The 115,343-nt window shown below is 46.9% G+C and carries 105 protein-coding genes (1 of these 105 running past the window's edge); 23 read left to right on the top strand and 82 right to left on the bottom strand.

Annotated features, from left to right (window positions below; genetic code table 11):
* The 4 genes from QOZ98_RS06635 to QOZ98_RS06620 all read right to left on the bottom strand — a co-directional run.
* Positions 1-2,148, bottom strand: partial view of a type I restriction endonuclease subunit R gene (locus tag QOZ98_RS06635; RefSeq protein WP_308786698.1) — the 5' portion only. It extends 612 nt beyond the left edge of the window; the window shows 2,148 of its 2,760 coding nt (coding positions 1-2,148); the start codon lies at positions 2,146-2,148; the stop codon falls past the left edge of the window.
* A gap of 246 nt (positions 2,149-2,394) precedes the next feature.
* Entirely contained in the window at positions 2,395-3,792 is a 1,398-nt protein-coding gene (locus QOZ98_RS06630; RefSeq protein WP_308786697.1) for a hypothetical protein, read from the bottom strand.
* A gap of 23 nt (positions 3,793-3,815) precedes the next feature.
* Positions 3,816-4,868, bottom strand: coding sequence for a nucleoid-associated protein (locus tag QOZ98_RS06625; protein WP_308786696.1), 1,053 nt, complete (start codon positions 4,866-4,868; stop codon positions 3,816-3,818).
* Positions 4,869-5,615: 747 nt separating this feature from the next.
* Positions 5,616-5,846, bottom strand: coding sequence for a hypothetical protein (locus QOZ98_RS06620; RefSeq protein ID WP_308786695.1), 231 nt, complete (start codon positions 5,844-5,846; stop codon positions 5,616-5,618).
* Positions 5,847-6,113: 267 nt separating this feature from the next.
* Between QOZ98_RS06620 and nadS the strand changes: the two genes are divergently transcribed.
* Positions 6,114-6,437 (top strand): NadS family protein, encoded by a 324-nt coding sequence (nadS, locus tag QOZ98_RS06615; protein ID WP_308786694.1) that lies wholly within the window; start codon positions 6,114-6,116, stop codon positions 6,435-6,437.
* Positions 6,438-6,700: 263 nt separating this feature from the next.
* Here nadS and QOZ98_RS06610 read toward each other — a convergent pair whose 3' ends face one another.
* The 18 genes from QOZ98_RS06610 to QOZ98_RS06525 form a co-directional block, all read right to left on the bottom strand.
* A complete protein-coding gene (locus tag QOZ98_RS06610; protein ID WP_308786693.1) occupies positions 6,701-7,417 on the bottom strand; it encodes a hypothetical protein in 717 nt (238 codons plus the stop codon).
* Between the two features lie 162 nt (positions 7,418-7,579).
* On the bottom strand, positions 7,580-8,362 hold the full coding sequence (locus tag QOZ98_RS06605; protein ID WP_308786692.1) for an Ltp family lipoprotein: 783 nt from the start codon (positions 8,360-8,362) through the stop codon (positions 7,580-7,582).
* A gap of 296 nt (positions 8,363-8,658) precedes the next feature.
* A complete protein-coding gene (locus QOZ98_RS06600; protein WP_308786691.1) occupies positions 8,659-9,978 on the bottom strand; it encodes a short-chain fatty acid transporter in 1,320 nt (439 codons plus the stop codon).
* A 200-nt stretch (positions 9,979-10,178) separates the two neighbouring features.
* Positions 10,179-12,959: an EAL domain-containing protein gene (locus QOZ98_RS06595; protein ID WP_308786690.1), complete on the bottom strand. Its 2,781-nt coding sequence runs from the start codon at positions 12,957-12,959 to the stop codon at positions 10,179-10,181.
* A 550-nt stretch (positions 12,960-13,509) separates the two neighbouring features.
* A complete protein-coding gene (locus tag QOZ98_RS06590) occupies positions 13,510-13,713 on the bottom strand; it encodes a hypothetical protein (protein ID WP_308786689.1) in 204 nt (67 codons plus the stop codon).
* A 174-nt stretch (positions 13,714-13,887) separates the two neighbouring features.
* Positions 13,888-14,454, bottom strand: coding sequence for a hypothetical protein (locus QOZ98_RS06585; RefSeq protein WP_308786688.1), 567 nt, complete (start codon positions 14,452-14,454; stop codon positions 13,888-13,890).
* A gap of 227 nt (positions 14,455-14,681) precedes the next feature.
* Entirely contained in the window at positions 14,682-15,590 is a 909-nt protein-coding gene (locus QOZ98_RS06580) for a hypothetical protein (RefSeq protein ID WP_308786687.1), read from the bottom strand.
* A 117-nt stretch (positions 15,591-15,707) separates the two neighbouring features.
* Positions 15,708-16,022, bottom strand: coding sequence for a TM2 domain-containing protein (locus tag QOZ98_RS06575; protein WP_308786686.1), 315 nt, complete (start codon positions 16,020-16,022; stop codon positions 15,708-15,710).
* 226 nt (positions 16,023-16,248) lie between these two features.
* Positions 16,249-18,282, bottom strand: a complete 2,034-nt coding sequence (locus QOZ98_RS06570) for a beta-galactosidase (protein WP_308786685.1) — start codon at positions 18,280-18,282, stop codon at positions 16,249-16,251.
* A gap of 30 nt (positions 18,283-18,312) precedes the next feature.
* On the bottom strand, positions 18,313-20,037 hold the full coding sequence (locus QOZ98_RS06565) for a glycoside hydrolase family 35 protein (protein ID WP_308786684.1): 1,725 nt from the start codon (positions 20,035-20,037) through the stop codon (positions 18,313-18,315).
* Positions 20,038-20,229: 192 nt separating this feature from the next.
* On the bottom strand, positions 20,230-22,440 hold the full coding sequence (locus tag QOZ98_RS06560) for an alpha-galactosidase (RefSeq protein ID WP_308786683.1): 2,211 nt from the start codon (positions 22,438-22,440) through the stop codon (positions 20,230-20,232).
* Between the two features lie 309 nt (positions 22,441-22,749).
* The gene (locus QOZ98_RS06555; RefSeq protein ID WP_142830808.1) at positions 22,750-23,577 is read right to left on the bottom strand and encodes a carbohydrate ABC transporter permease; all 828 of its coding nucleotides are present in this window, start codon (positions 23,575-23,577) and stop codon (positions 22,750-22,752) included.
* Entirely contained in the window at positions 23,574-24,521 is a 948-nt protein-coding gene (locus QOZ98_RS06550; protein WP_308786682.1) for a carbohydrate ABC transporter permease, read from the bottom strand. The genes QOZ98_RS06555 and QOZ98_RS06550 overlap by 4 nt, the downstream gene beginning before the upstream one ends.
* Before the next feature lie 111 nt (positions 24,522-24,632).
* On the bottom strand, positions 24,633-25,931 hold the full coding sequence (locus QOZ98_RS06545) for an ABC transporter substrate-binding protein (protein ID WP_308786681.1): 1,299 nt from the start codon (positions 25,929-25,931) through the stop codon (positions 24,633-24,635).
* 142 nt (positions 25,932-26,073) lie between these two features.
* Complete coding sequence (locus QOZ98_RS06540) at positions 26,074-27,888, bottom strand: sensor histidine kinase (RefSeq protein ID WP_308786680.1); 1,815 nt, start codon at positions 27,886-27,888, stop codon at positions 26,074-26,076.
* Entirely contained in the window at positions 27,848-29,407 is a 1,560-nt protein-coding gene (locus QOZ98_RS06535) for a response regulator transcription factor (RefSeq protein WP_308786679.1), read from the bottom strand. Before QOZ98_RS06535 ends, QOZ98_RS06540 begins: the two co-directional genes overlap by 41 nt.
* Positions 29,408-29,649: 242 nt before the next feature.
* Positions 29,650-31,146 carry a flotillin family protein gene (locus QOZ98_RS06530; RefSeq protein ID WP_308786678.1) on the bottom strand — a complete coding sequence of 499 codons (1,497 nt, stop codon included), beginning with the start codon at positions 31,144-31,146 and terminating at the stop codon, positions 29,650-29,652.
* 153 nt (positions 31,147-31,299) lie between these two features.
* Complete coding sequence (locus QOZ98_RS06525; protein WP_308786677.1) at positions 31,300-31,701, bottom strand: hypothetical protein; 402 nt, start codon at positions 31,699-31,701, stop codon at positions 31,300-31,302.
* A gap of 147 nt (positions 31,702-31,848) precedes the next feature.
* Here QOZ98_RS06525 and QOZ98_RS06520 point away from each other — a divergent pair, with 147 nt between their 5' ends.
* The 3 genes from QOZ98_RS06520 to QOZ98_RS06510 are packed head-to-tail and all read left to right on the top strand — an operon-like array spanning position 31,849 to position 32,777.
* Positions 31,849-32,016, top strand: a complete 168-nt coding sequence (locus QOZ98_RS06520) for a hypothetical protein (RefSeq protein WP_308786676.1) — start codon at positions 31,849-31,851, stop codon at positions 32,014-32,016.
* 22 nt (positions 32,017-32,038) lie between these two features.
* Positions 32,039-32,506, top strand: coding sequence for a hypothetical protein (locus tag QOZ98_RS06515; RefSeq protein WP_308786675.1), 468 nt, complete (start codon positions 32,039-32,041; stop codon positions 32,504-32,506).
* Positions 32,484-32,777: a hypothetical protein gene (locus tag QOZ98_RS06510; protein WP_308786674.1), complete on the top strand. Its 294-nt coding sequence runs from the start codon at positions 32,484-32,486 to the stop codon at positions 32,775-32,777. Before QOZ98_RS06515 ends, QOZ98_RS06510 begins: the two co-directional genes overlap by 23 nt.
* Here the strand turns inward: QOZ98_RS06510 and QOZ98_RS06505 are convergent.
* The 7 genes from QOZ98_RS06505 to QOZ98_RS06475 form a co-directional block, all read right to left on the bottom strand.
* A complete protein-coding gene (locus QOZ98_RS06505) occupies positions 32,763-33,170 on the bottom strand; it encodes a DUF3021 domain-containing protein (RefSeq protein WP_308786673.1) in 408 nt (135 codons plus the stop codon). The two genes, QOZ98_RS06510 and QOZ98_RS06505, sit on opposite strands and share 15 nt — an antisense overlap.
* Positions 33,167-33,625, bottom strand: coding sequence for a LytTR family DNA-binding domain-containing protein (locus QOZ98_RS06500; protein WP_308786672.1), 459 nt, complete (start codon positions 33,623-33,625; stop codon positions 33,167-33,169). Before QOZ98_RS06500 ends, QOZ98_RS06505 begins: the two co-directional genes overlap by 4 nt.
* A 216-nt stretch (positions 33,626-33,841) precedes the next feature.
* The gene (locus tag QOZ98_RS06495) at positions 33,842-34,195 is read right to left on the bottom strand and encodes an iron chaperone (protein ID WP_308786671.1); all 354 of its coding nucleotides are present in this window, start codon (positions 34,193-34,195) and stop codon (positions 33,842-33,844) included.
* 194 nt (positions 34,196-34,389) lie between these two features.
* On the bottom strand, positions 34,390-34,869 hold the full coding sequence (locus QOZ98_RS06490; RefSeq protein WP_308786670.1) for a DUF4306 domain-containing protein: 480 nt from the start codon (positions 34,867-34,869) through the stop codon (positions 34,390-34,392).
* A gap of 104 nt (positions 34,870-34,973) precedes the next feature.
* A complete protein-coding gene (locus QOZ98_RS06485) occupies positions 34,974-36,029 on the bottom strand; it encodes a hemolysin family protein (protein WP_308786669.1) in 1,056 nt (351 codons plus the stop codon).
* 95 nt (positions 36,030-36,124) lie between these two features.
* Complete coding sequence (locus tag QOZ98_RS06480) at positions 36,125-37,432, bottom strand: hemolysin family protein (protein WP_308786668.1); 1,308 nt, start codon at positions 37,430-37,432, stop codon at positions 36,125-36,127.
* 39 nt (positions 37,433-37,471) lie between these two features.
* Positions 37,472-37,858 (bottom strand): MerR family transcriptional regulator, encoded by a 387-nt coding sequence (locus tag QOZ98_RS06475; protein WP_308786667.1) that lies wholly within the window; start codon positions 37,856-37,858, stop codon positions 37,472-37,474.
* A 413-nt stretch (positions 37,859-38,271) separates the two neighbouring features.
* On the opposite strand from QOZ98_RS06475, the gene QOZ98_RS06470 reads away from it, so the two are divergent.
* On the top strand, positions 38,272-38,613 hold the full coding sequence (locus tag QOZ98_RS06470) for a hypothetical protein (protein WP_308786666.1): 342 nt from the start codon (positions 38,272-38,274) through the stop codon (positions 38,611-38,613).
* Between the two features lie 184 nt (positions 38,614-38,797).
* Here QOZ98_RS06470 and QOZ98_RS06465 read toward each other — a convergent pair whose 3' ends face one another.
* Entirely contained in the window at positions 38,798-40,786 is a 1,989-nt protein-coding gene (locus QOZ98_RS06465; protein WP_308786665.1) for a penicillin-binding transpeptidase domain-containing protein, read from the bottom strand.
* A gap of 432 nt (positions 40,787-41,218) precedes the next feature.
* Positions 41,219-41,392, bottom strand: a complete 174-nt coding sequence (locus tag QOZ98_RS06460) for a hypothetical protein (protein ID WP_185960097.1) — start codon at positions 41,390-41,392, stop codon at positions 41,219-41,221.
* A gap of 197 nt (positions 41,393-41,589) precedes the next feature.
* Here QOZ98_RS06460 and QOZ98_RS06455 point away from each other — a divergent pair, with 197 nt between their 5' ends.
* Positions 41,590-42,402, top strand: a complete 813-nt coding sequence (locus tag QOZ98_RS06455; protein WP_308786664.1) for a CPBP family intramembrane glutamic endopeptidase — start codon at positions 41,590-41,592, stop codon at positions 42,400-42,402.
* A 46-nt stretch (positions 42,403-42,448) separates the two neighbouring features.
* Here the strand turns inward: QOZ98_RS06455 and QOZ98_RS06450 are convergent, their stop codons facing one another.
* The 14 genes from QOZ98_RS06450 to QOZ98_RS06385 form a co-directional block, all read right to left on the bottom strand.
* The gene (locus QOZ98_RS06450; protein ID WP_308786663.1) at positions 42,449-44,275 is read right to left on the bottom strand and encodes an ABC transporter ATP-binding protein; all 1,827 of its coding nucleotides are present in this window, start codon (positions 44,273-44,275) and stop codon (positions 42,449-42,451) included.
* Positions 44,272-45,996, bottom strand: a complete 1,725-nt coding sequence (locus tag QOZ98_RS06445; RefSeq protein WP_308786662.1) for an ABC transporter ATP-binding protein — start codon at positions 45,994-45,996, stop codon at positions 44,272-44,274. The genes QOZ98_RS06450 and QOZ98_RS06445 overlap by 4 nt, the downstream gene beginning before the upstream one ends.
* Positions 45,993-46,466 carry a MarR family winged helix-turn-helix transcriptional regulator gene (locus QOZ98_RS06440; protein WP_308786661.1) on the bottom strand — a complete coding sequence of 158 codons (474 nt, stop codon included), beginning with the start codon at positions 46,464-46,466 and terminating at the stop codon, positions 45,993-45,995. Before QOZ98_RS06440 ends, QOZ98_RS06445 begins: the two co-directional genes overlap by 4 nt.
* A 144-nt stretch (positions 46,467-46,610) precedes the next feature.
* Positions 46,611-46,880: a hypothetical protein gene (locus QOZ98_RS06435; RefSeq protein WP_308786660.1), complete on the bottom strand. Its 270-nt coding sequence runs from the start codon at positions 46,878-46,880 to the stop codon at positions 46,611-46,613.
* Positions 46,881-47,026: 146 nt separating this feature from the next.
* Complete coding sequence (locus QOZ98_RS06430; protein WP_308786659.1) at positions 47,027-47,914, bottom strand: TIGR01777 family oxidoreductase; 888 nt, start codon at positions 47,912-47,914, stop codon at positions 47,027-47,029.
* 67 nt (positions 47,915-47,981) lie between these two features.
* Entirely contained in the window at positions 47,982-48,428 is a 447-nt protein-coding gene (locus tag QOZ98_RS06425; protein WP_308786658.1) for a DUF4385 domain-containing protein, read from the bottom strand.
* A 143-nt stretch (positions 48,429-48,571) separates the two neighbouring features.
* Positions 48,572-50,209, bottom strand: coding sequence for a glycoside hydrolase family 13 protein (locus QOZ98_RS06420; RefSeq protein ID WP_308786657.1), 1,638 nt, complete (start codon positions 50,207-50,209; stop codon positions 48,572-48,574).
* 12 nt (positions 50,210-50,221) lie between these two features.
* Positions 50,222-51,241: a LacI family DNA-binding transcriptional regulator gene (locus tag QOZ98_RS06415; RefSeq protein WP_308786656.1), complete on the bottom strand. Its 1,020-nt coding sequence runs from the start codon at positions 51,239-51,241 to the stop codon at positions 50,222-50,224.
* A gap of 13 nt (positions 51,242-51,254) precedes the next feature.
* A complete protein-coding gene (locus tag QOZ98_RS06410; RefSeq protein WP_308786655.1) occupies positions 51,255-52,070 on the bottom strand; it encodes a carbohydrate ABC transporter permease in 816 nt (271 codons plus the stop codon).
* The gene (locus tag QOZ98_RS06405) at positions 52,070-52,930 is read right to left on the bottom strand and encodes a carbohydrate ABC transporter permease (protein ID WP_308786654.1); all 861 of its coding nucleotides are present in this window, start codon (positions 52,928-52,930) and stop codon (positions 52,070-52,072) included. Before QOZ98_RS06405 ends, QOZ98_RS06410 begins: the two co-directional genes overlap by 1 nt.
* A 111-nt stretch (positions 52,931-53,041) precedes the next feature.
* Entirely contained in the window at positions 53,042-54,346 is a 1,305-nt protein-coding gene (locus QOZ98_RS06400) for an ABC transporter substrate-binding protein (RefSeq protein WP_308786653.1), read from the bottom strand.
* A 240-nt stretch (positions 54,347-54,586) separates the two neighbouring features.
* Positions 54,587-55,459: an ROK family protein gene (locus tag QOZ98_RS06395; protein ID WP_308786652.1), complete on the bottom strand. Its 873-nt coding sequence runs from the start codon at positions 55,457-55,459 to the stop codon at positions 54,587-54,589.
* Between the two features lie 31 nt (positions 55,460-55,490).
* Complete coding sequence (locus QOZ98_RS06390) at positions 55,491-57,083, bottom strand: glycoside hydrolase family 13 protein (protein ID WP_308786651.1); 1,593 nt, start codon at positions 57,081-57,083, stop codon at positions 55,491-55,493.
* A 174-nt stretch (positions 57,084-57,257) separates the two neighbouring features.
* The gene (locus tag QOZ98_RS06385) at positions 57,258-57,824 is read right to left on the bottom strand and encodes an MEDS domain-containing protein (protein WP_308786650.1); all 567 of its coding nucleotides are present in this window, start codon (positions 57,822-57,824) and stop codon (positions 57,258-57,260) included.
* Between the two features lie 193 nt (positions 57,825-58,017).
* Between QOZ98_RS06385 and QOZ98_RS06380 the strand changes: the two genes are divergently transcribed.
* Both QOZ98_RS06380 and QOZ98_RS06375 read left to right on the top strand, forming a co-directional pair.
* Positions 58,018-58,908 carry a PucR family transcriptional regulator gene (locus QOZ98_RS06380; protein ID WP_308786649.1) on the top strand — a complete coding sequence of 297 codons (891 nt, stop codon included), beginning with the start codon at positions 58,018-58,020 and terminating at the stop codon, positions 58,906-58,908.
* A 106-nt stretch (positions 58,909-59,014) separates the two neighbouring features.
* Positions 59,015-60,112 (top strand): ABC transporter ATP-binding protein, encoded by a 1,098-nt coding sequence (locus QOZ98_RS06375; protein ID WP_308786648.1) that lies wholly within the window; start codon positions 59,015-59,017, stop codon positions 60,110-60,112.
* Positions 60,113-60,259: 147 nt separating this feature from the next.
* On the opposite strand, the gene QOZ98_RS06370 is transcribed toward QOZ98_RS06375, so the two are convergent.
* Positions 60,260-60,901 (bottom strand): alpha/beta family hydrolase, encoded by a 642-nt coding sequence (locus QOZ98_RS06370; protein WP_308786647.1) that lies wholly within the window; start codon positions 60,899-60,901, stop codon positions 60,260-60,262.
* A gap of 115 nt (positions 60,902-61,016) precedes the next feature.
* On the opposite strand from QOZ98_RS06370, the gene QOZ98_RS06365 reads away from it, so the two are divergent.
* Positions 61,017-61,577: a maltose acetyltransferase domain-containing protein gene (locus QOZ98_RS06365; protein WP_308786646.1), complete on the top strand. Its 561-nt coding sequence runs from the start codon at positions 61,017-61,019 to the stop codon at positions 61,575-61,577.
* A 774-nt stretch (positions 61,578-62,351) separates the two neighbouring features.
* Here the strand turns inward: QOZ98_RS06365 and QOZ98_RS06360 are convergent.
* The gene (locus tag QOZ98_RS06360; protein WP_308786645.1) at positions 62,352-63,335 is read right to left on the bottom strand and encodes an ornithine cyclodeaminase family protein; all 984 of its coding nucleotides are present in this window, start codon (positions 63,333-63,335) and stop codon (positions 62,352-62,354) included.
* 27 nt (positions 63,336-63,362) lie between these two features.
* Positions 63,363-64,673 (bottom strand): MFS transporter, encoded by a 1,311-nt coding sequence (locus QOZ98_RS06355; protein WP_308786644.1) that lies wholly within the window; start codon positions 64,671-64,673, stop codon positions 63,363-63,365.
* Positions 64,674-64,834: 161 nt separating this feature from the next.
* On the opposite strand from QOZ98_RS06355, the gene QOZ98_RS06350 reads away from it, so the two are divergent.
* Positions 64,835-65,353 carry a helix-turn-helix domain-containing protein gene (locus QOZ98_RS06350; protein WP_308786643.1) on the top strand — a complete coding sequence of 173 codons (519 nt, stop codon included), beginning with the start codon at positions 64,835-64,837 and terminating at the stop codon, positions 65,351-65,353.
* 13 nt (positions 65,354-65,366) lie between these two features.
* The gene (locus QOZ98_RS06345; RefSeq protein WP_308786642.1) at positions 65,367-65,723 is read left to right on the top strand and encodes a DUF1801 domain-containing protein; all 357 of its coding nucleotides are present in this window, start codon (positions 65,367-65,369) and stop codon (positions 65,721-65,723) included.
* Between the two features lie 245 nt (positions 65,724-65,968).
* Here QOZ98_RS06345 and QOZ98_RS06340 read toward each other — a convergent pair whose 3' ends face one another.
* The 5 genes from QOZ98_RS06340 to QOZ98_RS06320 all read right to left on the bottom strand — a co-directional run bounded on the left by QOZ98_RS06340 (position 65,969) and on the right by QOZ98_RS06320 (position 70,246).
* Positions 65,969-66,721, bottom strand: a complete 753-nt coding sequence (locus QOZ98_RS06340; protein WP_308786641.1) for a class I SAM-dependent methyltransferase — start codon at positions 66,719-66,721, stop codon at positions 65,969-65,971.
* A gap of 18 nt (positions 66,722-66,739) precedes the next feature.
* Entirely contained in the window at positions 66,740-67,024 is a 285-nt protein-coding gene (locus tag QOZ98_RS06335; protein WP_308786640.1) for a DUF5316 domain-containing protein, read from the bottom strand.
* An 811-nt stretch (positions 67,025-67,835) separates the two neighbouring features.
* Entirely contained in the window at positions 67,836-68,858 is a 1,023-nt protein-coding gene (locus QOZ98_RS06330) for an ABC transporter permease (protein ID WP_308786639.1), read from the bottom strand.
* On the bottom strand, positions 68,855-69,580 hold the full coding sequence (locus tag QOZ98_RS06325; protein ID WP_308786638.1) for an ABC transporter ATP-binding protein: 726 nt from the start codon (positions 69,578-69,580) through the stop codon (positions 68,855-68,857). Before QOZ98_RS06325 ends, QOZ98_RS06330 begins: the two co-directional genes overlap by 4 nt.
* 126 nt (positions 69,581-69,706) lie before the next feature.
* The gene (locus QOZ98_RS06320) at positions 69,707-70,246 is read right to left on the bottom strand and encodes a GNAT family N-acetyltransferase (RefSeq protein ID WP_308786637.1); all 540 of its coding nucleotides are present in this window, start codon (positions 70,244-70,246) and stop codon (positions 69,707-69,709) included.
* Positions 70,247-70,415: 169 nt separating this feature from the next.
* On the opposite strand from QOZ98_RS06320, the gene QOZ98_RS06315 reads away from it, so the two are divergent.
* From QOZ98_RS06315 to QOZ98_RS06300, 4 genes are all read left to right on the top strand, one after another.
* Complete coding sequence (locus QOZ98_RS06315; RefSeq protein WP_308786636.1) at positions 70,416-70,667, top strand: SHOCT domain-containing protein; 252 nt, start codon at positions 70,416-70,418, stop codon at positions 70,665-70,667.
* A 25-nt stretch (positions 70,668-70,692) separates the two neighbouring features.
* Positions 70,693-70,947 (top strand): SHOCT domain-containing protein, encoded by a 255-nt coding sequence (locus QOZ98_RS06310; protein ID WP_308786635.1) that lies wholly within the window; start codon positions 70,693-70,695, stop codon positions 70,945-70,947.
* A gap of 100 nt (positions 70,948-71,047) precedes the next feature.
* Positions 71,048-71,374 (top strand): four-helix bundle copper-binding protein, encoded by a 327-nt coding sequence (locus QOZ98_RS06305; protein WP_308786634.1) that lies wholly within the window; start codon positions 71,048-71,050, stop codon positions 71,372-71,374.
* A gap of 106 nt (positions 71,375-71,480) precedes the next feature.
* A complete protein-coding gene (locus QOZ98_RS06300) occupies positions 71,481-72,959 on the top strand; it encodes a phytoene desaturase family protein (protein ID WP_308786633.1) in 1,479 nt (492 codons plus the stop codon).
* A gap of 241 nt (positions 72,960-73,200) precedes the next feature.
* Here the strand turns inward: QOZ98_RS06300 and QOZ98_RS06295 are convergent, their stop codons facing one another.
* From QOZ98_RS06295 to QOZ98_RS06285, 3 genes are read right to left on the bottom strand one after another with little or no spacing between them, the layout of a single operon-like run.
* Complete coding sequence (locus QOZ98_RS06295) at positions 73,201-73,869, bottom strand: response regulator transcription factor (protein ID WP_185960100.1); 669 nt, start codon at positions 73,867-73,869, stop codon at positions 73,201-73,203.
* On the bottom strand, positions 73,862-75,250 hold the full coding sequence (locus tag QOZ98_RS06290; RefSeq protein ID WP_308786632.1) for a sensor histidine kinase: 1,389 nt from the start codon (positions 75,248-75,250) through the stop codon (positions 73,862-73,864). Before QOZ98_RS06290 ends, QOZ98_RS06295 begins: the two co-directional genes overlap by 8 nt.
* A gap of 14 nt (positions 75,251-75,264) precedes the next feature.
* Positions 75,265-76,224: a F510_1955 family glycosylhydrolase gene (locus QOZ98_RS06285; RefSeq protein WP_308786631.1), complete on the bottom strand. Its 960-nt coding sequence runs from the start codon at positions 76,222-76,224 to the stop codon at positions 75,265-75,267.
* Between the two features lie 133 nt (positions 76,225-76,357).
* On the opposite strand from QOZ98_RS06285, the gene QOZ98_RS06280 reads away from it, so the two are divergent.
* The 5 genes from QOZ98_RS06280 to QOZ98_RS06260 all read left to right on the top strand — a co-directional run bounded on the left by QOZ98_RS06280 (position 76,358) and on the right by QOZ98_RS06260 (position 81,184).
* Positions 76,358-76,963 (top strand): YdhK family protein, encoded by a 606-nt coding sequence (locus QOZ98_RS06280; RefSeq protein ID WP_308786630.1) that lies wholly within the window; start codon positions 76,358-76,360, stop codon positions 76,961-76,963.
* 14 nt (positions 76,964-76,977) lie between these two features.
* Positions 76,978-77,334: a hypothetical protein gene (locus QOZ98_RS06275; RefSeq protein WP_308786629.1), complete on the top strand. Its 357-nt coding sequence runs from the start codon at positions 76,978-76,980 to the stop codon at positions 77,332-77,334.
* Positions 77,335-77,399: 65 nt separating this feature from the next.
* Positions 77,400-78,980 (top strand): sensor histidine kinase, encoded by a 1,581-nt coding sequence (locus QOZ98_RS06270; protein WP_308786628.1) that lies wholly within the window; start codon positions 77,400-77,402, stop codon positions 78,978-78,980.
* Positions 78,977-79,684: a response regulator gene (locus QOZ98_RS06265; protein ID WP_308786627.1), complete on the top strand. Its 708-nt coding sequence runs from the start codon at positions 78,977-78,979 to the stop codon at positions 79,682-79,684. The genes QOZ98_RS06270 and QOZ98_RS06265 overlap by 4 nt, the downstream gene beginning before the upstream one ends.
* A gap of 177 nt (positions 79,685-79,861) precedes the next feature.
* A complete protein-coding gene (locus QOZ98_RS06260) occupies positions 79,862-81,184 on the top strand; it encodes a CitMHS family transporter (RefSeq protein ID WP_308786626.1) in 1,323 nt (440 codons plus the stop codon).
* 226 nt (positions 81,185-81,410) lie between these two features.
* Here the strand turns inward: QOZ98_RS06260 and QOZ98_RS06255 are convergent, their stop codons facing one another.
* From QOZ98_RS06255 to QOZ98_RS06145, 23 genes are all read right to left on the bottom strand, one after another.
* Complete coding sequence (locus QOZ98_RS06255; RefSeq protein ID WP_308786625.1) at positions 81,411-82,145, bottom strand: SIS domain-containing protein; 735 nt, start codon at positions 82,143-82,145, stop codon at positions 81,411-81,413.
* 33 nt (positions 82,146-82,178) lie between these two features.
* Entirely contained in the window at positions 82,179-82,916 is a 738-nt protein-coding gene (locus tag QOZ98_RS06250) for a creatininase family protein (protein WP_308786624.1), read from the bottom strand.
* A gap of 13 nt (positions 82,917-82,929) precedes the next feature.
* Positions 82,930-83,922: a phosphotriesterase family protein gene (locus tag QOZ98_RS06245; RefSeq protein ID WP_308786623.1), complete on the bottom strand. Its 993-nt coding sequence runs from the start codon at positions 83,920-83,922 to the stop codon at positions 82,930-82,932.
* Between the two features lie 24 nt (positions 83,923-83,946).
* Positions 83,947-85,242, bottom strand: coding sequence for a PTS ascorbate transporter subunit IIC (locus QOZ98_RS06240; RefSeq protein WP_308786622.1), 1,296 nt, complete (start codon positions 85,240-85,242; stop codon positions 83,947-83,949).
* A gap of 48 nt (positions 85,243-85,290) precedes the next feature.
* Positions 85,291-85,560: a PTS sugar transporter subunit IIB gene (locus QOZ98_RS06235; protein WP_308786621.1), complete on the bottom strand. Its 270-nt coding sequence runs from the start codon at positions 85,558-85,560 to the stop codon at positions 85,291-85,293.
* A 2-nt stretch (positions 85,561-85,562) separates the two neighbouring features.
* Positions 85,563-86,000: a PTS sugar transporter subunit IIA gene (locus QOZ98_RS06230; RefSeq protein ID WP_308786941.1), complete on the bottom strand. Its 438-nt coding sequence runs from the start codon at positions 85,998-86,000 to the stop codon at positions 85,563-85,565.
* 34 nt (positions 86,001-86,034) lie between these two features.
* Positions 86,035-88,140, bottom strand: a complete 2,106-nt coding sequence (locus QOZ98_RS06225) for a BglG family transcription antiterminator (protein WP_308786620.1) — start codon at positions 88,138-88,140, stop codon at positions 86,035-86,037.
* Between the two features lie 203 nt (positions 88,141-88,343).
* Positions 88,344-88,613, bottom strand: coding sequence for an HPr family phosphocarrier protein (locus QOZ98_RS06220; protein WP_308786619.1), 270 nt, complete (start codon positions 88,611-88,613; stop codon positions 88,344-88,346).
* A 19-nt stretch (positions 88,614-88,632) separates the two neighbouring features.
* On the bottom strand, positions 88,633-89,355 hold the full coding sequence (locus tag QOZ98_RS06215; RefSeq protein ID WP_308786618.1) for a GntR family transcriptional regulator: 723 nt from the start codon (positions 89,353-89,355) through the stop codon (positions 88,633-88,635).
* A 5-nt stretch (positions 89,356-89,360) separates the two neighbouring features.
* Positions 89,361-90,101 (bottom strand): glucosamine-6-phosphate deaminase, encoded by a 741-nt coding sequence (gene nagB, locus QOZ98_RS06210; protein ID WP_308786617.1) that lies wholly within the window; start codon positions 90,099-90,101, stop codon positions 89,361-89,363.
* 5 nt (positions 90,102-90,106) lie between these two features.
* Entirely contained in the window at positions 90,107-91,267 is a 1,161-nt protein-coding gene (nagA, locus tag QOZ98_RS06205) for an N-acetylglucosamine-6-phosphate deacetylase (RefSeq protein WP_308786616.1), read from the bottom strand.
* A gap of 64 nt (positions 91,268-91,331) precedes the next feature.
* The gene (gene nagE / locus QOZ98_RS06200; RefSeq protein ID WP_308786615.1) at positions 91,332-93,248 is read right to left on the bottom strand and encodes an N-acetylglucosamine-specific PTS transporter subunit IIBC; all 1,917 of its coding nucleotides are present in this window, start codon (positions 93,246-93,248) and stop codon (positions 91,332-91,334) included.
* Between the two features lie 235 nt (positions 93,249-93,483).
* On the bottom strand, positions 93,484-94,737 hold the full coding sequence (locus tag QOZ98_RS06195; protein WP_308786614.1) for an exo-beta-N-acetylmuramidase NamZ family protein: 1,254 nt from the start codon (positions 94,735-94,737) through the stop codon (positions 93,484-93,486).
* A 20-nt stretch (positions 94,738-94,757) separates the two neighbouring features.
* Positions 94,758-96,863 carry a glycoside hydrolase family 3 protein gene (locus QOZ98_RS06190; protein WP_308786613.1) on the bottom strand — a complete coding sequence of 702 codons (2,106 nt, stop codon included), beginning with the start codon at positions 96,861-96,863 and terminating at the stop codon, positions 94,758-94,760.
* An 18-nt stretch (positions 96,864-96,881) separates the two neighbouring features.
* Complete coding sequence (locus QOZ98_RS06185) at positions 96,882-98,516, bottom strand: serine hydrolase domain-containing protein (protein WP_308786612.1); 1,635 nt, start codon at positions 98,514-98,516, stop codon at positions 96,882-96,884.
* 248 nt (positions 98,517-98,764) lie between these two features.
* Entirely contained in the window at positions 98,765-99,817 is a 1,053-nt protein-coding gene (locus tag QOZ98_RS06180) for a DUF871 domain-containing protein (protein WP_308786611.1), read from the bottom strand.
* A gap of 74 nt (positions 99,818-99,891) precedes the next feature.
* On the bottom strand, positions 99,892-101,271 hold the full coding sequence (locus QOZ98_RS06175; RefSeq protein WP_308786610.1) for a PTS transporter subunit EIIC: 1,380 nt from the start codon (positions 101,269-101,271) through the stop codon (positions 99,892-99,894).
* A gap of 24 nt (positions 101,272-101,295) precedes the next feature.
* Positions 101,296-102,180 carry an N-acetylmuramic acid 6-phosphate etherase gene (murQ, locus tag QOZ98_RS06170; RefSeq protein WP_308786609.1) on the bottom strand — a complete coding sequence of 295 codons (885 nt, stop codon included), beginning with the start codon at positions 102,178-102,180 and terminating at the stop codon, positions 101,296-101,298.
* 132 nt (positions 102,181-102,312) lie between these two features.
* On the bottom strand, positions 102,313-103,161 hold the full coding sequence (locus QOZ98_RS06165; RefSeq protein ID WP_308786608.1) for a MurR/RpiR family transcriptional regulator: 849 nt from the start codon (positions 103,159-103,161) through the stop codon (positions 102,313-102,315).
* Positions 103,162-103,305: 144 nt separating this feature from the next.
* The gene (locus QOZ98_RS06160; RefSeq protein ID WP_308786607.1) at positions 103,306-104,439 is read right to left on the bottom strand and encodes a M20 family metallopeptidase; all 1,134 of its coding nucleotides are present in this window, start codon (positions 104,437-104,439) and stop codon (positions 103,306-103,308) included.
* Between the two features lie 85 nt (positions 104,440-104,524).
* Positions 104,525-106,552, bottom strand: coding sequence for a TRAP transporter permease (locus QOZ98_RS06155; protein ID WP_308786606.1), 2,028 nt, complete (start codon positions 106,550-106,552; stop codon positions 104,525-104,527).
* Complete coding sequence (locus tag QOZ98_RS06150; RefSeq protein WP_308786940.1) at positions 106,549-106,974, bottom strand: DUF1850 domain-containing protein; 426 nt, start codon at positions 106,972-106,974, stop codon at positions 106,549-106,551. Before QOZ98_RS06150 ends, QOZ98_RS06155 begins: the two co-directional genes overlap by 4 nt.
* Before the next feature lie 28 nt (positions 106,975-107,002).
* Positions 107,003-107,992 (bottom strand): TAXI family TRAP transporter solute-binding subunit, encoded by a 990-nt coding sequence (locus tag QOZ98_RS06145; protein WP_308786605.1) that lies wholly within the window; start codon positions 107,990-107,992, stop codon positions 107,003-107,005.
* Positions 107,993-108,224: 232 nt separating this feature from the next.
* Between QOZ98_RS06145 and QOZ98_RS06140 the strand changes: the two genes are divergently transcribed.
* Positions 108,225-109,553 (top strand): TrkH family potassium uptake protein, encoded by a 1,329-nt coding sequence (locus QOZ98_RS06140; protein ID WP_308786604.1) that lies wholly within the window; start codon positions 108,225-108,227, stop codon positions 109,551-109,553.
* A gap of 137 nt (positions 109,554-109,690) precedes the next feature.
* Here the strand turns inward: QOZ98_RS06140 and QOZ98_RS06135 are convergent, their stop codons facing one another.
* Positions 109,691-110,815 carry an NADH-dependent flavin oxidoreductase gene (locus tag QOZ98_RS06135; RefSeq protein WP_308786603.1) on the bottom strand — a complete coding sequence of 375 codons (1,125 nt, stop codon included), beginning with the start codon at positions 110,813-110,815 and terminating at the stop codon, positions 109,691-109,693.
* Positions 110,816-110,998: 183 nt separating this feature from the next.
* On the opposite strand from QOZ98_RS06135, the gene QOZ98_RS06130 reads away from it, so the two are divergent.
* Complete coding sequence (locus QOZ98_RS06130; RefSeq protein ID WP_308786602.1) at positions 110,999-112,027, top strand: NADP-dependent oxidoreductase; 1,029 nt, start codon at positions 110,999-111,001, stop codon at positions 112,025-112,027.
* Positions 112,028-112,245: 218 nt separating this feature from the next.
* Here QOZ98_RS06130 and QOZ98_RS06125 read toward each other — a convergent pair whose 3' ends face one another.
* Entirely contained in the window at positions 112,246-112,395 is a 150-nt protein-coding gene (locus QOZ98_RS06125; protein ID WP_308786601.1) for a hypothetical protein, read from the bottom strand.
* Between the two features lie 72 nt (positions 112,396-112,467).
* Entirely contained in the window at positions 112,468-113,475 is a 1,008-nt protein-coding gene (locus tag QOZ98_RS06120) for an LLM class flavin-dependent oxidoreductase (RefSeq protein WP_308786600.1), read from the bottom strand.
* 330 nt (positions 113,476-113,805) lie between these two features.
* Here QOZ98_RS06120 and msrB point away from each other — a divergent pair, with 330 nt between their 5' ends.
* A complete protein-coding gene (gene msrB / locus QOZ98_RS06115) occupies positions 113,806-114,942 on the top strand; it encodes a peptide-methionine (R)-S-oxide reductase MsrB (RefSeq protein ID WP_308786599.1) in 1,137 nt (378 codons plus the stop codon).
* Positions 114,943-115,343: the final 401 nt, after the last annotated feature.

The following is a 115,343-nucleotide window of genomic DNA, read 5'->3' as shown; positions in this document are numbered from 1 at the left end:
CAAAGTGCGTGTCAATTCACGGAAAGTGAGAGTAAACTCTTTCTCTGCTGTTTCTCCGACAAGCTCATCAACAGCATCTGGTGTAATGGCAATATCCAGCATTTCATCAAGCTGATCTTTAAAGTCTGCCAAGTACTCATTATACTCTTTCATCAGTACCGTGCCAGTGTCTCCGGTCTGAGAAAATAAGCGAACCGCTTCATCTGTTTTGTCTTTCAAGTTGCGGTAACAGACGATATTGCCGTACATCTTTTTCGGTCCCTCTACGCGGTTGGTCCTGGAATAGGCCTGGATCAAACCGTGATACTGCAACGGGCGATCAACGTATAGCGTACTCAAGGTTTTGGCATCAAAACCGGTCAGGAACATATTGACGACAATGAGCAGATCGATTTGTGCAGCCTTCACTTTCCTCGACACATCCGTAAAGTAAGAAGCTGTGTTGTCGGTGCTATGGTTCGTGCCGAATTCTTTATTAAAATCGCCCATGACGCGTTCGAGTGCATGGCGGGAATGTTCCTGATTGTCGTCGCTGTCTTCATTTGTGCCATAGCTGTATATAGTGGTGATCTTCAGATCGGTACCGAGCTTTTTAAAAGCGTCGTAATACTTGATGGCTGCCGGAATGCTTTCCACTGCCAGCATGCCGGTGTATTTCTTATTATGGGTTTTATTGTGATGGATGCTTGCGATATGTCCAGCAATCAAATCAATCCGTTCATTCGCCATCCAAAGTTCCTGCCTGTCGATGCCTGGTACTTTCGTGACATCGTCGCCCAGTTCTTTTTCTTTGATGGTGCTGATGTATTCAACCGAGAAACCAAGGACGTTGCCATCATGGATAGCGTCTTTGATCAAATAGGAATGCAAGCACTCCTGGAACAAATCGGAAGTTGTGCGGCCGTCCTGGCTTTTGTTCGCGACAAATAACGGGGTGCCGGTAAAGCCGATGTATTGGGCTTTCTTAAAATGCTTTTTGATAAGGAGGTTCATGTCGCCGAACTGGGAGCGATGGCATTCATCGATGACGAATACGACTTTTTCATTTTCATAAAGCGCCATGATGTCTTTGTAGCGCTCGTTCTTCACGGCATACGCCATCTTTTGGATGGTGGTGATGATTAGTTTTTGCTGTGTGTTCTTCAGCTGTTCGACCAAGACGCTGGTTTTGGTGGTCCGGTCGACTGAGCCTTTCTGGAATTTATTGAACTCTTTCATCGTCTGGTCATCTAGGTCTATCCGGTCAACGAGGAAAATGACTTTCTTGATGTCTTGTTCCTGCGTCAAGAGTTCACTGGCCTTGAAGGAAGTCAGCGTCTTACCGCTCCCGGTCGTGTGCCAAACATAGCCGTTGTCGTTGCTATGAATTACTTGCTTCAAGATTCGCTCCACGGCGAAAATCTGGTAAGGGCGCATGACCATCAGGTGCTTGTCGGTATCGTTGATGACCATGTATTTCGTGATGACGTTTTGGATCATCTTCCGGTCCAAGAACGATGCCGTAAAAGCATCCAGCTTGGTGATGCGCTTATTGGCATCATCCGACCAAAAAAACATCAGACTTTTCATCGGTTCCCGATCGGAGTTGGCAAAGTACTTGCTGTCCACACCGTTGGATACCACGAAAACCTGCAGAAAGTTAAATAGACCACCGTAAGAATCTTTACGGTAGCGCATGATTTGGTTGAAGCTCTCTTCAAAATGGAGGCCCCGTTTTTTTAATTCGACCTGCACGAGCGGCAAGCCGTTGACCAGCAAAGTCACGTCGTAGCGGTTGGTGTAGCGGCCGACGACCGTGGTTTGGTGGGTGACTTGGAGATGGTTGTTGCTGTAGTTTTGCGTGTCCATCAATTGAAGGTAAAGCGTGCTGTCGTCATCGCGTGTAATCGTCTGTTTGTCCCGCAATAGCTTCGCCGATTCGTAGACACTCTTCCCTTCGATTGTTAGGAGCAAGCGCCCGAATTCCTTATCAGACAAATTGGTGCCTTTAAGGTTTTCTTTATTCAACCGGTTCATTTGTAACCGGAAGTTTTCTTGTAGTTTTTTGATGGAAGGAATCGAGACTTTCTCATATCCCATCTGAGCAAGCTGCTCAATCATCTCTTTTTCCAGCTGTGCTTCGGACTGTGTTTGGGATTGATAAACCATGTGCCTGCCCCTTTCAAATTTCCGCAGTAATTTACATAATTTTACCACAAATTGATGTAATTTGATTGTTTAACATTAATTTAATGGGTTTTATAACAAAAAAAAGCAGACCCATTTGGATCCGCTTCTGTCATATTTTTATCGTCTAATTGTGACTTGAGTTCTTCTTTACCTAGAAAAATAATCCGTTGAAAGAATAGATCGTATGATAATAGACATATCCATATCTTTATGAAAAAAACGATTTTATATAAGAAATAAAAGCATAGTTAATGAAAAAACGATTAAAACGAAGATTGTTACTCTATAAACCGTCAACAAATTTAGAAAGTTTTTTTCTTCTTTCAAAATGAACTTGTTTTTGAGACTTTGATAATCCAAACCACGCAAAGATTGGCTAGAAACATAAATAGTATAATTTTTGAAGATCTCTAAATAATTGTCCAATTGATTTTTAATTTTATAAGAAATATAGAAGCTAAAACCTAAATAAGATAAATAAGATGAGATCAAGAAAATAATCACGATTCTGTTGCTATTATTATCTACTATCTGGGGAATAACACTTATAACAATCGCTGCGAACAACGTTAATAATAAATTTCTTAAATTATTTCCGATATCAGCAGTTAATTGAGAGACTTGTTTTGTAACAGAGAGTGTCTCATTTAAAACTTGATTCTTTTGTTCAATAAAAATTTTAATCTCATTTTGTACATATAATTCAAAGTGATGCTGTGCAGTTGAAAATACTTCATCAATTTGTTGATTAAGTTGTGAAATGGTAGAGAAATTATTTAAATATGTAGTTAATACATTTCTAATGATAAGTAACTTATCATAATGTCTTTTCTCATCTAATGTGAAATTGATAATATTAATAAATGTAGTCGTATTTAATTTTATATCTTCAAAGATTAATCTAATTTCCAGATTATGGTGCCCTTTAATCAAGTATATATTCTCAGGAAATTTAATTTTATTCGAAATTAAATTGAAAAATGATTCAACACATTTTTTATAGAATGGAATTAAAAATGAATTTACTTCTGTAAAATGCCAATAATGCGGTATTTGATAGTAATTATTAATATCTTTAGTGTCATACACAATATTTAATATTTTAAAGAGCTCTTTGTCAGTTGTTTCTATTAATTTCGATTCTTGATTCACTATATTATTTAATCCAGTGACGATTAAATAAGGATTTTCATATAAATTCGCATCGATATTTCCAATTAAGAAGAGTACATTTTTATACTCATTATTTCTAATACTAGTGAGTAAACCATTTGCTATATAATTTTCACAACTAAAAAATATAAAAGCATTAGAGATATTTCCATTAAAATAGCTAACTAATTTTTCTTTAGTTATTACTATTCTAACCTTTCCCTCATTAGTATCCAAATTTCCCTTATAAACATTTTCTATTTCACTTTCAAACTCAAATAAAGATTGAAAGGGAGTAGAATAATAAGTTATTGTATATTTAAAAAACTCTTTATCTATTAATAAATTTGGTAGCTTTTTGTCTATTTCTTCTAAATCTCCATACTCTAATATAAACTCCTCAGCATTATCGTGAACTATATTTTCTTTAAAAAGCTGTAAGTATTGGGTGAATTTTTCGACAATTGCCATAGACATTACAGCCCCTTATCACATTAGCTTTTTGGAATAACATTTAAAGCTGGAGAAAACTTAAAAATAGTGTTACCTTCTTCGTCTTTAGTATAAGTGAATAACCTCTCGTCGATAGCACTATGAATTTTTATTGTAACATTCTGGTCTTCACTTTTGTAAATCAAATCTTTAACTTTTAATGGATCAGGAACAAATTCGAAAATGGCATCTGGAAATTTCGCCACTACTTTATTTTTAATAACCCTTATACTTTCTTCTATAGCAAATCCATCTGGTAACAGACCTCTTATTAATAAAGGAAGGTCTTCATCAAGATTAAATCTATCAGCATGAATTAATGTTGTTTTTAATCTCGAACTAAACTCACTAACAATACGAGGGTCTTCAATCCTACCGCAAATTTCAACCTTAATCTCTCTTTCAATAGCAGTTGTTAGGTTACTGCTATTCGCTTTTTCTATTGCTTGCAAAAAATCACGTAGAAAATATTTTGCAGGCTCATCTTGAGTTTGTTGTCTATCTAGAACAAATAGATGTGCTTCGTCAGTAATAAATTGGCTTTGAAATTTGATAAAAGCTGATTTGTGAAGTTTTTCTTTTGTACTTGGTAACATTGAAGGGCGAACAGTTAAAGTTAAATCATCATTCACCTGTATCCCTAAGTTGGGATCCATTTTTAATAGGCCTAAAAATCTTGATTCTTCGTAAGTATAGAGAAATATGAAAATAGAGCCATCGCTACTAGATTTCCCTCGCATTGAATTGGCTAAATGGTCTGTAATAACAATAGATTTTCTTTTAAATAACTCATCAAAAGAATAATCTTCACGAGGATTGGAGTAAAGATTGCTCATCTCATTAATTGAGGTTTTCACATGGTTTGCTTGACTATCACTAAATTTGCATATTTTAGTATGCCCCTGAAGCCTATTATTTCTAATATGCTCTTTGAAAAATTCCAATGCGTCATCTCTATGATCCAAACTTTCTAAGTTGATTAAACCTTCGCTATAAATAGGACGATTTCCTTTTAAATTTAAATTATGAACAATCATCTTTTCAATAATTGGCAAAATGTATTCCTCCATTTTTTAATCATTTAAATTCTAGTTATATAGACTATATTCATATTAAGTGAATTCGTAAGTTAAAATAGACTACATTTTATTAAAAATAGGTTTTTGTCATCTGAGATAAGGAAATCGTCTAAAAACAACTTTTCTTTTTCTTATACATGCTGTAAAAGAAGACTAGCGTTTTGCTGCTCAAGTACAATGTTTATAAATTCCGAAGACATTTTTGTTATAGGTATTTCTTGTTGTGCCCTATCTCTTTTTAGATAGTCTATTGCTTTTCTTTGCTTCACTATAATTACATTAACATTATTTCACTATTTTTATTTAAATTCCTCAAATATTTATACAATTTTATCAGTATTATCTTCTCTATTTTGTTTTGCTGGTTCCGAGCTTACACATAACTTTCATCCCCTCATATCCATCCACCTAACTAGAGGTGATTTGCATTAAGAGAATATGTATTGGCACATTAATCATACTTCTTTTCATCGTCAGGGAATTGCGAATGGGGCATTGATTATGTGGACGGACAGAGCGGTGAGATTGAAATGGGCTAGAGGACGATTTGCTGATGGCGAATCGTGGGTTTTCATCTTCAAAACAAAGAAACCTCCAAGCATGAATACTGCTTGGAGGTTTCTCAATTTTCTATTCTATTTTTGTTAGGAATACCAGAATACTAAGGTACAGTTATTTAAAATTTCCAGCTTGTTTTTGTAGTCTTATATTCCACTTGATGAATTACCTTTTCACATAAGAAAGTAAGCCATCGAGAGAATCAACCGTGCGATAAGGTGCATATTCGCCATATACTCTTTTTACTGTGTTTATGTTTTTTCCACCGAGTACCGCCAATTGAAAAGCTGTTCCCTTGTTTTCGCGAATAGCTCGTACCGCTTCTCGATGACTTGTTTTTAGAATAGCTGTTTCTCTTCCACCCATATGGCGAGCAATCAAAAATGTTTCGCCCATTGGAATCACTCCTCTTAAAAACCTTAAAATAGCCCAGTCCTCGTAAAGAACATGAGCTTGATCACTACATATATACCAGTATTTATTGCATCAATACAAATATAAAACAACCGTGTTGCGTCACTGTGTGCTGCTCAATTTTATATACCCTATTGAATAGGGTATAATTAATAAACCATAGATATGCGGATCTTTAGTTGCCTTCTATTCATACGTCTGTTCCCAATCCTACTGCTTCCTTCTGACACAAGAAAGGATGAATAAAAAATGACTGAAGATCAATTCTTTAATGATCTGCAAACAAGTCTGGATCAGGCTATTGACCATGCTAAAGGTAAACCTTCAAAAGCCAGAACCAAAAAAGTCGAAATAAAAGAACTGGCTCTCTTTACTGCTGAAGAAATCAAGTCCCTTCGTCTTCAAATGAACTTGACTCAAAAATCTTTTGCTGCGCTTATGGGTGTATCAATCAAAGCCATCGAATCCTGGGAGCGTGGAACAAACCAGCCAAGTGGTTCTGCACGCCGCCTGTTGGAAATTCTGAAAAACGAACCGCATTTGGCGGAAGAGCAGAAAATTATTTCTCTATGAGCATTGCTGCCTTATATGGGTGTATGAGGTATTTTGTCATCTCGATTATTGCTGTCTTTCTATTAATATGTCTATGATACTGATCATTATTATGTTTAATCCGAATTGACAAAGAACACCGATTATCCAGTAGAGTGCTGGAAATCGGTGTTCTTTGGTTTTTCCTTTGTTAATGCAGTTAGCTATCATTCACCATTGTAAAAAACCTATTCTGGCACTGTAAATTCATGTCTCTTCACTTTAAGGTTTCTTATGATGCAACTCTATCTTCTTCTTTGACTTTGCGTTAAACGAATCAACTTGTTTACTTGCTTCTCTAATAGCTCCACTTTTTTCAACAAAATTTCTTCTTCCTGAAAAGCATCCATTTCTTTTGGCTTCGGAAACAATGAAATAAACCTGGAGAGAGATATTAAAGTCATAAATACTCCGACAATCGCCTGAAAATGCAAAATCAAAATAGCGGTTAGCGACCAGCCTTCAGCCGCGATTGTGCTGGTATAACTGACCATCGTCAACATACTGAAATAAATAACTGAAAATGGATTTAGATTGGCAAATTCATTTCCAAAATTAATGTTGAATGCTAAATAGGACACGGCAAACCAAAATATAATTTCAAAGAAATTATGTACCAATGCAATTATCATTCGCCTGTGACTATGTATCGAATAGCTGGCTTGATTTTGAAGCGGATGAAATAATAGTACGTTTACTTGATAAACGAATATTTCCAGCACACGAAACAACCCATAAAAAACAAGCAGATAGCTATAGATTTTACTTATATCACCATAAGCTAGTATAAAGACCGATACTACGCTAAACACTAAATTAAATAATACCCAAGCGTCTACAAACCAATAACTCCTTCTCAAGCTTGGAAAAATCCAACGAATAAAATGAAAAATAGAAATTTTTTCAATCCATTTAAATATAATTGCCCACATTGACACTAAAAAAGACGTGTTTGAATTCATTGATTCCTCCTGAATAATCGCTCTACTGGCGCGTATTTTGCAGCTAATAAAAACTTAGTAATGACATTTTAAAACCGCTAATAACAATGTTATTTAGCGGTTTTAAATTTTTTATTTGATTTTAGGCGTCTGATCTAAACTACTTAATTATTGATCATTTTACTAAAGCCCTATCGCATCCACGGCATAAGTAGCATCTGCATTACTGTATCCTTCATACTCCAATTGTTCGATCAATCCAGATCTTGAAAAAGAAGTGTACTCGATATAGTCTTGGGCTGCCAAAACGGCTTGTTCACTCCAATCCACCGTTAGTACTCCAACTGCGTTAGTTGCGTCGGCGTTGCTAAAGCCTTCAAATTCCAATTGCTCGACTAATCCACTTTGCGAAAACGGCGTATAGGAGATATAATCTTCAGCTGATTTTACTGCCTGTTCGCTCCAATTTACATCGATTTGTTCTACAGCGTAAGTTGCATCCGCGTTATCAAAACCTTCGAATTCCAGTTGCTCGACAAGGCCGCTTTGCGAAAACGCAGTATACTCGATATAATCTTCAGCCATTCCTATCGCTTGCTGCTGTGAAGCTGAGCCAGCATTTTCTGCTGCTTGGCTTTCTGCTTCTTCAGCCTCGGCTTTTGCTTGTTCTTCGGCTTTTGCCTCAGCTTCTGCTAGTGCCTTCGCTTCTGCTTCGGCCTTCGCTTCCTCTTCCGCTGTTGCTTTCGCTTCTGCTTCAGCCTTTGCTTTCTCTTCAGCCTCAGCCGCTTCTTTTTCTGCTGTCTCAACCTCTGCTTTTTCTTCTGTTTCAGCTTTTTCTGTCTCTGCAGCTTCGACTTCTTCTGCCACTTCAAGCACAGGTTCGTCTGTCTCAACAGCCTCTTGCCCACAACCGCTTAAAAGAACAATTAGTCCAGCAGCCGATAACATCTTTTTACTTTTCCTCATAAGTACACGCTCCTTTCAGATAGTGAAGATTTGATATTAAACTTCTGTTAATCTATTTACATACACTAATAGGATTTCATCTCCTATATAACTATTTCTTTTGTACTATATAAAACTAATATACCACAACATTTAATGGGTTTGTATAGCACTAGCATAATTAAATTTCATTCATTATTTTTCACTCGTTTTGAAAATCTGTATTAAACCTACTGCGTTCTTCTCAAGTTTATATACTCTTAAACACAAAAACGGCCCTACCTTAAAAAAGGCAAGACCGTAATTAATATTTTCATCTACAAAAACAACAACCCAAGCCCAATCACCACGCCGCTGACAAACAACACAATCAGACAAAAGCCCATGATGTCTTTAGCTTTCAGTCCTGCAATTGCCAGTGCCGGCAATGCCCAGAACGGCTGGATCATATTCGTCCAAGCGTCTCCCCATGCCACAGCCATCGCGACTTTTGCAGTGTCGCTGCCGAGCATTTCAGCAGCTTCCAGCATGATCGGTCCTTGCACGGCCCATTGTCCGCCCCCTGAAGGGACGAAGAAGTTAACGAGTCCTGCGCTTAAAAAGGCGAAAAGCGGGAAGGTCTCTGCCGTAGAAATGCTGACGAATGCATCCGAAATGACGGCTGCCAAACCGGATGCGGTCATCATCCCCATGATCCCTGCATAAAACGGGAACTGGATGATGATGCCCCCCGCTCCTTTGACGGCTTCTTGGACCGCAACCAAGTATCTGCGCGGCGTTCCGTGGAACAGGATTCCGAGGAACAGGAACATGAAGTTAACCAAATCGAGTGTTAACGCAAAACCATTTTGAATGAAATAATAAGCGACAAATGCAATACCTAGAATTCCGATGATGGCAGACAAAATCCAGCTGTTTTCCAGCCGTTCTGCCGGTGTCATGTCCGCTTTCGCCGGTTGCTCCTCGGCTACGGGTTCCACCAGCACTTTTGGATCGACGACCACGGTTTCTTCTTTTTTCGGCATCATCAACCGGTTTAACAAAGGAAGAATGATAACTAACGCGGCAATGATGATCAAGTTATAGCTGGCAAAAATCGTTTCTCCCGTTGGAATAATGCCAATTTGGTCCATGAACGGATGGCCGTCTGTCGCAATCGACAATGGAATCGAACCCGAGAACCCGGCATGCCAAATGATAAACCCAGAGTAAGCGCTTGCAATTAGTAGCCGGTAATCGACATGCTCAACTCGTTTCGCCAATTCCTTTGCGAATAATGCACCGATTACTAAACCAAATCCCCAGTTGATCCAGCTCGCAGCAAGTGACACCAAGGTTACCCAAATGATTGCGCTGCCCGGCGTCTTTGCAAAGCTCGCCAGTTTTCCGAGTCCCTTTTTGAAAATCGGGCTGCTTGCCAACACAAATCCGGTCACCAGTACAAGCACCATCTGCATGGAGAACGCTAATAACGCCCAAAATCCTTCACCCCAGAAGGCGACCATTTCAACAGGCGAAGAACCGGTCAATCCCAAGCCCATCCCGAACACAACGAGCGTTAAAATAATAACGAATAAAAACGGATCGGGCAAATATCTTTCCATCAAATTATTGGAAAAACGGATAATTCCTTTCATCTTCTGACTCCCCTTTGTTAGCGTTTTCATTACCTTTCTAATGCTACCTCATTTTGCCGCTTTGGTGCATATAAATTGAAAATATTTGATTATTAGCGGGATTTTTTCTTCTGCCGGTTTTGCTTTGTACATAAAAAAAGATTGGACAGGCGACGCTGTCCAATCTTTTTGTTCTATAGAAACTAAATCACCAAAGTGATTCAGAATCGATTGTTGTTGCTGATTTGATTCATAAATTCATCCAATGCTTTTGCATCCAAGGGCTTGCTGAAGTAATACCCCTGGATGTTGAAGCAACTTCTGGCCATGAGAAAATCCAGCTGCTCTTTTGTCTCGACGCCTTCGGCAATAACATCCAAGTCCAAGTTTTGGGCGAGTGTGATGATGGTACTCGTAATCGCAGCATTGTCTTTGTCTGTTAAAATATCGAACATGAAAGAACGGTCTATTTTCAGCGTATCAATCGGAAAGTTTTTCAAATACCCTAACGACGAATAGCCTGTTCCGAAATCATCCAATGATATTTTAACGCCCAGCATTTTGATCTCTCTCATTTTTTCCAAGGTCACATAGGTGTTCTTGAAAATCTGGTTTTCCGTCAGTTCGATGTGCAGACATTCTGGAGGGATGCCTGTTTCCACCAGGATGCTTTCAATCATGGACAGCAGGTCATCTTCTTCAAACTGCCGTCCGGACAGATTCACGGAAACCGTCATATGGGAATTTCCTTGGGCATGCCAGACTTTCAACTGTTTGCATGCATTGAGCAGCACCCATTTTCCAATCGGCACGATTAGTCCTGTTTCTTCTGCAGTCGGGATGAAGTTGATCGGGGATACCATCCCTCTTGTCGGATGATTCCACCGGAGCAATGCTTCTGCCCCGATGATGCTGTTGGTTCTGCTGTCGATTTGCGGCTGGTAATGAATGCAAAGTTCTTCATTTTCCAACGCTTTGTACAACGCATTCTCCAAGAAGATATTCTCCAGATTCCGGTCACTCATTTCACTTCGGAAGAAATGGTGGTATGTGCCGGATTTTTCTTTCGATTTGTACATGGCTGCATCTGCGTTTTTGATCAGCACTTCCGCTGTATCGCCGTCTTTAGGGAACAGGCTGATCCCGATGCTGGTTTTGATATGGACTTCCGTGTCCTTCAGCGAAAACGGTTCAGCAAACGACTCCACCAGTTTATCCACCAGATGCAATACATCGTTGTCGCTGTTGAATCCTGGCAGTATGATGGTGAATTCATCGCCGCCTTGACGCGATAAAAATGCCATGTCAGGTACATTGCGGCTTAAGCGATTGGCGACATCCTGTAAAATAGCATCCCCATAGCTATGGCCCATGCTGTCATTGATGATTTTAAAGCGATCCAAATCCAAATACAGCACGGCCACTTTGCAGCCAGAGACTTTCGCCTTGTCGATTTCCTTGTTCAAGAAATCATTGAGCAATATCCGGTTTGGCAAATCTGTCAGGTGATCGTAATAAGCCAGGTGGCTGATTTCGTTTTCCAGTTGCTTTCTCTTCGTGATGTCGCGGAACGTCACCACGTCTCCGATGATGTTGCCGTTCTCTTTTATCGAAGAAGCCACATATTCGACTGAGAAATCAACGCCATCTTTTTTGCGGAACTTGAGATCTTCTTTTAAGGAGGAGGAGGACTCCGTCAAATCTTCGTCTTTATTCAAGAGCAATTTGTACGATTGCCCGATCAGTTCGCCTTTGCTGTAGCCCAATATGAAATCTGCAGCGCGGTTGCAAAACGTGATCTTCCCTTCCAAATCCAGGCCGAAAATCCCTTCTTCCACTGAATTCAAAATCAGCTCTTTTTCCCGTCCCATATTCTCGAGCTGGGTGACCACCAGTTCCAACTCATTGTTTTTCAAGAGAATTTCGGATGTTCTATCTTCGATCAGCACTTCCTGTTTCTCCATATACAGCAGGTTGGCAAGTGTTGAAGCCGTCGCGTCTGCGATGGATTGAGCCAACTCTATGTCTGATTTATGAAAAACCTGATTGTTTTTATCGAAATTCACCAGAACCAAGGCGCCCAGCACTTCCCCCATTGATACAAAAGGAAGCATGAGCATTTCTTCAATGCCGAATGATTTGCAGACTTCCTGGTTGACCCGCTCATCTTTAGTTACGTCCGGTATATGCAGCGGTTTTTTGGTGCGGACCACAGCATCGAATACCATATCGTTTGAAGGATCAAATGCCAATTCAGTGTGCTTTTCCAGCCATTCTTCTTCTTCCCATTCACTTTTCGCGCTTAAATTGGATGGTTTGATTTTTGAGCCTGCCAGGGGATCCAATAAATGCACACCAATATTATCGTTTTTAAGAACCTTTCCGACGTAGTGGAAGCATTTCTCCATAACGGCAGACATTGAAGAACTCATTGATAAATCCCGCGTCAAATCCAAAAGCAATTGTTTTTCCGACAGGAGATTTTCTTTGCGGTGCAAATTTTTGACGTTCCGGATTGCCACTCCAGCCATGTTTACATAAGCTTCCACCGTCTGGATTTCTTCTGCCGTCAGATCCATCGGGATGCCGTAGTCAAACAGGAAAACAAGACCAAACAATTCCCCTTCATAGGAAACCGGAAGAGCGAGCAGCGACTTGATTCCGAACCCTGCGACTGCCCTCGGATCCGGCCGATTGTCTTTTGCCGTATCCGGTATATAAATGGTCCGTTGTGTTTCGATGACTTCTTTTGCCAATAAATCATACTCTGTATCCACCACATGCATGTCGAGTGTCATGCCATTGATGACTTCTGGCTTCCCTACATATCCGCGGAATTTCCCGTCTTCCTGCGGCAAGTAGATGCCGACAGAATCGCATCGCACCACTTCTTCGGATATTGCAGTAATGACATGTTCCAGCAATGGACGCAATTCAAGTTTTGTATTGATTAATTTTGTGATATGGGCCAACCGGGAATACCTGGTTTGTTCTTTCTCCATGAACCGAGCCTCCATTCTATGCCTTATTGACGCATCAGCTTATAATAAACAGGAATTTTACCTAATATTCTTTTGAAAAACATTTAGGTGGTTACATTCCAAAAAATTTACTATTCTTCCTACCATTCTACCTTATAAAAGAAATGTATAAATAGTTATTTATGTATTTTATTTCACAAATAGAACCGGCTACATGTGGTGAACTTAAGAATCATCAGTTTATCAACCGTTTCGGGCGCTTTGGGCAGGTATAAAAATAGAGAACCCCAATCAGCCAGTAACTTGCCGGATGATTGGGGTTCTCTATTTTCCATGTATATTGTGTTGTTTGTTGCTTTTTCTCCATGCAGTGCCGATCAACTTAATTACAAGAACTGTCAGGGAGGCGGTTAACACGAGCCAGAGGATAAATTCCCAGTAAGACATATTACTGCTATGGTAAAATGCGTTTCCCATCAATGCAGCCAAAAAAGCCAGAACAAAGCTCAAAAACGGATCTGCTTTCTTCGAAATGATCGGTTCCTTTAGCCACGAGGCTAGTTTGCTTTTTCTATTTTCCATATAGACCTCTTTCGATGTTTTTATTTTTCTTTGCCAAAGCCGGCAAAAGAAATGCGTACAACAGGAATCCGCCAATGGCCTGGCCGATAACCACATTCCAGTCCGGTGCACCATCTAATATGTACGACACGATAAATCCTATGGAGCCAAAAGCTAATGTTCCCAAAATCGTGTTTCGAACGCGTTTGTTCATCCAATCCCACTTTCGTTTATCTGTATGTAAAACCTTCTCTTTTCACTCATACCCTTCTCTTTTGGCTGGAAACTAATTGTTAATATTGAAACACAAACAAGCCGGATCAAACAAAAAACTCGCACAGATGTTCCTGCCCAAGCTTTTTTGCTTCTATAACTTGCACTCATTTGCCTACTCCTGAATCTCCAGCAATTCAATCAAACGGATGACTCTCTCATCCTCTCCGGGATCGATCGCCACCAGCTCCGTGTTTTCAATGATGTCGTTGTAGAAATCCTCACCGGCAGGATATTCACCGTCCCAACGCAATGGCACACTGTACAGATTGATCGTGCCGTCTCCATTGCCACTGTATGTCACGGAGCCGTCCACCAAGCGTGATCCAGCCAGTTGAATGACATCTTCCGGATAAGCGGCGCTCGTGTCATCATCCGGATTAAGCGGCGTGCCTGCTGGGATGGTCTGGACGTACAAGCCGTCTATTTCCTGATTTGGTCCAAGCTGAAGCCACACTCTGGCGTATTCAACCTCCTCGCTGGAATACTCGGATAAGGCATCTTCCGAATTGGTTTCTTCTGTCGAAACGTCCTCTTCTGCTTCTTCCTCATTTGCCGGTACGCTTTCCTCCGGTTCCCCCCGGGCTTTTGAAGCGTCCATGATCGGCGCATCCTCTTCACCGCAGCCTGCCAACAGCAACAAAGCAGCACTCACATAAAAGATCTTTGCGACGCTCTTCATCCGTTCCGCCTCTCCTTTCTTTTGATCCGAATAGATAAGTTAGCAGTACATTCGATAAGAGAAGTCGGTTTTCCTGCATGTAAGCTCCTAAACATTAAATAAAAAACCAATCTGTCTGGAAGACACTATCATACACATTCCCTGTTGCAACATCCCACCAAAAAAGGCTGCCTGGCCCCAAAGAGTTTGGGGCTCAAGCAGCCTAAAGAAGGTGTTTTATTTCTGTCTCAATATCTGTTCTTGTATTCTGTCATAATCGTGCCGATAAGAATCCCCATCACTTGGCCTTTAAAGGCATCCGGAACAGATTCACCTGTCGGGTTCTTGTAATACAGAAGATTAGCTTCTTCATCGTAAGTAAATCCGATGTTCACCAACTTGTTTTTTAAGGATTCCGGCAGCCCTTCGCTGCCTGTCACACTTTTGAAGTACGGCGTTGTATAGATCGAAACGTCCACATCATCCAAACTGGATTCCAGAACGAATAAATCGCTGTCACTTTTCACAATCCATTGACCTTTTGAGCTGACCGCTATTTGCATATATTCCAAGTTAGAAATGCCGGACAAATTAACGCCGAAGATTTGATTGATCAGGGTGCGGCTTTCCTCACCAGTGAGTGAATAATCCCGTTCTTTAATGTAGCGGTCCATTACCTGGTTCTTCGTCATGTCCATAATTCGTGCGTCCTGCATTGTAGATTTCGGTTCCTCGTTTAAGGAAACCCGCAAGCTTTCCATAACTGCCGGTGGATAGATCGCCAGCTTGCTGCCATAGTCCATTTTCGATACATAGTTTAAATCGATGTCAAAAATCTCTTCCACAGCCAGACGAACTTCTTGGCCTTTAACCTTTTTGCCAAATGACGCTAAATAGTAGTTCATTACTTCCACTTTTGGCATCGTTTCGATCACACCGTCGGCTTGGGTAAACTTTTCATCCACGCCCAAACCAACTCGAACTGCCTTCATGACTTTCTTCGAATACTTGGCATCTTCTTTGATCTGCTGCGCTTCATAAGCTTGAGGATTGGCATTTGACGCTGCTTCTTGAGCAAAGACGCTTCCAACTCCGCCAGTCAAAGCAACACTAGTCATTAACATGAGTAAGATAAGTTTTTTAAATTGGTTTTTCAAGGGGATCCCTCTTTCTGATAGCTGAATTTTGTCGGCAGTCACTCTGTACAAACAAAAAACGCACCGAAAAGGTTCCGGAGACGTTTATTGTTTTCAGTCGATAAACTTAAAGATCGTTTAGTTGAAAGATTTTACTTGATTGATAGCATTTGTTTCAATCCGTTCATTAACCGCTCTGATGCGCCCTCCGATGAAAAATACATCTATGAGCGGCCAGATGAATAGTGTTAACCATCCAAAAAGAATCATGCATATTGCCATCCCGGTATTGCCAAGATAAAAGCGATGGGCGCCAAGCGTTCCAAGGAAGAACCATAATAAGTAAGCAACTAATGGCTTCTTCGATTTTGTTTCCATTTCCTGTTGGATAATTAATAATTGTTCACTGGTAAGACCCTGTTTGCTTTGAATACTTGAATTGAACGTTGTCATTCTCTCTTCTCCGTCTCTAAGGTTCACTATTTTTCCTTTATATTACAATATATAAATCTTTTAGTCTATATCAAAAGTAATGAATTTTTCATTTTTCATCTTAAAAAGAGTAACATAAATAAAATTCATATAAAAAATAATACAATAATGATAATTGTCGATGGTTATTTTCCAATAAAAAAAGCCCAGTTCAAATTGAACTTGGGCTCCTCAAAAACTCAGTTGCTTACACTTTTGCCAATATCAAAACGCCTTTTTCTTTCAACACCAGATTTCCGCTCACGTGTGCGTCCGTCAGCACTTCTTTATACTCGCTGTCCTGCAGTTCGATTGTAACGTCATCATTGTTGTGGTTCAACACAAACAAGTAGGTTTGGCCGTCTTTCACACGCTCGGTTGTCTCCACGCCTGCCGGTACGTCAAGCAATGGCTCGACGCCCGCTTCTTCGCATACGGTCTGCAGGAAGTCGACGAGGAATTCCGCATCCGGACTTGAAGCCACGTACCACGCTTTTCCTTTTCCGAACTTGTTGACGGTCAGGACCGGCATGCCTTTATAGAAGTCCGAGCCGTATTCTGCAACGGCTTCTGCGCCTTCTGTGTGGATCAAGTCAAACAACAAGTTGCATGAATACTTGCCGTTTAAACTTCCGCGTGATCCTTTTACGACGATTTGATTCGTTTCATCGGGGTGCAGCGCATCAATTTCTTCTGCCCAAATGCCAAGCACGTTGCGCAGTTCCCCTGGATAGCCGCCGAGTGTAACAATATCGGTTTCGTTGACGATGCCACTGAAGAACGTTGTCAGGAAGGTTCCGCCGTTCTCGACGAACTTCTCGATTTTCGCTGCATAGCCTTCTTTGACCATGTAAAGAACCGGTGCAATGACGACGTCGTATTTGCTCAAGTCTTCTTCGACGCCGATCATGTCGACCTGGACGTTCAATTTGTAGAGCGCATCGTAATATTTATGGACTTCGTTGACGTAGTCGAGCGATACGGAAGGTCCGCTTGACAGTTCGGTCGCCCAGCGGTTTTCCCAGTCAAAGACGATGGCTACTTTGGCGTTGACCCGTGCATCGAGCAAGGTATCCGATAGACCGTTTAATTCTTTCCCTAATTGGGCGACTTCATTGAATACGCGCGTGTTTTCATGCCCGACGTGTTCAATGACCGCTCCGTGGTATTTCTCGCAGGCCCCGACTGAGCGGCGCAGCTGGAAGTAAAGAATCGTATCTGCTCCGCGGCCGATTGCCTGGTAGCTCCACAAGCGCATAACGCCGGGACGTTTCAAAGAGTTATACGGCTGCCAGTTTTGCTGGCTTGGCGTCTGCTCCATCAGCATGAATGGCTGTCCGCCTTTCAATCCGCGCATCAAATCATGCGTCATCGCTGTGTAGCTGAACGGCGTATCAATTGCCGGGTAGTTGTCCCATGACACAACGTCCATTTCTTTTGCCCATTTGAAATAATCCAGCATCGGGTATGTACCCATCAAGTTGGTGGTGATCGGGATGTTTGTCGGCACATGTTTGCGGATAGCGTCGTATTCCAGCTTGTAGCAGTCCAAAAGGCTATCCGACTGGAAGCGGCGGTAATCAAGGGAAATACCCTGGAAATCAGAGACGTTGTCTTCCCGTTCTTCGCTTAGCATGTTCGGCGCCACGATTTCGTCCCATTCGTAGAACGTGTGACCCCAGAAACCGGTGTTCCAGGCTTTGTTGAGTTTTTCAAGTGTCCCGTATTTGTCGCTCAGCCAGCCGCGGAAAGCGTCCTGGCAGTTGTCGCAATAGCAGTAGCCGCCATATTCATTGGACACGTGCCAAATCAAGACGGCCGGGTGGTCTTTGTAGCGCTCCGCCAATGTTTCGGCGATCTTCTCGGAATACTTGCGGTATGTCGGGCTGTTCGGGCATGAGTTGTGGCGGCTGCCGAATTTGCGTTTGCGGCCGTAGAAATCCACACGCAACACGTCCGGATGTTTTTTCGCCATCCATGCCGGATGCGCTGCCGTACTTGTTGCCAGGCATGTGTAAATGCCGTTTTCATACAAGCGGTTGATTTTTTCATCGAGCCAGTCAAAGTTATAAGTATCTTCATTCGGCTGATTGAGTGCCCACGAAAAGACGTTTAATGTGGCCACGTCGATGCCAGCCAGTTTGAACATCCGGACGTCTTCGTCCCAGATTTCTTTTGAATCCCATTGTTCCGGGTTATAGTCCCCGCCGTGCCAAATCTTCGGTAATTTGTCGTTAATCATTCTTTTCCATCCCCTCTAGTTCAAGTTTGGTCAGCCCAGCTTTGGCTGATCCAGCAATTGGATTTGATTCGTAGTCGTGTTTTCCAGTTCCAACACGACGATTCTATTGTTTTCTTTTTTCAATAACGGACCTGGCAAGTATAGCCGCTGCTGCGGACCTGCTGAGTTCCAGTAGCACCCCAGATTAAAGCCGTTAATAAAGACATTGCCTTTTGTAAAACCATGCGTGTCGACATACGTGTCCAAGCCTTCTGCTGCATCGAACGAGCCACGGAAGAATTTCGGGAAGCGCTGCTCCTGGCTCGACTCATAGGCTTCCGGCAACCGGTCCAGCTCAATTTTGAACATGTCCCAGTGGAAGAAATACTGTTCGCCGAGCCACAGGTTCTTGATCAGGCCTTTGGGATCGGTCAAATGCTCGCCGTAATTGGCGCGTCCCATGTTTTCCACCAGAATTTCCAGCGTATTTATGATGTCTGGAAAATTCAAGGTCACCATTTTTTCCGTATCGTTGATATACACAGTGGTGATAAACTGGCCGTTGACATAGATCGAGCCGCGGTCGCGGATATTGCCTGAATTGAACTTCAGTTCGCCTTGGCGATTAATCGTCGTGTGGTAAAGTGTATAGCCGTATGCCTGGTCGATGTCTTCCATGGCGAGCGGCACAATGTGCTCGACTTTGCCGCTGATGTCTTCGAGGACATCAAACAAGCTGACCGATTCGGTGAGAGTGACTTCACCATATGCTTTCGTCGATGGTATTTCCTCGAAATCCGCCGGCACTTCCCTGTATTCGCTCAAGACTTTTTTGACTGCCTTGTATTTCTCGGTAATCGCCCCGCCCTCCGTCAGCAAGCTGTCGTAATCGTAGCTGGTGATCGTTGGGTAATAGATGTCGTAATGGTTGGCACCGTTCATGAAACCGAAGTTCGTGCCGCCGTGGAACATGTAGAAATTGACGGAGATGTTCTTCTCCATAATTTCCTTAAAGACCGCAGCAACGTCGTCCCCGCTCCGCACGGTATGTTCACCTGACCAGTAATCAAACCAGCCGATCCAAAACTCAGCCACCATTTTCGGTGAACCGGGTTTAAAGGCATCGAGCGCATCAAACGATTCGTCCACCCGCGAACCAAAGTTCAGCGTTGTGGTGACGTCCGGCAACGAACCTTGCTTGATAAAGTCCGGTCCATCTGACGTGAACAGGAATGTATCAAGTTCATGTTTTTGGTATTGGTCTTTATAGAAATCTAAGTACGCTAAATCATTGCCGTACGCGCCGTACTCATTTTCGATTTGCATCGCAATGACCGGACCGCCGTTTTGGTACAGGTGCTTTTTGAACTTCGGCAGCAATTCCGCAAAATAGTCTTCCACATGCTGGAGAAAAGACGGTTGGCTGCTTCGCATGACCATGCTTTTGTCTTTCAACAACCAGGACGGCAAGCCGCCCATTTCCCATTCTGCGCAAATGTATGGCGCCGGGCGCAGGATTACATACAGTCCGATAGTATGCGCAAGCTCGATAAAGCGTTCGATGTCCGCCATTCCGGAAAAGTTGAACTGGCCTTTTTTCGGCTCGTGGAAATTCCACGGAATGTAGGTCTCGACTGTATTCAGCCCCAGAGCCTTCAACTTCAGCAAGCGGTCTTCCCAATGCTCCGGCACCGTACGGAAATAGTGCATCCCGCCCGACAAGATCTGGAAAGGCTCGCCCTCAAAATAAAACGATTCGTTTTTAGCAGTCAGCACGTCGACGCCTCCTATGTAAGTTGGAGTGATGGTTTTTGATTTGTCGTTACAAGTAAAATCACTTTTTTTATAGCAGTTATCCAGCACCGGCGCGTCCACGGGCTAAGTGAAGCAAGAAGACAGATGGTTTTCCTGGCTTCTTGCGGGAGCTGTGCCCAAAGCGACCGATGCGATAGTAGAACTCAACACCACTTACACTCTGGTTAATTTATAAACAACAGAAGAAAAATCAACCGAATGTTCATTCGTGCGGTAGCGGTTTAGCTGAAGGCCTGCGCCCATCAGTTCGTCTCCGTAAAACGTGTCGTTTATTCCGTCGATCGCGTACTCGAATTCCGGGTTCAGTCCTTTAAAGAACACACGCGTGAATCCAGGATTGGGCTTGGCCAGCACTTGGTAATAGCCGAGTATCGCCTGATTTTGGTCGTCTGATACAACGGTCCAGCTGGTGATGTTGCCGTCTTCTGCAAACGGGCTTTCGATTCGGTAAAATTGTCCTTGCTGGATAAGCGAACGGTTTTCTTTGTAAAAAGCGATCTGTTGTTTGACAGTTTCTTTTTCCTGGTCTGACATCTTCGTCACATCAAGCTCGTATCCGAAAGCGCCAAAGTAGGCAACATTCGCCCGTGTCTCGAGGCTCGTGATCCGCCCGACTTGATGGTTCGGCACCGCGGATACGTGTGCGCCCATCGAGCTGATCGGGTAAACCAGCGATGTGCCGTATTGGATCTTCAAGCGTTCAACCGCATCGGTGTCGTCGCTCGTCCACCCTTGCGGCGCGTAATGCAGCAAGCCCGGATCGAACCGGCTGCCGCCTCCTGCACAGGACTCGAACAATACATGCGGAAATTCCGTTGTCAGCCGTTCATACAATGAATAAACGCCCAATATATAACGGTGGACCACTTCGCGCTGGCGGTTAGCCGGCAGTTCCAGGGAGCCGATTTCCGTCATATAGCGGTTCATGTCCCATTTCACATAGGAAATCGGTGCGTCCCGCAGCACTTTTGCCACTAAGCCGTGAATAAAATCCACCACTTCCTGTCGTGAGAAATCCAAAACAAACTGGTTTCGGCCATGCGACATTTTGCGATTGGGAACGTGGATGACCCAGTCCGGGTGTGTTTTATACAGTTCGCTTGCTTTCGACACCATTTCCGGCTCAAACCACAAGCCGAATTCCATGCCCAAGCCCGTTATGTCTTTGGCTAATTGAGCAAGGCCGTTCGGCAATTTGCGCTTGTCTTCAAACCAATCTCCTAAAGATGACGTATCGGCATCACGCTTGCCGAACCAGCCATCATCCAGGACGAAAAGTTCCACGCCCAATTCCTTGGATGACTTCGCAAGCTCAAATATTTTCTTTTCATCAAAATCGAAATAGGTCGCTTCCCAGTTGTTGATCAATACCGGCCGTTCACGGTCGCGCCATTGTCCGCGCGCCAGCCGCGTCCGGTACAGCTTGTGGAACGTCTGGCTCATTTCATTCAAGCCTTCTGCTGAATACACCATGACCACTTCCGGCGTCTGGAAACTCTCGCCGCTTTCCAGCAGCCAATTAAAATCAAACGGATTGATGCCGATCATCAAGCGGGTCACATCGTAATGGTCCACTTCCACTTGTGCCAGGAAATTGCCGCTGTAGACCAAACTCACACCGTACACTTCGCCTTGATGTTCCGTTGTCGAAGGACGTTTCAGTGCAAGAAACGGATTGTGCTGCGCACTGCTCGTTCCCCTTGTGCTGGCAATACTTTGAGTGCCTGGCACCAGTTTGCGGTTTTTAATATGCCGCTCTCTTGCCCAAGACCCTGACAGCTGCACCATTTCAAAATCCGAATCCGGCAAATCAAAGCTGGCACTCATCGCTCTCGTCAAATTGACATCCGCCTGCCCGCGATTGATAAATTGAGAAGATCGGGCAATTGCATTCAATCCTTCAAACACCGTATAAGAAAGCCGGACTTCCACATCGATTTCCTTATCGTACAAATAAACTTCCAGCGTCGTTGCCTCATCCTCATTTTCCACATACGTCGCAGGCAAGCCTTCCAGCCCTTTTTTCCCTTGATAGATATCATGGCTTTGGTAAACAAAATTCGTGATGCGGCTGCCGCCTTCTTGCAGCACCTGATATGCAGGTTCACGGAAATCCGTTGCTCCGTATGCCGGATACTCCTGCTTGATCAAATCCAGCGAAAAAACAAGATCCCCTTCATTGACGCAAGCCGTGTTCGGCGCCTCTTCCACATGGAACAAACGCTCGAACGACTCCCGATGGCGCAGCTTCTTGCCGTAATAAAGATGGCCAAGCTGCCCATTTTCCAAAACACTGAGAATATAACTTACTTTTTCACTTTGCAGATGAAACTCACGTGTGGATTCGTTATATAAAATCGGCACAATTTACCTCCTACTTGTAACTTAGATAAAGTGGACTTCTTACCCGCTTCGGTCGCTCTGGGCATAGCTCCCGCAAAAAGCCAGGAAAACCACCTGTCTTCTTGCTTCGCCTAGCCCCTGGACGCGCCGGCGCTAAGTAACTGACTAACTGATAGCAACTATACTTTTCCACTACATAATTAGATATGGAGCAAAATAGCGAAGACGCCTGCGGGAAAGCGAGACAGCCGAGACCCTGCAGGAGCGCAGCGACGAAGCGGCTTGGCGCTCGCCCGCGGCAAGCGCAGCTATTTTGCGGAATATCGATTATTACCCCTTAACCGACCCCATCATTCCCGCAACAAAGTGTTTCTGCATCAGGAAGAATACAAGTGCAGTCGGCAATGTGGCGATGACGATGGCAGACATGATCACGCCATAATCTGGTGAGTAGCTTGATCCCAAATTTGAAATCAACAACGGGATCGTTCTTTTTTCCGGTGATTGCAAAATGACCAATGGCCATAAGTAGTTGTTCCAGCTGTTCATGAACGAAATGATTGCTGCTGCTGCATACGTCGTTTTCATCGTTGGCATATAGATGCGGAAGAAAACGCCAAGTTCACTCAAGCCGTCAATTCGTCCTGCTTCCACCAAATCTTTCGGGAACATTTTGGTGTTCTGGCGGAAGAAAAAGATAAAGAACGCCGTAGTCGCTGTCGGCAAAATAACTGCGCCGAGCGAGTCAATTCCGATTAACGGTGCTGTGTCGCTGATGCTGCCGAACATGCGGTACAACGGAACCATGATCGCCGCAAACGGAATCATCATCGACAACAGCAAAATATTAAAGATGATGTCTTTTCCTCTGCTGCGGTGAATTTCAAAGCCATAGCCGGCAAGCGAAGCCAGCAGGAGCGTTAACACGGTGGTGATGACCGCAATAATGGTCGAGTTGATCAAAGCCGGGACGATATCGATCGTCGAAAACAAAGTTTTCATGTTTTCGATCAAGTGGGTTCCAGGCAATAAGCGCCCCTGGGTCACATCCACCGATTTGTTCGTGATGCTGACGAGCATCCACAAGAAAGGAAAAATGGAGACGATGGCTGCGAGACTTAAGAATACATAAATAAAGATTCGTTTTACGTTTTTCATTTTTTCTCACCCGCCACTCTGAATTGAATAATTGAAAGAATTACCACTAAAATTACGATGACGTAGGATACCGTTGATGCGTAACCAAAGTCAGGCGTGTATTCGAATGAAAGATTGTAAATGTATTGCGAAATCGAGATTGTCGCATTTCCGGGTCCGCCGTTGGTGATGTTGACGATTTCATCAAAAATCTGCAATGTACCGATTGTTGACGTAATCGATGTGAACAAAATAATCGGCTTCAGCATCGGCACAGTAATCTGGAAAAACTGCTGGATAGAGTTGGCTCCATCAATTCGTGCCGCTTCGTAAATCGACTTGTCGACGTTTTGCAAAGCTGCCAGATAGAAAATCATGTTATAGCCTGTCCATCTCCACGTAATCGCAAGGATGATGACCACTTTCGCCCATACAGGATCAGCTAAAAAGTTGATCGATTCGGGAATAAAACCAAAGTTGAGCAAAAATATGTTGATGATGCCATCGATTCCGAACAAGTATTTAAAGATGACTGAGTAAGCTACCAGTGACGTAACACATGGCAAGAAAATCGCGATTCTGAAAAATCCTCTGAATTTCAATTTCGGATCATTTAACAGGACGGAAAAGAATAACGCCAATACAATCATCAATGGCACTTGAATGAGCAGGTAAATTGATGTATTGGTTAGCGCTGCGATAAACGTCGGGTCGCCGAACAATCGCTGCCAGTTGGATAAGCCCGTAAATTCCAGGTTTCCACCCATTCCAGTCTGGAACGACAACAGGAACGCCTGGACCATCGGGTAAAAGTTAAAGATTGTAATTGCGATGACTGAGATAATGATAAACAGCCAACCAACTTTTTTCTTGAAATACACACCTGTTTTTTCGCGTTTGGTTTCTTTATAGCGCAAGCGCACTGGAAGATCCATTTCGCCTTTTTTGGTTGATTGCTGACTCATGCTTCTCATTCCTCCTATAAAAAAACCTTGAGCTGAGCCGCACTGGTGAGCGTTAAAGCACTTCTACCAGTTATTCGGCGGCAACTCAAGGCTTCATTTATTTCCAATCCATTATTTGAGTTGTGCTTCAGCTTGTCCTTGGACATTTTCAAGTACTGTCGTAAGCTCTGCGCCGTTCAAATAATCTTGCATTCCAGTGACCAAAATGTCTTCAATTGCGTACGTGTGAAGGCCATAGTTGACGGCTGGAATTTCGTCTGTCCATGTAGAAAGATCTGTGAGAAGCTGCTGTCCGCCAAAGAATTCATCTTCAACTGCATAGGCATCTCCTTCAGCTGCTGGTGAATACGTTCCAAGAGCACCGATGTCTTCGACAAGTGTCTGGTACAAATCAGGATTTGAACCGAATGTGTTCAGCATGAAATCTGCTGCCTGTTCTTTGCCATCCACGTTCAATACGTACCACGAGCTGCCGCCCAAGTTAGAAGAGTTTACTGCGCCTTCCATATCCAAACGCGGCATTGGTACTACTGCCCAGTTGCCTGATTGATCTGCTGCTTGCTTAACGCTTGGCGTAATCCAGTTTCCTGTTGGAACACTGGCAACATCGCCGCTGTTGAATGCGCCAACAAACTGGCTCCAGTCAGAAACGATTTTTGCGATGTCCGCATCCATCATTTCTTTGTATGTTTCAAATGCTTTTTCAAGTGATTCGTTGCCGGCCAGGTTCGGTGTTGAACCGTCTTCATCCACATACCATGAACCGTTTGTCTGAATCATCATGCGAACTTGAGCCAAATCGTTCGGATCCAATGTCAGCATGTTTTTGCCTGTTGCTTCTTTTACATCTTTACCAATTTCAATGTATTCATCCCACGTGATATTCGTTACGTCTTCCACTGTGTATCCTGCTTCTTCAAGATAGTCTGTACGGACATACAATGCAGCTACACCAGAATCGAATGGCAATCCGTATTGCTCTCCTTCAAAGCTTGTTGTAGCAATTTTATATTCTGCAAAGTCATCTGAATTGATAACGTCCGTCAGCGGATGGAATGCATCCGGATAAGCTTGCAGGAAGCTTTGTGCACGGTAATCTTCAATCAGGACAATGTTTGGCATTCCGTTTGTTGTACCAGAGCTAAGCCCTGTGTTTAATTTTTGAATAATATCGTCCTGTGCATTTTCAATGACTTCGACTTCATACTCGCCGTCTCCGTTGTAAGCCTCTTTTGCATTTTCAAGAGCTGCAATGTTGAATGCCGGATCCCAAGCCCAAGCTGTAATTGTATCTACACTTGATGAACCTTCTGAACCGCCGCCTTCACTTGTTTCTTCATCCCCCGAAGAACAAGCTGCCAACACAACCATACCGACTACCAGTAATAGCATAAGATAAAACTTCTTCATCAAAAATCCCCCTTTTTGTAAGCGCTTAACTTTTCGCCTTACATACAGTATAGCGACCAAAAAAAAAAGATTGTTAGCACAATCTTTAGGTGTTTTATTCGAAAATTTTTAGATATTTCAAATTTTTCTGTATTCTATTGTACTATTCTTGGAAACTTGTAATTTTGTTGGGTTTTACCAGTGTATCGGTTTTCTGAAGAGGCAATTCCACTTTCACTTTTGTGCCTTCGCCTTTATTGCTGGTGATTTCTACGCCGTATTCTTCCCCATAAAGCATTTGGATGCGTTCATGGACATTGCGGATGCCAATCCCGCTAAACAGATGGCGTTTCTCTTTAATATCTTCTTTCGTATAATCGCCCTTCATCTCCATGCCATCGCCATTATCGGCGATTTCGCACAACAGATTCTCGCCTTTTTGGGACACCAGAATTTGCACGAATCCTTCTTTTTTCTCGTTAAACGCATGGAAAAAGGCGTTTTCGATAAACGGCTGAAGAATCAGCTTCGGCAACTGGCAATCGAGGCAATCCGGCGAAATGAAGAAATTCACTTTGATTCCTTCGCCATACCGCGATTGGTTGATCAGGACGTAGTTTTTCAAATCCTTTATTTCCTGTTCCACGGTGATGGTTTGATCGACATTGCTGAGTGCGTTTTGCAGCAGCGAAATAAGCGCGTGAATCATATCGGTCGCATTTTCTTTTTTGCCTTGCTGGATCATAAATTTGATCGATGCCAAGGTGTTGTAAATAAAATGCGGGTTGATTTGATGCTGCAGCGCCATCAGTTCCGCGCTACGCTGCTTTTGCTGCGCTTGAACGACGAGATCAACGTATTCCTGCAATTCGCTGAGCATGGAGTTGAATGCATTGGCGATTTTCTTCGCTTCGTAGCCGCCGGTTTCAGCGACCGGCATATTAAAATCGTGTTTGGCCATTGCCGAAATTTGCTTGACCAAACGGCTGATGGAGTTGGTCATCCGGCGGGATATGATAAACACGACGATGACGGCAAGCAGCACGATGCCAAGGCTGATCAACAGAATTTCTTTGGTGTTGACCAAATTGTCCAGGACCGCGTTTTTATCCACCAAGTTCACAAGGTACATATTATAAGTCGGAAGGTATTGGGACATTAGCATATAGTCCTTGCCGAAAACATGGACATCTTTGAATTCCAGTTCCTCATCTTCTACTTCTTTTGCCAATGCCATAACGTCGATCGCTTCGTCACCGATCATTTCTTCTTTGTTGCTGGAAACGATCCTTCCGGTTTCATCGACCAGCAGTACTTCGGTTTCCATGCTCGTGTAGCCTTCGTAGAACTGTTTCAGCTGCGCTTCCCGAATTGGAAAATACAGGACGCCGTAGATTTCACCGGTAGACCTTTCCATGAGCGCTTTTGTTGCGACAATCATCGGTTCGTCCGTAAACGAAGTGGACGGCAAGTATTGATAAAGCAGCGTGTTCGGCCGATTGATCGTATACTCAGTGATCGGATGGTTTCTCAGCACTTCCCACGAGACCGGCCAATTCGAATAATTTACGTTGTACAGCCGCTCGTTGTTGCCGAGCACAATCATATTGGCATCATACGACTCGACTGTCGGGTAGATGCGTTCAATCTGCTCGCTGATGTCATGATAAGATCTGAACGTTTCAATGGTAGTGGCATCTGTTTGGGTCAACACCCTTTTGATGGTGCCGTTGTTTTGGACTTGGTTCATCGCACTGACGACAGCAAAGCTATAGTCTTCAAACTGGATTTCAATCTGTTCCAGCGCTTTTGTGTTTGAAATGCTGAAAGTTTCCATAAATAAATTGGAAGACATCCGGATCGAGCTGAACGTGATCAGCAGGGACACAGCGACGATGCTGAGCACCATAATCAGGAACATTTTAACAAACAGGCTGTTATTTCTTAAGACTAGAAAGGCCTTTTTCTTCATTTTCATGGCGGGCTTGGAGCTCCTTTCGGTAACTGCCTGGAGACATCCCGGTTATGCGCTTAAACACTTTGCAAAAATAGCTATGCTCTGAATAGCCCACCATTCCGCTGATGTTCGAAATGGATACTGTGCTGTTTTCCAGCAGCTCCATCGATTTCTTGATCCTCACCCGGTTCAAGTATTCGCTGAACCCTTCTTTATGGTGCGTGCTGAAATAAGAAGACAGGTAGGAAGCGTTAAAGTGAAAATGATTGGCGATTTCAGACAGCCGAAGCGGCTCTGTATAATGCTGCTCAATATACCCCAGAATCTTATCGAGGTTGTTGGACTCGTTTGCTTTGTCGCCCACAAGCATGATGGTCCGCACCTCTTCCAAAAATTCGTTGAATTGATCGAATGCTTCTTTGGCATGCTTCGCTTCGTTGATCGCCGAGAAATAACCGTACTTTTTTTCTTCAAGTTCTTGGGTATCGTATTTCATGGCATCCAATAGCACGATGACGTTAAAGACAATATTGCCTAAAAACGACTTGAATTCAAAACTGTCGTTGTTGTAGCGCCCCGCCAAATAATCCACATGGTCTTCCAAATAAGTAAAAGCCGCATTGAACAAGCGGTCTTTGAACAGCTCGATAAAATGATTCAAATCGAAGTTGTCCTGTTTTTCATTTTCTTCCGGCAGGTTGTCGTAACTGAATAAATTCGCATCCGGCAAATAAAACATATACTTTTTCATCTTCATGCGGCCTTCATCGTGAACTCTTTTGATGTCGTCGATCGCATCGAACGGCTCGAACAACATCCACGCGGCATCCGAAGTTTCCGCTGCCTGTTGTTCAATCGTCCTTTTGATGTTGTCCAGCTGATCCCGGTTGAAGTTCAGCAAAATCACGGTTTCTGTTTCGCTGGAATTTAGAGCGAATACCGGCAGTTCTTTCAAACTCAATCGTTGCAGTCCCGCTTTCAGCTGGAATGGATCCAGGTTTTTCCCCTGGACATCCAGCAAGGCAAAGCCGCTGTTAGGCAGCGCATTGGCCAAAACTGTCTGATCCAACGAAAAATCGTAGCCCAAAATCATGTTTTCCAATATTTCTTCAGTAGAACGTTCCGGCTTGACGGCCGACACGCAATGCTGCAAATCTGGAATCCGGCTGACGACCCGGTTCAAGATTTTCAACAATTCAGGCCCATTCAACTTGGGCTTTAATATATAATCGGCGACTCCGTTCTGGAACGTCGAGCGCACATAATCGAAGTTTTCAAAACTGCTCAAGACAATGAACTCAGTGTCCGGAAACGCTTTCTTCCCTTCCCTGACCAGATCGATGCCGTCCATGATCGGCATGACAATGTCGGTGACGACAATATGCGGTGAAAACTCCGCAATCAATTGCAGCGCTTCTTTGCCGTTCGAAGCCTCCCCGACAATTTGAAATCCCTCTTGTTCCCAGTCAATATAATTAATGATCCCTTGCCTGATCAACATTTCATCATCCACAATCAGAACTTTGCACGCTTCTCCCATGAAATTTCCCCCTTAGATTACAACTCACAAGATTTTTCCCTTGGCGCAGCTCTCTATCTTTTGAATAAAATCAGTTGTCCCATTTCGTCAATTTGGCCATTTTCTAAAATCTCTTTTGTGCCAATCTACAGATATAATAGCATCTTTTTATGGAATCATGTCGATTAATCGGATTTGAACAGCAGCCAGGCAAGAGAAAAACCCGCCACCTCTTCGAAAGAGGTGATGGGTTTTATTCCGCTTTAGCGGTCTTCTTGCGTGTCGTTGGCATCTGGTTCAAGTGTTGACTCTTCTTTTTGGACAATCGGCAATGTTGCAGCCGGTCCCTGCTGCGGATTAGCGGCTTTGTTGCGGTTCACATAGGACTTCAGCAATTCGCCGACGTCGATGCCGGTCATTTCCTTGAGCGGCTCCTGCATGTCGACCATCGTTTTGGTGACGCTTTTGCCGAAGGACGGAATGCCTTGGCCGTTGCCGGAATCAATGATTTTCACCGAGTCGATATTGCTGAGCGGCAATGCGACTTTCTCGGCAAAGACCGGCAGCATGTCGATCAGTTTTTCGGTGATGATGACATCGCCGTGCTCTTCCATGGCTTCTGCCAACAGTTTGCGGGATTCGGCTTCCGCTTTTCCTCGTTCGCGGATAACTTCCGCTTCTGCAGAACCTTCGTCGCGTTTGATCTTCGCTTTCGCTTCCCCGTCGATGACGGCACGGCGGGCATCGGCTTCTGCAGAACGCGTCGTTTCGTAATAAGTTGCATCGGCTTTTGTCTTACGCACTTTGCTTTCTTCTTCTTCCAGCTTAACGGCGCGTTCCCGCGCTGCAAATTGCATGCTCAATTCTTCTTCCTGGATTTGCATCGCCAGCTTGGCTTTTTCCAGTTCGTATGACTGCTCGGACTTGGCGCGCGCACGCTCGGTTTCTTCTTTGAACGCAGCGTCTTTGATGTCTTTTTCTTTTTTCGATTGCGCGGTGGAAATCTGGCGCAAATATTCTTCCTCTTTCGCTTCCTGATCAGTTTGCGCACGGTGAATGCGTGTTTCTCGCTCCGTGTTCGCTTCCGCGATTTCAGCCAGCTTGCGGACTTCCGCAATACGCGGGCGGCCCAGGTTTTCCAGGTAGCCGTTGTTTTCATCGGCATCACGCAAATCGGTCAAGCCGAGTGACGTGATTTTAAAGCCCATCAAATCAAGCTGCTTCTGGGCGATGTCCTGCACGTCCGTGTTGAATTTTTCGCGGTCGCTGTTAATGTCTTCAACCGTCATTTTCGACAGGATCGCACGCAAATTACTGCCCAGCACTTCGATGATTTCGGTTTCGATTTCTTCCTGTTCTTTGCCAAGAAACTGCTCGGCGTAATTGGCGATGCCGTTCAGCGTATCGGCAACTTTCACCATCGCAACAGCGTCCGCCACAATCGGTACCCCAGCATTTGTATAAACGCGCGGTGTTGCCAATTTCAGCTGGAACGACGTTAAACTGACAGGCGTTGACGTTTGGAAGCGTCTCAGCAAGTAACCGCCGCCTCGTATAATTTTCATCGAACGGCCTTCGTCGTCGGTGAAGATGTTGGTATCTTTTTCCGGATCACCAAGTTTTGGTCCGGTAATGATCAATGCTTCATTGGATTTGGCGGTGCGGTACCGGATTTTCATCCAGAAAAAATAACCGACACCCGCGATTGCGGCGATGATCAGCAACGCAATAACTACTGTAATGATGCCTATGGATTCCATGCTGCTTCCACTCCTTCTAGTCTAATGATTGCCTCTTGCCGTCCAGCTATTTCTTATGTACACGATAGAGGCTTATAGTAAGTATACGGAAGTGTTATCAAAATGTTTCAAAAAAAGGGAATGTTTTTACAGAAAAACAAAAACTGGTGCGTTTTACGGCCGGTAGCCATAGCCGAAATCGATGATGAAATAAAAGAAAAATACCAGTGCCGCTGCCGGCAGCAGGCTGATGGTGATCAGGATTATCGCGGTTAGGGACTGTGCATTCGTGAACCATCGATAGTAAAGGTAAAACAGAATTCTGATGAATGGCAACAAAAACAAATGTGATGCCGTGTACGCCCATTGGGAGTTTTCATCCCAATACGCTTCAGGAACCGGGATGATGCCGCTGTATTTTTCATTGATGCTCCGGGTCATACCGATGAAGAGGAATGTTAAAGTGCCGTAATAGATGACCGCCAAGCTCTTTGCCCACCAAGTAAAATACCGATTTGCCATAACGATGAGGAGTATGGTTCCAACTATGATAAGCAACCAAGTAAAGTTGTCCATGAAAATCCCTCCTTTGTTATTCCGTAAGCCGTTCTTTCTTTATCCATACGTTCCATCAAGGGATAGGTTCCAAAGATTATTGGCCACGTAAACTTTTTGAAACGATTTTTCTCTTCTTGCGTATTAAGGATATGAGGAGGTGCTTCCATGAGTGCAATGAATGAGTTTTTCTTCTTGATTCCAATTTTATCGATCCTGTTTTATTTAGTGGTATTCGGCTTTATCATTTATGCCGTGATGGCTGCTTTGAAGCTGGCGAAAGAGCGCAATGCCTATTTGAAGACAATTGCCGAAGAGCTGCAGCGGAGACCATAGTTTTTGGGAGGGGTTGGACGGTATGGGAGTGATCCGGCGACTTTTTTTCAAACGAAAACATTTGGTGTATACCGCTTTCGGCGATGATATGTACTACAAAGCGGTGGGCAGACTCTGCGCCCTGGGCATCACCTATGACACCGTGTTGAGAGTCAACGCCAACGTATACGGCACCGAAGGCCATATCGGTGCCCCTCAAATGCGCAACGCCGCCCAGTACGACTTTTATGTCGCGAAGAAAATCAGCGTCAGGCACAACAGGCGCTTCATGGATAGCTTTGGAATTTCATCTACTAGCAAAATAGGAGGACTTATCATGGAAATCGGATTCTACATGCTGATGGCCATCATCGGCGTCGGCTTCCTTCTTTTGGCTGGCTTTGACATCTACCGGAAATCGCAGATCAAACTGGCCGAAATCCACTTAGAGCGCGACAAAATTGCTTTGGAGCAAAAACAATTAGAGCTTGGTAGAAAAGTACATAGATAGAAGGGAAATACGCTTTCAGCATGGTATGCCGAAAGCGTATTTTTCTGTTGCGAAAGTGCAGATGTGTCCCGAAAACTGGATTCTGCAAACAAACCCGTGGATTGCGCAAATAAAGCGTCCGATTGCGCAAACAACGGGGGATATTCCGCAAACAAATGATTTATTCCGCAAAGAAGCCGTGAGATTCCGCAAACAACTAGCAAATCTTCTCTTTTCCAGCAATCAAAAACCAGCCGCTGGCGGCTGGTTTACCCTATTATTTGTGGTTTAATTCTTTATTCAACTTTTGCGCCTGGTTTTTAAAGTAAAAGTAAAAAGCGGTCCAGAACAATGCGTAGAAAACCACAAAGATTGCGAGCATCAGCAAAAAGCTTGGCACAGTAAAGGGGAACCAGCCGATGCCAATGGCCAATACGAAGTACAGTACGATAACGGTCGCAAAATGCGTCACCGTTTGCCGCCGCAGCGACCATTTGTGGTTTTCAAAATACAGTGTACTGGCCGTGAAAAACCAGCCGCACAGCATGCTGCCCAGTGAGTTGCGTAAAAACAACTCACTATCCAAGGTTTCCTGGCCGCTCAAAACCACCGAATTCGTCATGACGACGCTGAGAAAAGCTCCGAAGAATATCCCCATTATACTTCTGACCACAAAGTTTTTCATTTTTCTTTCCTCCTGTTCATTTTCAAAGATTCTTTAATGGCGTTGACATAATTCCGAGAGACGTATTCCTTTGCCCCTGATTTGAAATAAACGCATAGCGTGCCGTTGAAAGAAGCTTCAAAGCGGCTTAATTCATCCAGATTGGCAATGACCGATTTCGAGAGCCGTATAAACTGGCTCGGCGGCAAAACCTCTTCCAATTCATAGAGTTTTTCCTTCAGGCGAAACTCACCTTTTTCTGTCACCGCCGCTACAGTATCGCTGTTTGTGTGAAAATAATGAATTTCCGCCGGCTTCAAAATGTGCTGCATATCACCGTCCCGTCCAACCAAGAACCGTGTATCCTGCCCTTTTATAAAATCAATGATGCTTTTTATAGAGTCATCCATTTCGCTGCACTCAATGATCACTTTCGTTTCCTTAAACCCGCTATCGATATTCAATGACACTTTCATTCAACGCCACCCCTTCCCCTCAGTTTATGAGGTCCTTCTTTACTCCTTTTGTTGCAGCCTGGCATGGAGAATATCTATAGCCTTAGCATATGTAAAATTCCATATCCCGTCTCTTCTTTTCAAGCAAGTTGCGGAAATCGATAAGCAACATGCAGAATCCCGCACGCAAACTGCAAACAAGCAGGCAGACCCACTTGGCCTGCCTGCTCGTCTACGTTATTTCGCTTTCGCAAGGTTCTCTGCCACCCGAAACCGGACAATCCGGCGAATCAAGTCATAGGGCATGGGCTTATCCAACGGAAACTGAACTGATCCTTTTCCTTGCTTGTACGGAGCAAGCTCTAGCTGAAAAGCCGTGATTCCACTGGGCACAGGATAAAATCCGATATGGTTTTTAAATGCCGCAAAATGCACCAGATTGCCATGCAGAATAAACGTCGGCATTTGGTAGCGGATCGCCTCTTCAGCTTCCGGCGCCTCTTCTTGAATGATGAGCCGCAGTGTCTGCAAAATTTCCCGCACGTCTTCTGGAGCTTCCCGGATATAGTCGTCGATCGTCTCGAAAGCCATTAATTCTCCCTCCTTACGCTGGATTTTGGATTTTGCTTACCCTCATTCTACCCCTTTTTGCCAGATTCTTCTGTGCTGCAAATAAACCCCTTTATTCCGCAAATAAAAGACGGGATTGCGCAAACAAAGTGGGATATTCTGCAAACAAAAGTTTTATTCCGCAAACAAACCCACATTTTCCGCAAACAACCAGTCTAATACGGAAGTCTCCTCTCCTTGATTAGCCAAAAGATACAACTTGCCACGATAAGAATTGCGCTCCCAAGAAAAATTCTGGAAAACAACTGGAGTCCGTCGGTCGGCGAAGCCATCAACGTGCCGCTGAAAACCAACAACATAACCGCAAAAACCATCAGAAATACGCTCAGTGCAGTTTTTTTCCCTTTAAACACCCAGAAAGCCAGCTGCAGGAACAAGATCAGGCCTGAAATGAACATGATAATTGGGAATAGCGGCTCGAATTTTGCCGCGTAAACCAAATAATCAACCGTCAAGATATCGTCTGCTGATGTGACTTTACCGTTCAGCCAATTGGTGAAAACTGCGGAATGCGGCCACTCCCACGATACGTCGTCGAGTTGGCTGCCTTCGTACAGGCTGAAAAATGCGGCGACTGCGAAAAAGATCAAGGCGCCGAAAAACAGGATGGATCTTCTTGCGGTTTTCTTGTGCATGGAACTGCTCCTTAACGAAAAATTTTATACTCCCACTATATCAATAATTTTCCATAAAACAAAAAAAGAGAAGCCTCGAGGGCTTCTCTCCTTCCTTATTCCGATCAGGTCGGTTCTGCTTCGAACGAGTCGTCGCTGATTTCTCCGACAATTTCTTCTAGAATATCTTCCATCGTCACAAGGCCGGACGTGGTACCGTCTTTCGCGGTGATGATCGCCATGTGCGTGCGGCTTTGCTGCATTTTGGTCAATACTGTCTGGATCGGAGCCGTTTCCGGGAAGCGCGGCATCTCGTGGATGAACGATTCCGGATTTTGTTCTCTTCCTGCTGCCATGCTGGTCAAAAGTTCTTTCGTATTGATGAATCCGATCAGCCGGGATTTATCGCCATGTTGGGCTACCGGGAAGCGGGTATATTCGTGTTTGTCCAATACTTCAAACAGCTCTGAACGCGTCAGGCGGCTGTCGACTGAAACGATTTCTGACTTCGGAATCATGATATTCCGGACGATGCGGTCGTCAAAAGCAAAGATATTTTTCAAGTAAGTCAATTCGGTTTGATTAATTTCACCGCTCTGGTAACTTTCGGCCATGATCAGCTTTAATTCTTCTTCCGAATGGGCTTGTTCGTGGCCGGCTGGCTCTACTTTGAATAAACGCAAAAGCTGACGTGCCGAACCATTCATCACCCAAATGAACGGGTTCATGATTTTACCGAACCAGTAAAGCGGTGGTGCGAGCAGCAGCGTCATTTTCTCGGCATATTGAATCGCCAATGTTTTAGGCGCCAATTCCCCGATGACTACGTGCAGGAACGTTACAATGCTGAGTGCGATTGCATAGGAAAGGAACGTCGACATCGCAGGCGACACTTCGAAAGTATCGAACAGCGGATGGAGCATACGCTCAACTGTCGGCTCTCCTAATGCACCAAGTGCAAGGGCCGTTACCGTAATACCCAGCTGGCAGGCAGACAGGTAATAATCCAAATCATTGGCTACTTCTTTGGCGCGTACAGCTTTTTTGTTGCCTTCTGATATCAGTTGGTCAATTCTTGACATCCGTACCTTTAATATAGCAAATTCGGCACCTACGAAAAATGCGGTTGCGATGATCAGCAACGCGACGAGTATTAAGTTAATTACTATTTGTCCATCCAATTGGTCTCCCTCAAACGAGGGATTCACCTCCATTAATTTGCTAAATGGAATCGTGGAGAATTGTCTTCACAGTTCCATTTATCTATTGCATGCCATTAATTTTTCGAGTGTTTATGGAACATCACTTGCTTGATCTGCTGGTTGTCCATTTCAACGACGGTCCACGAAATGTTGGACTCCGTGAAGGTTGCTCCGGTCTCTACTTCTCCCGGGCTCTTGAAATGAATCCAGCCGCCAATGGTGTCAATGTCTTCACTTTCATCAAACTCTAAGCCAAAGCGCTCTTCCAGATCCTTCAATAGCACACGGCCATTGAGCAAGTATTGGTTGTCGCTGACCACGCTGATGTCTGCCACTTCATCGGCATCAAATTCGTCGCGGATTTCACCGACGATTTCTTCTAAAATATCTTCCATCGTGATCATGCCGGCGGTGCCGCCGTATTCATCCGCCACAAGGGCAATATGGACGCGGGCATTTTGCATGCGCAATAAAGCATCCTGCAGGCCGGTTTGTTCAAAGACAGTAGGCAGTTCCATAACAAATCCCTCAAGCTGCCATTCACGTCCCGCAACAATGTGGGGAAGCATTTTTTTCGCGCTGACAAAGCCGAGAACGCGGTCTTTGTCGCCGTCTTCTGTTACAGGATAGCGTGTATAGTTGTTTTCATCCAAAATCTCGATAATTTCTGCCAATGGCATGTCTTTGTCCAGCGTGACGAGTTCCGTACGCGGCACCATGATATCTTTGGCTACGCGCTCATCGAATGAAAAGACATTTTCCATATAGGAAAGTTCAGTTTCATTGATGGCTCCGCCTTCAAAGCTTTGAGCCATGACAATTTTCAGCTCTTCTTCCGAATAAGCCGATTCGTGTCCTGCCGGCTGGACGCCAAAAAGTTTCAGCAAAACGCGGGCAGCTCCGTTCAATGACCAGATAAATGGCTTCATGACTTTACCGAACCAATAGAGTGGCGGTGCCAAAAGCAATGACATTTTTTCTGCAAACTGGATTGCCAATGTTTTAGGTGCCATTTCGCCTACTACTACGTGAAGGTAAGTCACAAGCAGGAATGCGATGGCGTAGGATGCAGTCGATGCGATGGCATCGGAAACTGAAAAATAATCAAAGATCGGGTACATCAGGCGCTCGACAGTCGGCTTCCCGAGTGCACCAAGTCCGAGTGCGGTTACGGTAATACCAAGCTGGCAGGCAGACAGGTAATAATCTAAGTCAGTGGCTACTTTTTTTGCGGTCACTGCTTTTTTATTGCCTTCTGCTATTAATTGGTCGAGCCGCGACATGCGGATTTTAACGACCGCAAACTCCGAGCCGACGAAAAATGCCGTCAAGGCAATCAATACTACTAATAACACTAAATTCAATAAGGTAACTATATCCACGTGTCTTCCCTAAAAAAAGGGATTCACCTCCAAAGTTGATTACAGCAAAGCGATCAAGGCGGTAATTGCTGCCAATTGATGCTCAAGCGCTTTGCTGACGTGCGTCTTTACCGTGCTTGGTGCATCTTTTAATTGCTCTTCCAAACTCGTGATTTTTCGTTGCAGGCATTCGAATTCTTCGTAAACTTCCTCGACCAAGAGCTCCGTTTCCAAAGTTTCGGGCGCATCCAGAATTTCTTTGATTTCCAAAATCGACAAACGCTGTTTTTTCAGCAGCTGAATGCGTTCGAGCGTCTGCAAAGCAGAAGCCGGATAAAGCCGGTAGTTTGAATCAGACCGTTCACTGTGCAGCAATCCGGATTGCGTATAAAAATCGATGGTTCTTGTAGATACTCCGCTCAATTTTGCAATTTCACCAATTTTCATTAAGTCCTTCCCAATGCAGACGCCTCCCTTTTTGGTTCTTTTCAGACACCACAAACTTCGATAATGGCTGAAATCCGATTCGATCCACTGCTGTAAAGCAATTTCTCTTTGTAATAAGAAATAATAGCATATTTCGGCAGCAAGCATACAGTAGAACGTGCTGCTTTTGATGGATATATTTTCTTGTTAAAAAAAGCGACATCATTTCGCCAAATTTTCCGTAAAGAGATGGTTTGCTTTTATAAATAAATGTTTATCCTCCTGATTTTTGCAATTGCGAGGACTGACTGCCGGACAATCGGGTATATTCCTATTACAGCAATTTCTTGCTGGCAACTTGTCCACTGCCACGGGGTTTATTGGCAATACAGATTTTATGTTCGGCAAATAGCTTGATAAAGGAGATGGCGTTTTTGGAATATCAACTGACTTTGCGCTTGGCTGATGAGAAAGCGGGCTATGCCTGGCTGTTCGAAAGCCCGGAGGATACAATGCCGCTGTTTGACGACGTAGTCGAAACCTTCCAGCATTATGAAGCGGATGACATGGAAAACTTTATCCTTGAAAAAAAGAAAGAGATTGATGAGACAGGTTCCAGCCACACGGCACAAATCGATGTGACAAAAGTCGATCCGCATGCGATCATCCGCTCTGCTTCGTATAAGGAAATGTGGTACGACGGCAAGTATTTCGACGACATCCTGGAGGTTCTGACCGACAAGTTAGGGCCCCCCGAGAATGAAACATTTGAATAAAGTGGATTGGAAAAACAAGCTGTCCTTTGGATGCTTGTTTTTTTGTGGGAATCCCGGTTGAAATTGCGAACACCCGGGTTAGGACAGCGAACACCCGGGTATACACAACAAACACCCGGGTTGAAACAGGAAACACCCGGGTTAAAGCAAATCGCACGCCACCTCACCCGAGAAACTACACGTTTCACTCATTTTCCCGCGCCTCGAGAACCTGCTCGGCCATCCCTTCCACCCCTTCTTCTCCTTCGATCATCATTGCGACAATCAAATCCGGATTGACAAGGCTATAACCGACAAACCAGGCGTTCTGCTCGCCTCTTTCATTCGCGGTTCCGCTTTTGCCGGCGAGTTCTGTGCCCAGTTCCGTGCCGGCATTGCTTAAGCTCATCCGCAGCAGCTCAGCATTTTCAGCGCTTAGCAGATTTTCATTCCACACTTGCTGATCTTCGTCATCTAAAAGCAAAGTTGGCTTGTAAAGCGTGCCGCTTGTCAAAATGGGGCTGTATAAAGTTGCCAGGTGGAGAATATTGACCTGCATCTGCCCTTGGCCGGAAGCTGTTCCGGCAAGCTGGCCTTCCGAGCCGAATGTGCCGTCCTGGGAAATGCGGGACGGTGACAAGTCGATTGGAAAGTCAATTTCCTCCCCGAAGCCAAAGTTTTCCAATCCGATCCGGAAATCGTCATTTGGCATATTGAGCGCCTGCTGGGCAAAATATATCGAATCGGAATAAACGAGTGCTTTGTCGAGATCGATCGGATTTGGCACGTCGGCGCGCGGCCGGGTAACCCGGTAATCCCCCCAAGAGGCAAAGCGCTGCCATGAATTGCCGGCAATGTCCAAGCCTTCAGCCGGATCGAGCGTGCCGCTTTCCAATCCAATGGCCGCTGTGATTGGCTGGATGACAGGACCCGGGGTATAGACAGCCGCAAAACGGTTGAAGAACGGCTGGAGCGGATCGTTGGCCAGTTCCTGGTAGCGGCTGTTGGTAATGTTCGGTACGAATTCATTGGGATCAAAGCCCGGTGAGCTGACGAGCGCCAGCGTTTCTCCAGTATCCGGATCGATGGCGGCACTGGTTCCCGCTTGTTCTTCCATTGCGCCGTAAAGAGTTTGCTGCAGTTCGGCATCTATCGTCAGCGCGACCGTCTCGCCTGGAATGGGTTCATTTTCCACTGAGGTGATGACAGCGTTTTCCTGCTGCTTCTCTAAAATGATTCGCCCGCCTGCCGCACCGCGTAGGCGTTCCTGCAATATTTCCTCCAGGCCTTGCCGCCCGACCATTGTTTCAGCCGAATAGCCCTCACCGCTCCACGCCTCCAGCTGCTCAGCGGTGATCGGGCCCATATAGCCGGTAATGTGCGACAAGGCACGGCCGTACGGATAATTGCGCATGTCCACTTCTGCACGCGTCGTGCCGGTAATCGTGAACAGCTCATCCAATGTCGATTGGTCCGCCTTGATTTGCGCAATCGGCACGAGATAATGCGGCTGCACCCAGGACTGATTGAGTTTGTCGTCAATAGCCTGCTCGCTCATGCCAAGCAGTTCTGCCAGCTGCTGCTTTTTGGATTCATCAAAGTTTTCCGGAATGATACTGACCTCGTAGCCGGTGTTGTTGGAAGCGATCGCGTTGCCGTTGCGGTCTACAATCTCCCCGCGCGGCCCTTGGGCTATTTCAGTCGACACCCGATCGCCTGCTTCCAGATTCGGCAAAATAAAAGATGGATCCCATTCAACAAACCAGTCTTCCACTTCTCCGTGCGATTCATACAGCAGCGTCAGTGTCTTTTCAAATTCCACCGGGCCGATGATCGTATCGAACGCTACTTGAATCGCGAAATCCGCCGGCTGTTCCGGGGTCCAGTCTCCATCTTCCACAGGTGTGTAGGAGATTTCTAGATTGTCGATTGCCAATTGTTCATGAAGCTCCTGTTGCCAGGTAACAAAATTCGCCTCTCCGTATACCGCTTGCGTTCCCTGATTCAAATAATGGGTATGCATCGCAGGAAAGTCCCCACTCTTCCACAGCTCAATAAATTCTGCCACCCGCACTTCAGGCGATGCGACCGCTTCGGCTGTTTCTTCCGGCAGCTGCTCAGGAGCTGGTTCGGCATCTTCCTCCTGGCATGCCGTTAACATGAGAATCAATAGAAAGAATAATGCCTTTCTCATCAAATGACCTCCGCTCTTTTCATTACTCCTATTATCGCTTGATTACGGAGAAATATAAAGTTTGAATTTTCTGTTTTTATTTAGTGTGGCAGATAAAGGCGTGTAGAGAGTTAAAGAGATCATGTAGAAAGCTTGAAAGTTCTGGCAGAAAAATGGAGGGTTCCTGTAGAACTAACGAAATCGCAGTTAGCTTCACACTTTCCCCGTTGAATCGTGAAAACTTCAGGTAGAAACCGAAAGGATTCATGTAGAAATCCAAATAGTGCCTGTAGAAACAGCGAACTCTCAGGTAGCTTCACACTTTCCCCGTTGAATCGTGAAAACTTCAGGTAGAAACCGAAAGGATTCATGTAGAAATCCAAATAGTTCTTGTAGAACCCGAAATTTCCATAAAAAAATAGCCCGGCAGCATTCGCCCGGCTAACTCCACTGCTATTTTTTTGTTTTTTCTTTGATTTTATTGGCCACGTCGTCTTTCATGACCATCGCTTTGTCTTTGTAAGTTGTTGCTTTTTCTTTGTAGTCGTCTTTGTTTTCTTCCCAATGCGCTTTGCCTTTTTCGATCGACTTGTCTTTCAATTGGTTCAGTTTGTCTAGAAACGCCATCTGAATCATCCTTCCGTTCTTCCCGCCGATAAAACGGTCGGGTAAACTCCTTTAAGCATAACGTTTTTTTGCATGCATGTCTAAAAATAGCTCATATGGACGACTATTCGGGTTCGGATAAAAAGTGAAACTTGCTGCGCTCGGACGCGTATAATCTATATACATAGTAGATTCGCTATAAAAAAAGGCGGTGCTCCATGTTTGAACAAATGAAGGCACGTTATTTGATCCTGTTTTCTGTACTTGGCATGATTTTGACGATTGTGGTTTTGCTGGTGCTGGATGTCAGCGATACGACTTTTGATGTCGTCAGCCAATTGGTGCTCTATGTCCTTGTTCCAGGCATCTATTTCGGCTATTATTTCCGCAAGCACAACACATCCGTTTGGAGCGTCCTGTCTTTTGGCGGCATCCAAAAGTGGCTGCCCGCTTTATTCGGCTTAGTTGCGGTGTCGATCGCCTTTTCGCTCAGCATGTTTTGGTTTCAGCTGTTCGTGCTCGCACCGGTTGCGCCGTGGCTGGTCGATTTCATGCTGGAGACGTTTCCGATACCGGATACGCCTTGGTATATCGTCTTCACGATTTTCACCATCGCGATTTTGGCGCCTGTGGTCGAGGAATTCATGTTCCGCGGCGTGCTGCTCAAACGGCTGATCGGCAAGACTTCCGTGTGGGGCGGAATTTTGATTTCAAGCCTGCTGTTCGGGATTTTGCATCTGGATATCATTGGCGCGTTCCTGTTTGGTGTGGTGGCATCCTTGCTGTATTTGCGGACCAACAATCTGCTTTTGCCGATCCTATTGCACATCATCAATAATTCCTTGGCAGCGGCTGCCATGTTCCTGGCGCCGACCTGGCCGGAATCGATCGCCATTTTCAATTTGGCGGATGTCTACTCGAAAGCCACGCCAAACGCGGTCGTTCTTGGCATCAGTTCGGTGCTGTTGATCGCCGCTGTTATGTGGCTGGCACGCGGTTTGGATGTGCGCAAAAAATCGATCCATGAATAGCAAAAGGTCCTCCGTGCACAAAATGCACGGAGGACCTTTTTGCATTTTACACAGCCACTTTCGCAGAAAACTGGCTATGGTACAGATCGGCGTAGAAACCGTCTTTGTCGAGAAGCTGTTGATGCGTCCCTTGCTCGATAACTTTTCCTTGGTCCATGACCAGAATCAGATCTGCGTCTTTAATGGTCGATAAGCGATGCGCGATGACAAAGCTTGTGCGGCCTTCCATGAGGCCTTTCATGGCTTGCTGGATAAAGATCTCCGTGCGGGTATCGACACTTGAAGTGGCTTCATCCAGGATCATGATCGGCGGATCGGCGAGAATTGCACGGGCAATGGTCAATAGCTGCTTTTGCCCTTGTGAAATGTTCGATACTTCCTGGTTCAAGATGGTATCGTAGCCGTCCGGCAAAGTGCGGATAAAATGGTCGGCGTGCGCCGCTTCTGCCGCTGCCAGAATTTCCTCTTCCGTCGCGCCTGTTTTTCCATAGGCAATGTTGTCACGGATCGTGCCGTTGAACAGCCACGTATCCTGCAGCACCATGCCGAAGTTCTGGCGCAGTTCATGTCTCGACATTTCCCGCGAATCAAGTCCGTCAACCGTAATGCGCCCGCCATTCAATTCGTAAAAGCGCATCAATAGATTGATCAAGGTCGTTTTGCCGGCACCGGTTGGCCCGACGATTGCGACCGTCTGCCCCGGCCGGACATCGATGTTCATTTTGTCGATCAGCAAATTGCTGCCGTAGCCAAAGTCGACATCTTCAAAAGCAACGGCTCCTTTCGCGCGTGCCAGAACGGAAGTCGTGATTTCCTCGACTTCCTCTTTCTCATCCAACAGTTCGAAAACCCGCTCAGCGGCAGCAACTGTCGACTGGATGATGTTGGCGATGTTCGCCGTCTGGGTGATGGGCTGCGTAAACTGTTTGGAATAGGTGATGAACGCCTGAATATCACCGATGGAAATAGCGCGCTGCGTCACCAGGATCCCCCCGACAACGCTGATCAGTACATAGCTCAAGTTGCCGATCAAGGTCATCATCGGCATGATGATCCCGGAGATAAACTGGGCTTTGCGCCCGGCATTGTACAGTTCTTCATTGACCTCATCGAATTGTTCGTTGGATTTGGCTTCGTGTCCGAACGCTTTGACGACCTGGTGGCCCGTATACATTTCTTCAACGTGGCCGTTCAGGCGGCCCAAGTTTTTTTGCTGGCTGCTGAAGTATTTCTGCGATCTTTTCAAAATCGGTCCGATGACGAACAGCGACAGCGGCAAGGAAACCACCGCGATCAATGTCAGCAAAGGACTGATCGTCAGCATCATCACTAAAATTCCGACAATGGTGACAATTGATGTGATAAACTGCGTCAAACTTTGCTGCAGCGTGCTGCCGATTGTATCGATGTCATTGGTCATGCGGCTTAAAGTTTCGCCATTTGGCCGGCCATCAAAATACTCCAGCGGCAGTTTCTCCAGTTTTTTGTTGACGTCCTGGCGCAGATCGTAGACCGTGTCCTGTGCCACTGTAGACATCATGTATTGCTGGATATAGCTGAACAAACTGCTGAACAGGTACAGTCCTGCAAGAATGGCGAGAATTTGGCCGATGACGCCAAAGTCGATGCCGCCGCCCGGGACGCCCTGTAATTGGCCGTAAGCGCCTTCGAACAACTCCGTGATCGCCATCCCCATAATTTTTGGTCCAACGATGGTGAACACCGTACTGAGAATCGCGACCAGGAAAACGGCTGCCAGTTTTTTGCGCCGTGGTTTTAAATAAGAAACAAGGCGGCGGAATGTGCCTTTAAAGTCTTTGGCTTTTTCCGGCGGCATATTTGCTCCGCCGTGTGGAGGTCCCATCTTGCTCATGCGATTTCCTCCTCTGACAGCTGGGATAGGGCAATTTCGCGGTATACTTCATTGGATTCGAGCAGCTCTTTATGCGTGCCCATTCCGACCACTTTGCCTTTTTCCAGCACGATGATGCGATCCGCGTCGACTACGGTGCTGACGCGCTGTGCCACCAGCAGCACGGTGGCATTTTTCGTTTCGTCTTTTAATGCTCTTCGTAGCTTGGCGTCGGTTTTAAAATCGAGCGCCGAAAAGCTGTCGTCGAAAATATACAAATCCGGCTTGCGGATCAATGCGCGGGCGATCGACAGACGCTGCTTTTGTCCGCCTGAAAGGTTAGAGCCGCCCTGCTCGATTTCAGCCGCGTAGCCGCCATCAATTTGATCGATAAACTCTGTGGCCTGCGCAATGTTTGCCGCATGGTCCATTTCCTGCTGATTGGCGTCCTGTTTGCCAAAGCGGATATTGTCCGCAATCGTTCCGGTGAACAGGATCGATTTCTGCGGCACAAAGCCGATTTTCGACCGGATTTCTTGCTGGGAAGCCTCGCGGATATCGACGCCGTTGACGCGGATTGTTCCGCTGTTGATATCGTAGAAGCGCGGCACCAGATTGACGAGCGTTGACTTGCCGGAACCTGTCCCGCCGATCAACGCGGTAATTTCACCCGGTTTGGCGGTAAAGCTGATATTCGACAGCGCCGGTTCTTCCGCTCCCGGATAATAGAAAGAAACGTCTTCGAATTCCAGTGTACCGCGTGTGCGATCCGCTTTGGCCGTGCCATCGTCCGTGAAAGCCGGTTTCATTTCCAGCACTTCATTGATGCGTCTCGCCGATACCGCTGCACGCGGAACCATGACGAACATGAACGATGCCATGACCAAGGCAAACATGATCATCATGACGTATTGGATAAATGCCATCAAATCCCCGATCTGCATGGCGCCATTATTGATGCGGATGCCGCCGAACCAAATGACCGCAACGACGGTCAAGTTCATGACCAGCATCATGACCGGCATCAAGAAAGCCATGACTTTGTTGACTTTAATCGAGACATCGGCCAGTTCGCGATTGGCCTTTTGCATGCGTGCTTTTTCCTGAGGCTCACGGTTAAAGGCGCGGATAACGCGGATGCCCGTCAAGTTTTCCCGCACGACCAGGTTCAAGCCGTCCAGCCGTTCCTGAACCTCCTGGAACAACGGCATGCCGTATTTCAAAATCAATAGGATCGATACAGCCAATACCGGCATGGCACCGATGATGACCAAGGACAATTGGGCGTCTTTTGAAACCGCCATGATAATCCCGCCGACCAGCATGATCGGTGCGCTGATGACCATGCGAAGCATCATGATGACCACTTGCTGCACCTGGGTAATATCATTTGTGGTGCGCGTAATCAGCGATGCGGTCCCCACTTCATCAAATTCCTGCAGCGAAAACTGGCCGACATGCTTAAAGACTTTCTGCCGTAAGTCGCTGCCAAGCCCCATCGCCGCTTTGGCCGAATAATAACTGGCAAAGACAGCCGCAACAGCGCCAATTGCCGACACCAGGAGCATCCAGCCGCCAATTCTCCAAATATACGGAATATCGCCTTTGACCACCCCGTTGTCAATGATATCTGCCATCAAAGTCGGCAGGAACAGCTCTGCCATCGATTGGCCGAAAACCAGAGCGACAACTGCCAACACAACCCATTTATAAGGATTGAGGTTTTTCATTATTTTAATCATTTTGCAGTCACCTCTAGTTCCACTTCTTTTAAATAAGTTGAGATTTTCTGGTGTGCTATGAGCAGTTCAGCCACTTGATCAGAGGTGAACTGTTCACTGGCAGCTTTGAACACTTGGTGCAGTCCGTCTTCCTGGTGGTGAAGCTCTTCCACCAATGCCTTGCCTTTTTTGCTCAGCGCCAGCAAAGTCTCGCGGCGGTTGTCCTCTACTTGGCGACGGTCAAGATAGCCTTCTTTGACCAGTCCGTCCACTGCCTGGCTCAAGGTGCTTTTCGGCAAAAACGTCTTTTCCCCAACGGTTTTCTGCGTCATTTCACTGCAGCTGATGATGGTCATCATCACCGAGTATTGCGGAATTGACAGTCCTTTTTCCGTGGCCGATTTTTGAATAAAACGCACCATGTTTTTCTGCACATTGGCAAATGACAGCATCAATTGCATATACGCTTCCATTTCTTTTTGGTCGTTCATCTGGTTCACCATCTTTCATTTTCGAACCGTTCCAAATGGAACAATCTCTATAATGACTTTAAGTTACTCCCATTTCTATAGTCCGTCAACTTTAGCGCACAAAAAAGCACCTCCTGCCCTCAAACGGGCGGAAGTGCAGAGAATTTAGGAACATTTTTTTATAATGGCTCTAGCGCTGTGCGACCGGCAACAGTCAATCAGCTGCGCCAGCAGTTTGCGGTTGTGCATAAAATTCTTCGGATCTTTCCAGACAGTGCGGAACACCTGGGCAACAAGCTGCTCACAGACGGACGGATCTGAATCGGTTTGGTGCGCAATCTTCCAAATGATCCGGTGATAGCGGTCGTACAAATCGGACAGTGCCTGCTCTTCCCGGTTCAGAATTCCAGTTAATAATTTCTCGTCTATGGTCAATTTGTCACCCCCTCTTCTGCCATTGCCTTTAGGCCATCGTCCTAAACCCAGTTATCTCGAAATAAAGGCAATATTTTAAAATAAATAAAAAAACACTAGAAAAACTTTACTAAAGTAGAGTTTTCTAGTGCTATTGATTCATTTTTTTATTGGCGCAGAATATTTTCAAGTGCTTTGTCGAGTGTCGGGTAAGTGAATCGGAATCCGGCTTGCTGAAGCCGCTCCGGCAAAATCCAGCGGCTTTTCAGAATCAGTTCCGTTTCCGTTCCAATGACCACCGCTCCCATGCCAAGCATCCATTTGGTTGCCGGCAAACCGATTTTCCGGTCCATCGCAATCCGCAGCTGCTTCATCAGTTCACGGTTGGTGACAGGTTCAGGCGAGGTTGTATTGATAACACCGCTGATGTTGTCATGGTCCCGGACAAACAGAACAATGCGGTAGACGTCTTCCAAGTGGATCCAGCTGAACATTTGCTTGCCGTTGCCCTGCTTGCCGCCGAGCCCGAAGCGCACCATGTTTTCATAAGGGTTCATGACGCCGCCGTCTTTCCCGAGGACAATTGACAGGCGCAATGCCGCCTGTCGCGTGTCTGGCAGCTTGAATGTGAAAAATGCCTGCTCCCACGCTTTGCCGACCTCTACTGAAAAACCATGGCCAAACTCTCCATTTGCTTCAGTCATCGGGCGGTCTTCTGCGTGACGGTAAATGGTCGAAGTGCTGGAATTGATCCACAGCGGCGGTGGATTGTCACAAGCCAGGATTGCTGTGCCCAGGGCTTCGGTCGTCTCTACCCGCGAATCAAAAATCTCCCGTTTGTTGGCTTCGGTATACCGGCAATTCACCGATTTTCCAGCCAGGTTGATGAGCATCTCCGCGCCTTCCAACGCCTTGACGATCCCCGTGTGGTTGGTCCAATTCAAATGATCCTGCTGCCGTGAAATGATGATGACCCGATAGCCCTGGTCTGTAAATTTTCGTTCCAAATACTGTCCGACAAAGCCGGTGCCTCCAGCCAATACGATCTTCTTCATCCCATCACCTATTTTCTGTAAGTTGTTCTTATGCTACATGACGCTTTATCCGTCTAAAAGATGCACCTCATCCATATTTTTTCTGGTGCTCTTTTTTGCGCTTCAAGTAGTCTTCATCTTCACGGATTTCGTCCCAGCGCTTTTTGAAAATCGCCGCCGACTCGGCTTTCACCGGATCGATTTCCCGCTCCTTGATGCTGCGGTCCTCGTTGTATTTGCGGCCGCCTTTGTAATTGGTGTAGCGGCGAGCCCGCGTATAGCCCATCTGTATAAACTTGCGCGCCATATCCATTCCTACAAAATCATCCTGTTTGCGGTATTCCTCGAACATCTCTGAAATCTTATCGCACGATTCCTGGGCAATCTCCGGCGTCTTGAAACGCCAATGCGGCAAAATTTCCCCCTTGTACGGCTCTACCATCAACACGCCCTGCTCCCCTTTGCCCACTCGGTAAAGCTCAGGATGCTTCCGCAAATCCAGATTTTCATAATCCAGGTCATAATCAAATGCCATGCCAATCGACTCCTTTTTGCTTTTTGCTTTGTTTTATTTATACCCTCCATTGATGCAGGTGAACCCATGAAAAATGATTGTTTGACGACAAAAAGACCAGAGAAAGAAGATCCTTTCTCTGGTCTTTTTGTAACTATTCATTATTAACCAACTAACGTTTCTTTAGGAATTTTGTAAACCCGTGCTTCGTATGGAAGCAATTGCGCAGGATCAATGTTTGTGTAGTTTGCCAAAAGCAATGTAGAGTCTTCCGGATCGATGCCGCAAAGGCACGCGTGCTGGCCAAGATTTGTAACAATGAGCACTTTATCGTCTCCGTATTCGCGCGTATAGGCAAACACCGCATCGTGCCCCAGCTCCAATAGCTTGTATTCGCCATAGACGAAGACGTCCATATTCTTCCGGAGCCAGATCATCTGTTTATAGAAAGACAGCACCGAGTGCGGGTCGTTTTCCTGCGCCTCGACGTTCAGCCACTCATAATTGGGGTTGACGTTAATCCACGGCATGGCCGTCGAGAAGCCGGCATGAAGACTGTTGTTCCATTGCATCGGCGTCCGTGAATGGTCGCGGCTCGTTGCGCGAAGCAAGGTCATGATGGCGTCGTGCTCCATGCCCGTTTCTTTTTTATGGAAATATAAATTGTGTGTGTGGACATCATCGAAATGGTCGAGTTCTTCAAATGGTGCGTTCGACATGCCGATTTCCTGGCCCTGATAAATGAACGGCGTGCCTTGCATGAAGAAATACATGCAGGCGAGAGCTGTCGCACTTTCACGCCAATACACCTGATCATCTCCCCAAGTTGAAACGACGCGCGGCTTGTCATGATTTTCAATAAATAATGCATTCCAGCCGACGCCGTTGACTTTTTCCTGCCACTTGCTGAGCACTTTTTTCAGTTCCGGTGCATTCACGCCGTTTTGTACTTCCACGTTCCACAAATCGATGTCCTCAAATTGGAAGATCATATTGAACTTGCCGTTATCGGTGCTGACCCAATCGTGGATTTCGTCTGCCGAAACCCCGTTGGCTTCTCCGACTGTCATGATATCGTGTTTGCCAAAGGTTTCATCATACAATTCCTGAAGAAGCGGCTGAATGCCATCAACATTCATCATTTTTTCCCAGGAAGGCACAAACAAATGGCCTTCAGTATTTTCTGCATTTGAGTAGTCTTTTTTGATGTGGCTGATGGCGTCGACACGGAATCCGTCGATGCCTTTGGCTACCCACCAGTTGACCATTTTGTAAAGTTCACTGCGGACTTCAGGATTTTCCCAATTCAAATCCGGCTGTTTTTTCGAGAAAATATGCAGATAGTATTGTCCGGTTTTTTCATCGTAATCCCAGGCAGGCCCTCCGAAAATGCTTTCCCAATTTAACGGTTCGTCGCGCCATACGTACCAGTCGCGCTTTGGATTATCGCGCGAGGAACGCGATTCCAAAAACCACGGATGCTCATCGCTCGTGTGATTGATCACCAAATCGATGATCAGCTTCATGCCGCGCGCGTGCACTTCTGCCATTAATCGTTCGAAATCCGCCATTGTGCCGAAATCCGCCAAAATCGCCTGGTAGTCGCTAATGTCGTAGCCATTGTCGTCGTTTGGCGACTTATACATTGGGCAAACCCAAATCACGTCGATTCCCAGGTCTTTTAAATAATCCAATTTGCTTGTAATGCCGTTGATGTCGCCTAGGCCATTTCCGTCAGAATCCATGAAACTGCGCGGATAAACCTGATAGACGACTGCTTCTTTCCACCATTTTTTATCCATAACTAATCCCTCTCAAAGACGGCGGCATGATCCTCGTTCAATCAGTCGTGAAGCAACTACGACTTGTTTCGGAGGCGTCGATTCGTCTGTTATTTTTTCTAATACCAATTCGGCTGCATGCAGCCCCAGATCATAAATCGAAATATCCACTGTGCTCAGCGGCGGCTTTAAATGCCGTGAAATTGCATGGTTGTTAAAACCGATGATGGAGACATCCTCCGGCACACCGATTTCCAAATCTTCGAGATAGCCGATTACTTCGTACGCCACCATGTCATCGTGCGTGACAATGGCGGTTGGCGGAATTCCCAGTGCCATCAGCTGGCGGATGGCTTCGCGTTCACCGCCGCCCATCAATTCCTGATTAACCGTATAGGCTTCGTCAAACGGAATGCCATGTTGGGCGAGAGCTTGCTTATAGCCTTCCAGCCGGTCAAGCGAGACGACGAAATCCGCCGCTCCCCCGACAAATGCAATGTTCCTGTGGCCGAGCCCGACCAAGTATTCTACCGTCGCTTTAGCATTGTTGATATTGTCGTTGTCGACATATGATACGGAGCATGGATCGGTGAAGGGACGGCCGACGACAGAGTATGGCAAGCCGCTTTCGGCAAGATACTGCATGACCGGATCGCCGATTTTTGAATACAGCAGAACGATGCCATCGACTCTCCTGCCTTGCACCATTTCCACAACTTCCCGGTAAATTTCTTCTTGAGTGGCACCCGTCGATAAATACAAACCATACTGGCTGCCATGAGCCCGAGTAGAGATTCCCCTCAGTACTTCCGGAAAAAAGGGATTTTGAAATGCCAGTGTCGCCGAATTTTCCATGATGACACCGAGTGTCTGGCTCTTTTTCCCAACCAGGTTGCGGGCTTGGAAATTCGGAAAATAGCCCAGTCCTTCCATCACTTCCCGTACTTTCACTTTTGTCTTGCTGCTGATCCGCGGATTGTCAGCTATGACCCGGGACACAGTAGCCGGAGACACGCCAGCCTGTTTCGCAACGTCTTTGATCGTGACTGCCATTTTTACCGCCCCCTTATTTTACTGCTCCATCTGATACTCCTTTGATGATTTCACGCTGTGCGAAGAAATAGAAAATGATGACTGGAACAATGGCGAGCGTCAATCCTGCAAGCGCCAAATGCCATTGTTTTGTATATTCTCCGAAGAAGAAGAACATCTTCAGCGGAATCGTTTCACTGCCTGGTGTGTTGATGACGAGAGATGGCAACAGGTAATCGTTCCATATCCAGATGATATTCAGGATTGCCACTGTCACCGTAATCGGCTTTAACACCGGGAAAATGATGTGCCAGAACACTTGCCAGCGGTTTGCCCCGTCAATTGTCGCTGCTTCATCAAGTGAACGCGGGATGTTATTCAAAGCACCATGATACAGGAAAATCGACAGGCTTGCGCCAAATCCGAGATACATGAAGATCAGTCCGCCACGATTCAGCATTTCAAACTGTCCGAATACGGTTACCAGCGGAATCATAACGGACTGGAACGGAATCAGCATCGCTGCGACAAATGTGAAAAACAGCACAGTGCTGAGCCTGCTTTTGGCGCGCGATAACGCATACGCCGCCATGGCCGAAAAGAAAATGATCAAAACCACACTGATGACGGTGATCAACAGCGAGTTAAAAAGCGTGCGCATAAAATCGAGTTCCTCGAAAGCGGTAATGTAGTTGTCAAAACTCCATGCTTCCGGAAGGCTGATCGTGTCCATGAAAATTTCTTTTTTCGATTTGAACGAGTTGACGAACATCAGATAAAACGGAACCAGCCACAACAGCGCCAGCAGCCCTCCGAGAACTTCCAACTTGATATCCCATTTTTTCTTCATTACATTTCAACCTCCTTGCGTTTGTTCAAATACACTTGCACAAGGGCGATGATGGCAACGATGACAAAGAAAATAACGGCTTTCGCCTGCGCGTAGGCAAAATCATTCTGCGTGAACGCTGTCTTGAAAATTTCCATTGCTACCATTTCAGTTGAATTGTAAGGCCCGCCGCCTGTCAGCGACAAGTTTTGGTCGTACAGTTTGAACGAGTTGGACAAGGTAAGGAACATGCTGACTGTAAAGGCCGGCGCCACAAGCGGAAAAATGATGTAGCGGAAACGCTGGAACGTGGATGCTCCGTCAATTTCAGAAGCTTCCAGCAGCTCTTTTGGCATCCCTTCCAAATAAGCGATGTAAATGACCATTATGTATCCTGCCATCTGCCAGCTCATCAAGATGACCAATCCCCAGAATCCGGTGTCCGTCGTGGACAGCCAGCCCTGCAAACTTTCCATTCCAATGATTTCGCCGATACTGGCGAATACTTTGATAAAAATAAACTGCCAGATAAACCCTAGGATTAAACCGCCGATCAGGTTCGGCATAAAAAACGTCGTGCGCAGCAATTTGCTTGAACGGACGCGTCCAGTAACGAGCAATGCCAGCGACAAACCGATGATATTGATCAGGATTACCGACACTATCGAGAATTTCGTCGTAAACCAAAGCGAATCCAGGAACCGTTCGTCTTTAAACAGGTTGATGTAATTTTGGAACCCGACAAACTCGCCTGTATTAATGCCGTTCCAGGTAGTGAAGGAATAATAAACTCCAAGAAGCATTGGAACAATGACAACCAGCGTAAGCGCCAGCAAAACCGGGGCCAGAAACAACCAATAAGATAAATCTTTTGTACGCATACAGGCACCTTTCCTTCCTTATTCCATTGCGCGTTCGCCTGGTAATAAAACAAAGTAGCACAGAGGCTACTTTGTTAAACACTCAAATGATGAAGATTGATTTGATTTGTCTTATTCAGCCCGCTCTGATTCCCAGGCTTCTTTAGCCGAATCAATGACTTCATCCCAGCTTGCTTCGTCGCTCAAGTATTTCTGGATATTGGCTCCAAGTACGTCTTCTCCCCAGCCAGTCGGATAACCCATGAAGACCCAGCCGATTGTGTTGCCTGACTCGGATGCATCATAGATTGCTTTTGACATGGGATCGGTGATCTTCGACGTGTCATAGCCTTCGTATGCAGGAATGAACTTGAAGTCTTCCACTACAGCCGTTTTGCCTGCGTCAGATGTGTAAAGCCAATCCAAAAATGCTTTTGATTCTTCAATAACTTTTTCATCCGCTTGTTTGTTTACGCCCCAATACATCGGTACGCCAACCGGCAAACCTGCATTGTCCATTCCTTCAACCGGAATCGGCATCATGCCTACGCCATTGTCTGCCAGTTCAGGATCAATGCCGGCGATCGAGCCGTAAGCCCAGTTTCCTTGCTGGATGATCGCTACACGTTCCAGCGAGAACAACTCTTCTACTTGCTGAGAGTAGTCAAGGCTTACTGTTGGCTGTTTCGAATATTCGTTTTGCAAGTCAACGATTTTCTTAAAGCCTTCAGCGTATTTGAAATCAACCGTCTTCGCGTCAAATGCGGTTAACACGTTGTTGTCAAATTCAGGTGCCAGGAAGGTGTTCGACAAATGAAGGCCAGTAACCCATGTTTCTTTTCCTGGGAAAGCGAAGACCGATTCAAGGCCAAGCTCTTCTTTTTGCGAATCGAGTGTTTCTACAGCTTCTTCAAGCGCTGCAAAATCAGTGATGGATGCAGGATCAATTCCAGCTTCTTCGAACAAACGGGTATTGTAGATAAATCCGTAGCCTTCCTGATTATATGGAAGACCGAGCACTTCAGACTCAACCGTTACGCCATCCAGCGTTCCTTCAAGTGCAGCGCCGGCAGCTTCTGTGTCTGCCAGATCTGATAAATTGTCTTTCCAGTCGGCAACATCCTGAGGTCCACCGATATTAAAGATCGCCGGCTCGTTGCCGGATGCAAAGCGTGAACGAAGGGCTGCGCCGTAATCTTCTCCGCCGCCAACTGTTGTTATTTCAATGTTGACGTCCGGATTCTCTTCTTCATACTGAGCTACGACATCTTCAAACTGGTCTTTAAACTCCACTTTAAATTGGAAAATATCAACGGTTACCTGTTCCCCATCAGATCCTGAAGCATTTTCCTCCCCATCGCTATTGCATCCTGCCAAAACTGCTGCTGACAGCATCAATGATGCTACTAACCCCTTGCTGAACTTTAATTCCCTCATCCCAAAATCCCCCTTTAGATTGTTGTGAAATCGTTTGCACAAACCTGTAAATAAAAAGTGGAAACAAGATTGAGAGCGTTTCCACCAATTAATTATTTCGATCATAACATCGTGTAAACGTTTGCACAAGATGGAATTTAAAATAATTCAAAGTTTTTTTGGAGATTTTTTTACACCAAAAGAAAAAGCAGGTTCGGCTGTTATGCCGTCCCTGCTTGAAAATAGATCAGTATGCTTTTCTTACTGTTCCAGCACGAGCAAAGCTGCCCCTAAAATGCCGGCATCGTTTTCAAAACGCGCCACTTCGACATCCAATGGATTTAACAGCATAGGCTTCAGCTGGCGCTGGAGCGACTCCATCCAAAGGTCGGCAGCTTCTGAAACGCCGCCGCCGATGATGACCATCTCCATATCGAATGCCGCCTGAAGGCTGCTGATGACAAGCGCCAAGTCTCCAGTAAACTCTTCCACCACTTGCTTGGCTTTCGGATCTGTCTGTGCATTTCCAAAAAGTTCAGGCGGTGTGATGGCTAGTCCCGCTTCCCGAATGCGCCGGCGCAGCGCTGTTCCGGAGACGTACATTTCACTGCAGCCCAGCCTTCCGCACGCACACTTAACGCCATTTGGATAAAGGATCATATGCCCGAGTTCTGCCGCTCCTCCGTGAGGGCCGCCGCTTAACAGTTTGCCGTCCCACAACACTCCGCCGCCAAGGCCGGTGCCGAGCGTCAACACAACGACACGATCAAGCCCCCGCGCAGCACCAAACTTCGCTTCTGCCAGCGCTACAGCGTTTGCATCATTTTCCACTTCAACGCGTTTTCCTGTCGCTTTTTCCAGCCATTCCTTAACAGGTGTGTTGGTCCAGCCTGGGAGAGTCTCTGCCGCATAAATTACTTTTCCTTGCTTCGGATCGACAAAGCCGTGCGTACCGACGCCAATCGCGCTGACGTTCGGCTGCGCAGCCAGAACGCGAAGAATGTTTTCTTCCAGATAGGGATACAACGGGATTTGGGTTGGAATTTGTTCTTCGTATAAAATTTGGCCAAGGTCATCAATAACGCCCATCCTGACCTTGGTTCCACCAATGTCGACTCCTAATACTTTTGCCATAGCTCCTCCTAGTTAGTGTTCATATTTTTGTTCATTGCTGGTAAAAGACAATTGCCTCGTATGGGCGCAGCAGAACTTCGCTTTCCCCGTCCACTTCTGCGTAATTGCCAATCAGCACCCTGCCTATGGGACGAGCAGCCGATTTGATGTTTTTCGAGAAATTGCAGTAGACGGTCAGCTTTTCTTCTTCCCATGAGCGCGTATAGGCAAAAATTTCACTGTCTTCACGGTACAGCAACTCGAAATCGCCATGGGTGATGATGTCCATCTTCTTGCGCAGACTGATTAGTTTTTTGTAGTATTGATAAACTGAATCCGGATCCGTATGCTGCAAAGCGTTGATTTCCCTGTAGTTTGGATTGACTTTCAGCCACGGCGTCCCTGTCGTAAAGCCGCCGTTCGGTTCTGCGGACCATTGCATCGGTGTCCGGGCATTGTCGCGGCTTTTGACATAGATCTTCTCCATGATATCATCATGCGGAATACCTGCTTCACATTTTTCTTTATACATATTCAAGGTCTCGATGTCCTTGTAATCGTCGATCGAACCAAAGCGAACATTGGTCATTCCGAGTTCTTCACCTTGGTAAATATACGGCGTGCCTTGCATAAAATGCAAACATGTGGCGAGCATCTTCGCTGATTCAACGCGCCAATCCGTATCATCGCCAAAGCGCGAAACGATGCGCGGCTGGTCATGGTTGTTCCAGTACAAACTGTTCCAGCCTTCGGCGTGGAGTCCATGCTGCCATTTTTCCATATTCTCTTTTAAGTCGATCAGGGACAGCCCTTTTAAATCCCATTTTTCGCCGGATGCCTGGTCAAGGCCCATATGCTCGAATGTGAAAATCATATTCAATTCCTGATTCTTAGCAGCAGTGTAGTCGCGGGCTTCTTTCGGCGTCGTGCCCGGCATTTCACCAACGGTGACGATGTCGTATTTCGACAGCACCTCCTTGTTCATCTCTTTCAAGTATGTATGGACATTCGGCCCGTTCAGGAATTGATGGCTGCCCTCTCCGCCTGGTGCATCGTGCATGTCCGGCACTTTTGAAATCATATTGATGACGTCCATGCGGAAACCGTCGACACCTTTATCGAGCCACCAACGCATCATTTCGTAAACTGTCTTACGCAGTTCGGGGTTGTCCCAATTCAAATCCGGCTGTTTTTTCGAAAACAAGTGCAAGTAATATTGGCCTCGTTCTTTTTGATATTCCCAAGCCGAGCCGCTGAAAAAGGAACGCCAGTTGGTGGGTGTATCGCGCCATATGTAAAAGTCGGGATGATTTTTAAACCATTCATGCTCGTCGGAAGTGTGGTTGACGACAAGGTCCATTATCAGTTTCATGCCGCGAGCATGGACTTCCGACAACAGCTCATCAAAATCGGCCATTGTGCCAAACTCTTGCATGATTTGATAGTAATCCCGGATGTCGTAGCCGTTATCATCGTTCGGTGAATCATAGACCGGCGACAGCCAAAGAATATCCACACCAAGGCCGTGCAAGTAGTCAAGCTTTTGAATAATGCCGCGAATATCGCCGATCCCGTCACCATCGGAGTCCATGAAACTCCGCGGATAAATTTGGTAAACGGTCGACTTTTTCCACCACTCGCCCATAAATTCCCTCTTTTCCTTTTAGTGAATATTATTCTAACATCATACATGAATTTGCTGAATTGCCAACTAATTGCCGAAAATATATTTTTATTTTTTCAATTTCAGCCACCTTCTTTTAAAAAATTCCATAAAAAAACTGCCGTGGTTTCCCGGCAGTTATGGATGATTATTGAATTAGGTTTCTGTTGCGGTATACAGCTCCGAGACGACGACATCCTCTTCAATTAGAACATAGGGATGCGTTTCAAGCAGCATCTTTTTAATGGTTTCCGGCATCGTTTTGCTCGCGTAAGCGCAAATCAATGGAAACTGTAATTCCTTCACCGCGACATCGATGATTTTTTCGAAATCCTCCACTAGATGGATCGGGTCTTCCATCGTCGCCCATTCCACATGCGCCCAAGACCGGAAAGTTGCCTGTTTCTCTAAATAAGGCTCCACAGTTTTTTCGAAATACGCCTGGATTGCAGGCGGATGGTAACTGCCGCTGGAATAATAAAAATCAAAACTCCTAACAAAATGGATAAAATCCATTTGACCCTTAGTAAGCTGTATTTCCAGCTCAGCTTTGATCATTGGAGACAGGCGCGGATTTTCAATCAGAATAACATAATCCCCTGCTTCAACACCATGCTTAGCATAAGCTACAACATTGTTAATATAGTTGTAGTTTTCTTCGTACGAATACAGCACATGGGCATCGCGCTGCTCGTCAAAAAGCTTGAGCATTTTTTTGTTCAATTCATCATCCCTCTAACAAGTTAATAACACCGTTCACGGTTTTTCTAGATTAAGTATACACAAAAAGGGAACGTTTGTCCCCTTTCAATCATCTGTTTTACGGTATAATGAATACATTAGAAAAGCAATCAGACCTGCACTAAATACAAGAGCAGGCTGCCATCAGGAAAATTCAGTTGAAAAGAGGTATTTGATGATCAGCCAATTGAGTAAAATCTATCCTTCGCTTCAAATTTATACGCAAGGTGCTTCCGCTGCCGATCCGGATTACAAATGGTTTTCTGCAGCAGATGGGACCGTTGTCGGCATCCACGAAACCGAACTGGACCCAAAAGACGTGTTGCTGCTGTCCGCATTTCTTACTCCATACAACCCAAGATTCCCGATCCATACGGATGAAGAAAAGAAATGGCTTGCTGCGGTAAACTCATCCACACCGGAAGAAGCGATTGAATTTCCACTGGACTCGCTGTACCGTTTTGTCCATTTTTCAATCCAGGAAAAGCAGATCAGCCCTGTAGCATTTAAACATGCCGTGAATGATTTTACCGCACAGCAAGTTTCCATCCTGTGGGAAAATGACCACGAAGGCATCCTTGTCGAACACATGGCAAAAGAGGATGGTCCCATCTCCTACGATGAAATTATCGATATTTTGATGAGCGACCTTTACGTCAAAATCCGATTTTTTGTCGGTCCTTTCCGAGACAGCCTGACCCTTGCGGCAGCCCATTACAAGTCGGTGATCGATACGGCGAAAACGATGAAAATTTATTCCAATAAAGCAGTGACCGGCTATGTTGATGCCGTTCCTTATCTGTTAATCGGCCAAACCGAGGAGCACGTGCTCAGTAATATCAGGCAAACCATCCTGCAGGCCTATCAGGATGATGAAGAAACCATAAAAATGCTGCAAACTTTTGTCCGCAACAACTTAAATATTTCCGAAACCTCGAAAGCTTTGCATATGCACCGGAACAGCCTGCAATACCGGCTCGACCGCTTCCACGAAAACACCGGCATTGATGTCCGCAAGTTCGACCACGCCATGGCCGTTTATTTGGCGATATTGATCGAAAAGTAAATGTGCACAAAAAAGCGCTTTCATTTTTAGGCAGGTTTGACATTCTCTTAAAATCGGCTATCGGTTATGCTGTTACCAATGACAATACAATATTGGGGGAAAGCAAATGACTGGCTTATCATTAGTGAATATTAAAAAAGAATATGAAAAAGGTGTGGTGTCTGTAAAAGACTTCAACCTGGAAATCCGCGACAAGGAATTTTTGGTGCTCGTCGGCCCTTCAGGCTGCGGGAAATCAACAACACTCCGCATGATTGCTGGATTGGAAGATATCACGGAAGGTGATTTGTACATCGGCGACAGAAGAGTCAACGACGTTTCGCCAAAAGACCGCGACATTGCGATGGTATTCCAGAACTATGCACTGTATCCGCACATGACCGTTTATGAAAATATGGCATTCAGTTTAAAATTGCGCAAAATGAAAAAAGACGAAATTAAAGCCCGCGTTGACAATGCGTCAAAAATCCTTGGGCTGGATGATTATTTGAACCGCAAACCAAAAGCGCTATCAGGTGGTCAGCGCCAGCGTGTTGCTCTTGGGCGTGCCATCGTCCGCGATGCAAAAGTCTTCTTGATGGATGAGCCTTTATCAAACCTGGATGCAAAACTGCGTGTGCAGATGCGTGCAGAAATCCAGAAATTGCACCGCCGCCTGCAGACGACTACTGTCTACGTAACGCATGACCAGACAGAAGCTATGACGATGGCGACACGCTTGGTTGTTATGAAAGATGGATTTATCCACCAGGTCGGTACACCTAAAGAAGTATATGACTTGCCAGAAAACATGTTCGTTGGCGGCTTTATTGGATCGCCGTCCATGAACTTCCTGCGCGGAAAATTAGTTGGCGAACACTTTGTGATGGGCGACAACAATATTCGCATCCCAGAAGGCAAACTGAAAATGCTTAAAGAGCAAGGCTATGAAACGAGAGATGTTGTCCTTGGCATACGTCCTGAAGATATTCATGACGAGCCCCTCTTCCTTGAGCATTCACCGCATACTAGACTCAAAGCATATATCGAAGTTGCAGAGTTGATGGGCTCAGAAATCATCCTTTACTCTCAAGTCAATGATCAGGATTTTGTGGCACGCGTCGATTCACGCTTTAATGTCGAAGCCGGCACGACCATCGAAATGGCGTTCGATATGAACAAAGCCCATTTCTTTGACAGTGAGTCCGAGCTGCGCATTCGTTAAGCTGGGCTGGTGCTTATACTATAAAAAATCTCCACAGACTGCCGGATATTCTTCCGGCAGTTTTTTGTTTCCAATGGATAATGAGATACAGAAACCACCCATCTACCCAACAAAAAAGCTGTCCGCAATTACGCGGACAGCTCCCCATTAAAATTTCTTGATTCCAGCGATGATCTGCTTTAAGGCATCAATCGATTTTAGTGGATCGGTTTCACAATCCAATCGGTGGTTGATGTCCGGCAACAAGGTTGCCTCGAGGTTCGGGTTCGTTTTCAGCAGCTCGAAGGCTCCGGGCGAGTAATAGCGGTCTTTGTCGCCAATGAAGCATAGTGCAGGATTCCTGCTGTTGACCATGGTGTTAAGAACTTCTTCCCGGTTTAACAGCGGCGTTACCCACACAGCTTTGGCTTCGCTGAATTCCGGCCGTTTCATTTCGGCGCCCATTGCGATGGTGCCCAGTGATTTGCCGACCAGGTAGAACTCCTGATAGTTTCTGCCTTTGAGCGCTTCACTGATGACCAAGCGCACGTCGTGGAGAATCGCTTCGTCCAATTCATTCATCGTGAACCCATCATACGCTTTGTCGGTGTACTGGTAATTAACCCGTAAGACATCGTAGTTTTCATTCAGAAAAATTTCTTCCGCAAAATGAAATAGCGGGCTTTTTGTCGTGTAGCCGGCACCTGGCAAGAAGATGGCCAATTTTTTTGTGTAGTCTTCTGTAAGTACGACTGTATAAGGAACCTCGATCCCCTTAGAGCCGATGACCTTGTTGTTGATTGCTTTCATAAAACTCACTCCTGTCTCTCTCTATTATAAAGAATATTCCATAAATTTACTAAGTATTTTTCAAATTGGCTGTGATACAATCGATTTATCATTATACTTGTCGGGAGGCTGCCCCATGAAAACGGAAAAAGAAAAGATGCTGGCTGGTGAAATGTACGATCCGCAGGATTCCGAGCTGCGCCAAAACCGCATGAATGCCCGCCGGCTCAGCCGGTTGTTCAATGAAACAACCGAAATGGATGGCCAGGACCGCACCGATCTGCTGAAAAAACTCTTCGGCTCGACCGGTGAAATCCTCTTTGCCGAACCTAACATTCGCTGTGATTATGGTTTCAATATGCATGTCGGCGAAAACTTCTATGCCAATTTCGACTGCGTGTTTCTGGATGTCTGCGAAATACGCATCGGCGACAATTGCATGATTGCCCCGGGTGTCCACATTTACACAGCTACACACCCGCTCGAACCGGCTGCACGAAATTCCGGCAAAGAATTCGGCAAGCCTGTTACCATCGGGCATAACGTCTGGATCGGCGGCCGTGCGGTTATCAACCCCGGCGTCACAATCGGCGACAATGCCATCATTGCTTCCGATGCTGTGGTCACCAAAAACGTACCCGCCAACACCATAGTCGGCGGCAATCCCGCAAAAGCCATCGGCCATATTGAGGAATAACCAGCAATGCGCTTTGGCGTGTTGGTTTTTATTTATATTTTTTCAATGTCTGTAAGGATCCCTTTCAGCATGGCGATTGACCATTACTGGAGAACCCCTTGTCCTTTTCCATCATTATACAAAATCACCATGAAGCGAGTGGCTTCTTTATGTAAATTTTGTATATTTATTCGCAAACTAAGTTTTACTATAGATGGGCTTTACTTTTGCGAGTTTACACTAAATTGCAGAATGACGAAATTTGAGCTTGCCCGTTAGAAACAGGTACTTGCTTCTTGTAATGGGCAACCACAAACAACAGCGATGCAATTTAGTAAAATGCAGTTCGCGCGAGCGAACTGCTTCCTTTTGCGCGCTTGAACTTGGATTGTGCGAGTGTCAACCGGACCTATTAGTAGCTGACATTCCTATAGCAGCAAAAAAGGTTCAGGTAAAAATCGAAAACCTTCATGTAGAAGTGTGTAACTTTCATGTAGAAGCAGGAGATTCGTGTAAGAACTCGAAAGCTTCACGTAGAAGCTACAAACTCTCATGTAGAACCGCCTAACCTTCATGTAGCTACACAAAATCCTTGTAAGAACTCGAAAGCTGCACGTAGAAGCTGCAAACTCTCATGTAGAACCGCCTATCCTTCAGGTAGAAACACGAAATCCTTGTAAGAACTCAAAAACTACACGTAAAAACCACAATTCTTCTCTTAAAAACCAAAACCCTCACCTAAAAAAATCCCGTAAGCGCAAAAAGCCGCTTACGGGATTTCTTCTAAAATCAAATTTACAATTCTACTTCCGTACCCGCTCCGCTTTCCTCCACTTTGCGATAGACGCCTTTAGCAACAGCTAAATCGAAATAGGCAGCGCCTACGCATTTAAAGAAAGTGACTTCGGATTCCGTCTCGCGGCCGGCAGCTTCTCCGACAACCAGTTGGCCAAGTTCGGCATGCAATTGATCAAATGACCAGACGCCGCTTTCCGCACTATGGATCAGCTCACCCGCTTCGCCTTTGACACCGGCAATGTCATCTGCAACAATTTTGTCGGCGCGCAGTATGGTCGTTTCGTCCATTTCACGCATGCTCCGCAAGTAAGAACCGACGCCATTGATGTGTGTGCCTGGCTTTAAATCTTCTCCGTTAAAGACTGGCTCGTTCGACCGCGTTGCGCAGCAAATGATATCTGCCTGCTGCACCGCTGATGAGACGATGGTCTCAACCGTGTATGGAATTTCGATACCGAATGCCATGAGGCTTTCGCCAAAGCGCTCTGCTTTTTCCGGTGTCCGGTTGACCAGGATGATCTGTTCAATCGGCCGCACTGCCAGTATCCCCAGCACTTGCTCGAACGCCATCGCCCCTGTCCCAATCACAGTCAGTACCCGGCTTTCCTTGCGCGCCAGCAGATCGGTAGCGATCGCGCTGAGTGCACCGGTGCGCAGGCGAGTCAAATAGGAAGCGGTCATCATTGCAACATGTTCCCCGTTGTCGCCGTCGGACAGCAAGATGACGCCTTGCGTGGTCGGCTTGTCCTGTGCCGGATTTTCCGGGAAGATGGTGACAATTTTGACACCTGAGATTTTATTCGCCATGTCGGCACTTGGCATATAAAGCGCCGATGCCTGCCGCTCCGGAAAATCGAGAACGGTTCGGTGCGGACTGTTGATCTGGCCCTGCTGCTTGGCCCGCAGCATTTCCGTAACGTCACGAATGGCGTCAATCATAAGGTATTGTTGCTGAATCTGCTGTTCGTTGATGATAAGCATGAGTAATCCTCCTAAAAAACGATCCGCTTAACCGCGGCTTTCTTTTGCCACTAATTTCGGTTCGGGTTGTCCCTGTTTGCCGCTCAAGTCTTTCACTGCCCAAATGGACAGCAGCGAAATGACCGCCGTAAGAATAATGTAAAGCGCAACTGGCACATACGAATTATCGAATGTGGCAAGCAGGAATGTCGCAACTAAAGGCGCCGTTCCTCCTGCCAAGGCCGCACCGATCTGGTAGCCTAGAGTCACACCAGTATAGCGCACTTTAGCATCGAAAATTTCAGAGAACATTGTGCCGAGAACTGCTGTAATCGGTGCCCAGATGATGCCAAGGCCGATGATGGTGGCAACGATCAATAATGTTACAGACCCTTGCTGCAGCATCCAGAAATACGGGAAGGCGAACAACGCCATTGCCACTGACCCCGTGATGTACATTTTTTTACGTCCGACACGGTCGGATAAAGCACCCATGATTGGAATCAAGATGGTCGTGATGACGGTCGCAATCATGACTGCGGCCAATGTAGCTGTTCTCGAGAATTCGAGGTTAGTTGTCGCATAGGACACAACGAAAGTACCGAAAATATAAAATGGAGCTGTTTCAACAACCTTTGCCCCAATAGCGATCAGCACTTCACGCCAATGGTATTTCAAGGTATCAACGATTGGCAGCTTCGGAATTTCACCAGATGCCTGAACCGCCTTGAACTCAGGTGTTTCATCAATGCCTTTGCGGATCCACAATCCAAAGACCACCAGGAACGCGCTCAGGATAAATGGTACGCGCCAGCCCCAGCTCATGAATGCCGCTTCCGGCAACAGCGTCATGACATACAGCGCCAAGGTTCCCATAACCATTCCGATCGTCACGCCCATCTGCGGGATGCTGCCGAAAAATCCGCGTCTTTCAGGTGGTGCATATTCTGTTGCGAGGAGTAATGCCCCTCCCCATTCGCCGCCGATGCCAAGCCCTTGAATCAGACGAAGCGAAATCAGCAAGATTGGCGCTGCGACACCGATTGCCTGATAGGTCGGCAGGAGCCCCATGGCGAATGTCGCAAACCCCATCAAGCTTAAAGTGATAACCAATGTTTTTTTACGTCCAATCCGGTCGCCGATATGGCTGAAGATGATGCCGCCAAATGGGCGGATAAAGAATGATAGCGCGAAAGATGCGTAGGCGAGCATCAGCCCGACCGTTGGATCTTCATTGACGAAAAACAATTGGTTGAACACCAATGCCGCCATTGTGCCGTACAGAAAATAATCAAACCATTCAATCGAACTCCCCACAAGACTTGCCGTTAATACTTTGCGCGTTTGCTTTTTATCCATCCCAATTCCCCCTTGCGAATAAATTGAAGTGACACTTTAATTCTCCCTTTTCAACAGTTTAGTCAGTTAGCAATATTCTGTCAATAACTTGTCACAATTTTATTTTCATCCTCATGTACGGTATGATGAGGGCAGAACATTTAGCAAAGTGGGGTTTCTGCATGTCGGACGGAACAATTGGGATTACATTAAAAAGCCTTCGCAAGGAACGGAAGATGACCTTGAAGGAGCTGGCGGAACAGACCGATGTCTCCATCAGCTTCCTGTCGCAAGTCGAGCGCGGCAAATCAAGTGTGACGCTGGAATCGCTGCGCAAAATAGCAGATGCCCTGAACGTCGAGCCCAGCCTGTTTTTTGCGAATGAAACCGAGGAAATTGATTGGGCTGCGCGCCTGGAACAATTTTTTTACAAGGACTTGTCGCATGGCGTTAAAGAAGCCAATTTCGTCCCGATGCTGGTGACGTTAAAACCCGGCGATTCAAAGGGCAATGCCTTTGCCCACAGCGGCTACGAGTTTCTGTTCGTTGTGGATGGGGTGTTGACTGTGGAAGTCGATGGCAAACGCACCGAGCTCGCGCCGCAGCAATCAACCATGTTCGATGCACGCAAAAAACATTATTGGTTCAACTTAACCGAGCAAGATGTACGTTTTTTACTGGTGTCATCCAAAACGAATTAAGGAGAGTCCATTTATGCATCCGATCAAAGATCCGCAAGTAGATGAGTTTATCGAAGGGCTGGAAAGTCCGACACAGGAAATCGTCGAGCAGCTGCGCACATTGGTGTTTGAAGCTTATCCAGAAATCGACGAGGGCTTTAAGTGGGCCAATCCGAGTTATGCCAAAGAGGGTCTCGTATGCTATATGCAGACTGCCAAAGGCCATGTTAACTTTGGGTTTTACCGTGGCGCGGAACTTCGCGACGAGTCCAACCTGTTGGAAGGCGATGGCAAGAAAATGCGCCACGTACGGCTGAACCGGACCGACGAAATACGGGCTGATGAGCTGAAGCTGCTGATTTGGGATGCGGTGGAACTGAATCGAGGATAATAAGGAAAGCGGAAGCGCCTGCTCAGCTCTGACAGGGGTAAGACAATTTGGCGAAGTGGCGTGTTTTCAGCCGCACAGCCAAAGTGGCTTACATCCCGAAGAGCTAGGCGCTGGAGTCTGGACAAAGAAAAGCGGAAGCAGCCGTTTATGACCCTTGAATCTTGGCGTGAAGTCCATAGCTGAGCCATTAAAAAGAGAACTATTTTTGAACATAAAAAAACGAGGCGCAATCGGCCTCGTTTTTTCTATTTCGTTGCTTCAAAAGTAATGATGGCGTCTGCATTTTTGGGGTACTCGCCAAATTGATAGCCAGTTGAAATGCTGATGTTGCTGAAACCGATTCCTTCCAGAATCGCCTTGAATTCCTCAACGCCATACCAGCGCATCGGATAACGCTCAAGTTCAGTTTCGATCAGCCGGCCTTCCCGCCAGCGTTCATAGCGACCCTGCGAAACAAAATATTGCCGGATCCAGTCCACTTCCACTTTCTTGCTTTCCACCGTCAACGTGTCGCCGTTGCCAGATTGCCACGTCCGCGTCGAAGTTTTTTCGAGTTCGATGTTAGCCGGCACATGCAAATCAACAATCAAACGGCCGCCTGTCTCCAGATGGTGATGGAAATTTTGCAAAGCCTGAAGCGACCCTTCGCGTTCATGGAGCAAAAGGAACGTCCCTGTTGGAATGACGATCGCTGCGTATCTTGCCTCAATCGAGAACGACTCCATTTTTGCGTTAAACAACTTTGGTGCCAGTCCACGCTCTTTGCAATTGGCTCGGCACACTTCGAGCATTTCGTCAGACACGTCAAAGCCATCGACCTGAAACCCCTGTTCCAGCAGCGGCACAAGCATGCGCCCCGTCCCCGTTGCCGGCTCCAGGATGCGCCCTTTGCACGAAGCCAGCCGCTCCAGGTAATATTCGATGTCTCCGAACGAACTGCCGATCGGCTTGTCGAGATCGTACACTTCCGATGACAAACTGCTGTAATACCCTAACAACTCTTCACCCCATCCGCTTTATGAAATCATTGTCAAGTTAACAATAACTGCGATGATGTTCGGCACAGCTACTAATACTGCGTTCTTCATTTTTGTAACGCGCTGCTGCTTTTCCCGGCGTTTTTCTGAACTTGTCGTTCTCGTCGACTTGTTCTTGCCTGCCCCCAGCGATAATACACCCCAAATCAACGCGATGCCGGCAGCTAAGCCGCTAATAACGAAAACCAATGACCAATCGTCCGTCACATAAGCAACCAACACACCTGCCAAGGCGATAAGAATTCCAATTAAAAAGTATTTCATGCTATTATTCTCTCCTTTAGGTACTGCGAATGGCTAAAATTTTCCTGCACGTTAATTTTATCAAATGTAGCCCGATAGAGGTAGCTGTTAGCGAGGATTTTTGAATTCTATATGGATGATTGGGGTTTCTAGGTGATGGTTTGGGTTTTCAAAGTGAAGATTTTAGTTGGCTACATGAAGGATCGACGTTCTTACACGAATTTTTTGTTGCTACATGAAAGTTCTGGATCGCCACATGACTATTCCAGCCGGCTACATGAACCTTTTGCATCCTTACACGAAATTCACATTGCTACATGAAAGTTTCGGATCGCTACATGACTATTCCAGCCGGCTACATGAACCTTTTCCATCCCTACACGAATTTCACATTGCTACACGAAAGTTCCGGATCGCTACATGACTATTCCAGCCGGCTACATGAACCTTTTGCATCCTTACACGAATTTCACATTGCTACATGAAAGTTTCGGATCGCTACATGACTTTTCGAGGCGGCTACATGAACCTTTTGCATCCTTACATGGATTTGCGCAGTTTTCCCATTCGAGAGATAACCTATATGGCGATTTATAAACTGAGCGAGGGGCTACATGATCATTTGAAGTTTCTGCTTAAACCGTTTTCCTGCTACTCCCACCCATACCCCAATTCAAGCCCGCAAAAAGAAGCAGTTCACCTGCGCGAACTGCTTTTCACTACCTGGAATTGCTGACCTCATTAAGTTGCCCGCTTTAACCTAGAGAGTCATCAAAAGCTATATTTCATTGTACACAAAAGCTTTCCACCGCAGCGAACAGCCTCTATTTTTTCATAATTTCCGATTGCGCTTCAAGGCAATGATGTTCAGGAAGATGAAAACCGCTGCAAAAGCAGCGAGCGCCAACAAGTTGCTGGCCACGTCTGCCAATCCTTCCCCTCTGTACATGATGGCTTTCAAGGCATCGGCCGCGTAATACAGCGGCATGATGCGGCTGACATTTTGAAGCCATTCGGCCATGCCCCCCAATGGGATAATGCCGGCAAAAAAGATTTGCGGAACAACAACGATCGGAATAAACTGCACCATCTGAAATTCGGAAGATGCAAAAGTCGACAGCAAAATGCCGAGCGACAGCGCCACCAGAGCCAGCATCAAATTAACAACGATGACGTGCCAAACCTGTCCAACCATGACCATATCCAATACTTGAATAGAGTAGAATACGACGATGATGGTCTGGATGATGGCGAAAATGCCAAAACCGGTCAGATAGGCCAGCACAATTTCCCAGCGCCGGATCGGCGTTGCAAGCAGCCGCTCCAGCGTTCCAGATACACGTTCTTTCAATAACCCTATTCCAGAAATCAAAAATACGAAAAAGAACACGAAAAAGCCGACCAGGATTGGGCCAAGAACATCAAAAAATTCAGTATCCGCATCCCCATAAATGTATTCCGCATCGATGCTGGCAGGTGCGCCGGCTCCAGCTTGCATCGATGCGGCTTGCGTAACCTGCATCAACAACGCCCGGGATGTGCTCGGGTCGTTATTTTCCAGCGTAATTTGGAAATCGCCTTCACTTATTTCCAACAAACCATCCAACTCATCGGTGATGATGGTTTGATCGTCAGCTTCATCATAAGAAACCACATCAATCGATGCATTTTCCAAAGCGGCAACGAGCGCTTCATTGCCTCCGACCACCCCAAGCTGCGGGTTGTCATTGTCGCCGTTAAAAAAGAAATACATTAGGGTCAAAACAATGAGCGGTGCGAAGAAAAGCAGCGCCATCGTCCTTTTGTCGCGCAGCAGCTGCAGCATGATGCGTTTGATCAATGCCAGGACTCTCATCGCGCATCCCTCCCTGCCTGCAAAAAGACGCCTTCCAAATCTGCCGCACCGTAAGCCAGCTTTAATTCGTCCGGTGTACCGGCTGCCAGAATCCCGCCTTCACGGACCATAGCGATGCGGTCGCATTTTTCCGCTTCGTCCATGACATGCGTCGTGACGATGATGGTCTTGCCCTGCTCCCTTTTCAAAAGCATCAACTCTTTCCAGATGGACAACCGAAGTTCCGGGTCAATGCCGACGGTCGGTTCGTCGAGAATCAGGATTTGCGGATCATGAACCAGCGCAATGGCCAGTGACAAGCGCCGCTTCATGCCGCCTGAATAAGCCGAGACTTTCTTGCCCAGTTCATCGGTCAGCTGGACCAAATCGGCCGCATAGGCAATTCGTTCTTTTAGAAGCGTCTTTTTCATTTTGTACAATGAAGCGAAAAAGCTTAAATTTTCCCGTCCGGTCAATTCCGGATACAGCGCGTCCGATTGCGCCATATAACCAATGTCCTGGAGCAGCGAAAGATTCGGCACCCGTTTGCCGAGCACATCTACCGTGCCGCCGCTCGGCGAATCAATGCCGACGATCATCTTCACCAAAGTCGTTTTTCCCGAACCCGATGGTCCAATCAACCCAAAAACCTCGCCGCCTGCAACTTGCAGATCCACTTCATGAAGCACAGATGTCTTGCCGTAAACTTTGCTGAGCTTGTTGATGGAGATGCTGTTGTCCATTTGCATTTCCTCCAATCGAATAAAAGCCTGCTGTTACTTTGTATTCTACGCTCATTTCAAAAAAAGCAAAGCAGCGTGTAGGCTGCTTTGCATGGTTTTTTGTTTTTATGGCTGCTTCCGCTTTTCTTATACCCACTCCGAAGCCAGCATGCCATAAACCACGTGGTCGACGTAATGGTCGTGCAGCCATTCGGCTTGGCGGATGGTGCCTTCTTCGGTGTAGCCGAGGCGTTCCGGAATGCTGCGGCTTTTGTGGTTCTCGACTGCTGCGCGGATTTCAACTTTATTGAGCTTAAGATCAGTCAGCGCGTAATCGGTCAATGCCTTGGCAACACGGGTCATGATGCCCTTGCCCTGATACTCCTGGCCAAGCCAGTAGCCAATGTACGCCGTTTTGTTGGCATGGTTGATATTGTTGAATCCTCCGATTCCGACAATTTCCCCTTTATAGATGATAACTGCGCCCAAGCTTTTGCCTTCGACAAAATTGCTGCTGCCGGATTTGATAAAATCTTTTGTGTCCTGCAATTCATTTGTAAACGCCAGCCATGGCAGCCATTCTTTCAAATATTCCCGGGAAGAGTCGGTCAGTTCGAAAATTCGTTCTGCGTCGCGCATTTCCTGAATTTTAAGTGATAGGTCTTCATCGATTTTATGTATGAACATCCAAATGCCTCCTTTTGTTTGTAGACATATCGTAGCATAAATATCAGAATTTTCCATTCGTATTTTTCGGATTTATTGATTCATTAATTGTTCTCATCATTACGAGTGGAAACGTGTAAAATGAACATATAACCAGACGTGACTTTATTTAAAGGAGGAGCGTGAAAGCATGGAAACTGTGGATGTTAATTCCTTCAATCCAGGAATTCCGCTATACCTGTGGATGCTGCTGTTTCTGGTATTTCTGGTCATTGCGTTTGTCGGATTGGTGATTTACGCCAGCCGAAAAGGAATGCCCCGTACCCCTTTGCCTCCGCAGAATAAACAGTCAAAGCTGCTGAAAGAACAGTATGCCAAAGGCGAAATCAGCGAAGAAGATTTTCATAAGCGCATGAAGAGTTTGGGAAAACGAACCGCATAGATGATAAGAAAGGGAGTCGAAACTAATGGGAGAATTTTTTACACCGGGCAACCAGGCGCTTGGCATAACCATCGCTGTTGGCTTTATCGTTCTGTTGGCCGGCATCGGAACAGTTCTTTGGTTTACGCTGATCAAAGCACGCAACAAAGCAGCCAGCACCGAACCAAGTGCGCCGAATAAAGCAGCAGAAGCACTGCGTCAGAGCTACGTTAACGGAGAAATCAGCAAAGAAGAATACGATGAGCAGCTGCGCAATTTGAAAGGCCCGCCAGAAAACTGATTGTGCAGTTTTTGTGGAGTTTCTCAATTTCCGTTTAATTGGCAATCTAAAGGGAAACGAAAGAGAGAAGCAACAAAATCTGAAACTGGAGGTTTTATTGATGGCACATGAACAACATGCAGAACTGATAAAAACCCTGCACGACTGCGCAGCAGCGTGCAACCACTGTTTTGACGCATGCTTGCAGGAAGAAGATGTGAAAATGATGGCACAATGCATTCGCCTCGACCGTGAATGCGCGGACATCTGTGCGTATCTTGAGCACGCGATTACCCGCAACTCGCCATTCGTTGCAGAACTGGCACAAGCTTGTGCGAGCATTTGCGAGGCATGCGCCGCAGAATGTTCGAAACACGACCACGACCATTGCCAGAAATGTGCAGAAGCCTGTGCAAAATGCGCAGAAGCTTGCCGAAACGTAGCCTAATTTTTAACCAAGTGCCCGGCTGTTGGGAAATTCCCTCGCAGCCGGGCTTTTGTATTGGCAGGCTTTGCGATTTATCGCCATAATGGAGTCAAAGGAGTGGATTCGGATGGCACGAACAGTATTGGTAATAGGCGCCGGCATCGGCGGGTTGACAGCGGGTTCACTGCTGGCGAAAGCAGGATGGCCGGTGACGCTGCTGGAAGCATCATCAGAACTCGGCGGCTGCGCTGGGAAATTCAAGCGCAACAAGTATCTATTCCCCGCTGGTGCAACACTCGGCATGGGCCTTGAACCTGGGGGCATCCATGAACGTGTCTTCCGTTTTCTTGGTACGCCGCTGGCCATCGAACCGCTCGAACAGGTGATGGAAATGGTCCATCCGGAAGCGACATTCGTGTTTCATAAAGACCGGGCACGCCATGTCGACGGCGTAGCGGCGCATTTTCCCGAGCACAGCGATCGGATTCACGCGTTCTACAAAGAGATCCACCACACCGCTGCCATCGTCCGGACCTTGATGGATCCGCTCCCCTCTTTGCCTCCCGCAACGGCAAAAGAATGGGCATTCCTCACAAAATCCATGCGCCCCAAACATGTCAAACTCCTGCCTTTCTTCAATCAAACCTTGGGGCAGCGGCTGAAAAAGCATGGCCTTCATGATTTGAAAGAGTTTCGCCATATGCTTGATGGCCTGCTGATCGACAGCATGCAAACCGGCAGCGAAGATGTGGCGTATTTATTGTCCGCAGTGGCGCTTGATATTTACCACGAAGGAGCCTATTACGTGCCTGGCGGCTTGTACCGTTTTTCCGAATTGATGGGCAACAGCCTGAAGGATAGCGGCGGTGTGCTGAAAAAGCGGCGCACCCTCGAAAAACTGGAAAGGCAAGGCGATTTATGGGTCGCTACGGATCATCGCGGCAATATCTATGAAGCAACGGATGTCATCCTGAACGTGCCGATCCAGCAATTGCCGAAGATTTTGGCGCCGGAACTCGTAACCAAGCTGAAGGTTTCTTTGCGCGACGGCATTGCCGGAGAAACCTGGACGACGCTGACGCTTTATTTGGCTGTCGATTCGAGCAAATTGAGCGAGCCGCTTCCGCCGTTCCGCCAGATTTCTACAGGTGATGGCCTTGCAGAAGGGGCACATTTTTTCATGTCTTCGTCTGTTCCCGGCGACGAGCTTCGTGCGCCTGAAGGTTTCCAGACAGTAACCATTTCCACGCATTCGCGCGTCCAGGAATGGAACAACCAGGAAAAGTATGAAAATACGCGGGAGCTTTTAACAGAGCGCATGCTCCAGGCCATTCAAAGTGTTGTCCCTGAATTCCGGGAGGCCGTCGTCCATATGGAAAGCGGTGCACCGAGAGCCTGGGAGCATTTTGCCGGACGGACAAACGGTTTGGTCGGCGGCTTTCCGCAAACATTGGATGCCGCTTTGTTCAATTCCATATCGCATCATTCCGGCTTGCCGAACCTTTACGTCTGCGGCGATCACGTCTTCCCTGGCGGCGGAACCATCGGGGCTGCAGCCAGTGGCATCCACGCCGCGCGGTCGGTTTCGGGCGAGCGATTGGTTTAGGTTTTGGATTTTCATGTGACACTGTGGATTTGCAGCCGTACAGATGGATTTGCAGTCGCTCGGCGAGATTTGCGGTCGTTCAGAAAAATTTGTGGGCGCTTCGAAAGATTTATGGGCGTTTAGCCGAATTTGTGGTCGTTCGGGAACTTCCCGCCACCATTCAACACAGAATGCCCAAACAAGCACGGCAGAAAATATTGCCGCGCGAAAAACCGCTGCAGAGCCTATCTGCAGCGGTTTTCTAATTGACCCATTTATAGCCGATGCCCCATACCGTCTGAAAATGTTCATCGATGGGAAAGCCAGCCTGACGGATTTTTTCACGAATGTTGCGGACATGCGAATCGACGGTGCGGCCCTCTGTTTCTGAATCAAAGCCCCACACCAGTTCCAGCAGCCGATCGCGTTCAAATACTTTATTAGGATTTTTCATCAGGAGGCCGAGCATCGAAAACTCTTTTGGGGTCAGGCGAACAGGTTTGTGGTTGTAGCTCAACTCGAAACGTTCCTCTTCCCATACCAATCCCTGCAATTCAATGCGTTTTGCCGGGAGGCTGCGGCGCAGCAGAGCTTCCATCCGCGCAAGCAGCTCTTCTTCACCAAATGGCTTGGTCATGTAATCATCGGCGCCGAGGCGCAGGCCTTTGACAATGTCTTCCTGCTGTTCACGGGCTGTCAGCATGATGATCGGCACATTGGAGGATTTGCGGATTTCGCGGCATACTTCCCAGCCATCCATGTCCGGCATCATAATATCGAGCAGCACCAGATCGAAAGCCTCTTTGTTCAGTAAATCCAATGCCTGTTTACCGCTGTCGGCTTTTGTGCAGGCATAGTCATGCGGCCGCAAATACAGCGCGACCAGGTCGAGCATCCGTTTTTCATCGTCCACCAGCAGAACTTTATGAATGGTCTCCACCCCTTTTCAATCGCACAGTAACAGCCGTCCCTTTGCCGAACTTGCTGTCGATGCGGATCCTTCCGCCATGCGATTCAACGATTTCCTTGGCAATTGCCAAACCAAGACCTGAACCGCCCCGTTCGCGCGATCTCGATTTTTCCACACGGTACAGCCGGTCAAAGACAAAAGGCAGCTCCTCTTCAGGAATTCCCTGCCCTTCATCACTGATGCGGATGGCGATGCCGTCAATTTCCCTACAGCATTCCACCACCACACGATCGCCGGCCATTGAATGTTTGCGGGCATTATCGAGAATGTTCAGCAGCACTTGTTGAATGCGCTCCGGATCGATGGAAGCCTGCATATCTTCGCTGCAGTCCATCGACAGCTCAATTTGTTCCTCATCAAAAGCTGGTTTTACCAAAACTGCAACCGACCCCAATAGTTCTGCGATGGAAACATCCCGTTGTTCAATCGTAAATTGGTTGCGGTCGAGCTTCGCCAAGTCGAATAAATTTCCGACCAGCATCGTTAAATGAGCAGCTTCTTCCCTGATGATGTTCATGTATTCCTCACGCTCCTGCTCTGTCGTGTCCGGCCGTGCCAGGATATCGGCATAGCCTTTAATATAGGTCAGCGGCGTCCGCAACTCGTGCGAAATGCTCGACAGGAACTCATTGCGGGCATTTTTCAGCCGGTCAAGATCGGCCGACAGTTTGGTGATGGCATTCGCCAATTCCCCTAGCTCATCGTTTCGTTCATTCGTCAAATCGACATGGTTGTTGCCCTGGCTCAATTGCTCGGTCGCTTCTTTCATGCGGATCAGCGGCAAGGTGATGAGCCGCGACAGCAGCAGAATCGTGCCAATGGTCAAAAGAACGGTGATGATGCCGACCAGGAGAAACTGGCTTTTCAAGTGATCAATGATGCGTTCAATATTATCGGTCGGCGCAAACATAAAGACGTGGCCCTCATGCACCCCATCAATCGTAATTGGGCTGTCGGTCGCTATATAACGCTGATCCTGCCAATTTTCTTCTATTATTTCTCCATCTATAGGCACAGCTGCAAAATCAGTATGGCCCAGCACCTCAAGCATTTCAGGTTCCAACGCATCGGAATTGACCAGAATCTCACCTGTCTCGTCAGTAATTACAACAATAAAATCAGATGCCGACTCCATCATGCCGACATGCTCCAGGGTCATCTCCTCAAAGCTGTCTTCCAGCACATCGCTGTGCGTTTCCCCCCGCGCCAATAAATTCTCCATCACTTCATCGACGCGTTCATTGACCAACGTAAAATAAAGCGTTGAAAATAGGAACGCTTCAATGATTAAAATAAAGATAAAAAACAACAAACCGATTTTCAGGGATAATTTATTGAACATAGGGACCTCCGTTGTTATTCTACTTGGCCGGCATTCAGGATTTGATTCCACGTGCCCCCGCCGTCTTCGGAAAGAAAAGCATGGCCCGCCGCTGTATAAATAGCCAGTTCTTCTGCGTTGGACGTGTTTTGTGCAATGTAAATAATGCCGTCTTCCGGAAGGTCAGGCAATTCGAACGTCTGCTGTTCACCATTTTCCCAAGTATACTCGATGAGCTCTGCCTCCGTGCTATAAGTTGCGTAGTACAGCGCCTCTTCACCAAAGAATACGGCAGTTCCATAAATCCCATCGTCCGTCAGCAGCACAAAGCTGTCACCGCCGTCTTCCGACAAGAAGATTCCTGCTGTCGTCGCAGCAGCAATCAATTGCGAATCGCTCGGATGCATGGCAAAAGCCGAAATTTCGCCTTCCAGTCCGCTGCCCTCTACTTGCTGCCACTGCTCTCCGTCATCTTCGCTGCGAAAATACCCTGGTCCCATTTGCGAATTTTCCTGTGGATTCATGACAAACAAGTGGTGGCTGCGATAGCCGGCTGCCATGCCATGAAAATCGGTTTCGCCTTCAAAGCCCATATGGTCGAGCGAACGTCCACCGTCCATGCTGCGCTGTATCCCGATTGGATTTTGCATCATAGAACCGGATCCCGGGTGGCCAGATGTGTAAAAACCATCGTCGACTGCGTTAAATCCCATGTAATCATGAAAGTGGTCGCTCGTTTCCAGCCACTCCCCATCGCGGTAAATCTTCAAGCCATGATGCGATGCAAAATAGAGGCCTTCTTCACTTTCGATAAATCCCATCCCATGGACATGGTCCAGGCGGCCATCGAACGCCACTTCAAATTCTTCTGTAGTTTCATTGGCTTCGGTGCTTGTTGAAGTTTCTGAGTCTGGTGCTTCGGGTTCCTCAGTTTCTGTACACCCAGCAATCAGCAAACCCATCATCAACGGAGCCAACATCCATTTTCTGTTCATGCCATTCATCCTCCTGTCGTCCTGTTATCTTTTATTGTACAAGAAAAGTTTTGATTTTTTGTGCAGATTCTGCACAGCATTTGCATAATATTTGGGTACAGTGTAGAAACTAAGCAATGAAAGAGGGATTCCTATGACAAAAAACAAATTTCTGCTGATGGCAATGTCAGCGCTGACCGCTGTTATGCTGGCAGCTTGCGGTGATACGGACGAAGACTCGATGAACCCGGCTGATCCTGACAACCAAAGCGAAATGAATGAAGACATGGATGACAATATGGACGAAGAAATGGACCACGGCGGGATGGATCACTCCAGCTCTGGCGAAGTGCCGGAAGGCTTGTCAGAAGCTGAAAGCCCAACATTTGAAGTCGGCAGCCAAGCCATCATGAACGCTGACCATATGCCGGGCATGGATGGTGCGACCGCGACCATCGTTGGCGCATACGATACAACTGTCTACGCATTGAGCTTTACACCCACTACAGGCGGCGAACCGGTAGAAAACCATAAATGGGTCATTCACGAAGAATTGGAAGATCCGGGCGATACACCGCTTTCTGCTGGCGACGAAGCCGTGATCGCTACTGATCATATGGAAGGCATGGAAGGTGCCACGGCGACCATCGATTCGGCCGAAGAAACCACTGTCTACATGGTCGACTTTACAACTACCGACACAGATGAAGAAGTCACCAACCATAAATGGGTAACTGAAAGCGAGTTATCCGCTGAATAAATAGAGCCTCCCTTGTGCCTTTGGCATTGGGGAGGCTTTTCTTGTGGAGATGGACGGCAATTTCCATCTTTTTTGCTTTTGCGGGCGTTCAAATGGATTTATGGGCGCTCAGAAAAATTTGCGGGCGCTCGTGCGGATTTACGGGCGTTCAGGAGAATTTGCAGTCGCTCAGCGAAATTTGTGGTCGTTCAGCCCAAATCACACAAAAAAAGCACGGCAGACGAACGTTGCCGCGCGCTGCAAAATCCCTTTCTTTTTATTTGTTCGTCAATATTTTCCAACAAGCAGAACTTCTCACCCAAAGAGCCTCAATCACCACATATGGTATTATTACAAAAAGCAGATTGATAGTAAGGAGCTTCTCCACATGATCCAATTCCACAAAGCCGATATCCAGAAGCGACCGGCTCCACCAAAAAATAGGATGAATTTAAAGATGAAGATGATTGCATTGATTGGTTTATTGATCCTGGCAATTGTGCTGGTCATCGGCATTTTTCTCGATTATTTCGTCACCAATACACTTGAGGCTCAGTTGGGTGAACAAGCGCTGAGTGTGGCAGAAAGCGTGGCGCTCAATCCGAACATTGCGCAGGCCTTTGAGACCGCGGATCCGGCAGCTATTATTCAGCCGCTCGTTTCTCCAATACAGCAGTCGACCAACGCCGAGTTTATTGTTGTCGGCAATGCGGAAGAAATCCGCTATTCGCATCCAAATCCTGAACAGATTGGCAAAAAGATGGTCGGCGAAGACAATGAACGGGCGCTCTTTTCTGGCGTTTCCTATGTCTCTAAAGCTACCGGATCGCTCGGCAATTCGCTGCGCGCCAAAGTGCCGATTTACTCGGGAACTGACATTATCGGCGTAGTGTCGGTCGGTTTTCTCGCCACTGATATCCAGACACTCATTGGTGATTACAATCACGAGCTGTGGCTGATGCTGGTGATCATCACGGTTGTCGCAATCCTGGTCGCTATTGCCATTGCTACTTATATTAAACGAAAACTGCACGGCCTCGAACCCGAGGAAATTTCACACCTGCTGTTTCAAAAAGAGACGATTTTGCAGTCGACCCACGAAGGCATCATCGCAGTCGATGATGCCGGCAAGATCACCCTGCTCAACCAGATGGCACAGCAATTGCTGTTCGGCGGTGAACAGGACACTGGTAAACTTATCGGCCAGCCTATCCGCCACGTTCTTCCTACCTCCGATTTACCGGACATTCTGGAAAGCCGCAGGAGCCGCTTTGATCAAGAAGAGGTCTATGGCAGTTACGCGGTCTATGTCAACTCGGGGCCAATTTACTATGAAGATGCGCTGGTCGGTGCGGTTTCGACTTTCCGCAATAAAACTGAAATCGACACGCTGACTAAAGAGCTGTCTCATGTAAAGCAATACGCCAACGCGCTGCGCGCACAGACGCATGAATTTTCGAACAAGCTATACACCATTTCAGGACTGGTCCATTTGAATAAAAAACAGGAAGTGCTTGATTTTATTCACATGGAACATGATATTCAGCAGGAATGGATCCAGCAAGTCATCGACAAAGTGGCGGACCCGTTGATCAGCGGCATTCTGATCGGCAAGCTCAATCAGGCAAGCGAGCAGCAGGTACAGCTGTTGATTGATCCGGACAGCCGGTTGAAAACGCCTATGCCGGACGCGCAAAGCCGTGCTTTGATGGCAGCGATCGGCAACTTAATCGACAATGCACTGGATGCTGTCAGAGACTTCCCGGCAGATCAGCGGCAAATTACGTTATACTTCACCGATGTCGGCGACGATGTATTGTTTGAAATCGACGATGCGGGACCGGGAATTCCGCCTGGACATGTACATCTTTTATTCGAAAGAGGCTTTACCTCGAAAACAGGGGCAGACCGCGGCTACGGTTTAAGCACGACAAGACAGCTCATCGTCCAAGCCGGCGGCGAACTGCATGCAGAGGAAAGTGAACTCGGCGGAGCCTGCTTTGTCGTTTCATTGCCGAAAAAGGAGAATTACTTATGAAACAAGAGCTTCATGTATTGATTATAGAAGATGATTTCCGGGTTGCCGAAATCAACCGCCAGCTGGTGGAACAAGTGGAGGGCTATGTGGTGGACAGTATCGCGAAGACGGGTGGTGAAGCGATGGCTTTTCTCGCCAACAGCCGACAGTTGCCGGATTTGATTTTGCTGGATGTATTTATTCCTGACCGCAAAGGACTGGAATTGCTACGTGAAATCCGCGGCAGTTTTCCACACATCGACATCATTATGCTGTCGGCGGCCAAAGAAGCCACGACTATTGAAGAAGCGCTGCGCTGCGGCATTTTTGACTACCTTGTCAAACCGGTGGATTTTTTCCGTTTCGAACAGGCACTGCTGCGGTTCCGTGAGCAAATGCTCTTCTTTTCTTCCCGGCTGGAGCTGGAACAAGCGGACATCGACAGGCTAATTGGCATCGGGTCCATCCCCGCTTCTGCTGAAACACTGGACGGTGAACTTCCAAAAGGCATCGATCAGCTGACATTGGTCGGCGTCGTGGAAACCTTGCAAGGCTCGGCCGACGAAGGCATCAATGCCATGGAAACCGGGAAAGCGGTCGGCGTCAGCCGCTCTACTGCCAGGCGCTACTTGGAGCATCTCGTGTCTATCGGCGAAGCGAAGGCGCAATTGAATTACGGTGAAATCGGCCGTCCTGAGAGACGCTATATTCCGTGGACAAAATGAACAAAACCATCTAAAGGTTCTTTAGTTTACTTAATTGAATAATCTTATTTCTCAAATCCCTCTGTGCTAAGTTTAGAGCTATAACTTAGAAGCAGAGGGATTTTATAACGGATGCATTTTTTGTATGCGTTTACAATTCTTCCTTCAAGTCAATTTTTTACTCTGGGAGGAACTCTTATGTTAAGTATTATTGGTTTATTGACCATTGTGGTCATTGTCGCATTGCTCATCAGCAATAAAATAACACCGATTGTCGCGCTTGTTCTGGTGCCGATTGTGGCAGCTTTCGTCGCAGGATTCAGCTTTGTTGAAATTGGTGAATTTTTCAACAGCGGCATTGAATCCGTGATGAGTGTCGTCATCATGTTCATCTTTGCCATCCTGTTTTTCGGCATCATGCAGGATGTCGGCTTGTTCGATCCCCTGATCAACAAGATGATTGCGGTATCACGCGGAAATGTCATTGCCGTAGCAGTCGGTACAGTACTCATTGCGGCGGTTGCGCAGCTTGACGGCTCAGGCGCATCCACTTTCCTTATCACGATCCCAGCTCTATTGCCGTTATACAAACGATTGAAAATGAATCCCTACTTATTGCTGCTGCTGGTCGGGACATCCGCCAGCATCATGAACATGCTGCCCTGGGGCGGACCGCTTGGCCGTACAGCCGCTGTTCTTGGCGTTGATGTTACGGAATTATGGCGCCCATTGATCAAAGTTCAGGTCATTGGCCTGTTCCTTCTTATCGGGCTTGCAATCCTATTGGCCATCCGTGAAAAGCGCCTGATTGCCAAACGCGGCGATTTTAATGACGAAATTTATGAAGAAGCACAGCCCCTGGTTGATGGCGCACAGGACGAAGCATCACTGAAGACAGCTTCTCTCCGCAGGCCGAAACTGCTGTGGGCCAACACCATTCTGGCCATTGCCGTCATCGGCGTTCTCGTATGGGGCGTCATCCCAGCCGGTTTTGCCTTTATGATCGGCGTCAGCTTAGCATTGCCGTTAAATTACCCGAACATGAAAGATCAGATGGACCGAATCAAAGACCATGCACCCAACGCTTTATTGATGGCTGCTATCATTTTAGCAGCCGGTTCGTTCCTTGGTATTCTAAACGGAACGTTAATGCTCGATTCGATCGCCAATGATTTGGTGACTATCCTGCCTGCTTTCGTCATTCCATACCTTCACATCATCATTGGATTTTTCGGGGTGCCATTCGATTTGCTGCTCAGTACCGACGCCTATTATTTTGCATTGTTCCCGATTGTCGAGCAAGTGGTTACAGAGTTCGGCGTTTCGTCAGTTTCTGCAGCCTATGCCATGATCATCGGCAATATCATCGGTACGTTCGTCAGCCCATTTTCGCCGGCACTATGGCTGGCACTCGGCTTGGCTGGCCTTGAAATGGGCCGCCATATCCGCTACTCACTTCCCATCATGTGGGGATTCAGCATTGTGCTGCTTGGAATTTCAATTTTGATCGGTGTTGTATAAGAAATTGCTATCGAGCCAGTCACGGTTTACGCCGCGGCTGGCTTTTTTATGGGGATTTCTTTGGTTGTTTGCATAATATTGCGATTTGCGGGCGTTCAGACGGATTTATGGTCGCTCCGGAAGATTTGTGGGCGTTCAACAAAATTTGTAGGCGTTCACCCGAATTTATGGGCGTTTAGCACAAAAAAAGCACGGCAGAAGAAACTCTGCCGTGCGCTTAAAAAATTTAGGACAACAACGGAATCCGCTCGCGGTACTTGTCGATCAGCTGCGTATTGTGTGCGTCTGATCCGTCGATATTGCCGCTCAGGAAAATCGGCGGTGCAAAGTCTGCATCGGCCATTCGCTTGATGGCTTCGGCAAAAATCGCATTCAGGATTGTTGCCCCGACAACAGTGGATGTCGGGCCGAATGGAACGTCGACGCTTTCATACGACAAGATCGCGTCGCCAGCAACTGAGTGATTGTCGATGACTAAGTCTACCGAGTTGAACAGGTGCTTGCCGGTTTTGTGGCGCGAGGACTGGCTGCCCGAATACTCCAGCGACGTGATGCCGATAACAAATGCCCCTTTTTCACGTGCTGCCAGTGCTACGTCCACTGGCACCGGGTTGCGGCCGGAAGTGGAAATGACAAAAACCACATCGGCGGAACGGAAATCCTGTTCCTGCAAGAAACCTGCTGCATAATCGTTTTTCCGCTCCAGCTGTGATGATTGGACCGCACCTTCATGAAGCATTAACGGCTCCACGAAAATCGGCTTGATTGGCACCAATCCCCCGGCGCGGTAAAACACTTCTTCCGTTAAAATATGCGAATGGCCGCACCCGAATAATTGAATAATGCCTCCCGCTTGAATCGCGTCCGCCACTTTTCCAGCCGCCGCAAGCATCGCTTGCTTTTCTTTTTCCTCCACAAGCTCCAGGCGTTCCTGTGCTTGTTTGAAATAACTGCTTAACATAGTACCAGCTCCAGACAATTTATGATTTGCACGTTATTTGTTACCCAATGATTTTTTCGCTTGTTCAATCTGTTCCACCATATTGGCCAAAGCAACTTCAATAATCGCCTCGCCTTTTTCTCTGCTCGCCAATGTCGCATCTCCGAGAACCGCAGAAGCTGTAAACTCTTCCCACGGAGTTGGCGTCACATCTGCACTCGGCGGAATGTCAGGTATGTCGGAAATAGCTTTTGCCATGTCTACATGCTGCTCTGCCAAATATAGCATATATGAAGTTTCAATTTCACAGGCATGAAAATAGCTGGCATGAGCTGAAGGGGTATCTCTCAGCTCATCGGTGATCGCTTTGACTCCCGGATAAAACAAATACAGCACTTTCAGATCCGGCACCGTTTCATACAGTTTGCGGGCCGCTTCTTTTATGGCCACCGCGTTTCCCAAATGGCCATTGATGAGAACGAAGACGCGAAAGCCTTGATGATGGAGGCTTTCGCCAATATCACAAATTAAGCTGATTAAGGATTGATTGCTGACATTAATGCTGCCGGGAAAGTTCTTCAAGCTCCACACCTGTCCGTACGGCAGAGTCGGCAAAACGAAAGCGCCGGTTTTATCGGCTACTCTCTGGGACAGCTGTTCCGCTAAATAATTGTCGGTGCCAAGCGGCAGGTGCGGGCCGTGCGCTTCAACCGCACCAATCGGCAGGATCGCCACTCGACTGTTCTCAATCTTTTCTTTTACCTCATAGGAATTCTCATTTTGAAAAATCAAAACTGCTCGCCTCCTATTTATTGAACGTAAAGCATCTTGCCGGATTTTCAACAAAAAATTTATTGATCAGCGCTCTTCCGTCAAAGCCCTGGCGATTGGCGTCGTCAATAAACCGAGGCACCCATTTCGCAATAATGTATTCAAGGCCAAGACCATAATCATAATGTTTGTAATAGGATTTTCTGGCTGTGTCTCCGCTGACCAGGATTTGGTCTTCATAGCCTTTTTTCACCAGTTCCAATATGCAATGGATGCGTGTACTTTCAGGTGCGTATTTGATCTTGGCAACTCCGTCAAAGCTTAGATAAGCACCAGTACTTGCAATCTGCTCATGGTAATACGGATCCGGATTGCGATCCATGTGCCCGAAACTCATATGGGACAAATCAATGCCCTCTGATTGAAGCAGCTCAATCTGCTCAAGGCCCATCGTTCCGGCTTCTGTATGCGAATGAAGCGGTGCTTTCGTTTCCAGATGCGCTCGCGCCACCGCACGCAACGTTTTTTCTTCGAGTGGGGTGATGCGGTTGTAGCCGGTACCGAACTTTACCTGTCCCGCCTTATAGGGCGTTCCTTCAAGCCCATCTTCCACTTCCCGAATGACAAAATCAGTCAAGCTGTTAATGCTTGTCGCATCAATCCATTCACTGTAGGTCCGGTAATCACCGATCATCGGCTTGAGCCGTTCACTGATTCCAGCATCCCACAGAAAGCTTTTATTAAAGCCAGCCGTTCCGACGATGTGGATATCCAATTCCTCTGAAATTTCTTTGACAGCCTGAACATCCCGGCCATAGTCGACAGCGGTGGCATCAACGATGGATTTGCCGCCATGCTGTTTAAAGTCTGCGACATCCAGCTTGGACTTTTCCTTGTCGTCCAGCAAGAGGTCGTCTGCCTCCTTTTCAACCCAATAAGCCGGCCGGCAGACAATATGCTCATGGGAATAGGTGAAACCTAGATCTTCCGGGCGGATATCTCCGCGCAATGTCCGAATAAAACTCATTTCGATTTCCTCCTCTTTTAAAACTTACAGCAGCAATTGTGCCAGCAGGCGAACGATTGGGCCCAAAATGAACATATCAGAATCGGCTGCCCACATCGCAGTGTCTGGAACTGTACCTGCCAGCAGGAACCGGACCGTAAAAAATTGGCCCCATGCCACGACAGTCGCCGTAACGAATCCACCCATGACAGCTCCTCGCACTCCACCTGTCAAGTTGCCGAATACGCCGGCTGAAGCGGAATGGAAGAACAATACAATCATCGTCGGCACAAAGATATAACCTACTGCGTTGCCCAGAACAATCAGCCATAAGATGGCTCCGACAAATGAACCAAGAAATCCGAGAATGACAGCGTTTGGTGCATAAGGAAAAAGAATCGGGTTATCCAGCGCCGGTCTCGCTCCAGGTACAATTTTGGTGGCGATCCCTTTAAACGCCGGGACAATTTCCCCGATGAACATCCGAACACCCGTCAACACAACTGCAATCCCTGCCGTAAAAGTGAACGACTGGATGATTGCATAGACGATAAAACTTTGCTCTCCTGAACTTGCGACCAACTCTGCCGCTCCCGGCGTATCTCTGAATGACACAATAATGGCTCCGGTCAGGAACAATAAGCCCATCGTCAATGCCGTGATTACATTGGAATCTCTCAGGAACTCCAGGCCTTTTGGCAAATTGATTTTCTCCGAATCATTTTCTTTGTTGCCCCATAGCATCCCGCCAAAAGCAGCCAGCAATGCAACAGAAGCTGATGTATGCCCCAGTGCAATATTGTCATTCCCTGTAATTTTCCGCATAAATGGCTGCGTCAATGCAGGCTGCACAGTCCAGTAAATCCCCATAATGACGGATAGGAAAATTACCAGTCTCCAAAACGATACGTCCGGAGAAGCGTGAACAGCAATTCCCGCAAAAATAGTCGTTGTCCAAAACATCATATGGCCTGTCAGGTAGATGTATTTCAACTTTGTAACCCGTGCCAAGAAAACGTTCAGCAAGAAGCCCAAAGTCATGGCCAATGTAACAGCACTGCCGTATTCGGCATTAAATACTTCCTGTCCCATATACTCGCTCAATGTCTCTCCTGAAAGATTGAACACTTCTTTCCAAAGAGGCTCAAAAACTGTCAGAGCACCAACAATAATAGTAGCGCCGGCGCTGATGATCAAGAACCCGATAATCGCTTTAAAAGTTCCGCTCACCCTTTGGCTGGCTGTCTTTTTTTGAAGCAGCAAACCGATTAAGACAATGATTCCCAATAAAATCGCTGGTGTTCCAAATACGTTATTTGCTAACCAGAAAATAATATCCATAGCTGTTCTCCCCCGCTTTGTAAGTTACTTGCTGTTAGATTATCGTCGTTACTGCTTGATGTTCGCATCGATTGCCGCTTTAATTTCTTCCATATCGAAATAATTATTCACCACGATCACTTTTGCCGGCTGGTCCTGCAGGCTATCGGCCAATTCATTGCTGGTGATGATGTAATCCGCTGACATGCTGGTCGCTGAGGACAAATCGATATGTTCGACATCTGCCATAATGTTTTTTTCACCTAATACCTCTTCCACGTTCATTTTCAAAATCAGGCTTGTTCCTTGTCCTAGACCACATACGCATAAAATTTTCATTGTTAATTCCTCCCAATCAGTAGTTGTAGTTCTTCATAGCTAGACAGTATTTTCAGCTTCTCGACATTCTCCGGCTTGCTTAGCAAAGATACAATTTTTCTCATCACCAACAGATGCTCTTCGCTGGAAGACGCTCCCAAGGCAAATATGAACTGAACCGGGTCATTGGCTTCATTTCCAAATTTCAGTGAATCCTTTAAACGAACCAGCGACACTGAGGCTTCCTTGACACCGTCTTCAGGTCTGGCATGGGGCATCGCAATCAGTGGCGCCAGCACAAAATATGGACCGTTTTTCTCATAGGATTCAACCATCGCATCCACATATCTTGGTTCTATTAAATCTTCAGCGACCAACAAAGCTCCTGCTGCACGGATTCCCTCTTCCGGAGTGGCAACCGGCAAATCCAGCACAACCAGCTTTTCTTCCAAAAACTTCATGGCAAAATTCCTTTCTTTGTTTTGATAAGACCATTCAACTGGACTGATCTGCAAGGAGTCTGTAAATTTCATTTGGAGACTCCGCCGTAATCAACTTTTCTTTTAAGTTTCTATTGCTTAACATCTTCGTGAGCTGGTGCAATGCCTTCAGGTGAGCATCTCCGTCGACAGCAGCCAACACGATCACCAAATTTACCGGTTTGCTGACGTTTCCAGAAAATGAAACACTCTTTTTGAGCTGCAATAATGCCATTCCAAGTTTTTTCACCCCATCCTGTGGACGTGCGTGGGGAATCGCCACTTTCGGTGAAATCACGACATAAGGACCCATTTCATTCAACGCGTCGATCATCGCTTTTACATAATTTGCTGTAATCGCTTCTTCGTTCAGCAGGGGCTGAGCAGCTTCATGAATGGCTTGCTGCCAATCCACGACTTCCGAAAGGCATTGAATATTTTCGATGGGCAGCAGTTCTTTCAAATCAGGTTTGTGCGTTTCTTTGGCTTTTATCAAACCAGGCTGCAGATATTGCTTCAGATCGTTCTTCAAGGCTGACTCGTTTTTTACGACTGTATGCTGCCGAATGATATCCATTACTGCCGCCAACGAACTAGGGGCAGCCGCATCTGTTCCGACAAAGGAATTGATATTTTTCAGAAGCCTTTCTTTTTCTGTATCCGTTAATATGGGACTTACTACGAAAACCGGTTTCCCTTTTTCAACCAGGGGAATGGTCGAGATGACAAAGTCTGCTTCCTGGTCATTTTCTTCATAATCCCTCAGAGATACACATCCAATGATATCCACAGTCGAAAGGAGTCCTTCCAATTGATTCTGCAGCAGCCGGGATGTTCCGACTCCTGTATTGCAGACCAATAACGCATTTTTTCGGTCGGCAGGCTGCACGCCCATTTTTTCCATCCATCCTCCGAAGTGCATCGTTATCAGAATAAGCTCTCCATCATTGACCGGTTTTCCTGTCGCTTTTTCTAAATGCCTCGACACTTTCTTGGTGAGCCTGAAAATGTCAGGATACTTTTCCTTAACCGGATCTTCCAAACCACTTTCGACTTCTAATCCATACAACACCCGGTAATAGGCCGTTTTGACATGCAGCAGCAAATTCCGTTCAACTTCTTCCCGGTTGTCAAAAATGATGCAAGCATACCGTTGAAAATCGATAACCATCTTCGACACAATATCTGAAAGCATATTATCATTCTGAAGATTACTGCTTTCGAAAATTGTTTGTGAAAACTGGATTCTTGAACTCAGGATATGCTTCGTCATATAAAAAACTTCATCCTGCGGATACGCCACTTGGAACAGATCCGCAAGCTTTCTACTAATCTTTATGGCCGCCCCATATTCAGGAGTCTCTGCCAGGACCTGCTGCTCAACCAAATCGACTCTTACTTGCTTGCCTTGGGACAATCTACATACAAACACCAAGATTCGCAGTGACAAACTTTGAAGAAAATCATCAGTATATTGAATGCCTAACTCCTCTTCACTGGCGGCAACAATTTTCGTAACCTCTTCCACTTTTTCAACATCCAGAAAGTCGGCATTGTCACTGAAAACCGTTAGCAACTGCTCAATCAGAGCCTCCCAGCTTTGTTTCGGCATCAATTGCTGCAAGTAAAAGACAAGGGCTTGACGTTTGTTTTCTTCAAGCCCCTTGATGACATAGCCCAGCTTCCTATCAAACTCCAGCTGCAGCCCGTAATGGCTCAATTCATCTCTCAAACTTTTTAAATCTTCAATGACGGTATTTCTGCTGACCCTGATCTTCTCTACCAAACTCTCTAAATACAATGGTCTGTTTCTCGCCAGCAAGTAAACCGCCAACCATGCTCTCCTCTCTTTTGCAGAGTATTCGTAATGCCATAGCTTTATCGTGTCAAGCTTCTCGGGGATTTGCCTTGCCGCTTGCCGGTCCAGTTGAAATCCGGCAGTCCGTGCATGCTGGACGACTGGAAGTTCATTTGCCTCCAGCCAGCCGTTGATCTTGCTGATATCGTAGTAAATGGTGCGCCTTGAAATGTTGAAGGTTTCCATGATTTCGTTTGCGGTCACATAGCCTTGCGCCTGAGATAGATGAGACAGAATAGCTCGGCTGCGATGATCCAACGCCATATTCCTTCCTCCTTTCTGATATGCAGCAATTAGCAATATTTCAGAATAATTCGTTAAATTAAATATAACGTCAAATCTTTGAAAAGTGGAGACCAAATACCCCCTGTTGCTTTGTGCAAAATTGGACTGTACAAAAAAATAAGACAAGTGCAATCCGCAGATTGCACTTGTCTTATTTACTAGTAACTATTTAGTTTACCTACTTACGCTTCTCCAAGCCCTTCAGCCACAATCAATTCATCGACCTTGGCCATTAGGGATTCTTCGTCGCTTCCGTTGGCTGTAATTTTAATGGTGTTGCCTTTTGAGACGCCTAGAGACATAACGCCCATAATGGATTTCAAGTTGACTTCTCTTTCTTTATAAAGCATTTTTACATCAGCAGAAAACGGCGACACCGCTCCTACCAGTTTTGATGCTGGGCGGGCGTGCAGTCCTTCGTCGCTGGTGATTGTGTAGTTTTTTTCAATCATGTCCATTTCTCCTCTTTTGTTATCTCTGGATATCTGTCGTAAATTTGTAGCGGTCGGCCCGATACGTGCTGCGGACCACTTCGAATGGCAACTCGCCTTCCAGGTAGCTGATGCGTTCAATCATCAGAATCGCTGCCGGCGGTTTGATCTGCAGCAAGTCAGCATCTTCCTTCTTAACCAGCCCAGCTTCCATTCGCTGAGTCGCACGGCTGATTTTCAGCTGCTGATTGTTTTCTATTATCGCATACAACGATCCTTGAAACGAATCTTCGGTCAAATCAGGAAAACGTTCGACAGGCAGATAGGTGCGTTCGATTGCCATCGGCTTGTCGTCGGCAAAGCGGATGCGTTCGACAAAGTAAACTTTGTCGCCTGCAGCCAACTGCAAATCCTCTGCGACATCTGGTTCAGCCTCCAGGATTTCAAAGCCGATCAGCTTGCTGCTAGGTACCATGCCGCGCGACACCATATCTTCCGTAAAGCTCGTCAGGCCATTGAGCGGCTGTTCGACTTTCGGAGAAGCCACAAATGTGCCGCGCCCTTTCTCACGGTACAGGAGGCCGTCATTAACCAAATTCGTGATCGACTGGCGCACCGTCATCCGGCTGACGCCGAAGCGTTCGGTCAGTTCGCGTTCTGAGGGGATTGCTGTGCCGATTGGAAAGTCGCCTTGCTGAATCTGCTGCTTCAGCTGTTCTTCTATTTGAATATAAATGGGAATGGGCGATTGTTTGTCCAGCACAGCTTTCACTCCTCTTCTGCCGCAGCCAGACTATAGGCATCCTGGTCTACAATCAGTGTAACATGATTGTGATTCCATAAAAATGATGCAGGAAAATCTTTGCTGACACGTCCGTCTAAAAAGTGCTTTACCGCCTGGGCTTTCTTTTTGCCGGAAGCCAATACGAGGATCCTTTCACTTTTCAAAATCGACTGGATTCCCATCGTGATGGCATGTGTCGGCACTTCGTCCCGGTCGCTGAAAAATCGTGCATTGCTGTTTCGTGTCGATGTTTCAAGCTGTACGCAATGGGTCAGACTCGTTTCCGGCGTGCCGGGCTCGTTAAAGCCGATATGGCCATTTGTTCCCATGCCCAAAATTTGCAGATGCGGCGGCCCGATTTCATCAATCAAAGCCTCATAACGCCGGCATTCCACTTCCACCGGTAAGGCTTTGCCATTTGGAATATGGGTATTTTCCAATGGAATGTCGATGTGCCGGAACAATTTGGCATTCATAAAATGCCGGTAGCTGTTTGGGTGATCCTCCGCCAGTCCGCAATATTCATCCAAGTTAAGGGTTTGCACATGCTGCCAGGAAATGTTCCGTTCGCTGACGCCCCGAATCAGCTGTTCGTAAAGGCCGAGCGGTGTCGATCCAGTTGCAAGGCCCAGGACCGAATGGCTGTTGTTCAGGATCTGCTGTTCCACCAATTGTGCCGCGCTGCTGCTCATCTCTTCGTAGTTTTCGACTCGTATCAGTTTCATTACAGTCACTCCTTCGTGTAGGCGATTGTTCCCCTGCATATCGTCAGTTGAACATTAAAGTTGTCGTCAAGAATTGCCACATCGGCATCGGCACCATCCTGCAGATGTCCTTTGTTCGCTAAGCCAAGCTCTTTTGCCGCATTGGCGGAAGTCATCGCCACCAGCTCGTTCACACTGCATCCGGTGATCGACTGGACATTCCGGACAGCTGTATCCATCGTCAGAATGCTGCCAGCCAAAGTTCCATCAGCAAGCCGTGCGTCTTTTTTGGTAACCTGCACATCCTGTCCGCCCAAATCATAAACTCCGGGAGGCAAGCCTTTAGCGCGCATGGCGTCGGTAATGAGCATCAGCCGGTCTGCACCTTTTTGCCGAAAAGCCATTTGAACTGAAGCCGGATGGCTGTGAATAAAGTCGGCAATGATTTCCACCATCAAGCCCTCTTCCATCAAAGCTGCACCCACCACCCCGGGATTGCGGTGATGGAATGGGCTCATTTGGTTATAGAGATGGGTCACATGGCTTGCACCTGATCGAACAGCTGTCTGTACCTCTTCTAAGGTGGCATCTGAATGGCCAATCGACGCAATCACGCCATCGTCCGTCAGCCTCCGGGTAAAGACCATTCCATTTTTGGTTTCGGGTGCGAGAGTGACCAGGCGGATTTGGTTGCCGCTGAGTTTTTGCCATTTGCGGAATAATGGATATGACGCTTCTGCAATGTGTTCAATCGGCTGTGCCCCAGCACGTTTGGCTGAAATGAATGGGCCTTCCAGGTGAACGCCCAGCAGTTCAGCCTGGCCTTCCTGCGCGCTGAACTTTTGGATATTCTGCAGAGCTGCTGAAATGGCGCTGTCCGACTGCGTCATTGTGGTCGCCAGAAAACTCGTTGTACCTTCTTTGGGCAATGCCCCGGCTATACCGCTCAACGCTTCCGATGTTGCGTCCATGGCATCATATCCTGCAGCACCGTGAATGTGGACGTCAATAAACCCGGGAAATGCCGTCCAATTTTTTCCGGCTGCCTCTATACGAATGTCTGCCTGCACATCAATGCTTTTGACTGCCCGGATTATTTTTCCATCTTCGATCAAGATGTCTCCTATGAAACTTTCTTCAACAGCATCCGCAATTGCGATGCCGGTAATCACTATGCTTTTCTTCATTTTGAACACTCCTTGCGAAAAACCAGGAAAATCACAATGGATGTCCCTGGTTTTTCGGCTTTAATTATTCGACCCTCAAGATGGAATTTGTTCCTTGTTCTTGATGGCCATCTTTCATGAGCGTGACTTTTTGTTCGGTCAGGTTGGTGAAAATAACTGGTGTCGCAAGAGAAGGTGCATTGGCGTTCAAGAATTCCAGGTCAAGCTTCAACAAAGCGTCTCCGCGCTGTACCAGCTGACCTTGCTCAACCAATGTCTCGAATCCTTCACCTTTCAGTTTGACGGTATCCAGGCCGACATGAATCAAAATTTCAATTCCGGTATCTGTTTCGATGCCGATGGCGTGCTTGGTCGGAAATACACTGACGACACGGCCATCAACTGGTGAATGCAGGATGTTGCCGGAAGGAATGATGGCAAAGCCAGGACCCATCATGCCTTTTGCGAATACTTCATCCGGCACTTCCGATAACGGAATCATTTTCCCTTGAATCGGCATTTCAAAATCTTCAGCAATAATTTCTTTCATTGCCGGTTGGTCGCTGACCGTTTCTTCAGCAGCTGCGGTTTCCGTTCCACCTGCAGGAGCCGGGTTGCCGTTTGCCAAACGCGGCTTCATGGCGTCTCCCAGGAATTCGACAGCTGTTCCAATAACCACTTGCACGTTGGTTTTATTGATTTTCATGACACCCATGGCACCGTGGCGCTTGAGGGCTTTTTCGTCCACACGGTCTGAATCTTTGACCGTCATGCGCAAACGCGTCGTGCAATATTCGACAGCGACAATATTCGCAGTGCCGCCGAGTGCTTCAATGGTGTTATACGCTCTGACATCAACAGCGTTATTGCCAGAATCTGCATTTTCTGCACCTTCTTCATCTTCGTCTTCACGGCCAGGCGTTTTCAAGTCCAGCTTGACGATCAGGAAGTAGAAGATTACAAAGTAAATGGCTCCGACAACCAGTCCCATCACCAATAGGATCAGTGGATTGGTGGCCAGCCCATAATTCAGCACAAAATCAATGGCTCCGGCAGAAAAGCCGAATCCGTGATGGACATCCAAAGCATAAGCGACCATCATCGAAGCACCCGTCAATAATGCGTGGACAACATACAACATAGGTGACAGGAACATGAAAGTAAATTCGATCGGTTCTGTGATCCCTGTCAAAAATGACGTAAAAGCGATACTGAAGAGCATCCCGCCGACAAGGGCTTTACGCTCTTTTTTAGCTGCAGCATACATGGCAAGACATGCAGCCGGCAAACCGAACATCATGATTGGGAAGAAGCCGGACAGGAATGGCCCTGCTGTTGGGTCGCCCCTCAGGAAACGGTTAATTTCCCCACGGACCACTTCTCCAGTTGCATCGGTGAAAGTACCAAAATCAAACCACACAACAGTGTTAATAACATGGTGTAAACCGGTCGGCAGCAAGAGACGGTTCAGGAAACCGTAAGCGCCGACGCCGAACATGCCGGCATTCAAGATCCAGTCACCGGCACTGTCAATGCCTCCCTGGATTGGCGGCCATGCATACCCGAGCACACCAGCCAAAACTGTCATGGCTGCCGCGGTAATGATCGGCACAAACCGCCTGCCGCCGAAAAAGGCCAGCCATTGCGGAAACTTCACATTATAGAATTTATTGTATAAAAGACCTGCGACAATACCGGATATAATACCGGCAAATACGCCCATATTGATTGACTCATTGATCGTGACGATCGCCGAAGTCAATACGAGATAAGCGATGGCACCAGCCAAAGCCGCTCCTCCGCTGCCGTCATGGGCAAGGCCCATCGCAATCCCGATGGCAAAGATAATTGCCAGGTTGTCGATGATCCCTGCGCCCGCAGCCGACATGAACGGAATCCCAAGCAAATCATCCTGTCCAAAACGCAGCAGCAAAGCAGCAGCTGGCAATGTAGCAATCGGGAACATCAACGATTTTCCTATTTTCTGCAAAAAACCAAACATAAAATTTCCACCCCTTTATGTATTCTTAATTGTCACTATATAGATAATCGGTATAGTTGTCTATACCAATTTTAATTATTAAACAATAAAAGTAAGCGTTTACTTTCAAAATCATTACAGCAATAGCGGAATCTCTTAAGTTATCCGAAATAAACGGATCTTTACATAGAAAGATGCAGATAGCAGGAGATCGTTCACCCCCTTCTTTCTGCATCTTTCTAAAGCATTTCCCAACTTAGTACAATAGGTATTGTCTTCTGACTTCCTTGAACTCCTTCAAATCACCTTGCCATCTCTCTTTCATTTCTTCCACTGTCATGCCATCTTTTATTCCTTGGCTGATCCAGTCGTTGCCTATCAGGTTATTGAAGAATGTGGTCAGTTGCACCTGATCGGGATACAGGTCGTAAATGGTTTTGACGACATGCAGTCCGGTTTCAACCGGCAGGTAAGCTTCGCGGTCCGTCACATGAACCTGTACGCCATGCGACAGCTGTCCGGAATGTTTGGAAAATGCCGGGGTGAATGATGCTGCGCGGAAACTGACGCCCTGCAGTTCCAAAGCATTCAGTTTTCCAGCAAGTTCGGTGCTGTTGATGAAAGGAGCACCGATGAATTCGAAAGGCTTGGTGGTTCCGCGCCCCTCTGACACATTGGTTCCTTCAATCAATGCCGTGCCCGGATAAACCAGCGCAGTGTCGAGTGTCGGCATGTTCGGTGAAGGCGGTACAAACGGCAAGCCGGTTTCATCGTAGAAGGTATTGCGTTTCCATCCCTTCATTTCCACTACTTCCAGATCTGCCCCGATTCCGATTTCAGCATTAAAGAATTCAGCAAGTTCGCCGACGGTCATGCCGTGGCGAAGTGGAATAGCGTACTGTCCGACAAATGAAGCAAATGCAGGATCAAGTACGGGTCCTTCCACTTTCGTTCCACCAAGCGGATTGGGGCGATCCAGTACGATGAATGGAATGCCTTGCTCTTTTGCGGCTTCCATAGCCAATGCCATGGTGTAAATATAGGTATAGAAACGTGCACCCACGTCCTGGATATCAAAAATCAGTACGTCAACGTCTTCCAGCATTTCAGGTGTCGGCTTGCGCGTTTTCCCGTAGAGGCTGTAGACTGGCAAGCCAGTCACTTCGTCAATATAGTAGTCTACATATTCCCCTGCCTGCGCGTCTCCCCGAACGCCATGTTCCGGACCATACAGCGCGGTCAAGTTGACTTCCGGATCCTTATCCAGAAGGTCCACTATACTGTTCAGCTCCTGGTCAACCCCCGTCGGATTGGTGATCAAACCGACATTCTTTCCACTTATCAGCTCTTTATGATCTTCCAGCAGCACTTCGATTCCGAGTTTGAATTCCTTGTGGTCTTTCCGCTTATCTTTGGATTTTCCGTTGCCCTGGTCATGATCGGCAAACGCAATGGACAATGAAGTCAATATCAGCAGAACAGTCGTCAGCAATGCAATCCACTTTTTCAAAGTCAGTCCCCCTTTTAATGTTAATAGCTTAAGCCATGGCCATATTCATAAAACGTATCACCCGCAAGATTCGGAATGGTTACAGGCAATTTGCCTGTCGGCGTCAATTCGCCCACTATCGCCGAGGCCATCGCCTCATAGCTTGCCGTCCGGAAGCTGTACTGTGTCAAATAGCCATCAATTTCCGGATACGCCATGATGTCATAGGGATTGCGGACCCCTACGCCAATAACTGGCGATTCCACTTCTTCAATCAACTGGTTGACCATTTTCATCTGGCCGCTCTCTGGTGATCGTTGTGCCAGGCTGGATGTGGCGGTACCGACAATGACCGCTTTTGCTGCTTTGGCCGTCTCCAACTGCTGATCGGTCAGCGGTACCCCTGTTTCGATCCTCACTGTATTGTCGTGGCGTGCCTTTAGCCCGGCATACAATTCATCTGAATAGGCATCTCCGACAACTACAAGCAAGTCTTCCGCAGTCGGTGTCAATGGCAATACCCCTTCATTTTTTACCATGGTAATGGATTTCTCTGCAGCTCTTTTTTCTATTTGCTGATGTTCTTCAGAGCCGACAACCTGCAATGCATTCGCTGTTTTTTCCTCCAATGAGATCGGAGATTCCTCTTTCAAGATGCCGCGTTTCATCTTCAAATCCAGAATCCGCTTGGCTGATGCGTCGATGCGCTCTTCCGCTATTTCACCGGAACGAACTGCTTCGTAAAGGCCATTTGCCACACTTTCCAGCCCGACCGGCATAAGCACAATATCAGTGCCCGCGTTAACTGCGCGGATAACAGCGTCAACTGGACCAAAATGGTCAGCAATTGCCTGCATGTTCAGTGCATCAGTGAAAATGACGCCGTCATAGCCCATGTCTTCCCGCATCAATTCTGTCAATACTTTGTAGGATAACGTCGCAGGCAGGTTGATTTCAGTGCCATCCTTCTGGGAAATGACTTTTGTTCCATCAATTTTCGGGAATGTGACATGTGCCGTCATGATGGCATCAATATCCGCTTCCATCGCTTTTTGGAACGGATACAATTCCACTGCTTTCAGGCGTTCCAAATCATAGGGAACTTCCGGCAGGCCGAGATGCGAATCAACCGCTGTATCCCCATGTCCCGGAAAATGTTTTGCTGTTGCAGCTGTCCCTGTTTCCTGAAGCCCTTTCGTATAGGCAACTCCCAGTTCAGCGACAAGTTCCGGCTTTTCGCCGAACGAACGCACACCGATCACTGGATTATCCGGATTGTTGTTGATGTCGAATGATGGTGCAAAGTTCATGTTGATGCCAAGAGCAGACAGCTCTTCGCCGATGGCTTTTCCGACATTTTGAGTAAGTTCTGCTGAACGTGTTGCGCCAAGCGCCATATTGCCAGGCATATCGGTTCCCGACTGCAAACGTGTAACGATGCCGCCTTCCTGGTCGATGGTCATCAGCAGGCTATGCTTTTGGGCTGCCGCCTGATAATCCGCAACCAGTTTAGTCGTCTGTTCAGTCGTCACGACATTTTCGCGGAACAAGATCACTCCCCCAAGATGATAGTCTTTAACCAATTGCTCAATTTCCGGCAGCATTTCCGTTACATTTTGCCCTTCCCAATTACGGAAGTCCGGCATCAGCATTTGGCCTACCTTCTCTTCCATAGTCATCTGTTCGATTGCATTGTTGACCAAATCGTACCGTTTGCCGCTTTCCTTGATCACCTTCGCGCTGAGCGGTGGTTTCCCCTTGCCGTCTTTCGTTTTGGCATCCGGTTTCACCTGCACAGCAATCCGGTCCTTATACATTCCGTCTGAAACGGTGATGAAGGTTTTTCCCGGCTTTCCTGATAACGAGATCGTTCCCTGGGAATCTACAGATGCCACCGTCTTATTGGCAGACTCCCATGTCAGATTTTCCGAAACCAGCCCATACTGGCCTTCCTCGTAAACATGAACCGCTTTAAGCTGGATACTCTCTTCTACTTCATCCACATCTACTTCTGGTACATTCTGCAGAATTACCAGGTCTGCAACAGGGCTTGCCGCAGCAGTTTGCCCTGTTCCTGTAAATAATGATGAAATGACTAATGCCACAAGCACTGCCGGCAGTAAAACAATGTTTTTCAGTTTATGCATGTTCCATCCCCCTATCGACTAATAATTGCGCAGTGTCCATCCATTCCGTTCGGCAAGCGGCTGCATTCTCTCATCGCCTGCTTCAATGTTCTTGATATACCAGCCGCGGCCGTTGACTGAAGCATCCGTCACATAGCGGAATCGGACAAATTGCGTCCCTTCCGGCAGGACAACTTCATGTGCTGTCCATTCTTCGCTGTCGCCCGTCAATCGAAGCATTGACTCGCCCCAAATTTCGCCATCCGCAGACGTTTCAATATAGCCATAGTCCGAATCTTGTTCGATGCGGTTCCACGCATCGAAAGTTAAACTTGATGCTCCTCTTGTCGCTACAGTCATCGAACGATTGAGGTTGTCCCCGTATCCCGAAAACCAGGCCTTGTCTTTTTTATTCATCGGTGCTGGAATTGAATCTGCTACTGCACGCGCAAAATCGCGTCTGATGAAATTGGTGGATACCGTCATCCGTGACGGATGCACCCGGTTGGTCAACAGAATTGCGGTCGTGTGATTGTCACGATTGATGACGATGCTCGTTCCTGTGTAGCCCGTGTGGCCGAATGATTCCGAATCGGATAACGCATCCATATACCAGCCTTGATTCAACTCCCAGCCGAGGCCATGATCGTTCCCTGGAAACTCAGGAATCTGATTGATTTCCAGCATGCGGACCGTCTTTTTTTCCAAAATCCGCTGCCCACCATATTTCCCATCATTCAGAAACATATGCGCGAGTTTCCCTAAATCCAAAGCTGTTGAAAATACTCCGGCATGACCGGCCACCCCATCGAGCGCCCAGGCATTTTCATCATGCACTTCTCCCCACACCAATCCCCTGCCAATTGCCGGCTGATATTCTGTTGCCGCAATCCGCTCTTTCAGCGAAGCTGGGGGATTGTACATTGTGTCTTTCATGCCAAGCGGACGAGTGAGCTCTTTTTGGATAAACTCATCGAGGCGCATGCCTGAAAATTTTTCAATCAATGCGCCAAGTGTGATCAAATTGAGGTCGCTGTATGTATAGTTCTCACCCGGCAAATTGGCGAGCGGATAATTCAGCGCATACTCTATGCGCTCTTCACGGCCGCCTTCCTGTTCATAAAGAGGCACCCAGGAAGTAAAGCCGGATGTATGCGTCATCAATTGACGGATGGTGACCTGCTCTTTTCCATTTGCTGCGAACTCAGGCAAGTGCAGTGCAACCGGATCGTCTAAATCAAAAAGTCCATCCTCATACAAAATCATCGCTGCGGTGGTCGTGAAGATTTTACTGATTGACGCTACATCGAAAATCGTGTCTTCTTTCATTTCAACCGGATTGTCCATCTGCCCCCCTTGGTCATCCGTATAAAGAGCCAAGTGGCCATAAGCTTCGTGCTTCACAATATGTCCGCTCTTTGCTGCAAATGCCACAATCCCAGGCGCTGTGCTGTTTTCCACCGCCGTTTCCATAATTCCATCAATCCGCTCGAGCGGTTCCTTTACTAATCCGGCTCCTTTGGCAGAACCTTTATGGAGCACAGAAGACAGCGGAGCCGGTGAATCCCATTGCTTGGCTGCTGAAGCCCAAACTGGTGCTGCATTGCTTGAAGAAAAAATCAGTGAAGCTGCTAAGGCTACCGTTAAAACTGTAAAACACAATCCTTTTTTCATATAATCCCTCCAGAATAAAGTGTGTTTAAGATGCATAGTCCTTTATTCTTTAAGGGTACAGAAAGCCTTGGTGACTTCCTATCCATCAATATAGGTGTATTTACAATATATTCCGAATATTTTATTTTTAACTCTATTCCCAATTACTTACTCTTGTGAAATTTAACTAATCAAAAAGTAATAGTATATAAGAAATTAAATTTCACCAAAAAAATGAACAGCTCATGAAAAGCTGTCCATCCCGTTATTCAAATCCAGTCGATTTTAAATTTCACACCGCCTTTAATATACATCAGCAAAGCCAGATCTTTCTCAATAATCTTTCCGATGACGTTCACTTTGTCATCTTCGGGCAAATCACGTTTGGTGATTTGCAGCTCGCCCCGGTAGCGGCCATAGCGTTCATTGTCTACAGTGATGCTGCCTTTATTCCGGGCAATGGTGTTGTTTGGCTCCAGCAAGTGGGTGCCGATCAATCCATATTGGCGCGACTCCATGGAACGGATGCAGTCCCGCGCAGCATCCCAGCGGTTGGTTTGAACATCCAGCGTCCCGATCTCCACCAGTGGCTCCGCACGCAGCGGGATTGTTCCTTGGTGGAACACAGCAAATTTGTTCAGGCTCTCGTCGCTGAGTGTAATGTCACCGACCAGAATTTTATCCACTGCCCCATCTGCCTTCAAGTGCAAATACGCATTAAACGGGCTGACATTCCGGTGTTCTTCGAGCGTGGGCAGACCGCTATGCAGCGGACCGCGAAGAACGCCGTCTCCTGGAATAAAAGCCATCACCGTCAGCCCTTCACTTTTCAGCCACAGATTGGTTTTCACAAACTCCACAGGATCCAATCCGGTTTCCGGCCGCGGATAGAAATTATGCCACATCTCGACAGCGTCCCGCTGCAAGCCTGCTCGAATCAAAGCAGCCAACCCGTCTTTCGTTAACGTACTGGCGTTCAAAGCGATTTTCATCTTATGGGACAGCTCGGCAATTACGTTATCGTCGACACCATAATCGATCCGCAACCCCGTCACACCCCATTCCAGCAAGCCTTCTGCATTGTCCCAGCCAAATCCAAGGTGAGCCAATGATCGCGGCGCGATGTCCGCCATCAGTTCCATATCAAACTGTATTGCCCAACGCCCTAATTGCTGCAGCCGTTCTTTATAGAGGAGGGGGTCGTCCTCGGGAATATGCAGCGATGTGAAAATGGAGGTAAACCCGAGCTTGCTGACCTTTTCAATATAAGGCGCCAAGCCCTGAAACGAATCGTCTCCTAAATAAACCGAAATCCCACGCATCCTGCCAGCTCCTTTTCCAGTGAACCTCGTCACTTTAATTCAAAAGAAAAAAGGGAGATTTCTCTCCCTCTCCCTCAAATTCCTTCTGCCATCTCTTCTTTGAATCCGAATAGGTAAGTGAAGATGAATCCGAAAATATAGGATACGACCAAGCCGACAAAGTACCAGACGTATTTGCTTTCTGCAATCAGTGGAATCAATGAGATCCCTGATACTCCGATTCCAAGCGCTGCCGTATGCATCACTGCCTGGAATGCTCCGCCAAAGGCAGCACCCATGCAAGCCGTGATGAACGGCCGGCCAAGCGGCAAGGTTACACCGTAAAGAAGCGGTTCACCGATGCCAAGAAAACCGACAGGCAGCGCTCCTTTGATGATGTTTTTCAGACGCTGATTTCTTGTTTTCACATATACGGCAATTGTGGCACCAACCTGTCCCGCTCCAGCCATCGCCAAAATTGGCAATAAGGCTGTAGCGCCAACCGTGTTCATCAGTTCCAAGTGGATAGGCGTCAAGCCGTGATGCAGGCCGAGCATAACAAGCGGAAGGAAGAAACCAGCCAGTACGCCGCCTGCCAATACACCGCCGACATCAAGTACAGATGTCAAAACAGTCATGATCGCATCCGACAAGAGGCCTGCGACCGGCACCACCGCGTAAAGCGAGAAGAATCCGACAACCAATAGCGTGATGAGCGGTGTAAAGAGAATATCGACCGAGCTGTGCATCACTTTGCGGACATTCTTTTCAACAAAAGTCATCATCCAGGCTGCGAATATCACCCCGAATAATCCGCCTCTGCCGACAACCAGCGGCTCTCCGTAAATGACGATATCGGCCAGCATCGGGTTGAACAGGATTCCTCCTGCAATCGCACCAAGTACCGGTGTTCCGCCAAACTCCTTCGCTGTGTTCCAGCCGACCAGAATAGCCAAATAGGCAAATACTGTACTTCCCAGCAGCAATAGGATTTGCATCCATGTTATGGTCTCATCCACTCCGGCATTTTTTGCAAAGTTGGCTGCTCCATTGATGATACCTGAAGCGACCAGACCTGGAATCAGCGGGATGAAAATATTACCGACACGGCGCAGGAAAAGCTTGAATGGCGTCTTGTTCTTTTCTTTCAGCTTGGCTTTTTTCAAAGCGGCTTTTTCCGTGAAGTCCATATCGTTTTCATCGACGTCCGCCATTTCACCGATGGCCAATCCGGTTTCACTGCTCATTTCAGCAGCAACTTTATTGACTGTTCCTGGACCTACGACAATCTGAAGTGTATCGTCCTCGATAACGCCCATCACGCCATCCACACGCTTTAGTTCATTAAGATCCACTTTGCTGTCATCTTTAATCGACAAACGCAATCGTGTCATACAATGCGCTACTTGATTGACATTCTCTTTTCCCCCGATTTTTGCGAGAATGTCATGCGCCATTTGCTGTTCTTTTTTCATGCTACCCCTCCGCTCCCCCAAGTGTTATAAAGCTTTTCGAACAAAGCCTCCGGCTGTTTCCAGTTTGATGATGGCTTGTTCTTTCGTGCAATCCAGCAGACTCATGACAATTGCCGTTTTTACATGGCCGTCCGCTCTTTCGTAGTAGCGCTGCGCTGTTTCGTAATCAACTTGAGCAGCATCCATGATAATCCGTTTGGAACGCTCCACCAATTTTTCATTGGTAGCCTGTACATCCACCATCAAATTGCCGTACACTTTGCCGATGCCGATCATCGCAGCTGTCGAAATCATATTCAGCACGAGCTTTTGGGCAGTTCCCGCTTTCAGACGGGTCGAACCGGTCAATACTTCAGCTCCTGTTTCGATTTCAATCGCTGTATCGGCATAGTCGCTGATTTCCGCCCCTTTATTGCAGGAAATCGCAACGGTTTCTGCACCGATCTGCTTGGCGTATTGAAGCGCCCCAATGACGTAAGGTGTTCGGCCGCTAGCTGCGATGCCGATAACGGTATCAGCCGCCGTTAAAGAAACCGCTTTCAAATCATCCATTCCAAACTGCGCCTTATCCTCTACGCCTTCAATCGCCGTCTTGATCGCTTCTGCACCCCCGGCAATAATGCCGACTACCTGTTCAGGCGAGACGCCAAAAGTGGGTACACATTCAACTGCATCGAGAATCCCTAAACGGCCGCTGGTTCCGGCTCCGATATAAATCAGTCTGCCGCCTGCCTGGAAAGAGCCAATCGATTTTTGTACCGCATGTTCAATGGTTTCCAGCTCATTTTCGATTGCTTTTGGAACAAGAGTGTCTTCACGGTTCATCGTCTGCAATATTTCCAGCACAGACATTTCATCCATCTTCATGGTGTTGGTGTTGCGCTTTTCTGTGGATAAATTCTCCAGCATCAGGTCACCCCTTTTACATTTATTTCTTGTCTTCATTTTATCCATAAGAAATTCAATGTCAATATAAATTATCTAAATTATGAATTTAAATTTCACTATACCACATAAAAAAAGAGCCAAACCATTGGCTCCTCATCTTCTTAAGCTTTCCATTTCGCTTCTGGTGTCATAATATTGCTGCAAAACCTTTTCACCGACATGATGGAAAATACTCATATACAAAGTATCGATGACGGTCAATTGCGTCATTCGGGAGGAGATGCTGCCAATGCGGAAATCCTGCTCGACATTCGGCGTGCACAGACGGATTTCCGCTTCTTTATACAGCGGTGACTTGTTGATATTGGTAATGGCGATAACTTTCGCCCCTTTTTTCTGCGCAAAACGGGTAAGCTCCAGAACATCCTTGGTTTTTCCGGAAGTGCTGATCGCTACAAAAACATCGTTTTCCGTTAAATGCGGAATCACCGACAGCATATAATGGAAATCGAGTGAGGTGATCGAATGATAGCCAAGTTTTGTGAATTTATACTGGGCATCGACTGCAGCAGTGGAGGAACCGCCAACACCGAAAAAGACAATCTTCCCGGCATGCTGAATCGCTTCAACCGCTTTCGCCAGTTCTTTCCGATCCATCGAGTCCGCACACGACTCAATCGCGGATTTATTGACATGGATAACTTTATGAAAAAGATCATATGGAGAGTCTTTTTGATTCAACACCGAAAAATCAGTGAGGTTGGTATCCGTTAAGGTCAAATCTTTCATGAGTGCAAGCTTGAAAGATTTAAAGCTGCCAATGCCGATCGATTTGCAGAAGCGGATGATGGTCGCTTCACTGACACCTGATTTCTTCGACAGTTCTTTTGTGGTCATGTGCGGGATCGCTTCGGGATTTCCATAAACATACTCACCGATCCGCCTCTCTGCCTCCGATAGCTGCGGCAGCACTTCTTTTATTTTCTGCATCAAAGAAGTCATCTTTGAACCTCCTGTAATTCTTTTTCTGATGTTGGGTGATAAAATGCTTAGAAGCCCATAATGGTCCAATGTTCCGTTCAACTTCTCTAGCATACACGAAAGTCCAGTATAAATTGAGCTATATTAATTTGAATTTGATAACCATCATTTTCCACTGAGCCGTTCGATCACATTCGCCAGCAGCAAAGTCCGCTCGGTCAGCGAGGAAACCACCAGGTACTCGGTTTCCTGATGGGCGTTGCCGCCGACTGGCCCCATTCCGTCAATCGACGGAATGCCGATATGGGCCGTCAAGTTGGCATCCGATCCGCCGCCGCTCTTTTCATGCGACAGCGTGATGCCGAGTTTCATACCTTCTTCAGCAATCACATCGATTAATGTCCGTGCAGCATCCGTCAATACCCACGCCGGACGGGTGATATGGCCAGTCAATTCCACAGTCGTCCCCGGTGTTTCCGTATAGCTGCAGATTTCCTTGATGGCGCGGTCCAAGCGTTCGCCGTCTTCTGGCGTTTCAATCCGCAGATCAATTCCGGCTTCCGCAAATGGCGCAATCGTATTGACTGACGTGCCGCCTTTGATCAAGCCGACGTTGACGGTAATGCCTCCCTCAGGCTCACTCAAAGCGTGCAGCTTGAGGATTTTCCGGGCCAGCTCTTCAATGGCACTGGCACCATTTTCCGGTTCAATGCCGGCATGCGCCGACTTGCCATAAGCTTTTAGGAAATACTTGCCGCCGCCTTTGCGTTCACTGACAAGCTGGCCGTTTTGTGCCGGCTCCAGCACAAGGGCGTATTTTTTGTCGGCTGCAACTTTTTCAATGAGGCTTCGCGACGAGATGGACCCAATCTCTTCATCTGTATTCAAAACCAGCACGACGTTTTTATAAGCACTGCTGCCGCTGTCCATTAAAGCTTTAATAGCAAATAAAGCTGTAGCGTGGCTTGCCTTCATGTCAATAACACCCGGTCCATGGGCCAAGTCATCTGCCACATGGAATGGACGTTTTTCCGCCGTTCCTTCTGGGAATACGGTATCAAGATGCGCAATCAGCATAATTTCTGGCGCTTCCGCTTCCGGGTGGCGAATGACCAGGTTGTTGCCAAATACTTCTTGTTCGTGTACTTCGGTTTCAAATCCGATCATCTTGTATTCCTCAGCAAGAATTTCGCCTACTTTATCGATGCCGCTTTTCAAATAGGAACCGCTGTCGATATTGACCAGGTTTTCAATCAGTTCCAGCATCGGCTGCTGATTTGCTCCAATAAACTCTTTCATAATCGCAGATCCCCCCTGACTTTTCTTTATTCTATCAAAAAAAGCCGAACAGCAAAGGTTCTGCTGTCCGGCTGCTATGAGTTGTCTACGAGGCAGCGGCTGCCGTATTTTCTTTTTTGTTCTTCATAAAATTGATGACGAATATTCCGAGCACAATTGTCAGGCCGATAATATCCGTCAAAGTTTCCGGAACGATCAGCATCAAAGCGCCCGCTCCAAGCACAATGCGGAACAACACATTAAGCTTGGTCTGGAAATAGCCTTCTGCAGCAGCACTCAAACCGATGATACCGATGATTGCAGTAATCGTGATAGTCACAATTTCCAATATCGGCGGCAAGGCAAATTCGGTGGCATTGACTGCAATGTCCGTCGTATCGATCATCAGCATCGCTGGATTATAGACGAACAAATACGGAATTATGAAACCTGCGATCGACAGACGCAGCGCATTCAAGCCCGTCCTCATCGGATCGCCTCCGGATATCCCGGCTCCGGCAAATGCAGCAAGCGCGACCGGCGGCGTGATATTGGCAAAAATCCCGAAATAGAATACAAACAGATGGGCAACCAGAACCGGAATGCCAAATTCAGCAAGTGCCGGCGCCGTCATTGTGGCAGTGATGATATATGCCGGGATGGACGGCAAGCCCATTCCCAGAACAATCGATGCCAGCATCGTCAGGAACAGGGTCCAGAACAGCGACCCTGCCCCGAAGCTTGTAATTGCAGAAGTCATGACCGTACCAAAGCTTGTCAGGCTGACCACGCCGATGATGATGCCGACAACCGCACAGGCGATCATGACGGACAAGGATTGGCGTGCGCCATTTTCCATCGCTTCCAACACATCTTTAAAGCCCATCCGCGTTGATTTTCTGAATCCTGCCACGACAACGGTCAGGACGATGGTATAAAATGCTGCATAGGCGATTGGCATGCCCGTATAAAGCATGAAGACGAGCCCCACAATCGGCAGCAGCAAATGGCCTTTTTCTTTCAGTACTTCTTTGGTTCTTGGCAGATCCGCTTTCGGAATGCCTTTCAGGTTTTCTTTGCCTGCACGGAAATGCACCTGCATGATTACTCCCAGGAAATACAACACTGCCGGCAACAAAGCCGCAAGGGCAATCGTCCCGTAAGCGATTCCTGTTGTTTCCGCCATAATGAATGCGCTCGCCCCCATGATCGGCGGCAGGATCTGCCCGCCCACGGAGGCACTCGCTTCTACGGCGCCGGCAAAGTTTTTATTGTAGCCGATTTTTTTCATTAACGGAATCGTGAAAGCACCGGTTCCCACGACATTGGCAATCGCTGAACCGTTGATGCTTCCCATGAATCCACTGGAAATGACCGCCACTTTGGCAGGGCCGCCCTGCTTGCTTCCTGCCAGGGCCATGGCCAGATCATTGAACAACTGTCCCATTCCCGACTTAGCCAGAAACGCCCCGAACAGGATGAACAGGAAGATGAACTGCAAAGAAGCGGAAATGGCCGTCGAATAAAGACCTTCCGTCTTCAAATACAGCTGGCCGAAAATATCGCCAAGGTCAAATGGGCGCGTCATCAGCATATTCGGCATCCAGATAAAATGGCTGATGAACGGATAAGCCAAAAACACCAGTGCCAGAATCGGCAGGATGATGCCGGTTACGCGCCGGGCCGCTTCAAGCACCAGCACAACCGTCAGAATGGCGAACACGATATCCAATGTGTTCGGAATCCCGCCGCGCGTCGTCATGATGTCATTGTATTCGTACATTAAATAGCCTGCGGTCCCTAAACTGAAAATAAACAAAATCCAGTCATAGAAAGGAATCTTTGTACGATCCTGCTTTTTGAATGTCGGGTAGACCAGGAAAATAAGTCCCATCCCAACGGCCACGTGAATGGATCGCGCCTGAAGGGCAGGAAGCGGATTGAACGTTACGTATAGATGGTAGACAGAATAGGCGATGGCAATCGCCGCAATCAAAAAGACTAATTTGCGGTTTTTCAATTTGCGGACTTTGGCATCTGTATCGTATTTCTCCAGCACTTCCTGGCTGAGGTTTTTGTCTTCTTCATGGGCCGAGACGCTTTCAACATCCAAATCCCGGTTGTCTTTTGTCATAGTTTGTTCCCCCTTACATAATCCCAAAAATCAACAAATTCAATTGTGATCGTCACGGATTCGTAGTCCTCCGTATATTCGTACAAAGGAATTTCCTTGTCGGGCGTCTTGATCGTTGTTTGCGCATTTTCAGAAACGGTCAAATTCATTTCATTAAAAGAACGGCCGATTTTCATATGGACAAAGCCGTCTTCTGAGGAAATGATCTCCCCGTCAGAAGGAACACCTGCACCATATGTTTTGAATTTTGTTTCTGTCAGCAGCAACTGGTCCTCGTCCCGTTCATAAAATTCCAGCCATTCCTCTTTTTCCACTGAATGGATCCATTCCAGAGCAAAGCCTTCTTCCTTCAAATAATAGCGCTCTTCCCCAAAATCGAATTGCACGACCGGAATCTGCCATAGCAGGAAAAAAAGGAGCACAATCAAGCATGCTCCTCCAGCAAAAACCTTATTGTTCATCGAAGTAACGCTGTGCTCCCGGATGCAACGGTGCTACTAAGCCTTCCTGTGCAGCTTCCAATGTAATGTCAGCGGCTGCCTGGTGGGAGTTTTCCAAAGTATCCAGATTTTCGAAGAAGGTTTTAGTCAACTCGTAAACATCGTCTTCGCTCATATCCGAGTGGACTACCAGCGCGTTCATGATGGCAGCAGTCGGTACGGCCTCTTCATTGCCGTATGTGTCGGCTGGAATATCAAGTGCGATGAAATAGGACTGGTCTTCCGCAACGCGCTCAACGTCTTCTGGTGAGATGGAAACCATACGGATATCCAGCGTTTCAGAAAGTTCCAGCAGCGATGCGTTCGGCAATCCGCTTGTCAGGAAAGCCGCGTCGATCTGTCCGGCACGTAGGCCGTCCGCTGCTTCCGCATAGCCCAAATAATCCACATCAATGTCGTCATACGTGATGCCATAGCCTTCAAGCAGCATGCGCGCATTCACTTCTACACCAGAATTCTGGTCACCTACAGCGATTCGCTTGCCGCGCAGGTCTTCAAAAGTTTCGATGCCTGAATCCGCAGTTGTTACGATTTGCACATAGTTAGGATACAATGCAGCAATTTGACTGATTTTATCTGTCGGCTCCGTAAAGCCTTCAGTTCCTTCTACCGCCTGGCTGACAACATCGCTCATGGTGAATGCCATCTCAATTTTGTCTTCTTTGATCAAATTGACGTTCTCAACCGATGCTCCGGTTGTCTGGGTTCTTGAATTGACGCCATATTGTGAACTGTAGGTTTCAGCCAGTGTCGATCCGATGATGTTATAAGGGCCGGAAGCTCCACCGGTTGCAATCGTTACAATATTTGTTTCAAGTCCAGCGGCTTCTCCTCCACCGCCTTCTTCCGGATTTGTTGTCGCATTGTCTTCTCCGCACGCTGCTAGGATCATGCTCCCGGCAACTATCACCGAGAAAGCGCTTACTTTCATTTTTTTCATCTCTCTACCCCCTAGGTTTTCCCTCAGTATACCGAAATTATACAAAGAATAACAGGGAATATTCATTCTTTTCTGATTTAACGAACATTTTATGAGTCATTATGCATAACCCAGCTTACTTAAATGAATGAATTACCGTTCTTTTCATGCAAAATAATTGTATTGACAGCCTCGCAAAACAGGCATAGAGTAAGCTCATATTTTATATCTATAAGATGAGGAAGTGTCCTGCATGCGTTCCTGGAAGAAAAAGCGGATAAGCATTTCTCCGCCGTTGCTGATTTCCGGAAGTTTTTTGTTTTTGATCTTGGTAGGTACAGTTTTGTTGAAGCTGCCATTTGCGACAACTCAGCCGATTTCCTGGACTGACGCCTTATTTACCGCGACATCCGCCACTACTGTAACCGGGTTGAGCGTCTTTGATCCGGGCACCGTCCTCACCGGCTTTGGTGAATTGGTTCTCCTTGTACTGATTCAATGCGGGGGCATCGGCTTGATGACTTTTGCTGTAGCCATCCTTATTCTGTTCCGCAAAAAAGTCGGCCTTCAAAGCCGGATTTACCTGCAGGAATCGCTGACACAAAATACAGTGGGCGGCATCGTAAGGCTCGTCAAATTGATTTTGACATTCGCTTTGACGGTGGAAGCAGTCGCCGCGGTGCTATTGACCATCTACTGGATACCGGAATTCGGCTTTAAAGATGCCCTGAACTACAGTGTCTTTCATGTAATTTCCGCCTTTAACAATGCCGGATTTTCTTTGTTTCCGGATAACATGATGAGTTTTGTTGGAGATCCGTTGGTCAACTTGCTGATTTCCTTGCTGTTCATCATTGGAGGCATCGGGTTTACCGTGGTCATGGATGTCTCACAAAAAAAATCGTTTCATCGATGGGCATTGCACACCAAGCTCATGGTAGGCGGCACCCTCATTTTAAACGCTGTCGCCATGGTTGTAATTTTCGCGTTGGAATATGGCAACCCCGGTACAATCGGCAATATGTCCTTGCATGATAAGTTGCTTGCTTCTTATTTCAGCGCAGTGACACCGCGTACCGCTGGATTTAACACACTGAATTACGGCGAATTTGAAGATCCGACTTTGCTCTTTACCATGCTGTTGATGTTCATCGGCGGAGGCAGTGCTTCGACTGCTTCCGGCATCAAGCTGACAACTTTTGTCGTTGTGATCCTGGCGACGATTTCCTTTTTGCGGTCACGGCGCGAACCCGAAATTTTCGGCCGTTCCATTCGGCTCGAGACGGTCATCCGCTCGCTAGCCATCACAACCATCAGCGTACTGCTCGTTGTCCTTTTCCTGTTCTTATTGACCATAACCGAAAAAATCCCGTTCCTGCCGCTGGCGTTTGAAGTGGTCTCGGCGTTCGGGACCGTTGGCTTGTCGATGGGCATTACCGCAGAACTCAGCGATCTCGGCGAAGTGCTGCTTAGCCTGGTGATGTTCACAGGCCGCATCGGACCGCTGACATTGTTCTTTATTTTAATGAAACCACGCAAAGAAAATTACCGTTATCCATATGATCCGGTGTTCACCGGTTGAAAGCAAAAAGCGCAGCTTCTGGAAAATCCAGAGCTGCGCTTTTTTCATTCATGACCGCGGCAAGCGGACTGTTCCACATAATGCAAAAAAACCCTAATCAACCTCCAATAGTTTGAGGCTGACTAGGGTCTAAAACGTTACTTGTCCGAAACTTTGACCATGCCGTACGAAGTGATTAGGTGCCACATGTTTTGCGGGATATCCAGTTTCCCGACCATTTTCGGAGTGATGACTGGATGAATTTCCTGTTCTTTACCTTGCTTCACTTTGTCCGTCCACTCAGGATCGATCAATGCTTGGCGGCCGATCACTACAATGTCTGCGCCTTCTGCCAACGCCGTTAATGCATCTTCCGGCGTTTTCACGCTGCCGACTGCAACAAAAGCCACACGTCCGTTGATTTGATCTGCCAGGATACGGACGATGCTGTTGCCTTCTTCCGCCCCTTTTGGTGCTTTCATAATTTCCATCAGCGATACGTGGATATAATGAATGCCCTGCTGGATCAATTCTTCCACCAATACTTTGGTTTCTTCTATTGTATAGCCGGCTGATGTTTCATTGTTTTCTTCCGGTGACAGGCGGTAGCCGACGATAAACTGTTCATCCGCATATTTGGCGACAGTTTCCTGGACTCTTTTCTGAACGGCCAGTGGAAATTTCAAGCGATTTTCAAGGCTTCCTCCCCATTGATCCTGCCGTTGGTTCGTTGCCGAAGAAACGAATTGCTGCAGCAAGTACGTATTGGCACCGTGGATTTCCACGCCGTCAAAGCCAGCTTCAATTGCGCGCCTCGTTGTTTCGCCAAAATCTTCGATGATTGCTTCGATTTCGCTTTGCGTTAATTCACGAGGTGTCGGCTTGCCCGCTTCACCTGGAACTGCACTTGGCGCAACCGTTTCATTGGCTTTTATCAATGAAGGCTGTCCTTGGCGTCCGCCGTGTTGGATCTGCAAAATTGCTTTACTGCCTTTTGATTTCATTTCTTTAGCCATTTGAGTCAGGCGTGGAATCGCGCTGTCGTCAAAGCCGATAAACTGGTTCGGGAAGGCGATGCCGTTTTCTGAAACCGCGATGCATGCAGAGATGTACAAGCTGCCGAGACCGGCGCGTCGGTTGTAATACGTCAATTCCTCATCCGAAACAGTGCCGTCTTCATTTCCTGAATAGGTCGTCATTGGTGCAACGCCCAGGCGATCGTTCAACACGATGCCATTCGGCAAGGTGATTTCTTCAAACAACTCTTTATATAATGGATTCAATGGACTTCCTCTTTTCTGCAATCTAATATCTTCCGAAAGGCTTCGGTATTTCAAAATAGCATACGGATTTTAAGGAATCAAGAATACACGCTCACCCTCTTTTTCCAGTACATTATTTTTGACCACCCCCGATTCCAGTGGTACGCTTTTCATCGAATTCGTACACATTAGGAGGAATTTTCCATGACAACTCAAACACATAAAGAAATTCATTTGGCTAATCGTCCCGAAGGCATGCCAACCAACGATGATTTTAAATTTGTCGAAAAAGAAATTCCCGTACCCGGCCAAAACGAAGTGCTCCTGAAGACGCTTTATCTTTCAGTAGACCCTTATATGCGCGGACGAATGAGAGATGTAAAATCGTATATCCCGCCATTCGAATTAAATAAAGTATTGGTCGGCGGCGTTCTTGCCGAAGTGATCCAATCGCATTCGGATTTATTTAAACAAGGCGATATCGTCAACGGCAACCTGAACTGGGCCGAGTACACCGTCGCAGATCCTGAAAAACTGCAAAAAGTCGATCCATCTGCAGCACCGATCACTGCACGCTTGAGCGTCCTCGGATTAACAGGACTCACTGCTTATTTCGGCTTGTTGGACATCGGCAAACCGCAACCCGGTGAAACGGTCGTTGTTTCAGGTGCTGCGGGCGCTGTCGGTTCGATTGTTGGCCAAATCGCCAAACTCAAAGGTGCACGCGCTGTCGGCATTGCAGGTTCAGATGACAAAGTCGATTACTTGATCAATGAACTTGGCTTTGACGCCGCAGTCAATTACAAAAAAGACAGCTTCAATGAAGATCTGATCAAAGCTCTTCCAGACGGTGTTGATGTTTATTTTGACAATGTGGGCGGAGACATTTCAGATGCCGTCATCAACGAACTAAACAACAACGCCCGCATTTCCTTGTGCGGTTCGATTTCGTCTTACAATTCGCCAGGCGAAGATGTAGGTCCTCGCATGCAATGGAAATTCATCAAGACCAGCTCAATGATGAAAGGCTTCACGCTCGGCGACTATGCAAAAGACTTCCCGACTGGCGCTGCGGCACTTACGCAATGGCTACAGGAAGGCAAATTGAAGTACGATGAAACAATCGTTGAAGGCTTTGAAAACACGCCGGAAGCATTCCTTGGCCTATTTAAAGGCACCAACCTCGGCAAGCAATTGGTGAAAGTCGCGGATCCTGAGTTCACAAAGCTATAAAATGTTGAAAAGCCGCCTATCTTGGCGGCTTTTTTCCAGTTATTTGGCGATACTGTCCGGATTTGATGAAATACTGTCCGAATCAAGGCAAATACTGTCCATTCCGAATGAAATACTGTCCAAAACGCTAAAATACTGTCCAAACTAAAAAAGCGGCTGCGATGTGCATGCAGCTGCTTCTAATTATTTGGATATACTTTCCAAACCCGAAAATCCCCCTACCAATTCATCAAAAATCGCAAGACCAGACGTGGAAGATAAAACAAAATCTCAAAAATGCTGACAAAGAATTCAAACACATCTGCAATCCACCAGCGATCTTTCTTTTTCTTCTTTTCTTTCTTTTTCTTCTTTTCTTTCTTTTTCATCTCAATTTCCATCCGCCATCTCCGCCCCTTCTGCTGTTTTTTTCTTTATACGCAACAGGAGCATAAATGGTTTCATTTTCCAGAGAGATTAAATGCAGCCGCCAATAAACGCAGTTCGTTCATGCGGTTGTCCGCTCCAGAAATGTTCGGGATGATGGTAATTTCATCCGTAGCGTATTGCTCGGCAATAGCGTCAATCCGGGCTTTCACCTGTTCAGCAGTGCCAATCAGCATGCGCTGCCGATTGCGCACAACTTTTTCCTTCTCACTTGCGCTAAAGCCGCGTTTTTTCGCTGTCTCAATAGAAGGATAATAAGGAGGAGGCGAATCGGATTCGACAAACAGCAGCCACAGATCAAATGCCATCGCCAGCTCCTCCGCCTTTTCAGCCGTTTCAGCGACGACCGCAAATACGGCGATAATCACTTCCGGCTCTTTTAAAAACGTTGACGGCCGGAATTCCTCCCGGTACGCTTCCACCGCTTCCACTCCTTGCTGTGACGGCTTGGCAAAATGGGCATAGGCGTACCCCATCCCTTTTTCAGCAGCAAGCCGGGCACTCCCTTGCCCTGTTCCAAGCAGCCACATCTCGGGTGTGGTGTCGATAACCGGCATAGCTTGCAGCGATTGGAACCGGTGCTCGCTCTCCGTGTCATCAGCAAAATACTTTTGGAGGTCGGTCAATTGCTGTTCATATGACAACCTTTTTGTTTTGCTTTCATTTAATGCCTCGTTGACAATCCGATAGCTGCGGGAACGGCCGATGCCAAGGTCAATACGGCCAGGATGCAGCGCTTCAAGCGTCCGAAAGTTTTCGGCCACTTTATAGGCGCTGTAATGTGGCAGCATGACACCTCCCGAACCGATGCGGATGTTCTCAGTGGACGTAGCCAAATGCATCATCAGCATTTCCGGTGTGCTTCCGGCAACCGACGCCACATGATGATGCTCAGCTACCCAAAATCGCTTAAATCCAACCCGTTCTGCCAGCTGCGCTAGCCGCGTTGTCTGATTCAGCGCCCCTGCTGCCGTCTCGCCTTCATCAATCGGCGAATAATCCAGGATATTCAATGAAATCATCTGTCAGCCCCCTTTACTCGTTCTTGCATCTTAGCACGGCAATCTGAAACTCCTCCACTCCAATGTCTTCGTGGCGTCTCCAAATCTTCTTTTTACAAATCAATTCTCCTTCAGCAAATCATAAATCTATTTTGTGACAACCCGAACAAGTTAACAGTTTTTTCCGAACCGCTTCAGTTCCTCTTTCACAGGCATTCGATTAAACTGAAGATAGAAACAGCACGATAACGCTTTCAATCTCCTTTTATTTTTGACACATTGGACTCATTTCTGGAAATGTGCGATGAACGGATTCACAAGCACTCCATCAGGAAAGGCAGGAGATTTGATATGAAAAATATTCTATTTGCAGGATTTTTATTAGTATTTCTTATAGTGCTTGCGGGCTGTTCAGCTGAGAGCGCAGATAATTCCAGCACTACTTCTGGACAGACAGCATCTACAAGTACGTCCAAATATCCCGATAATTCGAATGTGGATCTTGATTTCGACACGGACAATCTTCAGGACATCTGGCTTGCCGGCGGCTGTTTCTGGGGAGTCGAAGCTTATATGGCAAGAGTTTACGGCGTTTATGACGTAACATCCGGCTACGCCAACGGCAACACCGAGAACCCAACTTATGAGGAAGTCATCCGCGAAAATACCGGACACGCCGAAACTGTCCATGTCCGCTACGATCCGGAACGTGTGGATCTCGAAAAGCTACTCGGCCACTACTTTATGATCATCGATCCGACCCTATTGAATCAGCAAGGCAATGACCGCGGCGAACAATACCGTACTGGCGTTTATTATGAAAATGAAGCCGACCGGGCTGTCATCGATCAAGTGGTCGCTTCTGAAAAAGAGCGCTACGATGACCCGATTGTTACTGAAGTCGAAGTGCTGGAACATTATTACCTGGCAGAAGAATACCACCAGGATTACCTTGAAAAAAATCCGGATGGCTACTGCCACGTAGAGTTTGATAGTCTGGAAGGTCAGGAAGTCGGAGAGGATGCCCAACCACTGATCGATCCGGCGCTTTACCCAAAACCAAGTGACGAAGAACTAAAAGAGCAATTGACCGACATTCAATATGAAGTAACGCAGGAAGACGCAACCGAACCCGCCTTTTCCAATGAATACGACGGCTTTTACGAGCCGGGTATTTATGTAGATATCACCACCGGAGAACCTCTTTTCTCTTCTGCGGATAAATACGACTCCGAGACCGGATGGCCGAGTTTCACCAAGCCAATCGATCCGGATGTTGTCACAGAACATGATGACGGTCTGCTGTTCATGAAACGGACTGAAATCAGAAGCCGGGCAGGCGACAGCCACTTGGGCCATGTGTTCACTGACGGCCCCGAAGATAAAGGTGGACTGCGCTATTGCATGAACAGTGCCGCCCTGCTGTTTATTCCCGAAGCGGAAATGGAAGCAGAAGGCTACGGCTTCTTGTTGGATAAAGTGAATTGATGCACCTTGCCGAAAAGGCAGTCAGCTGAGAGCTGACTGCCTTCAGACTGTAGACAAACTCGATTCATTCGAGGTGTCTGCGGTCTTTTTTGTGTTGGAAAATAATCGCTCCGGTCGCTTTGGGGATGGCTCCCGCCAGAAGCCAGAAGACCCCCTGTCTTCTGGCTTCGCCTACCCCGTGGACGCGCCTTCGCTCATGCATGGTTTTCATGTTTTAGGATAGGGAAATAGCCTCTTTCCCTTGAAGGGTTTCGGATTATACTAGAAGCATAAAAAACCACGAGGTGATCGACATGATGACGAAATATACGCCCATTCATCGAAATCAAACGGAGATGGTGACGCTCGATCAGTTAGTACCCCCGAACCATTTGGTTCGCAAAATGGAAGCTGCACTCGAT

Origin of the sequence: Planomicrobium stackebrandtii, assembly GCF_030814955.1 — a bacterium.
GTDB classification, from domain to species: Bacteria; Bacillota; Bacilli; order Bacillales_A; family Planococcaceae; genus Planococcus; species Planococcus stackebrandtii.
Note: the sequence above shows the minus strand (reverse complement) of the source record. Positions and strands in the feature narration are given on the sequence as shown.

Excerpts from the sequence above, each read along its gene's own strand:
- QOZ98_RS06450 (WP_308786663.1), bottom strand. The coding sequence starts at position 44,275 with ATGAGCAAGATGGGACCTCCACACGGCGGAGCAAATATGCCGCCGGAA.
- QOZ98_RS06130 (WP_308786602.1), top strand. The coding sequence starts at position 110,999 with ATGACAACTCAAACACATAAAGAAATTCATTTGGCTAATCGTCCCGAA.
- QOZ98_RS06120 (WP_308786600.1), bottom strand. The coding sequence starts at position 113,475 with ATGATTTCATTGAATATCCTGGATTATTCGCCGATTGATGAAGGCGAG.
- QOZ98_RS06240 (WP_308786622.1), bottom strand. The coding sequence starts at position 85,242 with ATGGATATTATTTTCTGGTTAGCAAATAACGTATTTGGAACACCAGCG.
- QOZ98_RS06415 (WP_308786656.1), bottom strand. The coding sequence starts at position 51,241 with ATGGCAGTCACGATCAAAGACGTTGCGAAACAGGCTGGCGTGTCTCCG.
- QOZ98_RS06630 (WP_308786697.1), bottom strand. The coding sequence starts at position 3,792 with ATGGCAATTGTCGAAAAATTCACCCAATACTTACAGCTTTTTAAAGAA.
- QOZ98_RS06355 (WP_308786644.1), bottom strand. The coding sequence starts at position 64,673 with ATGGATAAAAAGCAAACGCGCAAAGTATTAACGGCAAGTCTTGTGGGG.
- nadS (WP_308786694.1), top strand. The coding sequence starts at position 6,114 with ATGACTGAAGATCAATTCTTTAATGATCTGCAAACAAGTCTGGATCAG.
- QOZ98_RS06260 (WP_308786626.1), top strand. The coding sequence starts at position 79,862 with ATGTTAAGTATTATTGGTTTATTGACCATTGTGGTCATTGTCGCATTG.
- QOZ98_RS06540 (WP_308786680.1), bottom strand. The coding sequence starts at position 27,888 with ATGAAAATGAAGAAAAAGGCCTTTCTAGTCTTAAGAAATAACAGCCTG.
- QOZ98_RS06315 (WP_308786636.1), top strand. The coding sequence starts at position 70,416 with ATGGAAACTGTGGATGTTAATTCCTTCAATCCAGGAATTCCGCTATAC.
- QOZ98_RS06585 (WP_308786688.1), bottom strand. The coding sequence starts at position 14,454 with ATGAAGAGCGTCGCAAAGATCTTTTATGTGAGTGCTGCTTTGTTGCTG.
- QOZ98_RS06190 (WP_308786613.1), bottom strand. The coding sequence starts at position 96,863 with ATGCATAAACTGAAAAACATTGTTTTACTGCCGGCAGTGCTTGTGGCA.
- QOZ98_RS06140 (WP_308786604.1), top strand. The coding sequence starts at position 108,225 with ATGCGTTCCTGGAAGAAAAAGCGGATAAGCATTTCTCCGCCGTTGCTG.
- QOZ98_RS06320 (WP_308786637.1), bottom strand. The coding sequence starts at position 70,246 with ATGTTCATACATAAAATCGATGAAGACCTATCACTTAAAATTCAGGAA.
- QOZ98_RS06605 (WP_308786692.1), bottom strand. The coding sequence starts at position 8,362 with ATGAGGAAAAGTAAAAAGATGTTATCGGCTGCTGGACTAATTGTTCTT.
- QOZ98_RS06335 (WP_308786640.1), bottom strand. The coding sequence starts at position 67,024 with ATGAAATACTTTTTAATTGGAATTCTTATCGCCTTGGCAGGTGTGTTG.
- QOZ98_RS06270 (WP_308786628.1), top strand. The coding sequence starts at position 77,400 with ATGAAGATGATTGCATTGATTGGTTTATTGATCCTGGCAATTGTGCTG.
- QOZ98_RS06155 (WP_308786606.1), bottom strand. The coding sequence starts at position 106,552 with ATGACAAAAGACAACCGGGATTTGGATGTTGAAAGCGTCTCGGCCCAT.
- QOZ98_RS06545 (WP_308786681.1), bottom strand. The coding sequence starts at position 25,931 with ATGAAGAAGTTTTATCTTATGCTATTACTGGTAGTCGGTATGGTTGTG.
- QOZ98_RS06365 (WP_308786646.1), top strand. The coding sequence starts at position 61,017 with ATGAAAACGGAAAAAGAAAAGATGCTGGCTGGTGAAATGTACGATCCG.
- QOZ98_RS06345 (WP_308786642.1), top strand. The coding sequence starts at position 65,367 with ATGCATCCGATCAAAGATCCGCAAGTAGATGAGTTTATCGAAGGGCTG.
- QOZ98_RS06180 (WP_308786611.1), bottom strand. The coding sequence starts at position 99,817 with ATGCGTGGGATTTCGGTTTATTTAGGAGACGATTCGTTTCAGGGCTTG.
- QOZ98_RS06595 (WP_308786690.1), bottom strand. The coding sequence starts at position 12,959 with ATGGAGAAAGAACAAACCAGGTATTCCCGGTTGGCCCATATCACAAAA.
- nagA (WP_308786616.1), bottom strand. The coding sequence starts at position 91,267 with ATGAAGAAAAGCATAGTGATTACCGGCATCGCAATTGCGGATGCTGTT.
- QOZ98_RS06280 (WP_308786630.1), top strand. The coding sequence starts at position 76,358 with ATGACAAAAAACAAATTTCTGCTGATGGCAATGTCAGCGCTGACCGCT.
- QOZ98_RS06495 (WP_308786671.1), bottom strand. The coding sequence starts at position 34,195 with ATGGCTTTCGAGACGATCGACGACTATATCCGGGAAGCTCCAGAAGAC.
- QOZ98_RS06220 (WP_308786619.1), bottom strand. The coding sequence starts at position 88,613 with ATGATTGAAAAAAACTACACAATCACCAGCGACGAAGGACTGCACGCC.
- QOZ98_RS06460 (WP_185960097.1), bottom strand. The coding sequence starts at position 41,392 with ATGGCGTTTCTAGACAAACTGAACCAATTGAAAGACAAGTCGATCGAA.
- QOZ98_RS06230 (WP_308786941.1), bottom strand. The coding sequence starts at position 86,000 with ATGAAGTTTTTGGAAGAAAAGCTGGTTGTGCTGGATTTGCCGGTTGCC.
- nagE (WP_308786615.1), bottom strand. The coding sequence starts at position 93,248 with ATGTTTGGTTTTTTGCAGAAAATAGGAAAATCGTTGATGTTCCCGATT.
- QOZ98_RS06225 (WP_308786620.1), bottom strand. The coding sequence starts at position 88,140 with ATGGCGTTGGATCATCGCAGCCGAGCTATTCTGTCTCATCTATCTCAG.
- murQ (WP_308786609.1), bottom strand. The coding sequence starts at position 102,180 with ATGCTGGAGAATTTATCCACAGAAAAGCGCAACACCAACACCATGAAG.
- QOZ98_RS06300 (WP_308786633.1), top strand. The coding sequence starts at position 71,481 with ATGGCACGAACAGTATTGGTAATAGGCGCCGGCATCGGCGGGTTGACA.
- QOZ98_RS06285 (WP_308786631.1), bottom strand. The coding sequence starts at position 76,224 with ATGAACAGAAAATGGATGTTGGCTCCGTTGATGATGGGTTTGCTGATT.
- QOZ98_RS06505 (WP_308786673.1), bottom strand. The coding sequence starts at position 33,170 with ATGAAAAACTTTGTGGTCAGAAGTATAATGGGGATATTCTTCGGAGCT.
- QOZ98_RS06160 (WP_308786607.1), bottom strand. The coding sequence starts at position 104,439 with ATGAAAGAGTTTATTGGAGCAAATCAGCAGCCGATGCTGGAACTGATT.
- QOZ98_RS06390 (WP_308786651.1), bottom strand. The coding sequence starts at position 57,083 with ATGGGCGAGTGGTGGAAAAAGTCGACCGTTTACCAAATTTATCCGCGG.
- QOZ98_RS06420 (WP_308786657.1), bottom strand. The coding sequence starts at position 50,209 with ATGGATAAAAAATGGTGGAAAGAAGCAGTCGTCTATCAGGTTTATCCG.
- QOZ98_RS06370 (WP_308786647.1), bottom strand. The coding sequence starts at position 60,901 with ATGAAAGCAATCAACAACAAGGTCATCGGCTCTAAGGGGATCGAGGTT.
- QOZ98_RS06125 (WP_308786601.1), bottom strand. The coding sequence starts at position 112,395 with ATGAAAAAGAAAGAAAAGAAGAAAAAGAAAGAAAAGAAGAAAAAGAAA.
- QOZ98_RS06310 (WP_308786635.1), top strand. The coding sequence starts at position 70,693 with ATGGGAGAATTTTTTACACCGGGCAACCAGGCGCTTGGCATAACCATC.
- QOZ98_RS06520 (WP_308786676.1), top strand. The coding sequence starts at position 31,849 with ATGAGTGCAATGAATGAGTTTTTCTTCTTGATTCCAATTTTATCGATC.
- QOZ98_RS06525 (WP_308786677.1), bottom strand. The coding sequence starts at position 31,701 with ATGGACAACTTTACTTGGTTGCTTATCATAGTTGGAACCATACTCCTC.
- QOZ98_RS06165 (WP_308786608.1), bottom strand. The coding sequence starts at position 103,161 with ATGACTTCTTTGATGCAGAAAATAAAAGAAGTGCTGCCGCAGCTATCG.
- QOZ98_RS06305 (WP_308786634.1), top strand. The coding sequence starts at position 71,048 with ATGGCACATGAACAACATGCAGAACTGATAAAAACCCTGCACGACTGC.
- QOZ98_RS06465 (WP_308786665.1), bottom strand. The coding sequence starts at position 40,786 with ATGAGAAAGGCATTATTCTTTCTATTGATTCTCATGTTAACGGCATGC.
- QOZ98_RS06265 (WP_308786627.1), top strand. The coding sequence starts at position 78,977 with ATGAAACAAGAGCTTCATGTATTGATTATAGAAGATGATTTCCGGGTT.
- QOZ98_RS06600 (WP_308786691.1), bottom strand. The coding sequence starts at position 9,978 with ATGAAAGGAATTATCCGTTTTTCCAATAATTTGATGGAAAGATATTTG.
- QOZ98_RS06475 (WP_308786667.1), bottom strand. The coding sequence starts at position 37,858 with ATGAAAATTGGTGAAATTGCAAAATTGAGCGGAGTATCTACAAGAACC.
- nagB (WP_308786617.1), bottom strand. The coding sequence starts at position 90,101 with ATGAAACTGATACGAGTCGAAAACTACGAAGAGATGAGCAGCAGCGCG.
- QOZ98_RS06530 (WP_308786678.1), bottom strand. The coding sequence starts at position 31,146 with ATGGAATCCATAGGCATCATTACAGTAGTTATTGCGTTGCTGATCATC.
- QOZ98_RS06325 (WP_308786638.1), bottom strand. The coding sequence starts at position 69,580 with ATGGACAACAGCATCTCCATCAACAAGCTCAGCAAAGTTTACGGCAAG.
- QOZ98_RS06235 (WP_308786621.1), bottom strand. The coding sequence starts at position 85,560 with ATGAAAATTTTATGCGTATGTGGTCTAGGACAAGGAACAAGCCTGATT.
- QOZ98_RS06380 (WP_308786649.1), top strand. The coding sequence starts at position 58,018 with ATGATCAGCCAATTGAGTAAAATCTATCCTTCGCTTCAAATTTATACG.
- QOZ98_RS06590 (WP_308786689.1), bottom strand. The coding sequence starts at position 13,713 with ATGAACAAACGCGTTCGAAACACGATTTTGGGAACATTAGCTTTTGGC.
- QOZ98_RS06515 (WP_308786675.1), top strand. The coding sequence starts at position 32,039 with ATGGGAGTGATCCGGCGACTTTTTTTCAAACGAAAACATTTGGTGTAT.
- QOZ98_RS06395 (WP_308786652.1), bottom strand. The coding sequence starts at position 55,459 with ATGGCAAAAGTATTAGGAGTCGACATTGGTGGAACCAAGGTCAGGATG.
- QOZ98_RS06555 (WP_142830808.1), bottom strand. The coding sequence starts at position 23,577 with ATGAAAAACGTAAAACGAATCTTTATTTATGTATTCTTAAGTCTCGCA.
- QOZ98_RS06550 (WP_308786682.1), bottom strand. The coding sequence starts at position 24,521 with ATGAGTCAGCAATCAACCAAAAAAGGCGAAATGGATCTTCCAGTGCGC.
- QOZ98_RS06185 (WP_308786612.1), bottom strand. The coding sequence starts at position 98,516 with ATGAAAAAAGGATTGTGTTTTACAGTTTTAACGGTAGCCTTAGCAGCT.
- QOZ98_RS06350 (WP_308786643.1), top strand. The coding sequence starts at position 64,835 with ATGTCGGACGGAACAATTGGGATTACATTAAAAAGCCTTCGCAAGGAA.
- QOZ98_RS06430 (WP_308786659.1), bottom strand. The coding sequence starts at position 47,914 with ATGAAGAAGATCGTATTGGCTGGAGGCACCGGCTTTGTCGGACAGTAT.
- QOZ98_RS06175 (WP_308786610.1), bottom strand. The coding sequence starts at position 101,271 with ATGAAAAAAGAACAGCAAATGGCGCATGACATTCTCGCAAAAATCGGG.
- QOZ98_RS06255 (WP_308786625.1), bottom strand. The coding sequence starts at position 82,145 with ATGTTAAGCAGTTATTTCAAACAAGCACAGGAACGCCTGGAGCTTGTG.
- QOZ98_RS06570 (WP_308786685.1), bottom strand. The coding sequence starts at position 18,282 with ATGATTAACGACAAATTACCGAAGATTTGGCACGGCGGGGACTATAAC.
- QOZ98_RS06245 (WP_308786623.1), bottom strand. The coding sequence starts at position 83,922 with ATGAGTTTTATTCGGACATTGCGCGGAGATATCCGCCCGGAAGATCTA.
- QOZ98_RS06440 (WP_308786661.1), bottom strand. The coding sequence starts at position 46,466 with ATGAACGACCAAAAAGAAATGGAAGCGTATATGCAATTGATGCTGTCA.
- QOZ98_RS06490 (WP_308786670.1), bottom strand. The coding sequence starts at position 34,869 with ATGCACAAGAAAACCGCAAGAAGATCCATCCTGTTTTTCGGCGCCTTG.
- QOZ98_RS06610 (WP_308786693.1), bottom strand. The coding sequence starts at position 7,417 with ATGAATTCAAACACGTCTTTTTTAGTGTCAATGTGGGCAATTATATTT.
- QOZ98_RS06375 (WP_308786648.1), top strand. The coding sequence starts at position 59,015 with ATGACTGGCTTATCATTAGTGAATATTAAAAAAGAATATGAAAAAGGT.
- QOZ98_RS06410 (WP_308786655.1), bottom strand. The coding sequence starts at position 52,070 with ATGAAGAAAAAATGGGATATCAAGTTGGAAGTTCTCGGAGGGCTGCTG.
- QOZ98_RS06330 (WP_308786639.1), bottom strand. The coding sequence starts at position 68,858 with ATGAGAGTCCTGGCATTGATCAAACGCATCATGCTGCAGCTGCTGCGC.
- QOZ98_RS06620 (WP_308786695.1), bottom strand. The coding sequence starts at position 5,846 with ATGGGCGAAACATTTTTGATTGCTCGCCATATGGGTGGAAGAGAAACA.
- QOZ98_RS06445 (WP_308786662.1), bottom strand. The coding sequence starts at position 45,996 with ATGATTAAAATAATGAAAAACCTCAATCCTTATAAATGGGTTGTGTTG.
- QOZ98_RS06425 (WP_308786658.1), bottom strand. The coding sequence starts at position 48,428 with ATGGCATTTGATTATGACCTGGATTATGAAAATCTGGATTTGCGGAAG.
- QOZ98_RS06500 (WP_308786672.1), bottom strand. The coding sequence starts at position 33,625 with ATGAAAGTGTCATTGAATATCGATAGCGGGTTTAAGGAAACGAAAGTG.
- QOZ98_RS06575 (WP_308786686.1), bottom strand. The coding sequence starts at position 16,022 with ATGACAACGTTCAATTCAAGTATTCAAAGCAAACAGGGTCTTACCAGT.
- QOZ98_RS06360 (WP_308786645.1), bottom strand. The coding sequence starts at position 63,335 with ATGCTTATCATCAACGAACAGCAGATTCAGCAACAATACCTTATGATT.
- QOZ98_RS06405 (WP_308786654.1), bottom strand. The coding sequence starts at position 52,930 with ATGCGTACAAAAGATTTATCTTATTGGTTGTTTCTGGCCCCGGTTTTG.
- QOZ98_RS06145 (WP_308786605.1), bottom strand. The coding sequence starts at position 107,992 with ATGAAAAAAATGAAAGTAAGCGCTTTCTCGGTGATAGTTGCCGGGAGC.
- msrB (WP_308786599.1), top strand. The coding sequence starts at position 113,806 with ATGAAAAATATTCTATTTGCAGGATTTTTATTAGTATTTCTTATAGTG.
- QOZ98_RS06290 (WP_308786632.1), bottom strand. The coding sequence starts at position 75,250 with ATGTTCAATAAATTATCCCTGAAAATCGGTTTGTTGTTTTTTATCTTT.
- QOZ98_RS06455 (WP_308786664.1), top strand. The coding sequence starts at position 41,590 with ATGTTTGAACAAATGAAGGCACGTTATTTGATCCTGTTTTCTGTACTT.
- QOZ98_RS06400 (WP_308786653.1), bottom strand. The coding sequence starts at position 54,346 with ATGAGGGAATTAAAGTTCAGCAAGGGGTTAGTAGCATCATTGATGCTG.
- QOZ98_RS06535 (WP_308786679.1), bottom strand. The coding sequence starts at position 29,407 with ATGGGAGAAGCGTGCAAAGTTCTGATTGTGGATGATGAAATGTTGATC.